The 112,161-nt window shown below is 71.8% G+C and carries 101 protein-coding genes, 6 tRNA genes and 3 pseudogenes; 53 read left to right on the top strand and 57 right to left on the bottom strand.

Translation table 11 applies throughout. The features are described from left to right. Window positions 1-14: 14 nt before the first annotated feature. The 3 genes from ACGGAQ_RS13695 to ACGGAQ_RS13685 all read right to left on the bottom strand — a co-directional run bounded on the left by ACGGAQ_RS13695 (window position 15) and on the right by ACGGAQ_RS13685 (window position 3,203). The gene (locus ACGGAQ_RS13695; RefSeq protein WP_393048309.1) at window positions 15-413 is read right to left on the bottom strand and encodes a VOC family protein; all 399 of its coding nucleotides are present in this window, start codon (window positions 411-413) and stop codon (window positions 15-17) included. A 66-nt stretch (window positions 414-479) separates the two neighbouring features. Continuing rightward, window positions 480-2,045, bottom strand: coding sequence for an aldehyde dehydrogenase family protein (locus ACGGAQ_RS13690; protein ID WP_393048307.1), 1,566 nt, complete (start codon window positions 2,043-2,045; stop codon window positions 480-482). A gap of 342 nt (window positions 2,046-2,387) precedes the next feature. Beyond that, a complete protein-coding gene (locus tag ACGGAQ_RS13685) occupies window positions 2,388-3,203 on the bottom strand; it encodes an LPXTG cell wall anchor domain-containing protein (RefSeq protein WP_393048304.1) in 816 nt (271 codons plus the stop codon). A gap of 356 nt (window positions 3,204-3,559) precedes the next feature. Here ACGGAQ_RS13685 and ACGGAQ_RS13680 point away from each other — a divergent pair, with 356 nt between their 5' ends. Both ACGGAQ_RS13680 and ACGGAQ_RS13675 read left to right on the top strand, forming a co-directional pair. Next, a complete protein-coding gene (locus ACGGAQ_RS13680; protein ID WP_393048302.1) occupies window positions 3,560-6,448 on the top strand; it encodes a glycoside hydrolase family 9 protein in 2,889 nt (962 codons plus the stop codon). A gap of 207 nt (window positions 6,449-6,655) precedes the next feature. Beyond that, window positions 6,656-9,136: a non-reducing end alpha-L-arabinofuranosidase family hydrolase gene (locus ACGGAQ_RS13675; protein WP_393048299.1), complete on the top strand. Its 2,481-nt coding sequence runs from the start codon at window positions 6,656-6,658 to the stop codon at window positions 9,134-9,136. A 67-nt stretch (window positions 9,137-9,203) separates the two neighbouring features. On the opposite strand, the gene ACGGAQ_RS13670 is transcribed toward ACGGAQ_RS13675, so the two are convergent. Genes ACGGAQ_RS13670 through ACGGAQ_RS13655 form a run of 4 tightly spaced genes read right to left on the bottom strand, consistent with a single transcriptional unit; the run spans window position 9,204 to window position 11,126 of the window. Continuing rightward, window positions 9,204-9,710, bottom strand: coding sequence for a GNAT family N-acetyltransferase (locus tag ACGGAQ_RS13670; RefSeq protein ID WP_393048296.1), 507 nt, complete (start codon window positions 9,708-9,710; stop codon window positions 9,204-9,206). A 4-nt stretch (window positions 9,711-9,714) separates the two neighbouring features. Next, entirely contained in the window at window positions 9,715-9,933 is a 219-nt protein-coding gene (locus ACGGAQ_RS13665; protein ID WP_393048875.1) for a hypothetical protein, read from the bottom strand. A gap of 1 nt (window position 9,934) precedes the next feature. Then, window positions 9,935-10,930: a biotin synthase BioB gene (gene bioB / locus ACGGAQ_RS13660; protein WP_354855452.1), complete on the bottom strand. Its 996-nt coding sequence runs from the start codon at window positions 10,928-10,930 to the stop codon at window positions 9,935-9,937. A gap of 10 nt (window positions 10,931-10,940) precedes the next feature. Beyond that, entirely contained in the window at window positions 10,941-11,126 is a 186-nt protein-coding gene (locus ACGGAQ_RS13655) for a hypothetical protein (protein WP_393048294.1), read from the bottom strand. A gap of 139 nt (window positions 11,127-11,265) precedes the next feature. On the opposite strand from ACGGAQ_RS13655, the gene ACGGAQ_RS13650 reads away from it, so the two are divergent. From ACGGAQ_RS13650 to ACGGAQ_RS13635, 4 genes are all read left to right on the top strand, one after another. Then, the gene (locus ACGGAQ_RS13650) at window positions 11,266-12,402 is read left to right on the top strand and encodes an 8-amino-7-oxononanoate synthase (protein ID WP_393048872.1); all 1,137 of its coding nucleotides are present in this window, start codon (window positions 11,266-11,268) and stop codon (window positions 12,400-12,402) included. Between the two features lie 136 nt (window positions 12,403-12,538). Further along, entirely contained in the window at window positions 12,539-13,243 is a 705-nt protein-coding gene (gene bioD / locus ACGGAQ_RS13645) for a dethiobiotin synthase (protein WP_354855460.1), read from the top strand. Between the two features lie 54 nt (window positions 13,244-13,297). After that, a complete protein-coding gene (locus ACGGAQ_RS13640; RefSeq protein WP_393048291.1) occupies window positions 13,298-14,890 on the top strand; it encodes a sensor histidine kinase in 1,593 nt (530 codons plus the stop codon). Between the two features lie 56 nt (window positions 14,891-14,946). Further along, complete coding sequence (locus ACGGAQ_RS13635) at window positions 14,947-15,564, top strand: response regulator (RefSeq protein WP_393048869.1); 618 nt, start codon at window positions 14,947-14,949, stop codon at window positions 15,562-15,564. 33 nt (window positions 15,565-15,597) lie between these two features. Here the strand turns inward: ACGGAQ_RS13635 and ACGGAQ_RS13630 are convergent, their stop codons facing one another. The 3 genes from ACGGAQ_RS13630 to ACGGAQ_RS13620 form a co-directional block, all read right to left on the bottom strand. After that, window positions 15,598-16,419 (bottom strand): ABC transporter permease, encoded by an 822-nt coding sequence (locus ACGGAQ_RS13630; protein ID WP_393048288.1) that lies wholly within the window; start codon window positions 16,417-16,419, stop codon window positions 15,598-15,600. Further along, window positions 16,416-17,348, bottom strand: a complete 933-nt coding sequence (locus ACGGAQ_RS13625) for an ATP-binding cassette domain-containing protein (protein ID WP_393048285.1) — start codon at window positions 17,346-17,348, stop codon at window positions 16,416-16,418. The genes ACGGAQ_RS13630 and ACGGAQ_RS13625 overlap by 4 nt, the downstream gene beginning before the upstream one ends. Window positions 17,349-17,431: 83 nt before the next feature. Further along, on the bottom strand, window positions 17,432-18,274 hold the full coding sequence (locus ACGGAQ_RS13620) for a polysaccharide deacetylase family protein (protein WP_393048282.1): 843 nt from the start codon (window positions 18,272-18,274) through the stop codon (window positions 17,432-17,434). Window positions 18,275-18,398: 124 nt separating this feature from the next. On the opposite strand from ACGGAQ_RS13620, the gene ACGGAQ_RS13615 reads away from it, so the two are divergent. After that, window positions 18,399-18,677, top strand: coding sequence for a hypothetical protein (locus tag ACGGAQ_RS13615; RefSeq protein ID WP_393048280.1), 279 nt, complete (start codon window positions 18,399-18,401; stop codon window positions 18,675-18,677). Here ACGGAQ_RS13615 and ACGGAQ_RS13610 read toward each other — a convergent pair. Both ACGGAQ_RS13610 and ACGGAQ_RS13605 read right to left on the bottom strand, forming a co-directional pair. Next, window positions 18,651-19,832: a cytochrome P450 gene (locus tag ACGGAQ_RS13610; protein ID WP_393048277.1), complete on the bottom strand. Its 1,182-nt coding sequence runs from the start codon at window positions 19,830-19,832 to the stop codon at window positions 18,651-18,653. The two genes, ACGGAQ_RS13615 and ACGGAQ_RS13610, sit on opposite strands and share 27 nt — an antisense overlap. A 9-nt stretch (window positions 19,833-19,841) precedes the next feature. Next, on the bottom strand, window positions 19,842-20,510 hold the full coding sequence (locus ACGGAQ_RS13605; RefSeq protein WP_354855445.1) for a 50S ribosomal protein L11 methyltransferase: 669 nt from the start codon (window positions 20,508-20,510) through the stop codon (window positions 19,842-19,844). 193 nt (window positions 20,511-20,703) lie between these two features. On the opposite strand from ACGGAQ_RS13605, the gene ACGGAQ_RS13600 reads away from it, so the two are divergent. Then, window positions 20,704-21,555, top strand: coding sequence for a hypothetical protein (locus ACGGAQ_RS13600; protein WP_393048275.1), 852 nt, complete (start codon window positions 20,704-20,706; stop codon window positions 21,553-21,555). Between the two features lie 45 nt (window positions 21,556-21,600). Here the strand turns inward: ACGGAQ_RS13600 and ACGGAQ_RS13595 are convergent, their stop codons facing one another. Continuing rightward, window positions 21,601-24,531: a M36 family metallopeptidase gene (locus ACGGAQ_RS13595; RefSeq protein WP_393048272.1), complete on the bottom strand. Its 2,931-nt coding sequence runs from the start codon at window positions 24,529-24,531 to the stop codon at window positions 21,601-21,603. A 221-nt stretch (window positions 24,532-24,752) separates the two neighbouring features. Between ACGGAQ_RS13595 and ACGGAQ_RS13590 the strand changes: the two genes are divergently transcribed. Beyond that, window positions 24,753-25,886: an alkane 1-monooxygenase gene (locus tag ACGGAQ_RS13590; RefSeq protein ID WP_354855442.1), complete on the top strand. Its 1,134-nt coding sequence runs from the start codon at window positions 24,753-24,755 to the stop codon at window positions 25,884-25,886. Between the two features lie 4 nt (window positions 25,887-25,890). Here the strand turns inward: ACGGAQ_RS13590 and ACGGAQ_RS13585 are convergent, their stop codons facing one another. After that, window positions 25,891-26,472: a TIGR03086 family metal-binding protein gene (locus tag ACGGAQ_RS13585; RefSeq protein WP_393048268.1), complete on the bottom strand. Its 582-nt coding sequence runs from the start codon at window positions 26,470-26,472 to the stop codon at window positions 25,891-25,893. An 80-nt stretch (window positions 26,473-26,552) separates the two neighbouring features. Further along, window positions 26,553-27,155 (bottom strand): TetR/AcrR family transcriptional regulator, encoded by a 603-nt coding sequence (locus ACGGAQ_RS13580; protein ID WP_355139244.1) that lies wholly within the window; start codon window positions 27,153-27,155, stop codon window positions 26,553-26,555. A 420-nt stretch (window positions 27,156-27,575) separates the two neighbouring features. Here ACGGAQ_RS13580 and ACGGAQ_RS13575 point away from each other — a divergent pair. The 3 genes from ACGGAQ_RS13575 (at window position 27,576) to ACGGAQ_RS13565 (ending at window position 27,841) form a co-directional block, all read left to right on the top strand. Further along, window positions 27,576-27,648, top strand: a tRNA-Gly gene (locus ACGGAQ_RS13575). 34 nt (window positions 27,649-27,682) lie between these two features. Then, window positions 27,683-27,753: transfer RNA gene (locus ACGGAQ_RS13570), tRNA-Cys, on the top strand. Between the two features lie 13 nt (window positions 27,754-27,766). Then, window positions 27,767-27,841: transfer RNA gene (locus ACGGAQ_RS13565), tRNA-Val, on the top strand. 76 nt (window positions 27,842-27,917) lie between these two features. On the opposite strand, the gene ACGGAQ_RS13560 is transcribed toward ACGGAQ_RS13565, so the two are convergent. The 6 genes from ACGGAQ_RS13560 to ACGGAQ_RS13535 all read right to left on the bottom strand — a co-directional run bounded on the left by ACGGAQ_RS13560 (window position 27,918) and on the right by ACGGAQ_RS13535 (window position 37,409). Then, window positions 27,918-30,677: an FtsX-like permease family protein gene (locus ACGGAQ_RS13560; RefSeq protein WP_393048265.1), complete on the bottom strand. Its 2,760-nt coding sequence runs from the start codon at window positions 30,675-30,677 to the stop codon at window positions 27,918-27,920. Then, window positions 30,674-33,859, bottom strand: coding sequence for an FtsX-like permease family protein (locus tag ACGGAQ_RS13555; RefSeq protein WP_393048263.1), 3,186 nt, complete (start codon window positions 33,857-33,859; stop codon window positions 30,674-30,676). The genes ACGGAQ_RS13560 and ACGGAQ_RS13555 overlap by 4 nt, the downstream gene beginning before the upstream one ends. 7 nt (window positions 33,860-33,866) lie before the next feature. Further along, window positions 33,867-34,589, bottom strand: coding sequence for an ABC transporter ATP-binding protein (locus ACGGAQ_RS13550; RefSeq protein WP_393048260.1), 723 nt, complete (start codon window positions 34,587-34,589; stop codon window positions 33,867-33,869). Further along, on the bottom strand, window positions 34,586-35,518 hold the full coding sequence (locus ACGGAQ_RS13545) for an ABC transporter ATP-binding protein (RefSeq protein WP_393048257.1): 933 nt from the start codon (window positions 35,516-35,518) through the stop codon (window positions 34,586-34,588). The genes ACGGAQ_RS13550 and ACGGAQ_RS13545 overlap by 4 nt, the downstream gene beginning before the upstream one ends. 103 nt (window positions 35,519-35,621) lie before the next feature. Further along, window positions 35,622-36,353: a GNAT family N-acetyltransferase gene (locus ACGGAQ_RS13540; protein ID WP_393048255.1), complete on the bottom strand. Its 732-nt coding sequence runs from the start codon at window positions 36,351-36,353 to the stop codon at window positions 35,622-35,624. A 75-nt stretch (window positions 36,354-36,428) separates the two neighbouring features. Further along, complete coding sequence (locus tag ACGGAQ_RS13535) at window positions 36,429-37,409, bottom strand: DUF5937 family protein (RefSeq protein WP_393048252.1); 981 nt, start codon at window positions 37,407-37,409, stop codon at window positions 36,429-36,431. A 70-nt stretch (window positions 37,410-37,479) separates the two neighbouring features. On the opposite strand from ACGGAQ_RS13535, the gene ACGGAQ_RS13530 reads away from it, so the two are divergent. Next, window positions 37,480-38,295: an isocitrate lyase/phosphoenolpyruvate mutase family protein gene (locus tag ACGGAQ_RS13530; RefSeq protein ID WP_393048250.1), complete on the top strand. Its 816-nt coding sequence runs from the start codon at window positions 37,480-37,482 to the stop codon at window positions 38,293-38,295. A gap of 141 nt (window positions 38,296-38,436) precedes the next feature. Here ACGGAQ_RS13530 and ACGGAQ_RS13525 read toward each other — a convergent pair whose 3' ends face one another. Then, the gene (locus ACGGAQ_RS13525; RefSeq protein WP_007457129.1) at window positions 38,437-38,709 is read right to left on the bottom strand and encodes a DUF6458 family protein; all 273 of its coding nucleotides are present in this window, start codon (window positions 38,707-38,709) and stop codon (window positions 38,437-38,439) included. A gap of 148 nt (window positions 38,710-38,857) precedes the next feature. Between ACGGAQ_RS13525 and ACGGAQ_RS13520 the strand changes: the two genes are divergently transcribed. From ACGGAQ_RS13520 to ACGGAQ_RS13505, 4 genes and pseudogenes are all read left to right on the top strand, one after another. Continuing rightward, a tRNA-Gly gene (locus ACGGAQ_RS13520) sits at window positions 38,858-38,930 on the top strand. 48 nt (window positions 38,931-38,978) lie between these two features. Next, window positions 38,979-39,053 (top strand) — tRNA-Val (locus ACGGAQ_RS13515). Window positions 39,054-39,182: 129 nt separating this feature from the next. Continuing rightward, on the top strand, window positions 39,183-39,833 hold the full coding sequence (locus ACGGAQ_RS13510; protein WP_393048247.1) for a TOPRIM nucleotidyl transferase/hydrolase domain-containing protein: 651 nt from the start codon (window positions 39,183-39,185) through the stop codon (window positions 39,831-39,833). A 133-nt stretch (window positions 39,834-39,966) separates the two neighbouring features. Beyond that, window positions 39,967-40,962, top strand: a pseudogene (locus tag ACGGAQ_RS13505) (NAD-dependent epimerase/dehydratase family protein); the annotation flags it as partial. A gap of 37 nt (window positions 40,963-40,999) precedes the next feature. Here the strand turns inward: ACGGAQ_RS13505 and ACGGAQ_RS13500 are convergent. After that, on the bottom strand, window positions 41,000-42,004 hold the full coding sequence (locus tag ACGGAQ_RS13500) for an Acg family FMN-binding oxidoreductase (protein ID WP_393048245.1): 1,005 nt from the start codon (window positions 42,002-42,004) through the stop codon (window positions 41,000-41,002). A 288-nt stretch (window positions 42,005-42,292) separates the two neighbouring features. Between ACGGAQ_RS13500 and ACGGAQ_RS13495 the strand changes: the two genes are divergently transcribed. After that, window positions 42,293-42,931: a response regulator transcription factor gene (locus ACGGAQ_RS13495; protein ID WP_234581614.1), complete on the top strand. Its 639-nt coding sequence runs from the start codon at window positions 42,293-42,295 to the stop codon at window positions 42,929-42,931. A 15-nt stretch (window positions 42,932-42,946) separates the two neighbouring features. On the opposite strand, the gene ACGGAQ_RS13490 is transcribed toward ACGGAQ_RS13495, so the two are convergent. The 5 genes from ACGGAQ_RS13490 to ACGGAQ_RS13470 all read right to left on the bottom strand — a co-directional run bounded on the left by ACGGAQ_RS13490 (window position 42,947) and on the right by ACGGAQ_RS13470 (window position 50,136). Continuing rightward, window positions 42,947-44,623, bottom strand: coding sequence for a GAF domain-containing protein (locus ACGGAQ_RS13490; protein WP_393048866.1), 1,677 nt, complete (start codon window positions 44,621-44,623; stop codon window positions 42,947-42,949). 96 nt (window positions 44,624-44,719) lie between these two features. Beyond that, window positions 44,720-45,715, bottom strand: a complete 996-nt coding sequence (locus ACGGAQ_RS13485) for an Acg family FMN-binding oxidoreductase (protein ID WP_393048241.1) — start codon at window positions 45,713-45,715, stop codon at window positions 44,720-44,722. A gap of 243 nt (window positions 45,716-45,958) precedes the next feature. After that, entirely contained in the window at window positions 45,959-46,804 is an 846-nt protein-coding gene (locus tag ACGGAQ_RS13480) for a universal stress protein (RefSeq protein WP_393048237.1), read from the bottom strand. Between the two features lie 10 nt (window positions 46,805-46,814). Continuing rightward, the gene (locus ACGGAQ_RS13475) at window positions 46,815-49,208 is read right to left on the bottom strand and encodes a phosphoketolase (RefSeq protein ID WP_393048234.1); all 2,394 of its coding nucleotides are present in this window, start codon (window positions 49,206-49,208) and stop codon (window positions 46,815-46,817) included. A 67-nt stretch (window positions 49,209-49,275) separates the two neighbouring features. Then, on the bottom strand, window positions 49,276-50,136 hold the full coding sequence (locus ACGGAQ_RS13470; protein ID WP_393048231.1) for a universal stress protein: 861 nt from the start codon (window positions 50,134-50,136) through the stop codon (window positions 49,276-49,278). A 191-nt stretch (window positions 50,137-50,327) separates the two neighbouring features. Here ACGGAQ_RS13470 and ACGGAQ_RS13465 point away from each other — a divergent pair, with 191 nt between their 5' ends. From ACGGAQ_RS13465 to ACGGAQ_RS13430, 8 genes and pseudogenes are all read left to right on the top strand, one after another. Next, complete coding sequence (locus tag ACGGAQ_RS13465; RefSeq protein WP_007457155.1) at window positions 50,328-50,564, top strand: HTH domain-containing protein; 237 nt, start codon at window positions 50,328-50,330, stop codon at window positions 50,562-50,564. Further along, a pseudogene (locus tag ACGGAQ_RS13460) lies at window positions 50,564-50,746 on the top strand (Clp protease N-terminal domain-containing protein); the annotation flags it as partial. The gene ACGGAQ_RS13465 and the pseudogene ACGGAQ_RS13460, both read left to right, overlap by 1 nt. Window positions 50,747-50,935: 189 nt before the next feature. Then, window positions 50,936-51,115: pseudogene (locus ACGGAQ_RS13455) on the top strand (Clp protease N-terminal domain-containing protein); the annotation flags it as partial. Between the two features lie 120 nt (window positions 51,116-51,235). After that, complete coding sequence (locus tag ACGGAQ_RS13450) at window positions 51,236-52,240, top strand: diacylglycerol/lipid kinase family protein (RefSeq protein WP_393048228.1); 1,005 nt, start codon at window positions 51,236-51,238, stop codon at window positions 52,238-52,240. Then, the gene (locus ACGGAQ_RS13445; protein WP_393048225.1) at window positions 52,233-53,234 is read left to right on the top strand and encodes a YihY/virulence factor BrkB family protein; all 1,002 of its coding nucleotides are present in this window, start codon (window positions 52,233-52,235) and stop codon (window positions 53,232-53,234) included. Before ACGGAQ_RS13450 ends, ACGGAQ_RS13445 begins: the two co-directional genes overlap by 8 nt. A gap of 71 nt (window positions 53,235-53,305) precedes the next feature. Next, window positions 53,306-54,796, top strand: coding sequence for a phosphatase PAP2 family protein (locus ACGGAQ_RS13440; protein ID WP_393048222.1), 1,491 nt, complete (start codon window positions 53,306-53,308; stop codon window positions 54,794-54,796). A 16-nt stretch (window positions 54,797-54,812) separates the two neighbouring features. After that, window positions 54,813-55,610: an endonuclease/exonuclease/phosphatase family protein gene (locus ACGGAQ_RS13435; RefSeq protein WP_393048219.1), complete on the top strand. Its 798-nt coding sequence runs from the start codon at window positions 54,813-54,815 to the stop codon at window positions 55,608-55,610. A 74-nt stretch (window positions 55,611-55,684) separates the two neighbouring features. Continuing rightward, the gene (locus tag ACGGAQ_RS13430) at window positions 55,685-56,824 is read left to right on the top strand and encodes a hypothetical protein (RefSeq protein ID WP_393048216.1); all 1,140 of its coding nucleotides are present in this window, start codon (window positions 55,685-55,687) and stop codon (window positions 56,822-56,824) included. A gap of 150 nt (window positions 56,825-56,974) precedes the next feature. Here the strand turns inward: ACGGAQ_RS13430 and ACGGAQ_RS13425 are convergent, their stop codons facing one another. Together ACGGAQ_RS13425 and ACGGAQ_RS13420 are read right to left on the bottom strand one after the other, a co-directional pair. Next, window positions 56,975-57,757 (bottom strand): alpha/beta fold hydrolase, encoded by a 783-nt coding sequence (locus ACGGAQ_RS13425; protein ID WP_393048213.1) that lies wholly within the window; start codon window positions 57,755-57,757, stop codon window positions 56,975-56,977. Between the two features lie 47 nt (window positions 57,758-57,804). After that, window positions 57,805-58,767 carry a TIGR03557 family F420-dependent LLM class oxidoreductase gene (locus tag ACGGAQ_RS13420; RefSeq protein WP_393048211.1) on the bottom strand — a complete coding sequence of 321 codons (963 nt, stop codon included), beginning with the start codon at window positions 58,765-58,767 and terminating at the stop codon, window positions 57,805-57,807. Window positions 58,768-59,144: 377 nt separating this feature from the next. Here ACGGAQ_RS13420 and ACGGAQ_RS13415 point away from each other — a divergent pair, with 377 nt between their 5' ends. Next, entirely contained in the window at window positions 59,145-60,551 is a 1,407-nt protein-coding gene (locus ACGGAQ_RS13415; RefSeq protein ID WP_393048208.1) for a cellulase family glycosylhydrolase, read from the top strand. 54 nt (window positions 60,552-60,605) lie between these two features. On the opposite strand, the gene ACGGAQ_RS13410 is transcribed toward ACGGAQ_RS13415, so the two are convergent. From ACGGAQ_RS13410 to ACGGAQ_RS13380, 7 genes are all read right to left on the bottom strand, one after another. Next, on the bottom strand, window positions 60,606-60,926 hold the full coding sequence (locus ACGGAQ_RS13410; RefSeq protein WP_234581628.1) for a multidrug efflux SMR transporter: 321 nt from the start codon (window positions 60,924-60,926) through the stop codon (window positions 60,606-60,608). A gap of 8 nt (window positions 60,927-60,934) precedes the next feature. Beyond that, window positions 60,935-62,200, bottom strand: coding sequence for an RNA polymerase sigma factor (locus tag ACGGAQ_RS13405; RefSeq protein ID WP_393048863.1), 1,266 nt, complete (start codon window positions 62,198-62,200; stop codon window positions 60,935-60,937). A gap of 3 nt (window positions 62,201-62,203) precedes the next feature. After that, complete coding sequence (locus ACGGAQ_RS13400; protein ID WP_355063832.1) at window positions 62,204-62,605, bottom strand: YciI family protein; 402 nt, start codon at window positions 62,603-62,605, stop codon at window positions 62,204-62,206. Between the two features lie 94 nt (window positions 62,606-62,699). Then, on the bottom strand, window positions 62,700-64,835 hold the full coding sequence (locus ACGGAQ_RS13395) for an alpha-galactosidase (RefSeq protein ID WP_393048204.1): 2,136 nt from the start codon (window positions 64,833-64,835) through the stop codon (window positions 62,700-62,702). Beyond that, complete coding sequence (locus tag ACGGAQ_RS13390; RefSeq protein ID WP_393048201.1) at window positions 64,832-65,746, bottom strand: carbohydrate ABC transporter permease; 915 nt, start codon at window positions 65,744-65,746, stop codon at window positions 64,832-64,834. Before ACGGAQ_RS13390 ends, ACGGAQ_RS13395 begins: the two co-directional genes overlap by 4 nt. Next, window positions 65,743-66,699 carry a carbohydrate ABC transporter permease gene (locus tag ACGGAQ_RS13385; protein ID WP_393048198.1) on the bottom strand — a complete coding sequence of 319 codons (957 nt, stop codon included), beginning with the start codon at window positions 66,697-66,699 and terminating at the stop codon, window positions 65,743-65,745. The genes ACGGAQ_RS13390 and ACGGAQ_RS13385 overlap by 4 nt, the downstream gene beginning before the upstream one ends. Before the next feature lie 21 nt (window positions 66,700-66,720). Then, window positions 66,721-68,049, bottom strand: coding sequence for an ABC transporter substrate-binding protein (locus ACGGAQ_RS13380; RefSeq protein WP_393048196.1), 1,329 nt, complete (start codon window positions 68,047-68,049; stop codon window positions 66,721-66,723). A gap of 286 nt (window positions 68,050-68,335) precedes the next feature. On the opposite strand from ACGGAQ_RS13380, the gene ACGGAQ_RS13375 reads away from it, so the two are divergent. Further along, window positions 68,336-70,327 (top strand): beta-galactosidase, encoded by a 1,992-nt coding sequence (locus ACGGAQ_RS13375; protein WP_393048193.1) that lies wholly within the window; start codon window positions 68,336-68,338, stop codon window positions 70,325-70,327. 37 nt (window positions 70,328-70,364) lie between these two features. Continuing rightward, window positions 70,365-71,138 (top strand): DeoR/GlpR family DNA-binding transcription regulator, encoded by a 774-nt coding sequence (locus tag ACGGAQ_RS13370; RefSeq protein ID WP_393048190.1) that lies wholly within the window; start codon window positions 70,365-70,367, stop codon window positions 71,136-71,138. A 16-nt stretch (window positions 71,139-71,154) separates the two neighbouring features. Here ACGGAQ_RS13370 and ACGGAQ_RS13365 read toward each other — a convergent pair whose 3' ends face one another. Together ACGGAQ_RS13365 and ACGGAQ_RS13360 are read right to left on the bottom strand one after the other, a co-directional pair. Beyond that, window positions 71,155-71,391, bottom strand: coding sequence for a hypothetical protein (locus ACGGAQ_RS13365; RefSeq protein ID WP_393048860.1), 237 nt, complete (start codon window positions 71,389-71,391; stop codon window positions 71,155-71,157). An 83-nt stretch (window positions 71,392-71,474) separates the two neighbouring features. Then, window positions 71,475-71,723 (bottom strand): DivIVA domain-containing protein, encoded by a 249-nt coding sequence (locus tag ACGGAQ_RS13360; protein WP_393048187.1) that lies wholly within the window; start codon window positions 71,721-71,723, stop codon window positions 71,475-71,477. Between the two features lie 333 nt (window positions 71,724-72,056). On the opposite strand from ACGGAQ_RS13360, the gene ACGGAQ_RS13355 reads away from it, so the two are divergent. The 4 genes from ACGGAQ_RS13355 to ACGGAQ_RS13340 all read left to right on the top strand — a co-directional run bounded on the left by ACGGAQ_RS13355 (window position 72,057) and on the right by ACGGAQ_RS13340 (window position 75,370). Further along, on the top strand, window positions 72,057-72,929 hold the full coding sequence (locus ACGGAQ_RS13355; RefSeq protein WP_393048184.1) for a helix-turn-helix domain-containing protein: 873 nt from the start codon (window positions 72,057-72,059) through the stop codon (window positions 72,927-72,929). Further along, entirely contained in the window at window positions 72,926-73,147 is a 222-nt protein-coding gene (locus ACGGAQ_RS13350; protein ID WP_393048181.1) for a DUF397 domain-containing protein, read from the top strand. The genes ACGGAQ_RS13355 and ACGGAQ_RS13350 overlap by 4 nt, the downstream gene beginning before the upstream one ends. Window positions 73,148-73,266: 119 nt before the next feature. Then, window positions 73,267-74,331, top strand: a complete 1,065-nt coding sequence (locus tag ACGGAQ_RS13345) for a HEAT repeat domain-containing protein (RefSeq protein WP_393048179.1) — start codon at window positions 73,267-73,269, stop codon at window positions 74,329-74,331. Window positions 74,332-74,395: 64 nt separating this feature from the next. Further along, window positions 74,396-75,370: a sporulation protein gene (locus tag ACGGAQ_RS13340; RefSeq protein WP_393048176.1), complete on the top strand. Its 975-nt coding sequence runs from the start codon at window positions 74,396-74,398 to the stop codon at window positions 75,368-75,370. A 70-nt stretch (window positions 75,371-75,440) separates the two neighbouring features. Here the strand turns inward: ACGGAQ_RS13340 and ACGGAQ_RS13335 are convergent, their stop codons facing one another. Then, entirely contained in the window at window positions 75,441-75,812 is a 372-nt protein-coding gene (locus ACGGAQ_RS13335) for a hypothetical protein (protein ID WP_354855401.1), read from the bottom strand. A gap of 319 nt (window positions 75,813-76,131) precedes the next feature. Here ACGGAQ_RS13335 and ACGGAQ_RS13330 point away from each other — a divergent pair, with 319 nt between their 5' ends. Continuing rightward, window positions 76,132-76,551: a hypothetical protein gene (locus ACGGAQ_RS13330; protein WP_393048173.1), complete on the top strand. Its 420-nt coding sequence runs from the start codon at window positions 76,132-76,134 to the stop codon at window positions 76,549-76,551. A gap of 55 nt (window positions 76,552-76,606) precedes the next feature. On the opposite strand, the gene ACGGAQ_RS13325 is transcribed toward ACGGAQ_RS13330, so the two are convergent. Further along, on the bottom strand, window positions 76,607-78,901 hold the full coding sequence (locus ACGGAQ_RS13325) for a HelD family protein (protein ID WP_393048170.1): 2,295 nt from the start codon (window positions 78,899-78,901) through the stop codon (window positions 76,607-76,609). A 186-nt stretch (window positions 78,902-79,087) separates the two neighbouring features. Beyond that, entirely contained in the window at window positions 79,088-80,203 is a 1,116-nt protein-coding gene (locus tag ACGGAQ_RS13320; RefSeq protein ID WP_393048167.1) for an outer membrane lipoprotein carrier protein LolA, read from the bottom strand. A gap of 95 nt (window positions 80,204-80,298) precedes the next feature. Here ACGGAQ_RS13320 and ACGGAQ_RS13315 point away from each other — a divergent pair, with 95 nt between their 5' ends. Together ACGGAQ_RS13315 and ACGGAQ_RS13310 are read left to right on the top strand one after the other, a co-directional pair. Beyond that, entirely contained in the window at window positions 80,299-80,955 is a 657-nt protein-coding gene (locus ACGGAQ_RS13315) for a response regulator transcription factor (protein ID WP_234581645.1), read from the top strand. A gap of 53 nt (window positions 80,956-81,008) precedes the next feature. Next, the gene (locus ACGGAQ_RS13310; RefSeq protein WP_393048857.1) at window positions 81,009-82,400 is read left to right on the top strand and encodes an ATP-binding protein; all 1,392 of its coding nucleotides are present in this window, start codon (window positions 81,009-81,011) and stop codon (window positions 82,398-82,400) included. Window positions 82,401-82,422: 22 nt separating this feature from the next. On the opposite strand, the gene ACGGAQ_RS13305 is transcribed toward ACGGAQ_RS13310, so the two are convergent. Continuing rightward, window positions 82,423-84,054 carry a tetratricopeptide repeat protein gene (locus ACGGAQ_RS13305; protein ID WP_393048164.1) on the bottom strand — a complete coding sequence of 544 codons (1,632 nt, stop codon included), beginning with the start codon at window positions 84,052-84,054 and terminating at the stop codon, window positions 82,423-82,425. Between the two features lie 57 nt (window positions 84,055-84,111). Next, a complete protein-coding gene (locus tag ACGGAQ_RS13300) occupies window positions 84,112-84,573 on the bottom strand; it encodes a MarR family winged helix-turn-helix transcriptional regulator (protein WP_393048854.1) in 462 nt (153 codons plus the stop codon). Window positions 84,574-84,622: 49 nt separating this feature from the next. Here ACGGAQ_RS13300 and ACGGAQ_RS13295 point away from each other — a divergent pair, with 49 nt between their 5' ends. Both ACGGAQ_RS13295 and ACGGAQ_RS13290 read left to right on the top strand, forming a co-directional pair. Continuing rightward, the gene (locus ACGGAQ_RS13295; protein WP_393048161.1) at window positions 84,623-85,144 is read left to right on the top strand and encodes a VOC family protein; all 522 of its coding nucleotides are present in this window, start codon (window positions 84,623-84,625) and stop codon (window positions 85,142-85,144) included. Window positions 85,145-85,169: 25 nt separating this feature from the next. Continuing rightward, entirely contained in the window at window positions 85,170-86,108 is a 939-nt protein-coding gene (locus ACGGAQ_RS13290) for a hypothetical protein (protein WP_393048158.1), read from the top strand. A 73-nt stretch (window positions 86,109-86,181) separates the two neighbouring features. On the opposite strand, the gene ACGGAQ_RS13285 is transcribed toward ACGGAQ_RS13290, so the two are convergent. Continuing rightward, window positions 86,182-86,361, bottom strand: a complete 180-nt coding sequence (locus ACGGAQ_RS13285) for a DUF4236 domain-containing protein (RefSeq protein ID WP_007457220.1) — start codon at window positions 86,359-86,361, stop codon at window positions 86,182-86,184. Window positions 86,362-86,822: 461 nt separating this feature from the next. Between ACGGAQ_RS13285 and ACGGAQ_RS13280 the strand changes: the two genes are divergently transcribed. The 6 genes from ACGGAQ_RS13280 to ACGGAQ_RS13255 are packed head-to-tail and all read left to right on the top strand — an operon-like array spanning window position 86,823 to window position 92,144. Further along, on the top strand, window positions 86,823-87,848 hold the full coding sequence (locus ACGGAQ_RS13280; RefSeq protein WP_393048154.1) for an ABC transporter substrate-binding protein: 1,026 nt from the start codon (window positions 86,823-86,825) through the stop codon (window positions 87,846-87,848). Continuing rightward, on the top strand, window positions 87,845-88,774 hold the full coding sequence (locus tag ACGGAQ_RS13275; protein WP_393048151.1) for an ABC transporter ATP-binding protein: 930 nt from the start codon (window positions 87,845-87,847) through the stop codon (window positions 88,772-88,774). The genes ACGGAQ_RS13280 and ACGGAQ_RS13275 overlap by 4 nt, the downstream gene beginning before the upstream one ends. Then, on the top strand, window positions 88,767-89,633 hold the full coding sequence (locus tag ACGGAQ_RS13270; RefSeq protein ID WP_393048148.1) for an ABC transporter permease: 867 nt from the start codon (window positions 88,767-88,769) through the stop codon (window positions 89,631-89,633). Before ACGGAQ_RS13275 ends, ACGGAQ_RS13270 begins: the two co-directional genes overlap by 8 nt. An 11-nt stretch (window positions 89,634-89,644) precedes the next feature. Next, window positions 89,645-90,979, top strand: coding sequence for an LLM class flavin-dependent oxidoreductase (locus ACGGAQ_RS13265; protein WP_393048144.1), 1,335 nt, complete (start codon window positions 89,645-89,647; stop codon window positions 90,977-90,979). After that, on the top strand, window positions 90,976-91,536 hold the full coding sequence (locus tag ACGGAQ_RS13260) for a flavin reductase family protein (RefSeq protein ID WP_393048141.1): 561 nt from the start codon (window positions 90,976-90,978) through the stop codon (window positions 91,534-91,536). The genes ACGGAQ_RS13265 and ACGGAQ_RS13260 overlap by 4 nt, the downstream gene beginning before the upstream one ends. Next, window positions 91,533-92,144, top strand: coding sequence for a malonic semialdehyde reductase (locus ACGGAQ_RS13255; protein WP_393048138.1), 612 nt, complete (start codon window positions 91,533-91,535; stop codon window positions 92,142-92,144). Before ACGGAQ_RS13260 ends, ACGGAQ_RS13255 begins: the two co-directional genes overlap by 4 nt. A gap of 6 nt (window positions 92,145-92,150) precedes the next feature. On the opposite strand, the gene ACGGAQ_RS13250 is transcribed toward ACGGAQ_RS13255, so the two are convergent. Together ACGGAQ_RS13250 and ACGGAQ_RS13245 are read right to left on the bottom strand one after the other, a co-directional pair. Continuing rightward, window positions 92,151-92,606: an Rrf2 family transcriptional regulator gene (locus tag ACGGAQ_RS13250; protein ID WP_007457237.1), complete on the bottom strand. Its 456-nt coding sequence runs from the start codon at window positions 92,604-92,606 to the stop codon at window positions 92,151-92,153. A gap of 7 nt (window positions 92,607-92,613) precedes the next feature. After that, window positions 92,614-93,606, bottom strand: coding sequence for a helix-turn-helix transcriptional regulator (locus ACGGAQ_RS13245; RefSeq protein ID WP_393048135.1), 993 nt, complete (start codon window positions 93,604-93,606; stop codon window positions 92,614-92,616). A gap of 189 nt (window positions 93,607-93,795) precedes the next feature. On the opposite strand from ACGGAQ_RS13245, the gene ACGGAQ_RS13240 reads away from it, so the two are divergent. Beyond that, window positions 93,796-94,572, top strand: a complete 777-nt coding sequence (locus ACGGAQ_RS13240) for an SDR family oxidoreductase (RefSeq protein WP_393048132.1) — start codon at window positions 93,796-93,798, stop codon at window positions 94,570-94,572. 97 nt (window positions 94,573-94,669) lie between these two features. Here ACGGAQ_RS13240 and ACGGAQ_RS13235 read toward each other — a convergent pair whose 3' ends face one another. After that, window positions 94,670-95,101, bottom strand: a complete 432-nt coding sequence (locus ACGGAQ_RS13235) for an SsgA family sporulation/cell division regulator (RefSeq protein WP_007457244.1) — start codon at window positions 95,099-95,101, stop codon at window positions 94,670-94,672. Between the two features lie 273 nt (window positions 95,102-95,374). On the opposite strand from ACGGAQ_RS13235, the gene ACGGAQ_RS13230 reads away from it, so the two are divergent. Together ACGGAQ_RS13230 and ACGGAQ_RS13225 are read left to right on the top strand one after the other, a co-directional pair. Next, the gene (locus ACGGAQ_RS13230; protein ID WP_393048128.1) at window positions 95,375-95,953 is read left to right on the top strand and encodes a PGPGW domain-containing protein; all 579 of its coding nucleotides are present in this window, start codon (window positions 95,375-95,377) and stop codon (window positions 95,951-95,953) included. A 50-nt stretch (window positions 95,954-96,003) separates the two neighbouring features. Then, window positions 96,004-96,075, top strand: a tRNA-Val gene (locus ACGGAQ_RS13225). 77 nt (window positions 96,076-96,152) lie between these two features. Here ACGGAQ_RS13225 and ACGGAQ_RS13220 read toward each other — a convergent pair. Genes ACGGAQ_RS13220 through ACGGAQ_RS13210 form a run of 3 tightly spaced genes read right to left on the bottom strand, consistent with a single transcriptional unit; the run spans window position 96,153 to window position 99,087 of the window. After that, on the bottom strand, window positions 96,153-97,373 hold the full coding sequence (locus ACGGAQ_RS13220) for a tyrosine-type recombinase/integrase (RefSeq protein WP_393048125.1): 1,221 nt from the start codon (window positions 97,371-97,373) through the stop codon (window positions 96,153-96,155). Beyond that, complete coding sequence (locus tag ACGGAQ_RS13215; RefSeq protein ID WP_393048122.1) at window positions 97,373-97,570, bottom strand: excisionase family DNA-binding protein; 198 nt, start codon at window positions 97,568-97,570, stop codon at window positions 97,373-97,375. The genes ACGGAQ_RS13220 and ACGGAQ_RS13215 overlap by 1 nt, the downstream gene beginning before the upstream one ends. After that, window positions 97,567-99,087, bottom strand: coding sequence for a replication initiator (locus tag ACGGAQ_RS13210; protein ID WP_393048851.1), 1,521 nt, complete (start codon window positions 99,085-99,087; stop codon window positions 97,567-97,569). The genes ACGGAQ_RS13215 and ACGGAQ_RS13210 overlap by 4 nt, the downstream gene beginning before the upstream one ends. Before the next feature lie 1,211 nt (window positions 99,088-100,298). Here ACGGAQ_RS13210 and ACGGAQ_RS13205 point away from each other — a divergent pair. Beyond that, complete coding sequence (locus tag ACGGAQ_RS13205) at window positions 100,299-102,065, top strand: hypothetical protein (protein ID WP_393048119.1); 1,767 nt, start codon at window positions 100,299-100,301, stop codon at window positions 102,063-102,065. A 289-nt stretch (window positions 102,066-102,354) separates the two neighbouring features. Here the strand turns inward: ACGGAQ_RS13205 and ACGGAQ_RS13200 are convergent, their stop codons facing one another. Continuing rightward, on the bottom strand, window positions 102,355-102,765 hold the full coding sequence (locus ACGGAQ_RS13200) for a DUF4145 domain-containing protein (protein WP_393048117.1): 411 nt from the start codon (window positions 102,763-102,765) through the stop codon (window positions 102,355-102,357). A 649-nt stretch (window positions 102,766-103,414) separates the two neighbouring features. Here ACGGAQ_RS13200 and ACGGAQ_RS13195 point away from each other — a divergent pair. Next, entirely contained in the window at window positions 103,415-104,116 is a 702-nt protein-coding gene (locus ACGGAQ_RS13195; RefSeq protein WP_393048115.1) for a hypothetical protein, read from the top strand. 376 nt (window positions 104,117-104,492) lie between these two features. Here ACGGAQ_RS13195 and ACGGAQ_RS13190 read toward each other — a convergent pair whose 3' ends face one another. Together ACGGAQ_RS13190 and ACGGAQ_RS13185 are read right to left on the bottom strand one after the other, a co-directional pair. Beyond that, the gene (locus tag ACGGAQ_RS13190; RefSeq protein WP_393048113.1) at window positions 104,493-105,248 is read right to left on the bottom strand and encodes a hypothetical protein; all 756 of its coding nucleotides are present in this window, start codon (window positions 105,246-105,248) and stop codon (window positions 104,493-104,495) included. Window positions 105,249-105,504: 256 nt separating this feature from the next. After that, window positions 105,505-105,729: a winged helix-turn-helix domain-containing protein gene (locus tag ACGGAQ_RS13185; RefSeq protein ID WP_393048110.1), complete on the bottom strand. Its 225-nt coding sequence runs from the start codon at window positions 105,727-105,729 to the stop codon at window positions 105,505-105,507. 698 nt (window positions 105,730-106,427) lie between these two features. Here ACGGAQ_RS13185 and ACGGAQ_RS13180 point away from each other — a divergent pair. Next, entirely contained in the window at window positions 106,428-106,601 is a 174-nt protein-coding gene (locus tag ACGGAQ_RS13180; protein WP_393048107.1) for a hypothetical protein, read from the top strand. A 160-nt stretch (window positions 106,602-106,761) separates the two neighbouring features. Here the strand turns inward: ACGGAQ_RS13180 and ACGGAQ_RS13175 are convergent, their stop codons facing one another. Then, window positions 106,762-107,235, bottom strand: a complete 474-nt coding sequence (locus ACGGAQ_RS13175; protein ID WP_393048104.1) for a DUF3618 domain-containing protein — start codon at window positions 107,233-107,235, stop codon at window positions 106,762-106,764. After that, complete coding sequence (locus tag ACGGAQ_RS13170; RefSeq protein WP_393048101.1) at window positions 107,232-107,663, bottom strand: phage holin family protein; 432 nt, start codon at window positions 107,661-107,663, stop codon at window positions 107,232-107,234. Before ACGGAQ_RS13170 ends, ACGGAQ_RS13175 begins: the two co-directional genes overlap by 4 nt. Before the next feature lie 573 nt (window positions 107,664-108,236). On the opposite strand from ACGGAQ_RS13170, the gene ACGGAQ_RS13165 reads away from it, so the two are divergent. After that, entirely contained in the window at window positions 108,237-109,274 is a 1,038-nt protein-coding gene (locus ACGGAQ_RS13165) for a fatty acid desaturase family protein (protein WP_393048099.1), read from the top strand. A gap of 667 nt (window positions 109,275-109,941) precedes the next feature. After that, on the top strand, window positions 109,942-110,238 hold the full coding sequence (locus ACGGAQ_RS13160) for a helix-turn-helix domain-containing protein (protein WP_393048096.1): 297 nt from the start codon (window positions 109,942-109,944) through the stop codon (window positions 110,236-110,238). A gap of 17 nt (window positions 110,239-110,255) precedes the next feature. Here ACGGAQ_RS13160 and ACGGAQ_RS13155 read toward each other — a convergent pair whose 3' ends face one another. Then, window positions 110,256-110,402: a hypothetical protein gene (locus ACGGAQ_RS13155; RefSeq protein WP_393048093.1), complete on the bottom strand. Its 147-nt coding sequence runs from the start codon at window positions 110,400-110,402 to the stop codon at window positions 110,256-110,258. 262 nt (window positions 110,403-110,664) lie between these two features. Here ACGGAQ_RS13155 and ACGGAQ_RS13150 point away from each other — a divergent pair, with 262 nt between their 5' ends. Further along, complete coding sequence (locus ACGGAQ_RS13150; RefSeq protein WP_393048090.1) at window positions 110,665-111,918, top strand: hypothetical protein; 1,254 nt, start codon at window positions 110,665-110,667, stop codon at window positions 111,916-111,918. Window positions 111,919-112,161 lie beyond the last annotated feature (243 nt).

Here is a 112,161-nt window from a genome sequence, read left to right as displayed (position 1 = left end):
GGCTCACTGCTGCGTCAACGCGTGGAGGGTTGGCGACGGCCGGACAGGCAGAACCGGTTGCCCTCCGGGTCGGCGAGGACCACGTACGGCGGTTCGGTGGGGTGGGGGTCGGTGGGGTAGTGCCGCCAGTTGACCGGTTGGGCGCCGAGCGCGAGCAACCGGTCGAGTTCCTCGTCGAGGCTGCGCTCGCCGGCGTCCAGGTCCAGGTGGAGGCGGGGAAACTCCTGCGCCGGGCTCTCGCTGAGGTCCATCGCGATGGCGACGCCCGGAGCCCCTGGCGGCGGCTCCAGCACGACCCACTCGTCGCCGTCGAATCGGGGCGCCCGGCGGCGGTAACGGAGCGCCGCGGCCCAGAACCTTGCCGCCCGTTCGGCGTCGGACACGCCCAAGGAGAGCTGTTCGATCATCGCCATCTCGCGACGGTACGCCGCCGGTCCCCTGTCGGACGCGCCGGGCTTCGCCAGGGGACCCGCACGGCCTCAGGTGGCGGGGTAGCTGTTGTAGTCGGGGAAGTTGCCGTAGAGGCGGCCCTCGCCGCCCACGGTGACCGCCTGCACCAGCAGGTCTCCGCCGACGAACGCGCCTTTCCAGGACGCGCCCCGGCCGCCGAACGGCTCGTCCCGGTCGCCGCGCGAGCGCGGCTTGTTGATGCCCACCTTGAACGCCTGGAGGTCCACCGCGAGCTTGCCGGCCTCGTCGGTGTCGTCGCAGGCCAGCGACGCGACGAGCGCGCCGTTGGAGGCGTTCATGGCGGCCAGCAGCTCGTCGGTGGTGTCCACCACGACGATCGTGTCGACCGGGCCGAACGGCTCCGCGTGCATCAGCCGGGACCGGCCGGGCGGGGCGAGCAGCACCGACGGCGCCACGTACGCCGAGGTGTCCTGCCCGGGGAGGAACGGTGCCCCGGTCAGCTTGCCCCGGTGCAGCGGCACCGCGCCGCCGCGAACCGCCTCGTCGACCTTGCGGCGCAGCTCGTCGGCCTTGGCGGCGCTGATCAGCGGCCCGAAGTCCAGCTCGGGCAGCGGGTCACCGGCCGTCCAGTCGTCCCCGACGGCCAGCGGGTGACCGAACCGGACCGAACGCACGACCGGCAGGTACATGTCGAGGAACTCGTCGACCAGGTCGCGCTGCACCACGAACCGGGGGTACGCGGTGCAGCGCTGCTTGCCGTACTCGAAGCCCTTCTTCAGGTGCGCGGCGAGCAGGTCCCACTGGGAGAAGTTCCAGATGCCCCAGGCGTTGAGGCCCTCCTGCTCGATGAAGTGCCGCTTGTTGCTGTCGAGCAGCGCGGCGGCCACCTTGCCGCCGTTGGAACGGCCACCGACGAACGCCACCGCGCCGATCTCGGGCGCCCGGACGAGCACCTCGGACAGTTCCTCGCCGCCGCCGGAGACGAGGGTGGCGGGCAGGCCGGCGCGACGCATCAGCGCGTGTGCGACGGTCAGGCAGACCGCGCCGCCCTGGGACGGGGTCTTGGCGATGACCGCGTTGCCGGCCAGCAGTTGGACCAGCTCGGCGTGCACGAGGACGCTCATCGGGTAGTTCCAGGAAGCGATGTTGCTGACGGGGCCGTCCAGTGGCTCGCGGCCGTCGGCGAGCATCCGGTCGATCTCGCTCACGTACCAGCGGACGCCGTCGAGCGCCCGGTCCACGTCGGCGCAGGCCAGCCGCCACGGCTTGCCGATCTCCCAGACGAGCAGGAGCGCGAGCAGGTCACGGTTGGCGGTGAGCGCGTCCAGGGCGTCGCAGACCCGGGCCTTGCGATCGCCCAGCGGGGTACGCGCCCAGGCCCGGTGCGCGGCGGCGGCGTGCGCGACCGCGGCGCGGGCGGTGTCGGCGTCGAGTCGGGACAGGTTGATGACGACGCTGTTGTCGACGGGAGTGCGGACCGGCGCCGGGTGGCCGACCGCCCGCCAGTCACCTTCGATGAGGTTGTGCAGCGTGGTGACGCCGTCCACCTCAGCGCCGAACGCCTCCGGCGTGGCGGTGACCGCCCGGGCGAGGGTGTCGGACCAGGCGGTGCCGTCGGCGAGTCGTAGTGCCATCGCGTTCTCCTCAGGGTTGACCGGGGAGCGGCGGCGTCGACGGCACCGCTGATGATCGGTACTGTCTCGCGCGCGGTAGTCGGTCAGCAACCGTACGCTCGTCTGGCTGGGCGTCGACCGGCCGAAGTCGCTCGGTGGCCGACTCCGAGAGAAGTGTCGTGACCAGCGAGCATGGCCATCAGTTCATCGACTTACATCGATGATGTGACGTTGTTGGCTAGGTTACCCGCGAGTACGGAAGGCGGGTCGGGGCGTCCGATGTGCAGGGGCGCGCAAGGCACGCGGAACGCCGACGACCGGCGCCCGGAGCGATGTCCGGGGCCGGTCGTGGGCGTACGTCGGTCAGCTGGTGAAGGTGATCCGGTCGCGTCGGCGACGCATCATCAGCAGGGCGCCGCCGCCGATCAGGGCGACACCGCCGAGCGCGAAGCTGGTGACGGCCACGCCGGTGAGCGGGAGGCTGCCGCCATTGTCGCCGCCGCCCGCGCCTCCCGGGGTCGAGGCGGATCCGCCGGGCGCCGTCGACTCCGACGGCGAGACCGAGCCCGTCGGCGTCGACGTGACCGGAGTGGTCGGCGTCGACGTTGCCCCAGTGGTCGGCGTCGACGTGGCGGGAACGGTCGGCGTCGGCGAGTCCGTGGTCGGCGTCGGGGACCCGGTGATCGGCGTGGTCGGGGTCGGCGACGCGGTGGCGCCGGTACCGGCGCACGTGTGGCTGAGGTTGAACTTGTCGCCCTCGCCGCTGACCTGGGCGCTGCCGCCGGTCAACGTCCATCCTGCGGGGGTGAAGAGGTAGGCGTGCTTCACCTGCTTGTCGCCGCCACCGTTGGCGGACAGGAAGTCGGTGTACGGATCCGCGGGGTTCGGCACGGTCACGGTCACCGAGACGCCCGCGGTGTCCTTGAAGGTCAAGGTCAGGCTCTGGAAGTCACCGGCGCGCTTGGTGGGCAGCACGAAGTGCCAGCCGTCCTGGTTGGTGGGTCGGGTGCCGAACCTGGGGTCCTGGCACTCCTGCTGGAACGTTCCCGCCGTCGCGCCCGCGTGGGCGGGGTTGAGGGGGACGATGCTCGATGCCCAGGCCGGGGAGGCGATGGCGAGAACGGCCGTGGCGGCGGCCGTGCGAACGGCCGCGCGCGTCAGGCTCCGACGCAGTGGCATGAGGAATCCTCCGGGATTGGTCGAGGGGGCCGCCCATGATCCCATGTGGGGGGCCTGCCGGCGGCATCGTCCAACCGGGCTGAGCTGGGACGACGTCTCGGACGGGAAGTGCCTGCCGGGTCGACCTTCTGCGCCGTCGAGCGCGTGTCGCCGTAACCCCGTGAGTGCCGCCGCGCTGGCGGCGCAACCCGGGCTTCCCAATCGACGACGTGCACATTACATTGTCGGTTATCCATGGGAGCGCTTCCACGGCTGCCCATGGTCACACCGCCACCCCGCTGTCGCCGGTGGCCGTGCCGCCCCCACGCCGTCCCGCGTCGGTGCGACCGCCGGCGGCGCCTCCGACAGGAGCCTTCATGCGCCACCTGACCCGGCCGTCCACCGGCCACCCCGGCCGGTCGCCGGTCGCCGACCAGCCCTGGCCCCGGCGGTTGCTGGCCGCCGGCGTCGCCCTGCTCACCGGGCTGTCCCTCGCGGTCACCGCGCCGCCGGCCGGGCCCGCGTCCGCCGCCCCGGCCTTCAACTACGCCGAGGCATTGCAGAAGTCGCTGTTCTTCTACGAGGCGCAGCAGTCGGGCAAGCTGCCGGACTGGAACCGGGTCTCCTGGCGCGGCGACTCCGCGCTCACCGACGGCGCCGCCGCCGGGCTGGACCTCACCGGCGGCTGGTACGACGCCGGCGACCATGTCAAGTTCGGCTTCCCGATGGCGTTCAGCGCCACCATGCTGGCGTGGGGCGCGGTGGAGTACCGCAGCGGCTACACGGCCTCCGGGCAACTGCCGCACCTGCTCAACAACCTGCGCTTCGTCAACGACTACTTCATCAAGGCGCACCCGTCGGCCAACGTCCTCTACGGACAGGTCGGCAAGGGCGACGACGACCACAAGTGGTGGGGCCCGGCCGAGGTGCTGCCGATGGCGCGGCCCGCGTACAAAATCGACGCGAGCTGTGGCGGCGCGGACCTCGCCGGCGAGACGGCGGCCGCGATGGCCGCCTCCTCGATGGTGTTCCGGCCCACCGACGCGACCTACGCCGACAAGCTGCTCACCCACGCCCGGCAGCTCTACACCTTCGCCGACACGGTGCGGAAGTCCTACAGCGAGTGCATCACCGACGCGGCCTCCTTCTACAAGTCGTGGAGCGGCTACCAGGACGAGCTGGTGTGGGCCGCCATCTGGCTCTACCGGGCCACCGGCGACGCCAGCTACCTGACCAAGGCCGAGAGTGAGTACGACAAGCTCGGCACCGAGCCGCAGTCCACCACCCGCTCCTACAAGTGGACCATCGCCTGGGACAACAAGCAGTTCGGCGCGTACGTGCTGCTGGCCAACCTGACCGGCAAGCAGAAGTACGTCGATGACGCCAACCGCTGGCTGGACTACTGGACCGTCGGGGTGAACGGGCAGCGGGTGCCGTACTCGCCCGGTGGGATGGCGGTGCTCGACTCCTGGGGCGCGCTGCGCTACGCGGCCAACACCTCCTTCGCCGCGCTGGTCTACAGCGACAAGACCACTGACACGACCCGCAAGGCGCGCTACCACGACTTCGCCGTCCGGCAGATCAACTACGCGCTCGGCGACAACCCGCGCAACTCCAGCTACGTCATCGGGTTCGGGGCCAACGCACCGAAGAACCCGCACCACCGCACCGCGCACGGGTCCTGGTGGGACAGCCAGACCGTGCCCGTCGAGACCCGGCACACCCTCTTCGGCGCGCTGGTCGGCGGCCCGTCCTCGGCCAACGACGCGTACACCGACAGCCGGTCCGACTACGTGATGAACGAGGTCGCCACCGACTACAACGCCGGCTTCACCTCCGCGCTGGTCCGGCTGACCTCCGAGTACGGCGGCACGGCGCTTGCCAACTTCCCGGTCGCCGAGACGCCCGACCTGGACGAGCTGACCGTGGAGACCACTGTGATGCAGGCCGAACCCCGGGCCACCGGGCTCAAGGCGATCATCTACAACAAGTCGGCGTTCCCGGCCCGGGCCCTGACCACCGGCAAGTTCCGGTACTACTTCCGGCCCGACGGCACCGGTCCGGTCCAGGTCACCTCCGGCTACACCCAGGGCTGCCCGTCGCCGACCACGGCGAAGCAGTTCAGCGGCGACATCTGGTACGTCGAGGTGGACTGCACCGGCTACACCATCGCCCCGGCCGGGCAGTCGCAGCACCGGATGGAGGTCCAGTTCAAGATCGGCGTGCCGGAGGGTGGCACCTGGGACCCGACCAACGATCCGTCGTACCAGGCGGCCGCCGGGCCCAACCGCAAGGTTCCGCTCTACTCCGGCGGCGTACGCGTCTGGGGCGAGGAGTCCGGACCGGCCACCCCGGACAGCACCGCGCCCACGGTGCCCGGCACGCCCGTCGCGTCCGCCGTCACGTCCAGCGGGCTCACGCTGACCTGGGCCGCGTCCACCGACACCGGCGGCAGCGGGTTGGCCGGCTACGAGGTGACCCGTACCTCGGCCGGCGCCGACCCGGTCGTCACCGCCTCGACGGGGGCCACCCTGGCCGTGACCGGGCTGGCGCCCGAGCGGACGTACCAGTTCACCGTGCGGGCGTTCGACGGCGCCGGCAACCGCTCGGCGGCATCGGCCGCGCTCAGCGTCACCACGCCGGCCGGCCCGGCGCCGGACACCACAGCGCCGACCGCACCCGGTACGCCCACCGCCTCCGCGATCGGCCCGACCGGCCTGACCCTGACCTGGGGCCCGTCCACCGACGCGGCGGGCGTCACCGCCTACCGCGTCTACCGGAGCGGGAACGTTCTGGTCGGCTCGGCCACCGGCACCACGCTGGCGGTGACCGGGCTGACCGCCTCCACCACGTACACGTTCACGGTGGTGGCGGTGGACGCGGCCGGAAACGTTTCGGCCGCGTCGCCCGGCGTCACGGTCACCACCACGGCCCCGCCTGCCGGCGGCGGCTGCGCGGTGACCTGGACGGCGAACACCTGGGACACCGGGTTCACCGCGAACATCACGATCGCCAACACCGGCACCACGGCGATCAACGGCTGGACGCTCGCGTTCACGTTCGGAAGCAGCGGGCAGAAGGTCGGGCAGGCCTGGTCGGCGACCGTGACCCAGACCGGCACCGCGGTGACCGCGTCGAACCTGTCCTACAACGGGACACTGGCGCCGGGTGCGTTGACGAGCTTCGGCTTCAACGGCACCCACACCGGCAGCACCACCAGGCCGACCGCCTTCACCCTGAACGGCGCCGCCTGCACCGTCTCCTGACTCATCGACGCGGCGTGGCGTGGCCGGTACCGCGCCCGGGCGACCGGCCACGCCGCGCACGCAAAGGCAAAACATTTCCGAAACATTTCCGAAAACTCGATTGTCCGGACCGACCCGTGGTTAGCATCGATCGAGTTTGATATCCCAATCGAAGACGTCCGGCCGTGCCCCTCGGCGGCCCGGGTGTTGGCCAGTAAGGAGGCCGAGATGGCAATGAGCCCATCCGTTCATCGCGGCGGGACTCGGCGACGGCGATCACCCGCCGTCCGAGCGCTGCTCGCCGGCGCGTTCAGCGTCGTGACTGTGGCCGCCGTCGCGGTGATGATGCCCTCGGCGAACGCCGCCGCGTCCACGCTCGGCGCGGCCGCCGCGCAGTCGGGCCGGTACTTCGGCACCGCCATCGCGGCGGGCCGGCTCGGCGACTCGACATACAGCACGATCGCGGCGCGTGAGTTCAACATGATCACGGCCGAGAACGAGATGAAGCCGGACGCGACGGAGCCCCAGCGGGGCCAGTTCAACTTCAACTCCGGTGACCAGATCTACAACTGGGCGACCCAGCGCGGCCTGAAGGTCCGTGGGCACACCCTGGCCTGGCACGCGCAGCAGCCGGGGTGGATGCAGAGCCTGAGCGGCAGCAGCCTGCGTCAGGCGATGATCGACCACATCAACGGCGTGATGGGCCACTACCGGGGCAAGCTCGCCGCCTGGGACGTGGTGAACGAGGCGTTCAACGAGGACGGCAGCCGCCGCTCGTCCAACCTCCAGGGCACCGGCAACGACTGGATCGAGGTGGCGTTCCGTACCGCGCGGGCGGCCGACCCGTCGGTCAAGCTCTGCTACAACGACTACAACATCGAGAACTGGTCGTACGGCAAGACGCAGGGCGTCTACCGCATGATCCAGGACTTCAAGTCCCGTGGCGTGCCGATCGACTGCGTCGGGTTGCAGACCCACTTCACCGGCGGCAGCTCGCTGCCGAGCAACTTCCAGACCACGCTGTCCAGCTTCGCCGCGCTCGGCGTGGACGTGGCGCTGACCGAGGTCGACGTCACCAACGCCTCCACCACCCAGTACGCCGGACTGACCCAGGCGTGCCTGAACGTGCCGCGCTGCATCGGCATCACCGTCTGGGGCGTACGCGACAGCGACTCGTGGCGCTCCAACGAGAGCCCGCTGCTCTTCGACGGCGGCGGCAACAAGAAGGCCGCCTACAACTCCGTCCTCAACGCGCTCAACGCGGCGCCCCCGACCTCGAGCCCGACCGCGAGCCCGACGGTGAGCCCGACCGTGAGCCCGACGGTGAGCCCGACCACGCCGCCGCCGAGCGGCGGCGCCGGCCGGATCGTCGGCGTGCAGTCGGGCCGGTGCATCGACGTGCCGAACTCCACGCAAACCAACGGCACTCGTGTCCAGCTCTACGACTGCAACGGTCAGTCGAACCAGCAGTGGACGTACACCTCCGGCAAGCAGTTGCGGGTCTACGGCAGCAAGTGCCTCGACGCGAACGGCGCCGCCACCGCCAACGGCACCGGAATCATCATCTGGGACTGCAACAGCGGCGCGAACCAGCAGTGGAACATCAACTCCAACGGCACCATCACCGGTGTGCAGTCCGGCCGGTGCCTGGACGTCTGGGGCACCGGCAACGGCCAGCAGATCCAGCTGTACGACTGCCACGGGCAGACCAACCAGCAGTGGCGGACCGACTTCGGCGGCACCACGCCGCCCACCACGGCACCGCCGACCACGACGCCGCCCACCACGGCGCCGCCGAGCGGCTGCGCGCTCCCGTCGACCTACCGGTGGTCGTCGACCGGCGCGCTGGCGAACCCGCAGAACGGCTGGGTCTCGCTCAAGGACTTCACCAACGTGGTCTACAACGGCAAGCACCTGGTCTACGGGTCGAACGTCAACAGCGGCGGCTCGTACGGCTCGATGAACTTCAGCACGTTCACCAACTGGTCCGACATGGCCTCGGCCAGCCAGACCGGAATGAGTCAGGGCACGGTGGCGCCCACGCTGCTGTACTTCGCCCCGAAGAACATCTGGGTGCTGGCGTACCAGTGGGGACCGACCTCGTTCAGCTACAAGACGTCGAGCGACCCGACGAACGCCAACGGCTGGTCCTCGGCGCAGACGCTCTCCACCGCCACCCTCTCGGACGCCCCGTACGGGGTGATCGACCAGACCCTCATCGGCGACGACCAGAACATGTACCTGTTCTTCGCCGGGGACAACGGCAAGATCTACCGGTCGAGCATGCCGCTGGGGAACTTCCCGGGCAGCTTCGGCTCGACCTACACCACGATCATGACCGACTCGACGAACAACCTGTTCGAGGGCGTCGAGGTCTACAAGGTGCAGGGCCAGAACCAGTACCTCATGATCGTCGAGGCGATCGGGAGCCAGGGACGCTACTTCCGGTCGTTCACGTCCACCAGCCTGAGCGGCTCGTGGACCCCGCAGGCCGCCAGCGAGAGCAACCCCTTCGCCGGCAAGGCCAACAGCGGCGCGACGTGGACCAACGACATCAGCCACGGTGACCTGGTCCGCAACAACCCCGACCAGACCAAGACGGTCGACGCCTGCAACCTGCAGTTCCTGTACCAGGGCAAGAACCCCAGTGCGGGAGGCGACTACAACCTGCTGCCGTGGCGGCCGGGTGTACTGACCCTCCAGCGCTAGGCGTCACTCCGTTCGCGCAGAACCGGGGCGTGTCCGGCACCGTGGGTGCCGGGCACGCCCGCCCGGTTCAGTCGGCCAGCTCCTCCGCGAGCAGGTCCATCAGCAGCGCATTGTGCCAGCGCCCGTCCTCGCCCCGCTCGTAGCGGCGCATGATGCCCACCGGCCGGAAGCCCACCTTGGCGTACGCCCGGATGGCCGCGCTGTTCGCCGCGGCCGGGTCGATGGTGAACCGGTGGTGGCCGTACTCGTCGATCAGGTGCCGGGCCAGGGTGCGGATGGCGTCCCCGCCCAGGCCCTCGCCGCGCACCGCCGGGTCGAGGAAGATGTCCAGGCTGGCGTGCCGGTAGTCCGGGTCCGGTTCGGCGTACCACTGGATCGCGCCGATCACCCGACCGTCGTGCTCGATGGCGTACAGGGCGAGGTCGTCGTCGTTCAGGTCGGCCTGGACGGACGCGGCCAGGTCGTCGTCGCCGCGCCACCACCGGCGTACCTCCGGGTCGGCCCGGATGGCCGCGAGGGCCGGCACGTCCGCGACAGTCGCCGGTCGGAGGGTCACCGCACGCCCACGCAGCATCGGCTCAGCCTCGGCTTTCGCCGTGCTCGACGCAGACCGCCGACCAGCCGACCGGCAGCACCTGCACCTTCATCCGGCGTCGGCACTGGGGGCAGTAGCGCGGCGGCTCCAGCGCGCGGGCCGCCGCGCACGACTCGTGCCCGGCGGCCGACGCGTCCTCGCCGCAGCGGTCACACCAGCGCTGCGCTGCCACAAGCTCGGTCACGTCGTCCTCACCGGTCAGCTCAGAGGGTCGCGGAGAGGGCCTTGACCGGCATCTTCAGCTCGTCGAGCAGGTCGAGGTCGGCGGTCGCCGGCCGGCCCAGGGTCGTCAGGTAGTTGCCGACGATCACGGCGTTGATGCCGCCGAGCAGACCGTCGCGGGTGCCCAGGTCACCGAGGGTGATCTCGCGGCCGCCCGCGTACCGCAGGATGGTGCGCGGCATGGCCAGCCGGAACGCGGCGATGGCCCGCAGCGCGTCCTTGCCCTCGACCACCGGGCGGTCACCGAGCGGGGTGCCGGGGCGCGGGTTGAGGAAGTTCAGCGGCACCTCGTGCGGTGCCAGTTCGGCGAGCTGCGCGGCGAACTCCGCCCGCTGCTCGACGGTCTCGCCGAGGCCGAGGATGCCGCCGCAGCACACCTCCATGCCGGAGTCGCGGACCATGCGCAGCGTCTCCCACCGCTCCTCCCACGAGTGGGTGGTGACCACGTTCGGGAAGTACGACCGGCAGGTCTCCAGGTTGTGGTTGTAGCGGTGCACACCCATGTCGACCAGGTCGTCGACCTGCTCCTGGGAGAGCATGCCCAGCGACGCGGCGACCTGGATGTCGACCTCGGCCTTGATGGCGGCGACGCCCTCGCGCATCTGCTTCATCAGCCGGTCGTCCGGGCCGCGCACGGCGGCCACGATGCAGAACTCGGTCGCCCCGGTCTGCGCCGTCTGCTTCGCGGCCTCGACCAGCGACGGGATGTCCAGCCAGACCGAGCGCACCGGGGACGTGAACAGGCCCGACTGCGAACAGAAGTGGCAGTCCTCCGGGCAGCCGCCGGTCTTCAGCGAGACGATGCCCTCGACCTCGACCTCCGGGCCGCACCACCGCATCCGCACCTCGTGGGCGAGCTGGAGGGCGGCGGGCAGGTGCTCGTCGGGCAGGTTCAGCACGGCGAGGACGCCGGCCTGGTCGAGGCCGACGCCGTCACCCAGGACCTGGGTGCGGGCCTGGTCGAGGATCTCTGGCATGGCTCGTACCCTACAAGGCCGCCCCGTCGCCCGGAACGCCCTGGCAGCCGCTCGACCCGCGTGCGAGCAGGGCGCGTTCGGCGGGCGACCGTCCCGCGTCGGCGGCGGCGAGCAGCAGGGCGACGTCGCGCCAGCCTCCCGCACTCGGACCGAGCAGGCGAAACCGATCGTTGACGGTACGTAGCAGTCGTCGCATCGGACCACCATCGGAGTTGACGTCCGCTTCAGGTCAACCCCGCGCGTCGGGTGGATTCGCCGCGTCGGTGGTCGAGGGTGGTAATTTCGCCCGGCGGGTGTCGGGCGTGACCGGCCCGAACGGCAGCGAAGGGGTGACGGTGGCGGACTGGCTGGCGGCGCTCGATCGTCGCGCGCAGTTGCGGGCGAAGGCTGGCCTGACCCGTCGGCTGCACCCGCGCCCCGCCGACGACCGGATGACCGACCTGGCCGGCAACGACTACCTCGGCCTGGCCACTCACCCGGAGGTCACCGCCGCGGCCACGGCGGCACTGTCGGCGTACGGGCTGGGGGCGACCGGCTCGCGGCTGGTGCGCGGCTCGACCGACGCGCACGAGGCCCTGGAGGTCGAGCTGGCGCAGTGGCTGGGCACCGACCGGGCTCTCGTCTTCTCCTCCGGATACCTGGCCAACCTCGGCGCGCTGCGGGCCCTCGTCCAACCCCGGACCCTGCTCGTCTCGGACGCGCACAACCACGCGTCGCTGATCGACGGCTGCCGGATCTCCGGCGCGGAGACGGTGGTCAGCGCGCACGCTGACGTGACGGCGGTGGCCGCCGCGCTGGCGGTGGCGCCGGGACGTCCGGCGGTGGTGGTCACCGAGTCGGTCTTCTCGGTCGACGGCGACCTCGCGCCGCTGGCCGACCTGCACGCGGTGGCCCGCCGCTACGGCGCGCTGCTGCTGGTCGACGACGCGCACGCGCTCGGCCTGACCGGTCCGTCCGGTGCCGGCGCGGTCGCGGCCGCCGGGCTGGCCGGCGAGCCGGACGTGGTAATCACCGCCACCCTCTCCAAGGCGCTCGGCGGGGCGGGTGGGGTCGTCGCCGGCCCGGCGGAGTTCGTCCGACACCTGGTCGAGACCGGCCGTACGTTCATCTTCGACACCGCGCTGCCGCCGGCCGTCGCGGCCGGTGTGCACGCCGCGCTGCGGCTGGCCCGGGCCGGCGACGACAGGCGCGCCGAGGTGGCCGACCGGGTGGCGCTGGCTGTCGGTCGACTGGGCGCGGCCGGGCTGGCCGTCTCCGCGCCGGACGCGGCGGTGATCTCGGTGGCGGCGCCCGGCCCGGAGGCGGCGACCGCCTGGGCCGCCGACTGCCGGGACCGGGGAGTCGCGGTGGGCTGCTTCCGGCCGCCCTCCACTCCGGACAGCCGCTCCCGGCTGCGCCTGACCGTCAGCGCGGGGGTGCCCCGGGCGGATTTCGAGCGGGCCCTGGACGTCATCGTGGAGTGTGCGCCGTGAGCGCGAGGAGTGAGCCGGGTTTGCGAGCCCCGCAGTCGCGAACCACGAGCGGTCCCGTGAGCGCGAGGAGTGAGCCGGGTTTGCGAGCCCCGCAGTCGCGAGCTGAGGGAGCGCCGTGAGCGCGTGGGAGGGGCCGGTGCTGGTCACCGGCACCGACACCGAGGTGGGCAAGACGGTGGTCACCGCGGCGATCGCGGCGGCCGCGCAGGCCGCCGGTCTGCGGGTGGCGGTTCTGAAGCCGGGTCAGACCGGCACGGCCGGCGGTGAGCCGGGCGACGTGGACGTGGTCAATCGCCTCGCGGCCCCGCTGACCGGTCGCACGCTGGCCAGCTTCCCGGACCCGCTCGCCCCGCTGGCCGCGGCCCGGGTCGCGGACCTGCCGCCGCTGGAGCTGTACGCGGCGGTGGACGCCGTCCGCGAGGAGGCGGACAAGCACGACCTGGTCCTGGTCGAGGGGGCCGGTGGCCTGCTGGTGCCGATGGGACTGCGTCCGTCCGGCGAGCCGTGGACGATGGCCGACCTGGCGGTGTCGCTCGGCGCGCCCGCGGTGGTGGTCGCCCGCGCCGGGCTGGGCACGCTCAACCACACCGCGCTGACCCTGGAGGCGCTGGACCGTCGTGCGGTGCCGGCCGGCGTGGTGATCGGCGCCTGGCCGGCGTCGCCGGAGCTGGTGCACTGGACGAACCTCACCGACCTGGTGCCGAACCTGCTGGGCGCGGTGCCGGCCGGCGCCGGTGCGATGGACCCGGGGGTGTTCCGGCGGTCGGCGCCGGGTTGGCTCACTCCGGCGCTGCACGGGGTGCTCGACGACTGGCGCGTCTGGGCCGAGGAGAGCAGCTGAACACCTGACTTTCGTTGGTGTCCGCGCAGGTCGGGCGTGGGTAGCCTGGCCGCCGTGAGGATCCTGGACCGGTCGGTGCCCGGACGGTGGCGGCGTCCGCTGCTGGACGTGCTGCTCTGGGCGGTGGTGGCCGCCCCGATCGCGGCCGCCCGGTTGAGCCCGCCGTACCCGCGGTTCGACGTGGCGCTGCTGCTCGGTTCGCTGGCGCTGCTTGCGGTCGCGGTGGCGTCGGCGCGGCGTTGGCCGCTGGTGGGGTTGCTGCTGGTGGTGCTCGGTTCCCTGGTGGACGGCAACTTCGTCTTCGCCATCCCGGTGTTCAGTTATCTGAGCGGGCGGCGCAGTGCGGGCGCGGCGCCGGCGGCCGTGCTGTTCGGCGTGATCGCCCTCGGCGGCACGGTGCTGAACCTGGGCTTGCTCGGCACCGGGGCGGCGACCTGGTTCCTGCTCGCTTCGGTGCTGCTGTTCGCCGGGGTGTTCCCGTGGCTGGTGGGCCGGTACCGGCGGCAGCAGCAGGCGCTGACCGACGCCGGCCGCCGGCACGTCGAGGCGCTGACGCGCGAGCGGCGGGGCGCCGCGGAGCGGATCCGGCTGCGGGAGCGGGCCCGCATCGCCGAGGAGATGCACGACTCGCTCGGTCACGACCTCAGCCTGATCGCGTTGCGGGCCGCCGCGTTGGAGTTGGCCGACGACCTCGCCCCGGAGCATCGGACGGCGGTGGGGGAGCTGCGGGCCAGTGTCGCGGCGGCGACCGAACGGCTGCACGGCATCATCGGGGTGCTGCGGGAGGAGGGCGGTCCGGCCGGCGTCCGCCCGGTGGGAGAGACCGTCGTCGACCTGGTGGTCGGGGCCCGCGAGGCCGGGATGGCGGTACGGCTGGACGGCCCGACCGACACCGTCGAGCTGCCCGGGTTGACCGGGTCGGCCGCGCACCAGGTGGTGCGGGAGGCGCTCACCAACGCGGCCCGGTACGCCCCGGGCGCACCGGTGACCGTCACCCTCGCGCGGGACCGGAACGGGGTCGAGGTGCGGGTGCGTAACGCGTCGGCGCCGGCTGGCCCGCTGCCCCGACCGGCCTCCTCGGGGAGCGGTCTGCTCGCCCTCGCCGAGCGGGTCCGGCTGGCCGGCGGCGTGCTGGATGCCGGGCCGCGCCCCGACGGTGGCTTCGCGGTGCGTGCCCGGCTTCCGCTGCCCGCCGAGTCGCACTCCGGCGGGGGATGGTCGGGAGTGCCCGTCGCGGTGGGCGCCGTGACCGATGGCACGTTCGACGGTGACGCCCCGGTCGGCGGTGGCCCGGAACGGCCGGCCGACGCCGAGCGCCGGCTGCGCGAGGCTCGCCGGCGGGCTCGGCGCAGCCTGCTGACGGCGCTCGCCGCCCCGGCCGGTCTCGCGCTCGTCCTGTCGTTGGTCTACTACCCGGTCGCCACGGCCGGAACGGTGCTGGACGAGTCGACGTACGACCGGATGCGGCCCGGTACCGCGCGCGCCGACCTGCCCGGGTTGCCCCGCCGGCAGCTCGCCCCGCCGGTCGGCGGGGCGGCGCCGGGGTGCGAGTTCTACACCGACGGCAACTTTCCCCTCGCCGAGCCGACGTGGCGGCTCTGCTTCACCGACGGTCGACTGACCAGCAAGGAGCGGATCGCGCAGTGAACACCGATACGGCCGTGCCGCTTCCGGTCCGGGTGGTCCTCGCCGACGACGAGGCGATGATCCGGGCCGGCGTCCGGGCCATCCTCGCCGCCGATCCGGGCATCGAGGTGGTCGCCGAGGCCGGCGACGGGCGGGCCGCGGTGGAGCTGGTTCGCGCGCACCGACCCCGGGTGGCGGTGCTGGACATCCGAATGCCCCGGTTGGACGGCCTGGCCGCGGCGGCCGAGATCCGCCGGGTCGCGCCGGACACCGCGACGCTCATGTTGACCACCTTCGGCGAGGACGACCACGTGGCCCGGGCGCTCGGGCACGGCGCGAGCGGGTTCCTGCTCAAGGCCGGCGACCCGCGCGAACTGATCGCCGGGGTGCACGCGGTCGCCGACGGCGGGGCGTACCTGTCGCCGCGGGTGGCCCGCCGGGTGATCGAGCTGGGGGCCGGACGGCTGGCCCGCCAGCCCGCCGCGCGGGACCGGACGGCCGGGCTGACCGAGCGGGAGCGCGAGGTGCTGGCCCTGGTCGGGGCGGGGCTGTCCAATGCGGAGATCGCCCGCCGGCTGCACCTGGTGGAGGGCACCGTGAAGAGCTATCTCACCAGCATCTTCACCCGGCTGGACGTGCGCAACCGGGTGCAGGCGGCGATCCTCGCGTACGAGGCGGGGCTGGTCGAGCAGTGAGCGGGGGCCGCGAGGGCCCCCGCTCGATGTGCCTCAGGCGTCGCGGCGGCGCATCGTGGCCCGACCGAGCAGCAGGGCGGCGCCCGCCCAACCGGCGAGCACCAGCAGCCCGACCGCGCCCGGGTACGGCTCGGTGTCGCCGGCCAGGAAGTGCCCACCGGCCACGCCGGGGAACGCGTCGGCGATCCGGTTCAGGACGGTGATGTCCGGCTCCTGCAGGGACAGCGGCACGATCATCAGGGTGGCGAAGAGCACGATGATCGTGAGCACCGCGCTGCGCAGTGCCGCGCCGAGGCCGAGCGCCAGGACGCTGACCAGGGCCAGATAGGTCGCCACCGCCACGATGTCGCCGATCGTGCCGCCGGTCGGCGCGCTGCCCCACTCGCCGAGCACCGGCCGGGCGACCAGGGCGCCGACCCCGCCGAGCAGCAGTCCGAGGACGAAGGTGACGGCGCCGGCCACCACGGCCTTGGCCAGGAGCACCCGGCCGCGTGCCGGGGTGCACTGCAGGGTGGTCCGGATGGTGCCGCTGGTGAACTCCGTCGTGATGGCGAGCAGTCCCAGCGCCAGCACGGCGTACTGGGTCAGCTCGACCGCGTCGATCAGCACGCTGCCGACGGTGACGATGCCCGGGTCGTCGGCCGGGTCGTCGTTGGTGTTGGCGTTGGCCGCGTAGATGGCGAGCTGGCCGGCGCTCGCGGCCATCAGGAACAGCCCGGCCAGCATCGTCCACCAGGTGCTGCGCACCGAGACCAGCTTGGTCCACTCGGCGGCCACGGCGGCCCGGAAGGCGGCCGGCGCGCTGACGGCCGGCGCGGCGGTGGGACGGCTGCCCACCACGGTCTGCGTGCTCATCGTGCGTCACCTCCGGTCGGGCCGCCGGCGTACTCGACGCTGTCGGCGGTCAGCTCCATGAACGCCTGCTCCAGCGACGCGCCGTGCGGGCTCAGCTCGTGCAACCGCACCCCCAGCTCGTACGCCAGGTCACCGATCCGGTCGACGGTGGTCCCGGTGACGGTCAGCTCGTCCGGGCCGGCCGGTTCGACTGTGGCGCCGTGCGCGGCGAGTCGGGCGGCGAGGGTGGCGAGCCCGTCGGGGTGCGGACTGCGTACCCGTACGGCGAGTCCACTGCCCGCGATGACGTCGCCGACCGGGGCGTCGGCGAGCAGTCGTCCCCGGCCGATCACCACGAGTTGGTCGGCGGTGAGCTGCATCTCGCTCATCAGGTGGCTGGAGACGAAGACCGTGCGGCCCTGCCCGGCCAGGGAGCGCAACAGCTGCCGGACCCAGCGCACCCCGTCCGGGTCGAGGCCGTTCACCGGCTCGTCGAACATCAGTACCGGCGGGTCGCCGAGCAGCGCGCCGGCGATGCCGAGCCGCTGGCCCATGCCCAGGGAGAGGGTCCGGCCCGGTTTCCCAGCGGCACGCCCGTCCAGCCCGACGGTGTCGAGCACCTCGTCGACCCGCCGCGCGGGGATGCCGTTGCTGCGGGCCATGGCCAGCAGGTGCGCGCGCCCGGACCGGGTGGGGTGGATGGCCCGGGCGTCGAGCAGGGCGCCCACCTCGTGCAGCGGTCGCCGCAGCTCCCGGTACGACCGGCCGTCGACGAGCGCCGTTCCGGCGGTGGGCCGGTCCAGGCCGAGGATCATCCGCATGGTGGTGGACTTGCCGGCGCCGTTGGGGCCGAGGAAACCGGTGACGCGGCCGGGTGCGATGTCGACGGTCAGCGCGTCGACCGCGAGGGTCGCTCCGAACCGTTTCGTCAACCCACGTAATGTGATCATGCGCTGACGCTAGGCGTCCGCCACGTCGGCCCGCCGCGCCCGAACGGCATCACCCGACAGTGACTTTCGTCAGGTCGCCCGGGTCAGCGGATGTAGTCCTCCAGCAGCGCCGGGGTGAGCCCCGCCCGGTGGATCGCCTGCAACGCCGCGAGAAGGTCGTCCATCAGCGCCGGCCGGAAGTGCATCAGCAGCACGTCGCCGGGTTGGACCACCTTCTCCGGGGTCTGGTAGCGCACCTTCCCCTCGTGGACGGTCTCGGACCAGTGCAGGACGGCCTTCGCGCCGCAGTCCCGAGCGGCGGTCAGCGTGGTGCTGTCGTACTCGCCGAACGGCGGGCGGAACAGGGTCGCCCGCTTGCCGAACAACGCCTCCAGCCGGTCCACGGCCCCGCAGATCTCCTGCTTCTGGTAGTCGTACGACCGGCCGGCCAGCGAGGTGTGCCGGATCGTGTGGCTCTCGACGACCCCGCCGGCGACCTGGATCTGCCGGAAGTAGACGTCGTGCTCCTCGGCCGCCGGTGAGTTCAGGAACATCGTGACCGGGATGTGCGCCCGCCAGATGAAGTCGGCCACCGCGGGCGGGCGAGCCAGCCCACCGTCGTCGATGGTGATGAAGGCGACCTTCTGGTCGGTCGGCAGGCGGTGCCAGAACGGGATCGGGCCGGTCGCGGCCAGCGGCACCGGCTGCGGCGGCGGCGCCTCGGCGAAGGTCGGCACCTGGGACACGTACCAGTCCAGGCTCCCGGGGGCGGGCGGGGCCGTCGTCGTCGGCGCGGCCGACGGCGTGGGCGCCGGGACCGACGGGCTCGGCGGGGCCGCGGTGATCTGCCGAGCGTGGAACACCGGTCCGGCTGCGCAGGCGCTCAGCGCGAGCAGGGCCAAAAGCGTTGCGGCCGCGAGGATCCGACGAGCAGGGGTGACGGACACGCCCGGAAACATACCGAGTCAAGGTCAGGTGCCGCGTGCCCGCTCCCGTGCTTCCTTGCCCAGGCTGTTTAGCCTCGGATCGAGTCGATTCGATCAGCGGGGGCAGCCGATGACACGGTGGATCTTGCAGGTGCTCGCCACCGTTGGTTTCGGCCTCATGCTGGGTTTCATCGGCCTGACGATGACCCTCGACCTGTTCGGGTTTGTCGACGCGGAGACCCGCCGGTTGTCGAGGAACCCGTGGAACCGCCTGTGGGGAATTCCGGCTCGGAGTCCGGCCGAGTTGCGCAGGGCCGTCGGCTTCCGCTTCGGGCGGTTCCTCGTCGGCGGCGTCACGCTCCTTTTCGGTGCCGTGGCCGTGATCGGGGGCATCGTGCTACTGGTCAGCGGGCCGCTCGACTGACCGCACCACGAAGGCGTCCGGCATCCGGAAGGTGAGGTTGTCCGGGCACCACGGCGGCCGGACCACGCTCACCCCGTCGAGCAGTGGCGTCGCCTCGGCCACCACCACGGCCGCCTCCATCCGGGCCAGTACGTCCCCGACGCAGCGGTGCGCGCCCGCACCGAACGCCAGGTGCCGGCGCGACCCGCGCTGCCCCGGGCGGAACTCGTCGGGGGACTCGACGATCGCCGGGTCCCGGCCGGCGCGGGCCAGCCACAGCACGATGCTGGTGCCCGCCGGCACGGCGGTCCCACCCAGCGTGCCGTCCACCGCCGCGACGCGCCGCCACGTGACGATGGGCGGTTCGAGGCGTAGGCCCTCCTCGACGACGTCGGCCACCGCGACGTCGCCGGTGCGCAGGCCGGCGCGTACCGCCGGTTCGACGGCCAATCGGTGCAGCAGCAGGGTGAGGAACTGTGACGTGGTCTCCTGGCCGGCGACCAGGAGGAAGAAGAGCGCGCCCACCACCACGTCCGGCGGGTGGCCGCCGGCGCGCAGCTCGGCGGCCAGGCCGCCGCCGGTGGCCGCGAACTCCCGCAGGACGCCGTGGAAACGGCCCACCTCGGTGGCGAGCGCCAGCTGCCGGTCGCCGTCCAGGGGCGCCCAGAACAGCTCCAGTGCCGCCCGGGCGAACTCCTTGACCGCGCCGACCGGCGCGTCCGGCAGCTCGACCAGCCGGGCCAGCACCAGCAGGGGCAGGTCGGCGGCGAGGTCCGCGTACAGGTCGACCGGCTCACCGGCGTCGAGCGCGGCGCGCAGCCGGGCCACCCGCTGCCGGACCAGAGCGGTGAGCCAGGGGCGTTGCGCCGCGACCCGGGCGGGGTGCAGCGCGTCCGCGACGATCGCCCGGATCGGGGGGTGGCTGGCGGCGGAGTTGTTCGCCAGCGTCGGCGGCAGCCGGAACCGGTGCCCGGCGAGCACCCGCAGCGCGGTCACCGGCATCGGGGTCACCGCGTCCAGGGCGTTGTCCGGCCGGTAGCGGACCGGGTCGGCGAGGACCTGCCGGACCAGCGCGTGCCGCGTGACGACGAGGTGACGTACGCCGACGTGGTCGGCCACCTCGGCGACGTCCGGCCAGGGTGCCTCGACCTCGGACGCCCAGCCGGAGAACAGCACGTCGACACGCTAGCCGGCAGCCCTCGGCAGGCCGGCGCGCAACTGCCAGACGGTGGTGCGCTTCACCCGGACGCTCTCCAGGGCCTCCGGCACCGGCACGTCGTAGGTCGCCAGCTCGTCGAAGCGGTCCCGGGGCAGGAACGCCCGGCCGGGGTCTCCGACCAGCGCCGGCGCCCCGGCCCGGGTGGCGCGTAGCAGGAACCGCAGCACCCGCCGGGCCATCGCCTCGCTGTAGAACACGTCCCCGGCAAGCACCACCTCGGCGTCGCCCGCGTCGCCGTCGAGGATGTCGCCGAACTCGGCGTCGACGCGTACCCCGTTGGCCTCGGCGTTGAGCGCGACCGCCGCGACCGCCAGCTCGTCCACCTCGACGGCCCGCACGGACGCCGCGCCGGCCCGGGCGGCGGCGATGGCCACCAGGCCGGAGCCGGAGGCGAGGTCGAGCACCCGGCGGCCGGCGACCAGCTCCGGGTGGTCGGTGACATAGCGGGCGAGCGCCTGCCCGCCGGCCCACGCGAAGGCCCAGAACGGCGGCGGCCGGTCGCTGGAGAACTCGCCCTCGGTCAGCTCCCAGAGCCCGATCGGTTCGTCCGCCTGGTGCAGGCGCACCTCGGGAACGAAGGGGACCGGGGCCAGCCGGGCGTGCAGCCGGACGAAGGTGCTGGAGAGCTCGGACACCCGGCGATTCTCGCGCACCGGTCAGCCCCGGCGACGCACGGAGGTGGTCGAGGGAGTGCGGGTACGCGTGAAGGGTTCACCACTCTCGGTGAAATCACCCCTTCTGCTTGGCGTCCGCTGCGAAGACACCCCTCTGTCCGGCCCGCCCGTTTCCTCCTAGCGTTTCCCTCCAGGGACGAGAAGGAGCGAGGTGGTGGTGATCGTGTGGCGGTACGCGCTGCGGCTCGGAGCGTTGGTTGTCGGCGTTGCCGGGGCGGTGCTGACCCTGGCCGCGCCGGCACAGGCGGCCTTCGCCACCGAGATGAGCGGCCTGCCGGCCCGGTTCAGCGCGGGGGACCAGGTGCGCACGATCTCGGCGGTGGTCTCGCAGACGGACCGGCGCGGCGGATGCGCGAAGGTGCGCTGGTCGATGGTGCTGCGCGTGCAGGGCATCCGGCTCGACCAGGTGAAGATGGACCGGGTGGAGGAGAACGGCGACTTCCCGCTGGAGGTCCAGACCGAGGGTGACGTGGCCCGGTTGACCGATCGGCAACTCGACCCGGGCACGCTCTGCCCCGGCCGCACGGTCACCGCCCGCTACCGGGTGGCCTTCGCCGAGGACGTCACCCAGGGGCGGGTCACCCTCGCCGCCGAGGCGTACGACGCCAACCTGCGCCTGTTGGCCCGCCAGACGGCCACCCGGTCGGTGGTGGGGGCGGGGGCCAGGCCGACCGGTACGCCGACGCCGAGCGCGACGCCGGCCGAGCCCAGCGATCCGCCGAGCGAACCGGCGCAGGAGAGCGCCCCGGCCGAGGAACCGGTCGCCGACCAGCCCATCGACGCCGCGCCGCCGGCCGCTGGCCGTCCGGTCTCACAGGCCGGTGGGTTCGGCATGGTGCAGGCCGCCTTCCTGCTCGGTGGGCTGCTGCTCTCGCTCGGGGTGGGGTTGCTGCTGCGGTTGCGTCACCTGACCCGGGCCGCCACCACCGAGGCCGAGGACCCGCCGGTGGACCGGCTCTGGGAGCGGCCGGCGCCGGCGGGTGGCTGGCGACCGGCCCGCCGCTGATCGGGGGTTGTCGGGGCCGGCGGAGAGCCGCCGGCCCCGACGGTGTCACTTCGTGAACGCCTGGAACTCGGCGATCCTGACCTGGGCCCGGGCCGGGCTGGCGGTCGCGCAGTCCGTCGTCGTGGCCGGGTCGTCGTCCTGCTCACCGGCGTACTGCGGGCCGCCGGTGCACTGGCTGGCCAGCACTTCCAGGCGCAGGTGGGTGGCGAGGGTGGTGGGCACCGCGAACGTCCGCAGGTTGATGTCGCGGCTGTACGCCCGGTACGCCCCGCCGGGGAACGCGTCGCCCGCGCTGGTGTAGATCCGCCGCCAGTGCGTCGGGTCCGCGCAGTCGGTCGTCGTCGCGTCGCAGGCGGACACCGCGAACGAGCGCAGCGCGCTGAGCGCGTTCTGACTGCCGGTGTCGGCGTCCCCGACGATCGCGGGTCGCAGCATCGCGCTGACGTTCACCCGCTTGACCGTCTGCGGGCCGTCGCCCGGCAGGTCGACGGTGAGCTGCCGGCCGGCCACCCCGTCCAGGGAGGCCCAGTTCGTCGCCTCGGTGTCGTCGGCGACCCGGTCCAGGTTGACCCCGTCGCCGCTGATCGTGGCACCGGAGGCCGTGGACGCGAGGTTGCGACTCAACCGCAGGTCCACGTAGCCGGTCCGGCCGGCGTCGGCGACCACGCTGAGCCGCTGGTGCCCGAAGCCGGGCGCGACGGCCAGCAGGTCGTACGTGCCGGCCACCATCTCCACCGTGTTCGGGATCGGCGTGGCCGGGTCGGTGTCCGCGATCGGCGTGGCCCGTGCCTCGTACGCCCCGACGTACACCCGGATCGGCGCGTCGGCGCTGTCCCCGCGGGGGCGCAGGGTGAGCGTCGCGTTGCCGCCGCGCGGCGAGGCGAAGCTCGGCGTCGGGTCGGTGTCCGCGGCGCCGTTTGTGGCGGCGTCCCGGCCCATCCCGGAGCGGGCGAACTCGGCCCAGATCAGGTCCTGGTTCGCGCCCCCGAACCGCAGCAGGTCGGCGGTGAGCATGTTGTCCCGCATGTCGAGCATGCTGACCTGGCTGGCGGCCTGGAGCAGGAACGAGTCGAAGACCAGTTGCGACCAGCGCCGGTTCCCCGGGCACTTGTCGGCGGTGACCTTGCCCTGTGCGCACTCCAACTGCCGCTGGGTCGTGCCGAGGCCGTACCGCTTCACCAGGGCCGAGCGGACCCGGTAGTTGGTGGCGCCCCAGATCTCCCCGTCGGCGTGCACGGCGGGGCCACCGGTGTTGTAGCCGATGTCGGAGTAGTTCAGCGGGCTGCGGCTCAGGTCGTAGTTGCGGATGCCGCTGACCAGGTTGCCGGTGACGTAGCCGCCGGTGACGAAGGGCGACTCGCCGGGCGCGCGCAGCCCGTTCTGGTACAGGTACTCGGCGGCGAGCAGGTCGCCCCACGACTCACCCATCGCCCCGCCCTGGTGGCCGCTGATCCCGCTGTCCGGGCCGGCGATCATCCGGTTCGTGATGGCGTGGGTGTACTCGTGGCCGATCACCGTCATGTCGTAGTCGCCGTCCACGCACGGCGGGTACGGGCCACCGGCCTGTGGCTGCCACAGGTACATGTTGGTGGTCGGCGGCAGGCCGTCGCGCCCGGTGCCCTGGTTGGCGTTGTTGCGGTTGCCGGTCAGCGCGCCCTGCTGGGCGCGGCCCTGCTCGGCGTCGCCGCCCAGGCCGGACGGGGTGAGGTTGACCGCCTGGAGGTTCCACGCCGACTCGGTGAAGCCCAACTGGTACGCCCAGTCGTGCATGCGGTTGTGCATGACGAAGAGGTTGGCGATCGCCGCGTCCGCGTCGTTGCGCTGCGCCGACGTGAACACCGCCGGGTTGCACTTCGCCTGGTGCCACTGGTCGGTGAACGGGTACTCGTAGCGGCGCTCCGGGCTGGGGGTGGCCGGGACGATCGGGGTGTTGTTGCCCCAGGAGAGCACGGTGTTGGCCGAGTTGCCGCGCGAGGTGAAGGTCGGAGTGCCGGTGGCCGCGTCGACGTCCCACGGCTGGCCGGTGGCCGGGTCCCGCTGGGCGACCTGGCAGCCGGGGGCCGGGTCACCGCACCAGCGCACCCGTGGGTCCTGCCCGGCGGCGAGGTCGCGGGGCGGGGTGGCCGGGAAGACCGCCCAGCTCGGGTTGTCCGAGTCGAAGTCGACGAGGTCCTCGCGGACCAGCACCTTCCCGGTGCTGCCGTCCACGTAGCTGGTGAACGCCGCCGGGTGGTCGGCGTCCGCGCCGATCATGGTCACCTCGTAGGCGGCCCGGGGCCCGTCCAGCGGGGTGGGTACGGCCACGGCGCGCACGGTGTGGCTGGCCACCGCCGTCGCGGTCAGCCCGGCGTCGGCGAGCGCGTCGGCGTACGCCTGCTCGGCGGTGCGGGTGGCCGGCGCGGGCGCGCTGGTGTCGCGGGCCAGCGAGGAGTTGACGGCGAGCACCGAGCCGCCCTGGACCGCGAGGGTGACCAGGCCGTCGGGCCCGGCCGGTAGGTCGCCGAAGCGCTGCCGCAGGGTCACCACGGCACCGCTGCCGATCGGTCGGACCAGCACCCGTTCCAGGTCGGCGACCGTCGCGGCGTCCATGCCGTACAGGTCACGGTTGGCCGTCAGGTAGGCGCGGGCGGCCGCCTCCGGGTCCGTGGGCAGCCCGGTGGCGAGCGGGGTACGACCGGGGCCGAGTGCCTGCGGGGTGCCGAACCGGTTCCACCGCGCGTCGGGATCGGCGGCGCGGGCCAGGCCGCGCTGGCGGGCGTTGGGTGCCGCCGTACCGGAGCGGTTGTCGAGGTCGGCGGGCTCGTGGTTGCCCTCGGCGAACGGCCCGGACGAGCGGTGCGTGGACGGCGCCCCGGCGGGGGCCGCGGTGCTCGCGCCGGTGGGTAGCAGCGCGGCGATGGTCGCGGTCGTCGCCAGGACGGCGATGAGCCGGCGTCGACGCCGGCTCATCGGGGGTGACCACTCCGGTTGTGGCACGGGACCTCCTCGTGGGAGCGGGATGGCCGGCGGCTGCCGACCGACGCAGCGCGGTGACGCATGCGCATCTGTGGATATCAGCCGACCGGGGGCGCGGCAAGGCCCCCGACCGCCGACGCGCCGACTGATCGAGATAAATCAACTTTACAAAACGTACGCTCTTGTAAAAGAGCGTGATGGCTGTCACTGTCGATGTCAGAACGCGAGACCGGAGGTTGGCCATGACCGTCGATGCCGATCCGACCGTCGAGCCCGCCGCCTGGCGGGACCGTCGCAAGCCGCTCTGGCCGCTGGCGCTCCTGGTGCCGGCGCTGCCCTTCGTCGGCTTCGCGCTGTGGCGGGCCGGCGGCGGCGCCTGGGCGTGGTGGCTCACCCCGGCCGTCGTCTTCGGCCTGATCCCGGTGGTCGACCTGCTGCTCGGCGACGACCGGCAGAACCCTCCCGAGGAGGCGGTGCCCCGGCTGGCGGCCGACGGCTACTACCGCTGGCTCACCTACCTCTACCTGCCGGCGCAGTACGCGGCACTGGTGCTGTGCTGCGCGGTGTGGGCCCGCGACAGCCTCTCCCTCGCCGGTGCCGCCGGCCTGGTGGCCACCGTCGGGGTGGTCAACGGCATCGCCATCAACACGGCCCACGAGCTGGGCCACAAGCGCGAGCGGGTGGAGCGGTGGCTGTCCAAGGTGGCCCTGGCGCCGGCCGCGTACGGGCACTTCTACGTCGAGCACAACCGCGGCCACCACGTCCGCGTCGCCACGCCGGAGGATCCGGCGAGCTCGCGACTGGGGGAGAGCTTCTGGGCGTTCTGGCCGCGTACCGTCCTCGGTAGCCTGCGCTCGGCCTGGCGGTTGGAGACCAGCCGGTTCCGCATCCGCGGCCGGTCCCCGTGGACCCACCGCAACGACGTGCTCAACGCGTGGGCCATGACCCTGGTGCTGTACGCGGCGCTGACCCTGGTCTTCGGCCCGGTGGTGCTGCCGTTCCTGGTCCTGCAGGCGGTGGTCGGCTTCTCCCTGCTGGAGGTGGTCAACTATCTGGAGCACTACGGGCTGGCCCGGCAGCGCACCGCCGCCGGACGCTACGAGAAGGTCGACGCCCGGCACAGCTGGAACAGCGACCGCACGGTCACCAACGTCTTCCTCTTCCAGCTCCAGCGGCACAGCGACCATCACGCGAACCCGCTGCGCCGCTACCAGACGCTGCGTAGCTTCGACACCTCACCGCAGCTGCCCGCCGGGTACGCGACGATGGTGGTCGTGGCGCTGGTCCCGCCGCTGTGGCGACGGGTGATGGACCACCGGGTGCTCGCGCACTACGGCGGCGACCGGGGACTGGCCAACACGCGGCCCCGACGCTGACCGCTCAGTGGCCCGGGGCCCAGTCGGGGTCGCGGCCGAAGGCGGCCAGCAGCTGGTCCTGCTCGTCGGCGTCGGCGGGCAGCCGCGCGTCGTCGCGTACCAGCTTGTCGCGTCGGTAGTCGTCGATCCGGCCGGCGAACCACTCGGCGCACACGCGCACCGCGTCCGGGTCGAGCCGCGGGTCGGCGCCGATCGCCACCGCCAGATCCCAGCCGTGCACCAGGTGTTCGGCGAGGAGCTGCTGGACGTACTCGGTGGCCGGGGTCGGGCCGGCCGACAGGTGCACGGTGCGGTCGATCGTGCCGGGATGGGTGACAGCGATCTCGGCCTGCGCGGCCGCCTCCCGCGCCGTCGCGGCCGGGTCCGCGCCGAGCTGGTCACCGTCGAAGCGGTCGCCGACCTCGTCGACGGTGCGGCCGGCGAGCAGCGGAACGCTCCACCGGTCCTCGCCGACCACGTGGTTGACCAGGGTGCGGACGTCCCAGTCCGGGCACGGTGTCTCCTCGGCCCACTGGCCGGGCCCGATCTGGTCCACCCGGTCGACGAACTCGGCCAGGCTCCGGCGGTACGCCTCCAGCAGATCCATGCCGTCGATTGTTCTCCTCGGCGCGGTGGCCCGAGCCGTTTTGCCCGGCCCGACCTGCGGTGCCGTCCCGCCGTCGCCGCTCAGTCCAGGTCGGCCGGGGCCAGGCCCAGCTCCCGGGAGGTGACCAGCCGCACCCACTCCCCGAACTGCCGGCGGGAGATCACCCGGTCGTGCACGGCGAGCTGCACGGCGAGGCCGTCCATCACGGCGCTGATCCGCCAGGCGGCCCCCTGCGGGTCGGCGCACTGGAAGGTGCCGTCGGCGACCCCGGCGGAGATGACGGCGGCCAGATCCTGCCGCCAGCGCAGGTCGAGTCGCCGGGACACCTTCTCCAACTCGGGGGTGCGCAGCGACTCGGACCAGCCGTCGATCCACATCGACCAGGAGGTCGCCCGACCGGCCGGGGTGTAGAGCTTGAGGATCCGGCGGAGCTTCGTCAACGGCGGAGCGGAGGAGCGGGTGACCGCGTCCAGGCGGGCCAGATCCTGCTCGACGGCGTACGCGAACGCCTGCGCGAGCAATCGCTCCTTGGTGGCGAAGTGGTAGAACACCAGGGCCTGACTCACACCGGCGGCCTGTGCCACGTCCGCCGTCCGGGTGTTGGCCAGACCGCGCTCCACGATCACGTCGCAGGCCGTGCGCAGCAGGGCATCCAGGCGGATCTCGGCCGCACGTCTCGTCACGACCGTTACCGTAGCCCATCCACCCGAACACGAACAGTTACCACCACCGTCCGTTTCGTGGGCTAAGAGTCGGAATCCGGACACTTCCCGGGGCTGCCGTGCTTCGGTCTCCCGGCGGTGTTCGTCGAGGTCCGCCGCTCGCCGCGAGGGTGCGTCGCCGCCGGTCGAGGGACTGCTGTCCCGGTGGCGGCACCGAGCGTCGCACGATGCCGGAGTGTGACGGTCGGGAGTCAGTTGAGGAACCAGGCCAGCTCCCTAGGAAGCTTGCGGTGAGTGGGTCAGGCCCTCCCCGGGATCTGGCATGCCGTCCCGCTCGGGCTCCCGGGCGGGAGGGGACGCGCCGACACAGACCCCCGAGTTGGCAGTCGTTCACCGGCTCGGCTAAAGTTCTCATCCGTCACCCGGGAACGCCGGGGGCGTGCGGACGTAGCGCAGCTGGTAGCGCATCACCTTGCCAAGGTGAGGGTCGCGGGTTCGAATCCCGTCGTCCGCTCGGAGCTGCCGCCACGCATGACGGGGGCAACCTCGGTGGGGTGGCCGAGAGGCGAGGCAACGGCCTGCAAAGCCGTGTACGCGGGTTCAAATCCCGTCCCCACCTCGGCATTATGCACGGGCGATTGGCGCAGTGGGAGCGCGCTTCCTTGACACGGAAGAGGTCACTGGTTCAAACCCAGTATCGCCCACCAGCTGTACAGCAGGTCAGAAGGCCCGTTACCGGATATTCGGTAACGGGCCTCGTTTTTGCGCCGGTAAGCCGGCCGGCTACTCGCCGGCGCGGAGCACCTCGCTCAGCCGGTCGCGTCGCCGCAGCGCCGACTCGACAGGTACGACCGTGGCGGACGCCACCAGCAGCGTCACGCTCACCAGGCCGAGCAGCCACCACGGCGGGCCCGCCCCCGGGTCGGCGGCCTGGCCGGTGAGCAGCCGCAGGTCGAGCGGGCCGAGCGTCAGGCGTGCGAGCAGGGCCCCGAGCAGCGGGCCGCACACCGCGGCGACCACGACCGGCGGCAGCACCTCTCCGGCGGCGACCCAGCGCGCGTCGCGTGGCCGCAGGCCGAGGGTCCGCAGCCGGGTCAGGGTCTGCCACCGCTCCGACGCGCCTGCGGCGGCGGCGAGCGTGAGACCGAGCAGCCCCAGCGCCAGCAGCATCGCGGCGGCCGTCCACGCCAGCCGTACCAGCCCTGCGGTCAGCGGAGCCGATCGCTGCGCCCGTAGGACGTCGGCGCGCAGCACGACGTCGGCGGCGATGCCGCTGTTCGACACGGCCCGCGCCGCGCCGGGGCCGGTCACCCAGACGGTGTTCGGAACGGCGGGCAGCCCGGCGCCCGCGAGAGCCGCGGCGTCCACGATGACGACGTCACCGGCGCCGCCGACGGAGGGCGCGGTGCCGACGGCGGTGAGGCTGATCGCCGGGGCGTCGTCCCTCGGTAGCTGCAACCGCGTGCCGGTCCGCAGCTCGCCGTCGCTCGATCGGACCAGCACTGGGACGTCCCCGGGGGCGGGAGCGGGTGTCGTGAGCCGGGCCAGCGCCGGCGCGTCGGGCAGCGGGGTGGTGGCCAGCAGGCGCTGGAACCCTTCGGCGTCCACGATGACCAGGCGTGGGGTGAACAGTGTCGAATCGCTGAAGACGCGCGCCGAGTCGGTCACCTGCGCGAGGACGACCTGCCCGACCCCGGGTGCGGCGGCGATCCGCTCGGCGACCGCGGGCGTGGCAGCCCCAGCCTCGGCGCCGACGTCGAGGCGGGCGTCGGCGCCGACGCTGCTCCACGCGCCGTCGGCCAGGCCCCGGGTGACGGTGGTGCCGAGGATGAGCGCGAACGACGCCAGCGCCGTGGTGCTCACCAGAACCAGCATCGGCAGTGCACGCCCGGCCGTTGCGGCCGCCCGGGCGGCACCGAACACGGCCAGCGGGCGGCGCGAACGCAGAGCCTGTCGAAGCGCGAACCGCGCCCCGAGGGGCAGCAGCCGGAGCAGGACGAGCGCACCGACGAGCACGCCCAGAACGGGGGCGCTGATCGGCAGGATCGTGTCGCCGGTCAGCTCGCCGGTGTCGCCGTCGGCGGCGACGGGCAGGAGCCCGCGCTGGTGCAGCGTGACGAAGGCGGCGACCGCGGCGATCAGGACTGCGGCCTCCACGGCGGCGCGGCGTAGCTGGCCGGTGGCCCGGATCCAGCGCCGAGCGGCCGGGTTGGCGGGTTGACGCCGGTCGCGGCTGGCCCGGGCGGCGGCGAGGATGCCGAACGCCGGCCCGGCGACGGCGCCGGCCAGGACGGCGGGAACGGCCCAGGCCCAGGAGACGCCGGGAGCCGCCGCGCGGGCGAGCGCGAGCCCGACGGCGGCGGCCGACAGGGACACCATGGAGGACTCGATGGCCAGTTCCGCACCGAGGTCGGGTAGCGCCGCCCCACGCTGCCGGGCGGCGCTCAGCGCCGGGGTACGGCGGCGGACCAGCAGGTCGGCGGCGAGCAGCAGGACCAGCACCGTGGCGGTGAGCACCCCGATGAGCAGGACGGCGGCCTGCCCGGCAACGGCGCCGATCTGCGTACGGGCGGCGCGCAGGGTGGTGTCGAGTTGCGACTCCCACTTCAGGGACTCGTCGCGGCTGCCGGACGAGCCGGAGGCTGCCTTGAGCTTGACCACCTGGCTGGCGAGTGCCGCGGTGGTGTCCCAGGTGAGCGCGTCTGGAACGGGTGCGAAGTGGACGGTGCGCCGCAGTTGGTCCTCGTCGACGGCGAGCCGGGCGTCCGGCAACGACTCGCGGGACAGCAGGCCGGCGAACCGGGTGGTCCCCACGCCGTCGGCGCCGGGCACGGCGCGCAGGAGCGCCGGGGCGAGTCGCCAGGCGGGGTCGGCGCTGTCTGCGGGTCGGTAGATCCCGCTGATCCGCACGTCCCTGTCGCGACCCTGGCCGTCCTTGACCGGGATTCGATCGCCGGGGCCGAGGTGGAGTGCGGCGGCCTCCGCCTCGGAGATGCCGACCTGCACCGGCCAGGGCGGTCCGTTGTAGGGGGTCTCGACGAACTCGTCGGGGACTGCGGGGCCGGGCGCGTGGCCGGCGATCCAGGTCACGTCCGGGCCGCCGAGATCGCCGGCCAGGTAGGTGAACTGGAAGGTACGCGGCGCGCTGCCGTCGGTGATGCGCAGGATCGGTCCGTTGACGACGGCGATGGGCGGGAGCAGCGCGGCGTCCAGGTCGGGCCCGAGCGCGTAGGCCGCCCGGGCGCGGAAATCGTCGACGTCATCGGCGAGGCGGGCTGTCCGGACCCGCCCGCCGGTCGGGCCGTCGTCGCGTTCCCAGTCGGCGCGTACGAGGACGTTCGAGTCCTGGCCGGCGCGGCGGACCGTGTCCTGGACGGCGTCGTCGGCGGCGGCGCGCAGCAGCGCCGGCACGGCCCCGGCGAGCAGCGCGACGGCCGCGATGACGGCGGCGGTGAGCAGCAGCGGTCCAAGATCGGTCCGGCCACGACCGCGGACGCTGGGCCAGTGCGGCGTCGGCCACCGGCGGGTCAGCCATCGGTTCACGGCGCCACCCGCAGGTGCGCGGCGTCGGCCCGGCGGACCTGGACGGTGACCACAACGGAGACCGCCAGCAGGCATCCGGCCAGCAGTACGGCGAGCAGTGCGGCCTCGGCTGGCCACGGCCACTGTGGCCGGGCGGCCGGGACGGGCGCGGCGCCGGTGTCGGAGCGCACGAGCAGGGGAGCGACGATGCGGGTGGCGAGCGCGCCGACGGCCGCGCCCGCCGCGAGCAGGGGCAGCAGAACGCCGACGTGCTGGCCGAGCAGCACGGCCCGGATGCCGCGCCGGGACATCCCCAGGCCGCGCAGCCGCGCCACCTCGACGGCGCGGGCCTGCAGATCGCAGGTGACGTGCAGGACGACGCCGGCGAGCAGCAACAGGGCCGCGGCCGGGACGATGAGCCGGAGCGCGGCCGGCAGCCCGGCGCGCAGCGGGCCGCCGGTGAGGCGGGCGGTCTCCGCCTCGCGGTTCGTGACGGTGCCCAGGTGCAGGGCGGTGGCCCGCTCGGCGGCGCCGGGACCGGCGGGGTGGCCGACCCACCAGGCGTCGACCGGGAACGTCAGGTCGCCGGTGACGGCGCGTGCGCGGGACAGCGTGTCCAGGTCGGCCAGGACGGCGACGGCACCGGGGGCGGACGGTACGGTCGGCACGACCTCGGTGACGACGATCGGGACGGGCGTGGTGCCGACCGTGACGCTGAGCTGGCTGCCACTGTCGACACCGACCTCGTTGGCAAAGCGGGCGGAGACGGCGACGGGTACCGGCCCGGGGTCCGGAAAGGCGGTGGCGACGAGGGTTCGGGCGGCGTCGTCGGCGCCGCCGAGGTCGACGGTCGCGTTCATCCGCAGCGCGGTTCCGGTCCCTGCCGGCGACAGCGTGACGCTCAGGTCGCGCACCTTGCTCGGGACCGGCGGCGCGGAGGTGGCGGTCCAGTCCGACCCGTCGGTGGACCCCTGCGCCGACCCGGCGGGCGGCACGGTGAGCGTGACGGCTACGGCGACGGGTCCAGCGGTGGCCACGGGTTCGTCGCCCGCGTCGGCGGTGACCGGCAGAGCGACCGCGACGAGGCGCAGCCCGTCAGCCGTCGCGCAGGCGGGCAGCCGGAATTCCCGGCCGTCGAGCGGCACGGCGGGCCCGGTGCAGGACGTGCGCAGGCCGGTGGCGTCCTGCAGCAGCAGCCGGGGCGTCACGACGAGGGAGGCGCCGCCGGCCGTGGTTCCGCTCAGGACGAGCGGGGCGCCGGCCGCAACGGCGAGGCCGGTGACCCGGGTGCGCGGTGCCAGGGTTGCGCCCACGTCCGCCCATCCGCGGTCGCTGTCCACCGGCCCGCGCAGCAGCGCGTCGGCGCGGGTGGTGTCGACGGCGACCAGGCGCGGCGCATCGCCGGCGGTGCCGAGCCACTGACCGACGGCGGTGCCACGGTTGAGGACCGGACTCACCGCCCCGGCGGTGGCCGTGCTGACGACCGCGCCGTCTCCGGGCACCGGCGCCGTGCTGAGGGTGAGTGCCAGGTCGGTGCCGACGGAGAGCGCGGCCTGGTCGCGCTGCGACTGGTGCCACGTGGCGTCGAAGGCGAGGCCGAAGGTTCCGGCCGCGCAGGCCAGCCCGACGAGCAGCCCGGCGGCGACGGCCTGGGGCCGGCGGGCGCTCTCGGAGACCGCCAGCGGGAGCGCCAACCCGCGGGCGCGGTACGCCAGTCGGTCGGCGCCGCGCAGCGCGGGCAGTACCACCCGGAGCGCGAGGGCGGCGCCTGCGGTGAGCAGCAGCGCCGGCGCGAGCACCCGGACCGCGTCGGCGCGTGGGCTGGCGGCGGTGGGCTGCGCGTGCAGCTGCCACCATCCGGCGGCGGCGAACACGGCGAGCATCAGGTCGGCGCCGGATCGGGCCAGCAGTTCGCGGCGGGTGCGCCGGTCGCCGGGTGCCCCGACGGGTCGGATCGCCAGCACGGTGAGCACAGCGGTGAGCACCAGCGCACCGCCGGCGACCGCGAGAACCTGGGCACTCGTGATGGCCGGCCGGACGGTCAGGCCGGCGTCGTCCAGCGGCGGCAGGTGGGTCAGGCCGGCGTGCAGGGCGGACGAGGCCGGTATCGCGAGCGCCGCGGCGACGGCGGCGACGAGTCCGGCTTCGAGTGTCGCGGTGGCGGCGAGTTGGCGGCGGCTGGTGCCCAGGGCGGATAGCAGGGCGGTCTCGTCCGCGCGGATGCCCGCGGTCAGCCGGCCGGCGAGGACGAGTGCCGTCGCGGCCAGGACACCGCCGAGGACGGCGATGGCGAGTACGACGGCGGCGGTGACGTGCCGTTGGTCGTCGGCGGCCCGCAGGGTCAGTGCCAGGTCGGAGGAGACACGTGCGAGCGTGACGCGGTCGCCGAGGGTGCCGGCCAGCCGGCGGTCGGCACTGCGGACGGCCCCGGCCATGGTCTCCAGGTCGCGGCGGTTGGGATGGGACAGGTCCGGATGGGCGGTGACCTCCATCCGGTCGACGGTGGCGCCGGTGGTGACCAGGTCGGCGAGGTCGACGAGGAACGGGCCGTACGCGTTGACCGGCTGCAGGAAGCGGCCGTCCCGGTAGCCGGTGGCGGAGCCGGCCGCGGCGAGCGGGTCGCGGTCCCAGCCGCTCCCGGGCAGCGGGCGTACCACACCGACGACTGTCACGTCGATGGCCGGGACGGGCGGGTGGGCCAGCTCGGCGCCGAGGCGTACCCGGCTACCGGGGGTGAGGCCGAGGAGTTGAGAGGTGGACTCCAGCAGCACCGCGTCGCCAGGGTGCTGTGGCCAGCGCCCGGTGATCAGCTCGGCTCGGGCCGGCAGGTCGTCCAGCCCCGACAGGTACGCCTGGGCCGGGACGGTGGTGCCCGGGGCGAGCGCGGGCGGCAGCGCCCGCAGCACCGTCGACGCCCGCGCGGTCGTCGTCACGGGGAAAGGTGCGAGCGCGGAGGCCACCACGGTGCGGGTGTCGGCGGCGACCGACGGCGTGTCCCGGCCCTCGACGGCGCCGGTGTAGACGGTCACGTCGACGGCGGCGGGGGAGGCGCGGGCCATGGCGACCTCGAGCGCCCGCTCGGCGGTGCGGGTGACCAGCAGGGTGCAGGCGCCCAGCAGGGTCGCGCCGATCGTGACGACCCCGAGGAGGGCGGCCAGCAACGGCCACTGCGCGCGGGCGCGCCGGCTGACCAGCCTCAGCATCGTCGCGTCACCTGGCGTCCGACACGGGCCCGTACGGCTGCCCGCCCGCCTGTTCGTCGAGGTGCCCGTCGTGGATGCGGATCACCCGGTCGGCCAGGGCCATCATCACCGCGTCGTGCGTCGACACCAGCACGGTGACGCCTTCGGATTCCGCTATCCCGCGCAGCAGGGCCATCACTGACAGACCTGTCTCGGCGTCCAGTTGCCCGGTGGGCTCGTCGGCGAGCAGCAGCCGGGGCGAGGCGGCCACCGCGCGGGCGATCGCCACCCGCTGCTGCTGGCCGCCGGACAGCTCGGCCGGCCGCTGGCGGGCGTGGTCGGCCAGGCCGACCAGATCCAGCAGCAACTCGACCCGCCGCTCGCGCTCGGCCGGGGCGACGCGGGCCAGCCGCAGCGGGGCGGCGACGTTTTCCGCGGCCGACAGCACCGGGATCAGTCCGAAGCTCTGGAAGACGTACGACACCTTCTCGCGCCGCAGCCGGGACAGGCCGTCCTCGTCGAGCGCGCCGACGTCGGCGCCGTCGACGTGCACGGTGCCGGCGTCCGGGCGGTCCAGTCCGCCGATGACGTTGAGCAGCGTGGTCTTGCCCGAGCCGGACCGGCCGATGAGCGCCACCATGGAACCGGCGGCCACGTCGAACGACACGCCGCGCAGGGCGTGTACGACGGTCGGCCCGGTGCGGTAGCGCCGGTGGACGCCGCGCACGCGCAGCAGCGGCTCGCTGCTCATTCGCCGCTTCCCGAGTCGGGGCGGATCGTGATGTGGTCGGGTTCCAGGGCCAGCCGGACCCGTCGGGTCAGCGCCAGCGCCTGGCGGAACTCGCGCGGCACCTGGACCCGGCCGGCCCGGTCCATCACGGCGTACTCCTCGGCGATGACGTGCGTGTCGCCCTCCGCGTCCGTGGTGGTGCGGCGCAGCACCTCGCTGCTGGTGCGCCCGTCCCGGATCGCGATGGTCCGTTCGACCTGGCCGCTGACCTCCGGGTCGTGGGTCACCACGACAACCGTGACGCCGTACCGCCGGTTGACGTCCCGCAGTACGCCGAAGACCTCCGCGGACGTGGCGGCGTCCAACTCGCCGGTCGGCTCGTCGGCGAGCAGGACCAGCGGCTGGTTGGCCAGCGCCACCGCGATCGCGACCCGCATCTGCTGCCCTCCGGAGAGTTGCCCGGGGCGCCGGTCGGCGCAGTCGGCGACACCGAGGCTGTCCAGCAGTTCGGCCGCGCGCTCCCGGCGCTCCTTCTTCGCGGTACGAGCCGCCGTCATCGGCAGGTCCACCATCTCCCGTGCGGTCAGATAGGGGATCAGGTTGCTCGCCGTCTGCTGCCGTACGAACCCGACGGTGTGCCGCCGGTAGTCCACCCGGTCCGCGCGGGACATCGCCAGCAGATTCCACTGGCCGACCCGGACCCGCCCGGCGGTGGGGGCGTCGATGCCGGCCAGGATGGACAGCAGCGTCGACTTGCCCGACCCGGAGGCGCCGACGACGGCGACCAGCTCACCGCTCCGCACGGCCAGGTCCAGCCCCTGCAGCGCCTGCACCTCGATCGAACCGGTCTGGTAGATCCGCACCAGGTTCTCGCAGACGATGAGCGCGTCCCGGCCGAACTCGGGTGCCCGCGCGGATGGCTGCGGCAGGGACAGCGGTGTGCTGGACATTGCCAGCAGTTTCGCAATCCGCGGCTTCGTTGACCATGCCCCCGGACGGCCTTTCTGCGTTCCGCCGAGGATCTGCCGCTGAACGTGTCGGCGGGTGTTCCGGTCAGAAGGTCAGCAGCCGGAACTCGCCCACCGGCCGGAAACCGAGCCGGCGGTAGATCCCCTCGCCGCTGGGTGACGAGGTGAGAGCGGCCGTGTGGGCACCCCGTTCGCGGGCCAGGTCGAGCGCGGCCCGGGTCATGGCCGCGCCGACGCCCTGGCGGCGCTGCTCCGGCTGGGTGCCCACGAAGTAGAGCGTGACCAGACCGTGGCTGAGCCAGGCCACGGCCGTGCCGACGATCCGGCCGTCGGAGAGGCGACCGGCCAGCCGGATCACCGTGCCGTCGCCGCTGAACGCCTTCTCCCGTTCGACCGTCGCCGCGATGCCCTCCGCGGGGATGCCGGACACTCGCGCGTAGGCCGCGACGAAGGCGTCCAGGTCGTCCGTCTCGGAGATGTGCAGGCCGGCGGGCGTCGGGGCTTCGGCGTCGTCGAGCGCCACCGTCATGATCGGCATGCGGGCGACCTCCGTCGCGCCGAGGGAGACCAGACCGTCGGCGGTGCCGCCGTCGCTGTCCGGGCCAACCCACCAGATGCGGGGTACGCCGTGCAGGCGCCGCCGGGCCTCGGCGAGCGCCTCGGACGGGGCGGGTCCGGCCACGCGCAGAACGCCGTTGAGGGTCGCGTGCGGCACGTCGCTGCGGTAGGTCGGCAGGTCCGGGTGAGCGGCCGCGCCGATGTTCCAACCGAGCAGGTACGCCCGGTGGGCGGCCAGCACCGTGTCGAGGGACGCCATGATCTGGATCCTAACGCGCGCGGTCAGTGCCCCTCACCAGCGGAAACGGCGTAGGCCCACCCGCCCGGACGTCGGCTACGCGGTCGCGGAGAGCAGCGCCTCGGCGAGGTCGGTGCGGGCGCTGAGCAGGGCCCGACCCCGGCGGTGGGTCACCACCAGACCGGCCGCGCGCAACGCGGTGAGGTGCTGGGAGACGCCGCCGGGTGACATCCCACTGCGACGGGCCAGTTCGGTGGTGCTCGCCGGCCCGATCAGTTCGGTGAGCAGCCGGGCCCGCCCGCGGCCGAGCACGGCGGCCAGCGCGTCCGGGACGCCGTTCGGCCGCTCCCAGAGGGTGCCCAGCCCACTGGCGGGATAGGCGAGCTGCGGCGCGTCCCCGGCGGAGACGCTCAGCACCGACGGCCAGACGAAGACCGACGGGACCAGCACCAGGCCCGGACCGTCCGCGACGTCCGGGGCCAGGCAGTGCCGCTGCGCGACGACCAGCGTGTCGCCCTCCCACCGGACCTGCCGGTGCAGATCGTTGAGGAGCACCGCCGCGCCGTCCTCGGCGAGCAGGCGGGCGCGTGCGGTGACATCGGCGTCGAGCAGCAGCCGCAGCCGCGGCCAGTGCGGGGCCAGGGCGATCCGCCAGTACGCCTCGATCTCCTCGCTGAGGCGGCGCAGCCCGGCCGGCGGGTCGGCGTACAGGGCGGCCAATGCCGGCGTGCGATCGCCCGGGTACAGGTCCAGGTGCGCGCGGACGGTGTCGGCCCCGGTGGCGCGCAGGGCGGTCAGTTCGGCGGCCAGATCGGGGTTGAGGTTGGCCGGCGGTGGGGTGAGGAAGTCGGCCAGGTAGCCGGGCGGGGCCGGCACGAGGTGCCAGAGCAGCCCGCCGTCCGCCTCGATCACACCCGCCTCGACCAGCGGCTGACGCACCCGGCGCACCCAGGGCAGGTGGACCGCGTGGTCTCCGGGGTCGCGCAGCACCCGGACGCTCGCGACGACCTCCCACAGGCACGAGACGGCGAACCGGATGCGGGCGACGGCGCCCGCGGACATGCTGATGGCGACCACGGCACCCCCGATGGTTTCAGCTGGCGCTAAAACATTACCGGCGGCTGCGGGGCCGGCCGAGACTTGCCGCGTGAGCGAACACCACACCCGAGCCGAACTGTTCCGATCCCTGCACACCCCCGGGTCGCCGCTGGTCCTGGTCAACGCCTGGGACGCCGCGAGCGCCCGCGTCGTGGCTGCCGCCGGCGCCCCCGCGGTGGCCACCACCAGCGCCGGCGTCGCCTGGAGTCTCGGGGCGCCCGACGGTGACATCCTCGGCCGCGACGCGGCCGTCGACCTGGTCCGCCGGATCACCGCCTCGGTGCCGCTGCCGGTCACCGCCGACATCGAGTCCGGGTACGGCGCGACACCGGCGGAGGTCGGCGTGACCGTACGCGCGGTGCTCGACGCCGGTGCCGTCGGCGTGAACATCGAGGACGCCCGACGCGAGGGCGGCCCATCGCTGCGCGACGTGCCCGACCAGTGCGCCCGGATCGGCGCGGTGCGAGGCGCGGCCGACGACGCGGGTCTGCCGCTGTTCGTCAACGCCCGGATCGACACGTTCCTCGCTGGCGCTGGGGACGTCGCCGAGACCCTGGCCCGGGCCACCGCCTACCTCGCCGCCGGCGCGGACGGCATCTTCGTGCCCGGGGTGGTCGACCCCGTGACCATCCGCGCGCTGGTCCAGGCGGTGCCGGCGCCGCTGAACGTGCTCGCCGGGCCGGGCGCCCCGTCGGTGGGGGACCTGGCCCGGCTGGGGGTGGCCCGGGTGAGCCTCGGCTCGTCGATCGCGCAGGCCGCGTACGCGGTCGCCCGCCGGGCGGCGGACGAGGCCCTCGGCGCGGGCACGTACGGCGCGCTGGCGGACGCCCTCGACTACGGAACGCTCAACGCCCTCATGCGGTGAGCGGGGCGGGCTGCGTCACGCTCGCAGCCGGTGCCTCCCCTGGCGCGCGGGGGCGACGAAAAACGCCGGGCCGGCCGCCTCTGCCGAGGTGGCCGGGCCCGGTTGCTGTGCCAGTTCCGTCAGTGGTGGCCGATGGTCGTGTCACAGCGGCGGGGCGATGTCCCGCCGCTCCTCCACCCGGCGGTACTCGACCGGCTCCTCGACCCGGCGGTACTCCACCGGCTGCTCGGTGGCGACGGGGACCGCCTGGCGGCGGCGACCCCAGATCAGCGTCGTCATGATCAGGCCGAGCACGCCGGCGCCCATCAGGATCCAGCCGACCACGTCGAGGTTGATGCCGCCGACGCTCGCGTCGAGCGCGAAGGTGAGGATCGCGCCGAGCGCGATCAGGAAGATGCTGGTGCCGATACCCACGACAGCCTCCTTAGGGGGTGTGGTGCGCTGTCGAGGTCACTCAGTACCCCGGTGGCGACCAGCGCAATCGCCGCCGCCCAGGGTCGCGCGCCCGCCGATCTTGGCATCGGGTAGAGTTTGCCGCGTCGCCGGCGTTCGTCGGGGACGTGCGGACGTAGCGCAGCTGGTAGCGCATCACCTTGCCAAGGTGAGGGTCGCGGGTTCGAATCCCGTCGTCCGCTCGCGATTCGCCTCGACGGGCCTGAGCGCCCGGGTCGGGCGGAAACCACGGGCGATTGGCGCAGTGGGAGCGCGCTTCCTTGACACGGAAGAGGTCACTGGTTCAAACCCAGTATCGCCCACCAGTTCGCAACGGCTCGTCACCGCAATCTCGGTGACGAGCCGTTTGCCGTGGTGACACCACCCATCCCGACCCCGGCAGACCGCGGACAATCCGGTTGTGACACGGGTTGGTCGTTGCGAGACTCGGTCCCGTGCCTGAGCCGGACCGCTTCCGCGCCGCCGTACGCGTCTGGGCTGCCGGCGGTCCGGACGCCGCGACCGCCGCCGACGCGGCCCGGGAGTTGGCGGCCGGCCTGCGTACCGTCGTGCTCGTCGAGGGGGTCAGCGACCAGCGCGCGGTGGAGGCGCTGGCGGAGCGACGGCGCCGCGATCTGACCGCCGAGGGTGTGTGCGTGGTGCCGCTCGGAGGCGCGATGAGCGTCGGTCGGTACCTGCGGCTCTTCGGCGCGCAGGGCCTCGCCGTGACCGTGCGGGGGCTGTGTGACGAGGCCGAGGAGGGCTTCTTCCGGCGTGGCCTGGAGCAGGCGGGTCTCGGCGCCGGCCTGACCCGGTCGGCGATGGAGGTGCTCGGCTTCGGTGTGTGCGTGGCCGACCTGGAGGACGAGCTGATCCGCGCGCTCGGCAGCGACGGCGTCGAGCGGGTCATCGCCGAGCAGGGGGACCTGGCCCGGTTGCGGGTCTTCCAGAACCAGCCCGCCCAGCGTGGGCGCCCGGTCGAGCGGCAACTACGCCGCTTCCTGGGGACGATGAGTGGCCGCAAGGCCCGCTACGCGGGGGCGCTCGTGCGCGCTCTCGAGCCGGGTGCCGTGCCGCGTCCGCTGGACCGGCTGCTCGCCGGTTGACCGGCCCGATCCCGGTCGATAAGGCCCGATCCGGCTGCGCGCGGGGCGTCGGTGTGGGGGTTCTGCCGAGGGCAGATCCGCTCGCCGTGAACACGAGCGCGATCCGCCACACCCATCCGCCAGGGTGGAGCACATGAGATTGCTGGTGTTGGGCGGTACGGGTTTCGTGGGCGGTGCGACGGTCGCCGAGGGGGTTCGCCGGGGCTGGTCGGTGACGGTGTTCAACCGAGGGCTGCACGGGTCGGTTCCGCCCGGCGTACACCGGTTGCGGGGTGACCGGAGCGCGCCGGACGGCCTGGCGGCGCTCGCGGACGGCGAGTGGGATCTGGTGGTCGACACCTGGGACGGCGCGCCGCGCGCCGCGCGCGCCGCTGCCCGTGCGCTGGTCGACACCGTGGGGCACTACACCTACGTGTCCAGCGGGTCGGTCTACGCCGACCCGGTGGTGCCTGGCTCGGACGAGACCGCGCCGGTGGCCGACGCCGACCCGGACGCCGCCGACGGCGACTACCAGCAGCTCAAGGCGGGGGCGGAGCGGGCGGTGCGGGAGGTCTTCGGTGACCGCGCGCTGATCGCCCGGGCCGGGCTGATCCTCGGCCCGGGGGAGGACATCGGCCGGCTGCCCTGGTGGCTGAGCCGCATCGCGCGGGGCGGCGACGTGCTCGCCCCCGGCCCGGCCGAGCTGCCGATCCAGTGCATCGACGTGCGCGATCTGGCCAGCTGGATGCTGGAGCAGGGTGCCCGACGGCAGGGCGGGACGTTCAACGCGGTCAGCCGCCCCGGGCACAGCACCATGGGTGAGCTGCTCGACGAGTGCGTGGCGGTCACCGGCTCCGACGCCCGGCTGCGCTGGACCGACCCCGAGTCGATCCTCGCCGCCGGGGTGGAGCCGTGGAACGACCTGCCGATCTGGCTGCCGCTCAGGCATCCGTACCGCTGGCTGCTGGAGCGGGACACCAGCCGGGCCCACGCGGCGGGGCTGACCTGCCGGCCGGTGGCCGAGACCGTGGCGGACACGTGGCGGTGGCTGCGGGAGGTGGGCACCGTTCCGCCGCGCGCCGGCAGGCCCCGCCGCGCTGCGGTCGGCCTGGACCCGGCCCGGGAGGCCGCACTGCTCACCGCGAGCAAGCTGGACGAGCTCGTTGAGGATGAGCGTGATCAGCGTGTCATTCGCCCACTCGTGGCAGGTACGCCGCGACGGAACCGGCGGTCGGTGACGTGAGCACCTCGTCGACGTCGCGGCGCGGGGTGGGGCGGCCCGGCTGGCCGTACCCGATGCGCAGCACCATCTGCGGCGCGCCGAACCGCCCCAGCGACACCCGCAGCTGCTCCCGGGCCGTGGGCACCTCGATCGGCTGGGACAGCATCGACACGCTCAATCCCGAGTCGGTGGCGGTGAGCAGCACCCGTTGCAGGGCCTGCCCGGCGACCACCTGGTCGACGGCGGTGTTGCCGACCGAGCCGAGCACCCCCACCAGGGGCTCCGGTTCGAAGTCCCGTCCCGGCGCCCGGTCGCGCCCACCGAAGCCGCGCGTCGGCAGCACGTCCTGCGGCTCGTGCTGCGGGCCGCCGGCTGCGGCCGGTACGCCGTCCGGCGCGCGCTCGTGACGCAGCCACCGTTCCCGCTCGGCGCGGTAGGCGGGGTCGCGCTCCAGCACCCGGTGCGCGCTGCGGGCGATCTCCCCGAACGCCGTCACCGCGCTCACCCCGATCAGAAATTCCAGCCAGCACCCCTCGGCGCGGGCCGCCTCACCGATGCGCCACCGCGCGTCGGACGGCACCGGGTCCGGCCAGAACGGCAGCCGGTTGCTGAACCGGCGGGGGATGGCCGCGTGCAGGCTCTGCTCGGCGGGTGTGGGACGGCGCGGGATGTCCGGCACCAGCCGGGCCAGCAGATCCGGCTCGGCCGGGTCGGGGCGCAGCCGTACCCGGGCCGGGACGCCGGCCACGGCCAGCGCGACCCGCAGGTTGAACAGGGCTGCACCGCAGGCGATCCGTACGCCCCAACCGCTCGGATCGGTCGCCGGCAGCCGCCGGGCCGGGTCGGCCAGCACCTCGATCCCACCGTCGCGCAGCCGTAACCGCCACGGCTGGGTGTTGTGCAGCGACGGCGCGCGGACCGCGTCCGCGGCGGCGGCCCGCAGTTGGGCTGTGGTGTAGCCGAGGTCCATGACGGTGCTCCCTTCCGGTGGGCCGGTCGTCGAGTCGCGGCGGCCGGCACACCCCCACGGTCCGCCCGCCGGGTGGGCGCCGAGCAGGGCCGGACGTCCCGACCGCTCGGGCCCGACCGCCCCAGCCGAGACCACCCGGAGGCCGCCGGCGCCGAGGCCGTCGAGGTCCACCCGCCCCCGCGGACGCCGGCCGGGATGGTTCAGGAACCGGAGCGCAGGTCCCGGAGCCCGGGCGGGTCGGGACCTTCGGCCCGTGCCCCCGTCGCTCGGTGCGGGTAGAAACGAGTAATGATCCGCGTCTTCCTCCTCGACGACCACGAGGTCGTCCGCCGTGGCCTGGCCGACCTGCTGCAGAGCAGCGGTGACATCGAGGTGGTCGGCGAGTCCGGCTCCGCGCAGGAGGCGTCCCGCCGCATCCCGGCGCTGCGGCCCGACGTCGCGATCCTCGACGCCCGGCTGCCTGACGGCAACGGCATCGACGTGTGCCGTGACATCCGTGCCGTCGACTCGTCCATCAAGGGCCTGATCCTCACCTCGTACGAGGACGACGAGGCGCTGTTCGCCGCGATCATGGCGGGGGCCGCCGGGTACGTGCTCAAGCAGATCCGCGGCACCGACCTGGTCGACGCGGTGCGTCGGGTGGCAGCCGGGCAGTCCCTGCTCGACCCGGCGATCACCACCCGGGTGCTGGAACGCATTCGCAACGGCGTCGAGCAGCCGCGCGAGTTGAAGTCGCTCACCGAGCAGGAGCGGCGGATCCTGGAGTACGTGGCCGAGGGGCTGACCAACCGGGAGATCGCGGGAAAGATGTTCCTCGCCGAGAAGACGGTGAAGAACTACGTCTCCAGCGTGCTGGCCAAGCTGGGCCTGGAGCGCCGCACCCAGGCCGCCGTCCTGGCCACCCGTCTGCTGGGCAAGACGCCCTGAGCCGACCCGCGCCGGTCAGTCACGCAGGGGTACCGACCAGCACAGCTCGGTGCCGTGCGCCTCGACCGGGCGGATCGTGAAGGTGCCGCCGAGGCGGTCGGCACGTTCCCGCAGGTTGATGAGGCCACCTCGGGCGGCGGCCGGGTCGCAGCCCACCCCGTCGTCGGTGACCGTCACGCTGACCTGCCCGCCGTCGACGCGTACGGCCACGTCGACGCGGGTGGCCTGCGCGTGGCGGACCGTGTTGGACAGCGCCTCGCGCAGCACGGCGGTGAGATCCGGGCGGAGGGCGTCCGGCACGGCGCTGTCCACCGGGCCGGTCACCTCCAGGTGCGGCTTGAAGCCCAGCGACTCGGCGGCCACCTCGATGGCCTCGCGGATCTCGGTGCGCAGCGCGGCGGTCATCGGCGTCCGCAGCTCGAAGATGGTGCGTCGGATGTCGCGGATGGTGGCGTCGAGGTCGTCGACGGCCGCGTTGATCCGCTTGGCCACCTCGGGGCGGGCCATCATCGGCGCGGCGCTCTGCAACTGCAGGCCGGTGGCGAAGAGCCGTTGGATCACCACGTCGTGCAGGTCGCGGGCGATCCGTTCGCGGTCCTCCAGGACCACCAGCAGCTCCCGTTCCTCCTGGCCGCGGGCCCGTTCCATGGCCAGCGCCGCCTGACCGGCGAAGCTGCCCAGCAGCGCCACGTCCTCGGCGCTGGTACCGCCGCCGCGCTCCGGCCGGTGCGCCACGATCAGCACGCCGTGCAGAGTGTCGGCGGTGGCCAGCGGTGAGACGATCGCGGGCCCGGTGTGCAGCAGCGCCGGCCACGGCGCGGCGTGGGCCAGGTCGTCCACCTGGTCGTGCCGGCCCTCGGCCACGGCCGCCCCGAAGCTGGTGTCGGCGGCCGGCAGGACCGCGCCGACCAGCGCCCGGGCCCGCTCGTCGACGCCGTCGACGACCTCCACGGTGAACTGCGCGGTCTCGCTGTCGTGCAGCAGCACCAGCGCCAACTCCGCCTCAGCGACCTCCCGGGCCCGGCGAGCGACCAGCGCCAACGCGTCGGTGCGGCGCACCTCACCGAGCAGCACCGTGGTGATCTCGGCGGTCGCGGCGAGCCAGCGTTCCCGCCGGTGGGCCAGGGCGTACAGGCGGGCGTTTTCGATGGCCACGCCGGCGGCGGCCGCGAGCGCGACGACGATCTCCTCGTCGTCCTCGGTGAACTGCGCGCCGCCCTGCTTCTCGGCCAGGTAGAGGTTGCCGAACACCTGCTCCCGGATGAGCACCGGCACGCCCAGGAAGCTGTGCATGGGCGGGTGGTTGGCGGGGAAGCCGTAGGAGCGCGGGTGCTGGGTGATGTCCGGCATGCGCAGCGGGCGGGGATCGTCGATGAGCAGGCCGAGCACACCCCGCCCATGCGGCAGGTCGCCGATCTGCGCGTGCTGCTCGGGCGTGATGCCGTGCACGATGAAGTCGTGCAGCAGCCGGTCCGGGCCGACGACGCCCAGCGCGCCGTACCGGGCGCCGACCAGCTCGCAGGCCGCCTGCACGATGCGTCGCAGGGTGGTGCGCAGATCCAGGTTGGTGCCGATGCCGACGACCGCGTCGAGCAGCGCTCGTAGCCGCTCCCGGCTGGTCATCACCTCGCCGACGCGGTCCAGCATCTCCTGCAGCAGCTCGTCGAGGCGGACCCGGGACAGCGGGCTCAGCCCGAGCGACGGCGTCACCGGGGATTCCGGGCGGGGCTGCGGAACGCTGCTGGTCACCGCTCGATCGTAGCGTCGGCGTACACCGTCGATCGCCCGTCAGGCCCGCTCGCTGCGCACCGCGGAGGTGTCCACCACCTGCTCGCTGGCCAGCCGCGGGGTGTGCGGCGGGCCCGCGTGTGCCGGGTCCGCGATCCCCAGACGCAGCACGAGGTACGGGAAGCCGATGCCGGCGAGCATCTGACGCAGGGTCTGCCGGGTGCCCGGGACCTCCACCACCGCGCTGAGCGGCACCACCGACACGCCGAGTCGGGTGGCGGTCAGCCAGGCGGCGGAGAGCGCTTCGCCGGCGCGCAGCCAGCTGTCCCGCTCGTCCTCGTCGCCGTGCAGCAGCGCGTACACCGCCGCGCGGTCGTGGCCGGGGCCGACCGGCAGGCTGCCGGCGCGGCCGAAGTCGCGGGCCGGCACGGTGGTCTGCGGCGGCTGCTCGGGCAGCACCTCGGCCGGCAGCCCGGTGCCGGCGCGGGCGCGGCTCGTCCAGTACGCCAGCTCGGCGCGCAGCTCCGGGTCCTCGGCCTCGACCGTGTCGGCGTGCCCGGCGGTGGCGGCCAGTTCCAGCACCTGGTCGCGGTCGAGGACCTGGAGCCGGCCGCCCTCGGCGGTGACCGCCTGGGCGATCTCCCCGATCGCGTCGGTCGGCACCGGCTCGTCGCTGACCGGTCGCCGGTCGGTGTGCCGCACCGACATGCACTGCACCATCCGCATGGCCTCCGGGTCGGCCGCGGTCCGGCTCAGGTCGGTCAGCCGGGCCAGCAGGTCGGGATCGCCCGGGTCGGGCAGGCGCTGCACGACCGCGCGCCAGCCTTCGGCGGCGAGCGCCAGCCGGGCGTGGTGCAGGGCCGCGCCGCAGCTGATCGCCAGCAGCCGCCCCTGGGGGTCGCTGGCCGCGAGCTGCCGGTCGGTGACCGTGCGCAGCTCCAGCGCGTCGGGGAGCACCCGCCATCGCCACGGCTGCGTGTTGTGCACCGAGGGGGCGTGGCCGGCGGTGGCGGCGGCCTCCGCCAGCGCGGTGGTCAGCTGACTGTCCTGACTCATCGTCACGACCTTTCCGTCTCTGCCATCGCGCTCCACCTTGGCGGTGACGCGCGGTGTGTCGCCGCTCCATCGTGGGGCAATCCCGGACGCCGGGCAGGGGCCGCAGGTCCCGAATCGGCGGGTCGTTGCGCCCACCTGGTGCCTCGACCGGCGGCCGGCTTGGATTCCGGCTGATGCGCCGAGCCGCCGGGACGCGCCGCTGTCGCGGCACCCGCCGACGCGGGCAGTCGAGCGGGCGTGGCCTCAGCGTTCCCGGACGACCGCGACCGGGCAGGCGGCGTGCTGGATCAGCTGCTGGCTGACCGAGCCGAGCAGCATCCCGGCCAGCCCACCCCGGCCTCGACTGCCGACCACCACCAACTGCGCGGACCGGCTCGACTCGATGAGCGTCCCCGCCGGGCTGCCCGCGACGAGGTCGAGCGTGATGTCCAGCTCGGGGAACGTCCGCCGCCACGGCTCCAGCGCCTCCTCGACGGCGGCCTGCTCGTCGGGCTTCCCGGCCGCCGCCTCGGGGCCGGGGGTCCAGGCGTGCAGCACGCGCAGCGGCACCCGGCGTTGGGCGGCCCGCTCGGCCGCGAACCCGAGCGCCACCAGCGACGGCTCCGAACCGTCCACACCGACCGCCACCGGGGCTTGGGGCCCGCTGGCGGTCCCGTCGCGGACCACCACGACCGGGCAGTGCGCGTGCGCGGCGACCGCCACCGCCGTCGACCCGGCCAGCAGTCCGCCGAAGCCGCCGTGGCCGCGGCTGCCGAGCACCAGCAGCCCCGCGTCGGCGGAGCGCTCCTGCAACACCAGGGCCGGTGGCCCGTCGTACACCTCGCCGGTGACCGTCAGGCCGGGGTGCGCGGCGGCGGCGTCCGCCGCGGCCTTGCGAACCAGGTCGTCCGCCTGTCTCCGGGCGGTGTCGTCCGGCCAGACGCCGGGCGCCACGCCCGGACCTACCCAACTGGCCACGGTCAGCCACTCGAAGACGTACGCCAGCCGCACCGGCTCGCCGCTGCGTTCGGCCTCGGCCAGCGCCCAGTTCAGGGCCACCGACGCGTCGGTGGAGCCGTCGTAGCCGACCAGGATCTCCGCGTCCCGCACGTCGTCCTCCTCAGGGGTTGGTCGGGTCGGTCTCGCGGACCCAGCGCCACTCGGCGACCCGGGGGTCGTCCTCGCCGTGTTCGCGGGTGTAGTCGCGGGCGGCCTGCCGGGCGTCGACCATGTCCTGGCGCAGGTGCGCGGCGCGGGCGCCGAGGCCGGGCACCCGGTCGATGACGTCGATGACCAGGTGGAAGCGGTCCAGGTCGTTGAGCATCACCATGTCGAACGGGGTGGTGGTGGTGCCCTCCTCCTTGAAGCCGCGCACGTGCAGGTTGTCGTGGTTGGAGCGGCGGTAGGTCAGGCGGTGGATCAGCCATGGGTAGCCGTGGTAGGCGAAGATGACCGGCCGGTCCGCGGTGAAGATGGTGTCGAACTCCTTGTCGGGCAGGCCGTGCGGGTGTTCGGTGTCCGGCTGCAGGCGCATCAGGTCGACCACGTTGACCAGCCGCACCTTCAGCTCCGGCAGGTGTTCGCGCAGCAGCTCGGTGGCGGCCAGCGTCTCCAGGGTGGGCACGTCACCGCAGCAGGCCAGGACGACGTCCGGCTCGCTGCCGCCGTCGTTGCTGGCCCACTCCCAGATGCCCAGGCCACGCCGGGTGTGCTGGATCGCCTCCGTCATCGTCAACCAGTTCGGCGCGGCCTGCTTGCCGGCCACCACCACGTTGATGTAGTGCCGGCTGCGCAGGCAGTGGTCCATCGTGGCGAGCAGCGTGTTGGCGTCCGCCGGCAGGTAGACCCGCACCACCTCGGCCTTCTTGTTGACCACGTGGTCGATGAAGCCGGGGTCCTGGTGCGAGAACCCGTTGTGGTCCTGCCGCCACACGTGGCTGGACAGCAGGTAGTTCAGCGAGGCGAGGGGCTGCCGCCAGGGGATCGCCCGGGTCACCTTCAGCCACTTGGCGTGCTGGTTGACCATCGAGTCGACGATGTGGATGAACGCCTCGTAGCTGGTGAACACGCCGTGCCGGCCGGTCAGCAGGTAACCCTCCAGCCAGCCCTGGCACAGGTGCTCGGAGAGCACCTCCATGACCCGGCCGTCGGGGGAGAGGTGGTCGTCGCCGGGGACCGTGCCGGCGATCCAGGCCCGGTCGGTCACCTCGAAGGCGGCGCCCAACCGGTTGGACGCGACCTCGTCCGGGCCGAACAGCCGGAACGTCTGCGGGTTGGCGGCGATCACGTCGCGGATCCACGGGCCGAGCACCCCGGTCGCGCCGGCCATCGGCTGGCCGGGCTCCCGGACGTCCAGGCCGTAGTCGCGGAAGTCGGGCAGGGTCAGGTCGCGCAGGACCACTCCGCCGTTGGTGACCGGGTTGGCGCTCATCCGTCGGTCACCGCGCGGCGGCAGCGTGCGCAGCTCGTCGACCGGAGCGCCGGTGGCGTCGAACAGCTCCTCCGGCCGGTAGCTGCGCAGCCAGTGCTCCAGTTCGGCCAGGTGGGCGGGGTTGTCGCGGACGCCCGACAGCGGCACCTGGTGGGCGCGGTACGTGCCCTCCACCTGGGTGCCGTCGACCTCGCGCGGGCCTGTCCAGCCCTTCGGCGTCCGCAGCACGATCATCGGCCAGCGGGGGCGTTCGACGACACCGCCGGAACGGGCCCGCCGCTGGATCTCGGCGATCTCGTCCAGCGCCCGGTCCATCGTCGCGGCGAGCGTGCGGTGCACCACGGCCGGGTCGTCGCCGGACACCACGTACGGCTGGTAGCCCGAACCCCGCATGATGTCGAGCAGATCGGACTCGGGGATCCGGGACAGCACGGCCGGGTTGGCGATCTTGTAGCCGTTGAGGTGCAGGATGGGCAGCACCGCGCCGTCGCGGGCCGGATTCAGAAAGACGGTGGAGAGCCAGCTGCCGGCCAGCGGCCCGGTCTCTGCCTCACCGTCGCCGACCACGCAGGCCACTACGAGGTCCGGGTGGTCGAACGCGGCGCCGTAGGCGTGGCTCAGGGCGTACCCGAGCTCGCCGCCCTCGTGGATCGAGCCCGGCACGTCCGCCGCGACGTGGCTGGGAATGCCGCCGGGGAAGGAGAACTGCCGGAACAGCCGGGCCATCCCGGCCTCGTCGCGCGCCACGTCGTGGTAGCGCTCTGACCAGGTGCCCTCCAGCCAGGTGTTGGCCACGATGGCGGGGCCGCCGTGCCCGGGGCCGGTGACCAGCATGGCGTTCAGGTCGCGGGCGACGATCACCCGGTTGAGGTGCGCGTAGATCAGGTTGAGTCCGGGGCTGGTGCCCCAGTGTCCGAGCAGCCGTGGCTTGATGTCGTCGGGGGTCAGCGGCTCGCGCAGCAGTGGGTTGCCCAGCAGGTAGATCTGCCCGACGGTGAGGTAGTTCGCGGCACGCCAGTAGGCGTCCAGCCGGCGCAGCTCGTCGTCGGTGAGTGCGCGCTGCACGTCGAGAGCGATGTCCATGATGCTGCCTCTCGCGGGTAGGGGGCGGGTGTCCGGCGTCCAGCCTCGCCGCCGCCGACGCGGCCGGTCAGGGCCGTTGGTCCCGGGCCGGGCGGGCGTCGGGCCCGGCGAGCGGCACCTCGGCCAGGCCGCGTACGACAACCACCGGGGCGGGGGAGTGGTAGAGCAGGGACTGGGCGACCGCGCCGAGCATGGCTCGTCCCGGTTCGTCGCCCCGGGCGGCGACCACCGCCAGCTGGGCCGACCGGGACGTGTCGACGAGCACCTGCCCGGGGTCGCCACGGGCGACCCGGCACTCGGTGGGCACCCCGCTGTGGCGGTCGGTGTGGCGGGCCAGGGCCTCGCTGAGCTGCTCGGCGACCGCGTTGGTGTCCTCGTCGCTCTCCACCACCCGCAGCGCCACGAGGCGGGCGTCGCGCCTGCGTGCGCAGTCCACGGCCCACCGCAGGGCGAGGTGTGAGCTGGGCGAGCCGTCCACCCCGACCAGGACCGGGCCCTGCGGCGGCGGTTCGCGGCGGACCACCAGCAGCGGGCAGTTGGCTCGCGCGGCCAACTGCACGGCGGACGTCTCGGCCGGGACGCACTGGCCGCTGCCGGCCATTCCGCTGTCGCCGACCGCCAGCAGGAAGGCCGTCTCGGATCGGCGGATGAGGGTGGGCAGCAGGCCGCTCTCGACGATCTCGGCGCGTACGGTCAGACCGGGTTCGACCTGGTGGGCGAGCTGGGCGGCCCGGGTGATCAGGTTCTCGGCCTCGTCCCGCGGCGCGGCGACGGTCTCCGCCTCGAAGGCCGCGTGCCAGTCGAAGGTGTGCACGACGTGCAGCGGTCGGCCGTGCCCGGCGGCCTCCTGCGCGGCCTGCTCAACGACCGGAAGGTCACCGTCCGAGCCGAGGCCGACCAGCACCTCCGCGTCGGCGGATACCGCCATCCGATATCACCTCCCGGGCGTCGCGCCCGGCACGACCGCGCTCTCTCCTGACCGAGGGTAGTCGGGTGGTCGCGGCAGCGGGCCGGTTCGGGCCGTGCCGACGGGCCTGCGGTGGTCCGAGCATCGGGGGTCGACGCGACCGACGTCAACAAAGGTTGACAGCGGTGGTGCTGTCAACGTATGTTGACGACATGAGTCAGGCGACGGAACTCGCGGCGGCAGCCGGCAGCACCGACCCCCGGGTCGGGCTGCGTGCCGTCCGCGCGCTGCGCCGGCTGCTGGAGCGACTCGAGGTGGTCCAGGTGGACAACGCCCGTCGACAGGGCTGGTCCTGGCAGGAGATCGCCGACGCGCTCGAGGTCAGCCGGCAGGCGGTGCACAAGAAACACGCTGGGCGACCGGCGGTCAACTCATCCTGGGAGGCGTGATGTTCGAACGGTTCACCGAGCGGGCGCGCGGCGTGGTGCGGCGGGCGGTGGAGGAGGCACGGGCCGAGGGTCAGCGGCCGGTCGGCACCGAGCACCTGCTGCTCGCCCTGCTCGCCGACGAGGCCGGCCTGGCCAGCCGGGTGCTCACCGACGCCGGGGTGCGCGCCGACGACCTGCGCGAGCGGGTCCGGCGGCACACCAGCGGCGGAGGCGCTGGCCTCGGCGACGCGGACGCGGCGGCGCTGCGCGAGATCGGCATCGACCTGGCCGCCATCGTGGCCCGCATCGAGCAGTCCTTCGGCCCCGACGCGCTGCGCGAGGCCATCCCGGCGCCGCGCCGTCGTTGGAGGCGTCGACGCTACCTCGGCGGGCCGTTCTCGCCCCGGTCGAAGAAGGTGCTGGAGCTGTCGCTGCGCGAGGCGCTGCGGCTGCGTCACAAGCACATCGGCACCGAGCACATCCTGCTCGGGGTGCTGCGTGAGGGCCACGGGCTGGGCGCGCTGGTGCTCACCGAAGCGGGCGTCGACCTCGACGATCTGCGCCGACGGGTGGAGACCGCGCTGCGGACGGCGGCGTGACGCAGACGTACGCGTTGAAACCTGTCTGTGGCACTTCCGACGCCGGCGGGTCATCGGGTCGCTGAAGGCGGCCCGGTGCTGCACACTTGCGCCGTGGATGCTGGACAGGACAGGCGCCCCTCGGGCGGCGACGGCGGGCTGCGCTCCGCCGTGGTGGTGAACCCGGCCAAGGTCGCCGATCTCGACGAGCTGCGCCGCACCGTGAACGACGCCCTGAGCGCCGCCGGCTGGCCCGAGCCGCAGTGGTTCGAGACCACCGTCGACGATCCCGGCCGGGGGCAGACCGAGCAGGCCGTCAAGGCCGGCGTCGACCTGGTCTTCGCCTGCGGCGGCGACGGCACCGTGATGTCCTGCGTCAGCGGGCTCGTCGGCACCGACGTGGCCCTCGCCGTGCTGCCGCAGGGCACCGGCAACCTGCTCGCCGCCAACCTCGGCCTCTCCACCGACCTCGCGGCAGGGCTCCAGGTCGCGGTCGAACGCGGTCGGCGGCTGCTCGACGTCGGCGCGGTGGAGGACCAGTACTTCACTGTCATGGCCGGCATGGGCTTCGACGCCCAGATGCTCGCCGCCACCAACGAGACCACCAAGGCCCGCATCGGCTGGCCGGCGTACGTCATGGGGGCCATGCGGCACCTGCGGGACCGGCCGATGCGGGTGCAGATCCGCATCGACGACCGCCCGCCGGTGCGTCGGCGGGTCCGCTCGGTGCTGATCGCCAACGTCGGCCGGCTCCAGGGCGGGGTCCGCCTGCTCACCGAGGCCGAGCCGGACGACGGCTGGCTCGACGTCGCCGTGCTCACCCCGCGTAACCTGCGGCACTGGCTGGCGCTCGGCTGGGCGGTGATCCGTCGCAGCGGCCAGGTGCCGCAGATGGAGGTCTTCCGCGGCCGCCGTGTGGTGGTCACCAGCAACCGGGCCCAGCCGCGGGAACTGGACGGCGACCTCATCGCCCCCGGTCGGCGGCTGCACGCCGAGATCCGACCGCAGGCGCTCTGGCTCTGCGTCCCGCAACCCGAGGACGCCCCCGACCTGGCCGTCGACGCGCAGGGTGCCGGGGAGCGGGGCGAGCAGCTGATCGAGGAAGCGGGCCGTGAGTAGCACCCGGATCGTGCCGGAGACCCGGCTGATGGCCAACGAGGAGCTGTCGGCCGACGACGCCTGGCACACACTGCGCCGCAAGGGCGGCTGGCACCTGCTGCGCGATGCGTTCATCCGGTTCCGCTACGGCGACGGGTTCAGCCACTCCCGCGCGTTCGCGTTGCAGCTCTGCCTTGCCGTGGTGCCGTTCCTGATCGCTCTCACCGGCCTGATCAGCAAGCTGGGCGTCGAGGAGGGCGGCCAGGTGGTCGCCGACACCATGCTGGCGCTCACCCCGGGCCAGAGCGCGCAGGTGGTCGGCGAGCTGCTCGGTGATGGCGAACGCGTCGAGGACGCCGGTGAGCTGGCGCTCACCCTCGGTCTGCTCACCGGGCTGGTCGCGCTGACCACCACGATGGCCCAGATCGAGCGGGGCGCCAACCGCATCTACGGGGTCGAGCGGGACCGCCCGGCCCTGCGGAAATACCTGCGGGCGGCCATCCTGGCCGTCACCGCCGGCCTGCCCGCGCTGGCCGGCTTCCTGATCCTCGTCGGCGGCGGGGCGATGGGCGACTCGGTCCGCAAGCACTACGAGTGGGGCGAGGTCGCCAACGGCATCTGGGACGTGGTCCGCTTCCCGCTGAGCCTCGGGCTGACCGTGCTCGCCGTGGCCGTGCTGTTCCGGCACGCGCCACGCCGCAACCAACCCGGCCTGTCCTGGCTCTTCTTCGGCGCGGGCATCGCCACGGCCCTGTGGTGGCTGGCCAGCCTGCTGCTCGCCGCGTACGTGCGGTTCAGCGACGGCTTCGGCCAGACCTACGGCGCGCTGACCGGCATGATGGCGCTGCTGCTCTGGGCCAACCTGACCGGCATGGCGCTCTTCGGCGGGTTGGCCTTCGCAGCCCAGCTGGAGGCGCTGCGCATCGGTGTGGAGGAGCCGGCGCAGCCCGACCTGTGGGAGCCCGAGGCCGACCGCGCCGAGCTGTTCGACACCGGGGACATGTCGGCGCTCTGAGCGGCGCCCGGGTGTACGCCTGACCCGGATCGGGTACAGCGCCTCGCCAGGTACAACAAGGGAGGTGCGGGGTGACCGCGGTCAAAGAGGTGGCTCGGCGTCCGATCGGGCACTTCGCCGAACGGAGCATCGCCGGCCTGGTGGCCGTCACCGGCGCCGGCGTGGCCTTCGGGCTGTTGTTGTTGCTCGTGCGGGTGCGGTGGAGCCCGTTGCAGGACGCCGACCACGCGGTTGCCGAGTGGTTCAACTCGCTCGTCGCCCCGCACCACCCGCTGGTCACCGTGCTCCAGGCGGTGACCGACCTGGGCGGCCGGCCGATCCTCATCTGGCTGGTCACCATCGCGGTGGTCGGGCTGCTGATCCGACGGCAGCCCCGGCTGGCCGTCTACCTGATCATCACCGGGGTCGGTGGGCTGATCCTCGACCCGTCGCTCAAGACCCTCGTCGGCCGGCTCCGCCCGGTGGTGGACATTCCGGTCGCCAGCGCACCCGGCAACAGCTTCCCGAGCGGGCACGCGCTGGGCTCGTTCGTCGCGTACGGGGCGCTGCTGCTGGTGTTCCTGCCGGCGATGGCACCGCGCTGGCGCAAGCCCGCGATCGTCGGCGTCGGTGTGCTGGTGGCGCTGATCGGGCTGACCCGGATCGCGCTGGGCGTGCACTTCGTCTCCGACGTGCTGGCCGGCTGGTTGCTCGGCGCCACGTGGCTGGGCGTGACCGCGTACGCCTTCCGGCTGTGGCGGCGCGAGCGCGGCCGGCCGGTGCCGCCGCTGAGCGAGGGGCTGGAGCCGGAGGCCGGGCACGACATCGCCCCCGCCCCGGCCGAGGAGCACGTGCTGGCGCACCCCCGCTCGGCGGTGGCCGAGCTGCTGGTCGGCTGGGTGCTGGTGTTCGGCGCGCTGTACGGCTTCGGCACGTACGTCAGCTATTACGCCAAGGGCACCTTCTTCGACACCCTCGACACCGAGGTTCCCCGCTGGTTCGCCGCCCGGCACACCGACACGCTGACCGAGGTGAGCTGGTGGTGGAGCAAGTTCGGTGACACCCACGCGATCCTGCTCATCTCGCTGGTGTTCTGCCCGCTGGTGCTCGCGGTGTGGCGGCGGTGGCGGCCCGTGCTGTTCGTGGCGCTGGCGATGGTCGGTGAGCTGACCCTCTTCCTCGCCTCGGCGCGTGCGGTGGACCGGCCTCGCCCCCCGGTGGAGAACCTGGACGGGCAGATGCCCACCTCCTCCTTCCCGTCCGGGCACATCGCGGCGACGATCTGCGTCTGGCTGGCGATCACCCTCATCGTGTTCCCGCGTACCGACCGCTGGTGGCGGTGGGTCTTCGTGGCGATGGCCGTGATCATGCCGGCCGGGGTGGCGACCTCGCGGATGTACCGGGGGATGCACCACCCGACCGACTTCATGGGCGCGATCCTGCTCTCCGCGCTCTGGATCGGGCTGCTCTACCTCGTGATCCGGCCGAACGCCGACCTGACGGAGGGCAACCAGCCGGCCATCGAGTCCGACGACGTGGACACCCTCGACGACGAGCTGGCGCGCGCCGGCCGAGCCGACTGAGCCTGCCGTGCGGGTGATGACCTGGAACATCCGCACCGGCGGCCGGGACCGCGGTGGCTCCGACCGGCTGGATCAGGTGGTCCAGGTCATCGACCAGCATCGGCCGGACGTGTTGGCCCTGCAGGAGCTGCGCGGCTTCGACTCAGACGGGTTGCTGGCCACGGTGGCGGGTCGGGTGGGGATGACGCCCCACCTGGCCCGGTCCTGCTTCGGGCAGCCGGTGGCGGTGCTGGTCCGGCCGCCGTACCGGGTTCTCGCCGCGGGGGCGCTGCGCCGGCCGTTCCACCACGCCGCCGCCCGCGTCGTGGTGTCCACCTCGGCCGGCCCGCTCACCGTGCTCGGCACCCACCTTTACCCGTACTCCGGGGGACGCCGGCGGATGGAGGTCGACTGGCTGGTGGCGGCGTTGCGCCGCGCCCCGGGGCCGCTGACGCTGCTCGCCGGCGACCTCAACTCGCTCGACCCGACGGTCGACCACACCGCTCGCCTGGCGGGCCTGAGCGCCATCTACCGGCGACGGCATGTGCGTCGGGGCGGTGGCGCCGTGGACACCCGCGCGATCGCCCGCCTGCTCGCCGCCGACCTCGTCGACCTGTGGCCGTCGTCCAACGTCGCAGCGCCGGAGGCCGACGGTCGCACCGTGCCCACCCGCTTCGGCGGGGCCGAATTCGCCGGCATGCGGCTGGACTACCTCTTCGGCAGCCGCGCGGTGGCCGAGCGGGTGCGTGGCTGCCAGGTGATCCGTGGTGGCGCCGCGGACACGGCCTCGGATCACTATCCGCTGCTGACCACGCTGGACCTGGGCGTCGGCTGACGCTGCCCGTACCGCCGACGCGGTGCGACGTACGCCGATCCCCACCGCTGGCGCGGCCCGGTTACCGTGCCACCGTGACCGACGGCCCCACCGTTCCCGCACCACCGCCCGCGTCGCGAACCGCGCACCCGATCGCGCCGACCGTGACGCGTCCGGTCCGCGATCGGCCGGCACCGCACACGCCGGAGCCGGCCGCCGTCGCGCTCCCGCTGGTCGCGGCCGTCGCGCGCGCCGTGGCGCTGGCCGTGGTGCTGCCGGTACGCCTGCTCTGGGAGCTGTTCGCGGCTGCCGGCCGGCTGCTGCGCCGGCACCTGATCAGCCCGGCCGGCCGGTTCCTGCGGCAGTGGGTGCTCGCCCCCCTGGCCTGGGCGCTGCACCGGCTGCTCTGGCTGCCCCTGCTCTGGTGCGCCCGCACGCTCGTCTGGCTGCCGCTGGTGTGGCTCGGGCGGGGGATCGCGTGGGTGGCGCGCACGCTCGTCTGGCTTCCGCTGGTCTGGTTGGGCCGGGGGATCGCGTGGGTGGCGCGCACGCTCGTCTGGCTTCCGCTGGTGTGGTTGGGCCGGGGGATCGCGTGGGTGGTCCGCACGCTCGTCTGGCTGCCGCTGGTCTGGTTGGGCGGCGCGCTGGCCGCTCTGGGCTCGGCGGCGGGGCGGGCGGTTCGGCGTCTGCTGTGGGATCCCCTGCTCTGGGTGGTCCGCAACGTGCTGCGTCCGCCCGTCGTCGGTCTGGGTCGCGTGCTGGTCTGGCTCGCCGATCACCTGATCCGGCGGCCGCTGCGCTGGCTGGGCGCGGCGCTCAGGCCCGTCGGGCGGTTGCTCGTACGCGGCCTCGTCCTGCTCGTCGGTGGGCTGGGCGTGGCGCTCGTCGGGCTGGCCCGGGGGATCTGGTGGGCGGTTCGCGGCCTGGGTCGGCTGATCGTCATCGCCGTGGTCGGCGCCTGGCGCACGGCCGGCTGGCTGCTGCGGCTGGTCTACCGAGGGCTCCTGCGCCCGCTCGGGCGTGGACTGCGCTGGCTGTGGCGGCACACCGTGCGCCCCCTGCTGCGGGGTGTGCGCTGGGTCTGGTCGGTGACGGTCGTACCGGTGGCACACGGCGTACGGGCAGCCTGGCGGGCCACCGTCACCCCTGCCGCGCGCTGGATGCGCCGCTCGGTGCTCGACCCTGCCCGCCTGGCCTCCCGGGAGGTGCTCACCGCCCTGGGTCTGCGGCGCTGACGGCGCCCGACCCGGCAGGGTGCTCTCAGATCAGCACGTTGAGCAGCACGGTGAGCAACACCGAGGCGAGGATCGAGAAGAGGATCATCAGGAGGCAGCCGAGGCCGCCGCCGAGGGGACGGATCTCCGTGTTGCCGAAGCGCATGGGTTTCACCTGTTCGCGAGTGTCGGGGCAAGAAGCTGGCGGATCGCGTCGGCGACCGCCGTCGGAGCTGTGGTGGCCACGTTGTGTGCGGCCCGGGGGACGACCACCAGGTCGGCGTCCGGCGCCAGCCGGGCCACCTGGGCTCGCCAGTCGGCCGGCGCGACGGGATCCCGCGCGCCGCTGACGACCAGGGTCGGCGCCGTGATCCGGACCAGGTCCGCCTCGATCGTGTTGTGGACCGAGTGCGACAACGTCGCCAGGACCCGCCAGGGTCGCGCGTTCCAGACATCCCGGAGCAGGATCGGCGTCTGCAACGGCGACTCGCGCAGGGTGTCCACCAGCCACCGGCCGAACTGGGCCCGGCGCGACCGGCCGGCCGGGTCGGCGGTCGGCCCGGCCAGCACCAGCGCGCGTACCGCCTCCGGGTGGGTCGCCGCGAGCGCGGCGGCCACCTCGGCGCCGAACGAGTGCCCGAGCAGGCAGACCGGCGGCAACCGGTACGCGGCCAGCCAGGCGGCCAGGTGCGCGGCGTGCTGGCGCACGTCGTACGCGCCGTCGGGGTGCGCGGTCAGGCCGAAGCCGGGCAGGTCCGGCACGTACACCGGATGGGTTTCGGCGAGCGCGACGGCCAGCGGGGTGAGGTAGCGGTGCGAGACCGCCAGGCCGTGCACCAGGACCACGGGTGGGTTGCCGGTGCCGGGGTCCGGGCCACGCCGGGTGTGGGTACGCAGCCCGTCGACCAGCCGCCACTCGCTGGTCAAGCCGGCGGCCGGCCGAGGCGCGGCCATGGCGAGCCGCAGCTGGGCCGGCCCGAATCGACCGGAAGGCGTCCGCCTCACAGTTGGCGCAGCCGGGGCAGTAGCTGCTCCTGTGCCCAGTCCAGGAACATCGGCTGGCTCTCGCCGCCGACCTGAATGATCGCCACGTGCGTGAAGCCGGCGTCGACGAACTTGCGGAACGCCTCGACGTGCGCGTCCACGTCCGGGCCGCAGGAGATGCCCTCGGCGACGTCCTCCTCCCTGACGAACTGGGTGGCGGCGGCGAAGGCGTCCGGGTCGGGCAGGTCGGCGTTGACCTTCCAACCCATTCCGAACCAGCGGAACTGGTCGTGCACGATCTTGCGGCACTCGGCCTCGTCCGGGCCGTAGCAGATGGCGACCTGCCCGTAGCGGGGCTGGCCGACGCCACCAGCGTCGTCGTACATCTCGATGATGTGCCGGTCGGGCTCGGTGGAGACGAGGCCGTTGCCGTACTCGGCCGCCAGGGTGGCGGACTGCCGGCCGGAGGCGGCGATGGCCATCGGCACCGGCCGCTCGGGGCGGTCCCAGACGTAGGCGTCGGGCACGTCGAAGTGGTTTCCGGAGAAGGTCAACGTCTCACCGTTGAGCAGCGGCCGGATGATCTGCAGCGCCTCCTCGAACATCTCGTGGCGCTGCTGTACGTGCGGCCAGCCGCCGACGACATGCTCGTTGAGGTTCTCCCCGGCGCCGAGGCCGAGGGTGAACCGCCCGTCCGAGAGCGCCCCGATGGTGCTGGCCTTCTGCGCGACCACGGCCGGGTGGTAGCGGCGGATCGGGCAGGTCACGAAGGACATCAGCTCCGCGCGGGAGGTGGCGTGCGCGACCGCGCCGAGCACCGACCAGGCGTACGGGGAGTGGCCCTGGGCGTCGAGCCAGGGATAGTAGTGATCAGACATCACCAGTTGGTCGAAGCCGGCCGCCTCGGCCCGCACCGCGTGGTCCACCAGCTGCTTCGGACCGGCCTGCTCGCACATCAGGGTGTAGCCGACGCTCACCATCCGGGTATCTCCTTCTCGCCGACGGTTCGTCCCGAGATACCCAGGTCAGCAGCCGTCAACCCTCTCGTCCGGTTCGGACGGCTGATGCTTGACGGATGCCAGCGACCGGCCTACGGTCGTCTTAACCGGTTAAGACCTACGGTCCGGCGCACATCCTGTGGTGGGGATGACCGCCCCGTGACGGCCCGCTTCCACGCGGGCCGTTACGGCTGTCCGCGTCCCTGACCAGGCTACTGAACCGGTTGCTAGGGCTGATCCATCGCCCTAGGCTGATGCGAGCGCCGCCGGGAGCCGGGCGGCGGCTGTCGGGCTGCAGCCGCCTTCCCCTGTCACGTCCCACCCCTGTCGGGCACCGGGGGTCCTCCCTGAGGAAGGCCATGAAGACTCGACTCTCCGCCGCCGGCTCGGCCCTGCTCGCGTTGCTCCTCGCCGTGCTGGCGTTCAGCCAGCCGGCGCACGCCGCGGCCGGCTTCTCCGTCGCGGGCGGCAAGCTGTACGACGCCAACGGCGCCCAATTCATCATGCGTGGGGTGAACCACGCCCACACCTGGTATCCGCAGCAGACCAGCACGTTCGCGAACGTCAAGGCACTCGGCGCGAACACCGTGCGGGTGGTGCTCGCCAGCGGCGACCGGTGGACCCGCAACACCAACGCCGACGTCGCCAACGTCATCTCGCTGTGCAAGGCCAACCGGCTGATCTGCGTGCTGGAGGTGCACGACACCACCGGCTACGGCGAGCAGAGCGGCGCGATCACGCTGGACCGCGCCGTCGACTACTGGCTCAGCCTGAAGGATGTGCTGGTCGGCCAGGAGCGGTACGTCCTCGTCAACATCGGCAACGAGCCGTACGGCAACCAGAACTACGCCTCGTGGGCCACCGACAACGCCAACGCGATCAAGCGACTGCGGGCCGGTGGGCTGACCCACACCATCATGGTGGACGCCCCGAACTGGGGGCAGGACTGGTCGTTCACCATGCGCGACAACGCCGCCGCGGTCTTCGCCGCGGACCCGGCCCGCAACACGGTCTTTTCCATCCACATGTACGGCGTCTTCGACACCGCCGCCGAGATCACCGACTACCTGGGCCGTTTCCGGGCGGCCGGGCTGCCCATCGTGGTCGGTGAGTTCGGCTTCAACCACTCCGACGGTGACCCGGACGAGGACACCATCCTCGCGTACAGCCAGGCCAACGGGATCGGCTGGCTGGGCTGGTCGTGGAGCGGCAACGGGGGTGGCGTGGAGTACCTCGACATGGCGACCGCGTTCAACCCGGCCAGCCTGACCACCTGGGGGCAACGGATCTTCAACGGCGTCAACGGCATCCGGCAGACCGCCCGCGAGGCCAGCGTCTTCGGCGGCACCCCGCCGCCGACGACGCCCCCGCCGACCACCCCGCCGCCGACGACGCCTCCGCCCACCACGCCCCCGCCGACCACCCCGCCGCCGACCACGCCTCCGCCGACCACGCCGCCGCCCGCCGGTGGCTGCTCGGCCAGCTACACCATCACCAACCAGTGGCAGGGTGGCTTCCAGGGCGAGGTGCGGGTGACCGCCGGCACGAGCGCGATCACCGGTTGGACCGCCCGGTGGACCTTCGCCAGCGGTCAGAGCGTCACCCAGGCCTGGAACGCGACCGTGACCAGCAGCGGATCCACGGTGACCGCGCGCAACGTGGACTACAACGGCCGGCTGGCCGCCGGCGCCAGCGCCAGCTTCGGCTTCATCGGCAGCTGGACCGGCACCAACCCCAAGCCGGAGGTGAGCTGCACGGCAAGCTGACCGACGTCCAGGTGGCCGGGCCCGCATCGGGCCCGGCCACCGCGCCGGCCGCGGTCAGTGCTCCCCGGTCAGGTTCACGATGACCACCCCCGCGATGATCAGAGCGATGCCGGCGAGCTTGACCAGCCCGACCGACTCGCCCAGGAACACCGCGCCGATCGCCACGATGGCCGCGGTGCCGAGGCCCGACCAGAGGGCGTACGCGACACCGACCGGTATCTCCTTCACGGCCTGGGCCAGCAGGAGGAACGCCAGCGCGTACCCGGTCAGGCATCCCAGCGTCGGCCAGAGGCGGCTGAATCCGGCGGTGCTCTTGATCAGGCTGGTCGCCAGAACCTCCGCGAGGATGGCGATCCCCAGCAGCACGTACGCCATCCGGCTCCTCAGTCCTCGGTGGTCAGTGGACCGGCGGCGAGCCGGGCGGCCCGCATGGTGAGGTAGCGCTGTTCGGGAAGGCTGCTGGTACGCGCGGCGGCGGCGCGGTAGTCCGCGATCGCCCGCTCCCGGTCGCCGGCCATCTCGTGCAGGTGCGCGCGGGCGGCGGCCAGCCGGTGGTGCCCCGCCAGCCGGGGATCGTCGCCCAGGGCGTCGAGAGCGGTGAGGCCGGCTGTCGGCCCGTGCACCATGGCGGTCGCCACGGCCCGGTTGAGCGCCACCACCGGGGTGCCGGCGAGCAGTTCCAACACCTCGTACAGCGCCAGGATCTGCGGCCAGTCGGTCGCGTCGGTGCTCGGCGCCTCGTCGTGCAGGGCGGCGATGGCGGCCTGCACCTGGTACGGGCCGACCGGGCCGCGCGGCAGCGCCCGGGTGACCAGGGCGACGCCCTCGGCGATCGCCGCGGCATCCCAGCGGCTGCGGTCCTGGTCGGCCAGGGAGATCAACTCTCCGGAGGGGCCGGTGCGCGCCGGGCTGCGCGCCTCGGTGAGCAGCAGCAACGCCAGCAGCCCGGCCGTCTCGCTGTCGTCGGGCAGCCGGATGTGCAGCGCGCGGGTCAGCCGGATCGCCTCGGCCGCGAGGTCGACGCGGCGCAGGGCCGGGCCGGCGGTGCTGGTGTGCCCCTCGGTGAAGATCAGGTAGAGCACCTGCCGGACGGCGGACAGCCGCTCGGCCCGCTCCGCCTCCTCCGGCATCCGAAACGGCAGCCCGGACGCGCGGATCCGCTGCTTGGCCCGGCTGATCCGCTGGGCCATTGTCGCCTCGGGCACCAGGAACGCGCGCGCTATCTCGGCGGTGGTGAGCCCGCCGACCGCGCGCAGGGTCAGCGCGACAGCAGATGCGGGGGCGAGCGCCGGGTGGCAGCACAGAAAGAGCAGCACCAGGGTGTCGTCCCGCTCGGCGGTCAACTCCTCGTCCGCTGCCGGCGCGTACTGCCGGTCGTCCGGATCGCGGCGGGCGACCAGGTCCTCCCGGCGGCGCCGGGCCTGCTCGCCGCGGATCAGCTCGATCATCCGGCGGTAGCCGACCTGGATCAGCCAACCGCGCGGGTTGGCGGGCAGCCCGTCGGCCGGCCACTGGGTCGCGGCGGCGAGCAGCGCCTCCTGTACGGCGTCCTCGGCGGTGGCGAAGTCACCGAACCGGCGGGCGAGCACGCCGAGGACCTGCGGCGCCAACTCGCGCAGCAGGTCCTCGATGTGGGGATCGGTGGTCAGCCCTCACAACTCCTCAGTGGGTGCGGACATCACCGGGTGCACCTCGATCGGCATGTTCAGCGGCCGGCCACCGGGGCCGGGCGCGGTGGAGATGTACGCGGCCACCTCCACCGCCCGCTGCGGGCTGTCGCAGTCGACGATCCAGAAGCCGGCGAGGAACTCCTTCGTCTCGGCGAACGGCCCCTCCGTGACCACCGGCGTCCCGCCCTCGCCGGCACGCACGATCCGCGCCTGCTGCGGGCCACCGAGGCCCTGCGCGTCGACCCACTCCCCGGCGGCGGTGAGCTTCTCGTTGACCTCGCCCATGAACGCGATGTGGGCCCGGACCTCGTCCGGGGTCCAGGTGTCGATGCTCGGAAAGTCGGTCCCGGTGGCGCTGAACTGCATCAGCAGCATGTACTTCATGGTTCGCCCCTCACGTCCGCGCACCGTCGTCGGTGCTCTCACCCTGAGGTAGAAGCACGCGTCACCGTTCTCGACACTCCGGCGGGGAAATTTTCTAGCTGGCCTCGTCGACCTCCAGCACCAGGCTCTGCTCCGGGTGCAACGCGGGCAACTGCACACCCACCCGGGCCAGCGCCGCTCCGCTGAGCGTGACACCGGAGGCCAGCCACGGTGGCGCGGCCCGCTCGATGGTCGCCGGGGGCGGTACGTCCGCCACCGCTCGTACCCGGTAACGCCGGGCCGGGTCGAGGCCCGGCAGACGTACCGCGCCCGGGGTCTGCGCCGCCGAGGTGGCCAGCCGGGCCACCGCGTACACCGCTCGGGTCCTGTCCGTGGCGACCACGCCGTGCGCCCAGACGGCCGGGTCCGGGTGGTCGATCCGGACCACCCGGCCGGCGTGCAGCAGCGGGCGCAGCCGCTTGTGCAGTGCCACCCACGCGGCCAACTCGGCCTGTTCGGCAGCGCTGATCGAAGCGATGTCCCACTCGATGCCGTGGTGGCCGAACAGCGCCGCGGCCGCCCGGAAACCCAGGTCGTGTACGCGGTTGGTGGTGTGCGAGCGTTCCGGGCCGATGTGCGTGCCGATCAGCTCCGGTGGCAGCAGCAGACCGGTCCAGCGTTGGATGCTGAGCCGTTCCAGGGCGTCGTTGCAGTCGCTGGCCCAGACCCGGTCGGTGCGGGCCAGAATGGCCAGGTCCACCCGGGCGCCGCCGGACGAGCAGCTCTCGATCTCGACGCCGGGATGTCGGCGGCGCAGCTCGTCGAGCAGGCGGTAGACCGCGAGGGTCTGCCCGTGCACCCCGGGCCGGCCGTGGTGCCCGGCCTCGGTGAGGTCCCGGTTGTGATCCCACTTGAGGTAGCTGATGCCCGGATGGTCGCGCAGCAGCGCGTCGAGGCGTTCCAGCACATAGTCGTACGCCTGAAGGCGGCCCAGGTCGAGCACCTGCTGGTTGCGCCAGGCCGGCGGTAGCCGCCCCGGCACGGCCAGCAGCCAGTCCGGGTGCGCGCGGAACAGGTCGGAGTCGGGATTGACCATCTCCGGCTCCACCCACAGGCCGAACTGAAGGCCCTGGCCGGTCACGTGGTCGATGAGCGGTTGCAGGCCGTCGGGCCAGACGCCCTCGTCGACGTACCAGTCGCCGAGCCCGGCGGTGTCGTCGCGCCGGCCGCGGAACCAGCCGTCGTCGAGCACGAACCGTTCCACGCCGAGGTGCGCGGCCCGGTCGGCGAGGGCCCGCAGCCGGTCCAGGTCGTGGTCGAAGTAGACCGCCTCCCAGACGTTGAGGGTCACCGGGCGGGGGGAGCGCGGGTGTCCGGGCCGGGCCCGCAGATGCGAATGAAGTACGTCGCTGAGCCCGTCCAGCCCGACGTCGGACCAGACGGCGTAGAGCAGGGGAGTGTCGTACTGCTCGCCGGGGGCGAGCCGGATCTCGCCGGGCGCCAGCAGTTCGCCGCCGCCGAGGGTGGACTCGCCGGTGGGATGCCGCTCGGCGACGGTGACATGGTCGCCGCTCCACGCGGTGTGCACCGCCCAGACCTCGCCGTGGCCGAAGCCGAACCCGGCGGTGCCGGCGACCAGCAACAGCGTGGCATCGTGCCCGGTGCGCCCGTGCCGGCCCTCGCGGACCCAGGCGCCGTGCTGCCAGGGGTGCCGCTGTGGCGAGCGTTCCCGACACCAGCGGCCGGTCAGGTCGAGCAGTTCGGTGGCGACCGCCGGCACCGGCAGCACCGGCGTCAGCCCGTGCACCTCGTACGCGCCGTCGCCGTCGTTGCGCAGGCGATGGCGAATGGTCAGCAGGCCGTACCGGTCCAGCGTGATCTCGATGGTCAGGCCCAGCCCGGCGACCCGGTCCGACGCCCGCACGGTGACCTGCGCCGGAGCGTCGGAGGGCTGGTCGACGTCGAGACCGTCGAGCCGGAACGCGCTGGACCAGTCCCGCCCGTCACGATGCCCGACCAGTCCCGGCCGACCGCTCCAGCCGGCGCTCGCCTCGGGCAGCAGGGACAGCGCGGGCGGCTCGTCGAAGCTGCTCGGCACCACGGGTGGCACTGTCGCGTCGGTGAGCTGGCGCAGGGCGTCGTCGTCGAGGTCGCCGACGTCGCCGCCCCAGTGCACGACGCGGGGCAGCCCCGGGCCGCGCGCGTCGAGCACCAGGCTGGTCCGCGCACGGCGCAGGTGCAGGATCGTCATCCTTTGGAGGCTCCCAAGGTCAGGCCCCGGACGAAGTGCCGCTGGAGCATAAAGAAGATCACCAGGGTGGGGATCGCGACGAGCACGCTGCCCGCCGAGACCAGGTTGTTGTCGGTGAAGAACTCACCGCGCAGGTTGTTGAGCGAGCTGGTCACCGGGAACTTGTCGCCGGTGCGCATGAGGACGGTGGCCCAGAAGAACTCGTTGTAGATCCAGGTCACCTCCAGGGTGGCGAGCGCTGCCAGGGCCGGCCGGCACAGCGGCATGGTGACCTGCCAGTACTGCCGCCAGACGCTGGCCCCGTCGACCATCGCCGCCTCGTACAGGTCGCGGGGCAGCGCCTTCATGTAGTTGCTGAGCACGAAGACGCAGAACCCGCACTGGAAGGCCACGTTGATCAGGATCAGGCCCCAGTAGCTGTCGTAGAGCAGCTCGGAGTCGCTCATGAACTCCGGCAGCGGCACCTCGGTGAACAGCCGGAACAGCGGGATGAGCAACGCCTGCTGGGGCAGCAGGTTGGCGGCGGTGAACACCCCGAGCAGGACGAGGTTGATCTTCCAGTTGAACCGGGCGATGACGAACGCCACGCAGGAGGCGAGGAAGAGCGTCAGCAGCACCGCCGGCACGGTGATGTAGACCGAGTTGAGGAAGTGTTTGCCGAACTCCGCCGTCCGCCAGGCGGTGACGTAGTTGTCGAAGGTCCAGCCGCCGAATGAGACGTAGCCGTTGGCGGCCGTGTACTCGTAGGAGCGCAGCGAGGTCAGCACCGCCCAGGCGATCGGGAAGAGCCAGGCCAGCGAGACGGCGATGAGGAAGCCGTGCAGCAGCAGCCGCGCCGGGGTTAGCTTGCGGCGGCGGACCGGGGTGTCGGTGCCACCCGCGGTACGCCGGGTCACGGTTGCGGTGCTCATTCCCGGTCCTCCCTCATCACGGTCGCCAGGTAGATGGTGATGAAGACCAGCGAGACGACCAGCATGATCGTCGCCAGCGCGGAGCCGAAGCCGATCCGGCTCGCCTCACCCACCACGTTCTGGGTGACCAGCGCCGAGATCAGCTCCAGACCGTTGCGTCCCTTGTTGACGACCCAGACCAGGTCGAACGCGCGCAGCGACTCGATCACCGTCACCACCAGCACGATGATGTTGATCGGCCGCAGCACCGGGAACACCACCCGGAAGAACGTCCGGCGCTCCGACGCGCCGTCGACGGCGGCGGCCTCCCGCAGCGACGGGTCGACGCCCTTCAGGCCGGCGAGGTAGAGCAGCATGATGTAGCCGACGTGCCGCCAGCCGCTGGCGATCATGACCGCCCAGATGTTGACGTTCGAGTCGCCGTACCAGTCGACGTTGCTGTTGAAGACGGCGTTGATGAGACCCTGGTCGCGGGAGTACAGCAGCTGCCAGACGAAGCCGATCAGCGCCAGCGAGAGCACCACCGGCAGGTACAACGCCGTCTGGTAGAAGCGGCTGCCGCGCAGCTCCTTGTCGAGCAGCACGGCCAGGAACATGCCGAACGGGGTGGCGACCACGAACAGCACGGCCAGCCAGAGCAGGTTGTGCTGGATCGCCGGCACGAACGGCGGGTAGATGTTCACGACGTCGCTGTAGTTGCGAGCGCCGACGAAGTCGATCTCGTTCAGTGGGCCGATGCCGTCCCAGTCGGTGCCGGAGAGCACCACGGTCGCCAGCGCCGGCAACCAGACGAAGGCGGTGACGAGCAGCAGCGGGACGAGCACCATCAGCGTGATGACCACGCGGTCGGTGCGGGACAGGAGCCGTAGCCGCCGGCGACGACCACCCGTTGAGGTGGTCGCTGCCGGCGGCGGCACGGCGCGATCCGCTTGGATCAGGGGCAGGTCGGACACGATGTCCTCCCCCTTCCGCCGTCAGTCAGTGAAGATCGACTTCTTCTGGTTCTCGATGGACGACGTGAGACCGTCGATGTCCTTGGGGTTCTTGATGAACTGCTGGATCGCCGGGATCATCACCGTGGAGGCGAAGTCCGGCCGGGTGTCCCGGTCGAGGAACTGCGCGATCTCGGTGGCCGACCCGACCAGCTCGGCGGCCTTCTTCTGCAGCGCGGTGTAGCCGCTGACGTCGGCGCCGGTGTTGGCGACCAGGGTGGTCGGGTCGCTCTTGACCGTGATGTCCGCGGCGGTCTTGCCGCCGAAGTACTCCATCAGCTTGCGGGCGTTGTCCTCGTTCTTGGGCTTGCGGGCCATCATGTAGCCGTCGATCGGGGCGTCCAGGGCCTTCGCGCCGATGGACGGGTCGATCTCGGGGAACGTGAAGAAGTCCAGGTCGCTCTGTTCGTCGTTGCTGAACTGCTGCCCGACGAAGAGACCGAGCAGGTACATCCCGCTCTTCTTCTGCTGCAGCGACTGCGCCGCCTCCTGCCAGGTGCGGCCGAGGCTGTCCGGCTGGTGCAGGGGGAGCAGGCCGGCCCAGGTGTCGAAGACCTTCTTGACCTTGTCGGAGGTCCAGGCCTCCTTGCCGGCCATCAGGTCGACGTGGAACTGGTAGCCGTTGATCCGCAGGTTGAGGATGTCGAAGGTGCCCATCGCCGGCCAGCCGTCCTTGTCGGCGAAGGCGATGGGGATGAGGCCGTCCTTCTTCATCTGCGCCCCGAGCGCGGTGAACTGGTCCAGCGTGGTGGGCACCTGGTAGCCGTGCTGCTGCCAGACCGACTTGCGGTAGAAGACGGCCCACGGGTAGTACGACGCCGGGACGAAGTACTGCTTGCCGTCGTCGCCGGTGGAGGCCTTCTTGAAGGCGTCCGAGTAGCCGGAGAGCTTGCCCCACACGTCGCTGATGTCGCTGGCCAGGCCCTTTTGGGCGAAGAAGCGCATCCGGTAGCCGGCGAACCAGGTGAAGACGTCGTCCGGCTTGCCCTGGAGGTAGTTGTTGATGTTTTCCTGGAACGTGTTGTGGTCGACCGTGTTGATCGCGACCTGCACGCCGGAGGCGGTCTTGAACCCGTCGGCGACCTTCGCGAGGACGTCCTTGGGCTTCGGGTCGGACTGGTTGGATCCGAGCGACACGTCCTTGCTGGACCCGCCGGAGCCGGAGTCGTCGCCGCAGCCGGCGAGCAGACCGGTGCCGAGCAGCGCGCCCGTGCCGGCCGCGCCGGCCAGCAGCGACCGTCGGTTGATGCCGGCGACGGAGGGCGGTACGAGCCGAGCCAGGTACTCGGCTTGGGATCGGGGACGGGACATCTGTGCCTCCTGCGGATGAAGAGGTGCTACGCCCAAGGGCCGTCAGGGGTGGTGAAGAGAGCGTCCGGCCTTGTGGATACGCATCGTGATCCACCGAGAATCCACATTGGCGAACACGATCGGCCAGTTGGGGCCTCAAGCTACCCCTCCATAGGCCGCTGTCAAGAGGGCTGTTCGCCTCTGATAACCCAGTCGTGATACGGCTGTTACGTGGTAAACGTTGGAAACAAAGTCGATGTTGGAACCTGTTGACTTCCGTACGGCGGCGGGTGCACCCTCAGCTGTCATGCGGCGATGGCAGGGGAACGGCATCTATTTCGGCGGCGACTACAACCCCGAGCAGTGGCCCGAGCAGACCTGGTCGGAGGACGTCGAGCTGATGCGCCGGGCCGGGGTCAACCTGGTCTCCGTCGGCATCTTCTCCTGGGCTCTGCTGGAGCCCGCCCCGGGCCGGTTCGAGTTCGGCTGGCTGGACCGGGTCCTGGATCTGCTGCACGACGGCGGCATCCAGGTCGACCTGGCCACCGCCACCGCCAGCCCGCCACCCTGGCTGGCCCGCGCGCACCCGGAGACGCTGCCCCGCCGGGCCGACGGCGCGATCCTCTGGCCGGGCGGCCGGCAGGCGTACTGCCCCAGCTCCCCGGTGTTCCGCGAGCGCTCCCTGGAGCTGGTGCGAGCGGTCGCCGGCCGGTACGCCGAGCATCCCGCAGTGGTCATGTGGCACGTCTCGAACGAGCTGGGCTGCCACAACGTGCACTGCTACTGCGACGTGAGCGCCGAGGCGTTCCGGGGGTGGCTGCGGGAACGCTACGGCGACCTGGACCGGCTCAACGACGCCTGGGGCACGGCCTTCTGGAGCCAGCGCTACGGCGACTGGGCCGAGATCAACCCGCCGCGCACCGCGCCGACCTTCGCCAACCCCACCCAGCAACTCGACTTCCTGCGCTTCTCCTCCGACGAGCAGCGCGCCCAACTGCGCGCGGAACGCGAGGTGCTGGCGACGCTGGTCCGCCAACCGGTCACCACCAACTTCATGATCGGCATGGGCGTCAAGCACATGGACTACCACTCCTGGGCCCCCGATGTGGACCTGGTGTCCAACGACCACTACCTGACCGCCGCCAACCCGCAGGCGCACCTCGGGCTGGCGTTCGCCGCCGACCACACCCGGGGCGTCGCCGGCGGTGACCCGTGGCTGCTCATGGAGCACTCCACAAGCGCTGTCAACTGGCAGCCGCGCAACGTGGCCAAGCTGCCCGGGCAGCTGCGCCGCAACAGCCTGGCGCACGTCGCCCGCGGCGCCGACGGGGTGCTGTTCTTCCAGTGGCGGGCCTCCCGGGCCGGCGCGGAGAAGTTCCACTCCGCGCTGGTGCCACACGCCGGCCCCGACACCAAGGTGTTCCGCGAGGTCTGCCAGCTCGGCGCGGACCTCAAGGCGCTGGCCGAGATCCGCGGCAGCCGGGTGGACGCCGACGTGGCGATCCTGTTCGACTGGGAGGCCTGGTGGGCGGTCGAGCTGGATTCGCACCCCAGCGCCGACGTCACCTACGCCGACCGGATCAACGCCCTCTACGGCGCGTTGTGGCGTGCCGGCGTGACCGCCGACATCGTCCACCCGTCGGCCGACCTCAGCGACTACCGCCTGGTCCTGGTGCCCACCCTCTACCTGGTCCGCGACGCCGACGCCGACGCGCTGCGCCGGTTCGTCGAGGCCGGTGGCACGGCAGCCGTCACCTACTTCAGCGGCATCGTGGACCCCAACGACCACATCCGGCTGGGCGGCTACCCCGGCGCGTTCCGGGACCTGCTCGGCGTACGGACCGAGGAGTTCTTCCCGCTGCGCGAGGGCGAGCGGGTCCGGCTCGACGACGGCAGCACCGCCGACGTGTGGACCGAATGGCTGCACGCCGACGACGCCGAGGTGCTGGCGTCGTACACCGATGGGCCCTTGCCGGGCGTGCCCGCGCTGACCCGGCGGCCGGTCGGCGCGGGCGCCGCCTGGTACGTCGGCACCCGGCTGGACGAGCCGGCCACCGACCGGCTCGTCGCCCGGCTGCTCGACGAGGCCGGGGTCCGTCCGGTGGCGCAGGCGCCGACCGGGGTGGAGGTGGTACGACGGCGCGACGGCGAGCGGACCTGGCTGTTCGCGATCAACCACACCGAGACCGAGGTACGCGTCGCAGCAAGCGGCACCGAGCTGTTGACCGGGACGCGGTGTACGGGTGAGCTGACAGTGCCGGCCGGCGAGGTGGCCGTGGTCCGCGAGGACCGGGCCTGATTTGGGCGACAGCCACGATGCGAAGGAGGTTCCCCAGATGCTGGCCCAGCAGCGGCAGACCGCCATCCTTGATCTGATCCGCCAGCGTGGCGGCGTGCGGGTGAGCCACCTGGTCAGCCGGTTCGGCGTGTCCGACATGACGATCCGGCGCGACCTGGAGGTGCTGGCCGAGCGCGGCCTGGTGGACAAGGTCCACGGCGGAGCGACCCTGGCCGGGCCGGGCTCGGCCGAGGAGCCCGGGTTCGCCGCGAAGTCGATCCGCCAGCAGACGGAGAAGCGGGCGATCGCCGAGCGGGCAGCCATGATGGTGGAGCCGGGGATGGCCATCGCGCTGTCCGCCGGGACGACCACCGCCGCGCTGGCCACCCTGCTCTCCGATGTGCACGGGCTGACCGTGGTGACCAACTCGATCCCGGTGGCCGACGCGCTCTACCAGAACCCGCGCGCCGACCAGACTGTCGTGTTGACCGGCGGCATCCGTACCCCGTCCGACGCGCTGACCGGCCCGGTGGCCGAGGCCGCGATCAGCGCGCTCAACGTCGATCTGCTGTTCCTGGGTGTGCACGGGCTCAGCCCGCGTACCGGCTTCACCACGCCGAACCTGCTGGAGGCCGGCGTCAACCGGTGTCTGATCGGCGCGGCCCGCCGGCTCGTGGTGCTCGCCGACCACACCAAGTGGGAGACGATCGGCATCGCCACCATCGCCCCACTGGAGGCGGCCGACGTACTGATCACCGACCGTGGGCTGCCGGCGGACGCCCGCACCACGATCGGCGAACAGGTCGGCGAGTTGGTCGTCGTCGACACGTGACCGGCTGGCAGGGCGTCTAGGGCCCGTCGACGGGCAGGCAGGCGCCGCCGTGGTCCGCCTGCCGCACACACCGGCGGCGATCAGGCATGATCCGGTCGCAGAAAACCCAATGTCGTACGTGCTGCGCGTCCTCGGCCGAGACGGTGGTCCCGGCGACGTCGACCTGCGTGGTCGAGGTCAGCGAACGGGCGAGCCTACGGGCCAGGTTCAGCGCCTCGGCCAGGTCGGCGACCGCCACCGGCAGGTGAATCACGTGTCGGGGCGGCGGTTCGGCCGGCTCGGTGAATGCCAGCACGGCGGCCCGAGGCAGCGGTACGAAGATCCGGTCCGGCGGAATCACCGCTGACGCCTCTCCGGCCCGGTGCTCTGCCGGGCACGCAGCGCCCGCTTCACCCGCGCGTTCTCCTCGCTGAGCAACGCCAGGTCACGGTGCAGCGCGGTCAGATCGAGCGCGACGCGGTGCAGGAACCGCCGCACCTCGCTGGGGTTGAGGCCCCGCCGGCCGAAGCCGACGGTGGCGAACTGGCGGTCGCGGACGTGCCGCGGATGCAGCCGGCTGCCGTCGTAGAACGTGCCTCTGGCCATCGGTCACCTCTGTCGTCGTCGGTCGATGGGCGGGTCGAGGTCGCGAGAGCGCCCCTTTTCGTGGTAGGTATTCGGTCAAGTCGGTTCGGAGCCCGGATTCGCACATCCCGACGCTCTAGTTGAGACCCGACGAGAACCGGTATGCGACTGCCACTCGCGAGGCCGCCTCTCGTCACCTTTTCGGCTGTTGGCACAGCCGCGGTTGCCGCGTTTGCACCGGGCGTCCCCGGGGGCCGGCGATCACCCTCACCCGCAGGCCACGTTTCCAGTGGCCTCGGTATTGGTGCAACGACACCAACGGAATCCTTTTTTGGGTGCCCCGGAGAGGTGAGCATGGCCGCGAACAGAGAGCCGTTCGTTCGAACCCTGCGTGCCCAATGGCTGGGCCAGCAGATGCGTGAGCTGCGCGAGAAGCGTGGGCTCACCCTCAAGTACGTCGCGCAGTACCTTGAGCGTGACTTCTCGTCGCTGGCTCGCTACGAGAGGGCGGAATGGCCCTTCCGGAGAGATCTCGTCGTGGCGTTGCTGGACCTTTACGGCGTCTACGAGGAGCGAGAACGGGAGCGGCTCATCCAGCTCGCGCAGGACGCCTGGCGCGTCGACCGCTGGGACAACGGCTTCGACAAGACGATCTACGACAACTCGTTCATTGACTTCCCGTGGTTGGAATCGAGAGCCGATGAGGTCTGTACCTACGCGGCGCATCTGATACCCGGTCTGCTTCAGACGCTCGACTACGCCGAGGCGGTCATCAGGAATGCCGAGCCCAGCTCCGCGAGCGAGGTCGAGATCCGGAGGTGGGTCCAACTGCGCATGGATCGGCAGCGGTTGCTGGATGGTCCTTCGCCGATGAGACTCGCCGTGATCATCGAGGAGACGGCCCTGCGGCGGCCTGTCATGAGTAGAAGCGTCATGGCTGCTCAACTGGCCCACCTGGCGCGCGCCACCGCGAAGCCGACCGTCGAGATCCGTGTCCTCCCGCTGACCCTCGGGCTGCACGCGGGCCTGGACGGCACCTTCTGGCTCTTCCGGATGCCTTCCCCCTACTCGGACGTCGCCCATGCTGAAACCCTCGGTGGGCGGCTCTTCCTGGAATCGGACAATGCCTCGCGGTACGTCCGCGCGTACGATCGCCTCCGGGAGGCCGCACTCAGTGCGACTGAGTCGGCGAAGCTGATCACAGCACTCGCAGAGGAGCTGTCATGAGCGAGTCCACGCCTCATGTCGCCTGGCACATCAGCACGAGGAGCCCGGACAACGGCGGCAACTGCGTCGAGGCGGGGCCTGTTCTCGACGGCTCTGGTCGGGTGGCGGTGCGCGACAGCAAGGACCGCGCGGCGGCGACCCTCCTCTACGGCGTCAGCGGCTGGGCGGCGTTCGTCAACGGGGTCAAGGACGGCAGGTTCGCCCGCACCGAGCCGTGATCGACTCGACATCGCCGACGTTGGGGTGTCCCGGCGAGTTGATACCCCCACATCGGCGATGTCGAGTTGATCAGCAATTGGGTGGCGGCACCCACCGATCCGCGGGCACCATCCCGGTCGTGGAGACGTACGAGGTGGCGGACCTTTTCGACCAGGCGGTGCAGCGGCTGCGTCGCGTCGTCGACTCGGGCGACTCCGACGACGGATCGGAGCTGCTCCGGCAGGCGGCCGACTCGGGTTCGGTGGCCGTCGGTCTGGCGGTCGGGCACCTTGCCGACGCGGACCGCGTGGTGCGCGCGGCGGCGTGCGACCTGCTCGGCTTCGCGAGTGACGTGCACGGGGACGACCTGCGTGCCGCCGCCGCGACGGCCCTGATCTCGCTCGCCGGCACCGAAGTCGATCCCGAGGTGCACTGGTCGATCGCGCGCGCCCTGGGCGCCACCTGCGATCCCCGCGCGCTGCCCACCCTGGTCACCCTCGCGAGCAGCCCCGACAGCGACGTACGGTTCCAGGTCGCGGTCGCGGTGCCGGCGGTCCTCGACGATCCTCCGGCCGAGGCGGGTGAGGCGGTATTGCTCGACCTGTGCACGGACGCCGACCCGACGGTGCGGGAATGGGCCACCTTTGGGCTCGGCTGGGTGAGCACCGCGGACGGGAACGCCGTCCGGCAGGCGCTGTGGGACCGCACCCGCGATGTCGACCCGGAGGTACGCGCGGAGGGCGCCCGAGGGTTGGCCCGGCGGCGGGACGCACGTGCGCTTCCACTGGTACGTGAGCTGCTCGCCCGGGACGAGGTCCACTCGTTCACCTTCCAGGCCGCCGCGTACCTGGCGGACCCGTCGTTGCTGCCGCTGCTGGACGGATTCGATCCCAGCGCGGATCGTGTCGCCCAGGCCCTGCTCGAATGTGACCCGGTGCGCCGCGTCCAGCGCGACGACGCGGTGTGGCGGATTCTCGACGTCATTCACCGCCGCCGTCCCGATCTGCGGGTCGCCATCTTCGGCGAACGGTGTGACCTCGGCCTGTATCTCGAGGTCACCGACGGGCCGGGCGTCACCGACCACTGGTTCGCGGATGCGCTGCTGAGGCGGGCCGGAGACGACCCGGATCGGGCCGCCGACCTGGCGATCGCGGACGTGGAGACGCGTCTCGCTTCACAGCCACCTCACAGGGGTGCTGGATAGGGTGCCCGTCGAGTCAACGTCCGACTCCAACACAGGAGCGGTCGGCTGTCGCACAGGAGTTTCGATGGTCTTCAAGAAGATGTTGAGCGCGTTCGGTGTGGGCGGTCCCAGTGTGGACACCGTGCTGACCAACCCCAACACCCGGCCCGGCCTGACCCTCGACGGGCAGGTCAACCTCGTCGGCGGTGACAGCCCGGCGGCCATCGAGCAGGTGGTGATCGGTCTGGTCACCCGGGTCGAGGTCGAGGGCCACGACACGGAGTACGCGGGCACCATGGAGTTTCATCGGATGGCCGTCAGTGGCGCGTTCCAGCTCGCGCCCAAGCAGGAGCTGTCGATCCCGTTCCAGCTCCCGGTGCCGTGGGAGACCCCGATCACCGACGTGTACGGCCAGCGCCTGCACGGCATGACGATGGGCCTGCGGACGGAGCTGTCGGTGGCCCGCGCGGTCGACAAGACCGACCTGGACCACGTGGCGGTGCACCCGCTGCCGGTGCACGAGCGGATCCTGGAGGCGTTCCAGCGGCTCGGTTTCCGGTTCAAGCACGCCGACCTGGAGCGCGGCCACATCCGGGGCGTGCAGCAGACGCTGCCGTTCTACCAGGAGATCGAGTTCTTCGCCTCCCCGCAGTACGCGAGCACCATCAACGAGGTCGAGCTGACCTTCGTGACGAGCCAGCGCGGCGTCGAGGTGATCCTGGAGTGTGACAAGCGCGGCGGCTTCCTGAGCGCCGGGCACGACGCGTTCGGCCGCTACCAGGTGTCCCACGCCGACGTCGACCGCGTGGACTGGGCGCAGGTCGTCGACGGGTGGCTGCGCGAGACGACGTCCCGCTACGGCAGCCTGCGCTCCCAGTACGGCCGCGGTCACGGCTACGGTCCGGGTCACGGTCACGGGCGTGGCGGCATGGGCGTGGGCGGCGTGGTCGCCGGCGCGGCGCTCGGCGTCGCCGGCGGCATGATCGCCGGCGAGATGATCGAGGACGCGTTCGAGGGCGACTTCGGCGGAGACTTCGGGGATTTCGGCGGCGACGAGTAGCGATTCCACACACGACGGTGGCCTCCGGGAGATCCTCCCGGAGGCCACCGTGCGCTGTGCTGTCACCCGGTCAGTGCCGGGCCTTGCGCTCCTCGCTGCTGCGCCAGTTGCTGCCGGCCTTGGCCAGACCGCGGCTACCGAGGTAGCCCAGCGTCAGCAGGGTGATCAGGAACCAGGCGTTGTCGGCCCGGAAGATGTCCACTCCGGCCGAGTTCCGCCCAACGACCTGCGACGCGCCCAGTACGGCGGCCACCGCGATCAGGTAGATCCAGAACTCGGTGGTCTTGAAGGCCTGCTTGGTCTCCGTACCAGGTGCCTGCATGTCGTTGCGACGCCCGTCGTGCATGACCGGCATCTGCTGCGTCTCCCGCATCGCGGCGGGATTCTGCGGGTCGTTCATCGGCCGGTTCATCGGCCGGGTGGAAGCAGCCTGCGTGCTCATCTGGTCCTCCTCAGGATGCGATGAGTCGTACCTGCATTCCCTCGCCCCGCTACCGCGTTTCGGCCACGGCACGGTTCGCTTTCACGGCGGGGACACCCCCCGACTACCCGAGGCCCGGGACCAGGTAACACTCCCTCAGCCGAAAAAGAATCGACGGCGGCCGGGGCCGTGCCACTGCCGGCGCGACCCGCGCCGCGCGGGCACTTTCCGACCCATCGGGGCGGATGTCCGTTTCCCGCTCGGCACGCGGGTGCCGCGGGTTTGGCCGACCGGTGGCCGGGCACGCAGTCGGTTCCACAGCTTCTGCGAGGTGATGACCGTGCGTGAGGACGACATGCGGCAGGAGGCCGCCCGGCAGGCCGAGAACCGGATCGCCGGCAGTGTGTACGGCGAGGGCGCCCTCGACGAGGTGACAGTGCCCCCCACCGACGTGGAGAGCCAGATCCAGCGAGACGACCCACTCGACCCCGCGCACGAACGGGTCGATCCGCGGGTGCTGCACGATGGCGGCCCGGTCGGTGGGCAGGGTGCGGTGACCACCACCGGTGGCACGGCCGGCCCGGCGAGTGTGCGTCGGGTGGCCCGCCAGCCGGAGCGGCACCCGGGCAAGGTGGCTCCGACGACGACCGGGGATGCCACCACCGGCGGTCTGAGCACCCCGATGGGCGGCAGCACCAGCGACCAGTCCACGTCCGCCACCGGGCCGGCGAAGTCCATCCGGGACCGCTCGACCGACTGACCGACGGTGAGCCCGCCCCCGCCGACCGGCCGGTCAGCGGGGGCGCGGCGGTCGGTCAGCGGCAGGGGCGCAGGACGCCCAGGCGTTGGGTGGCCCGGGTGAGCGCGACGTACAGGTCGCTGCGCCCGCGCGGCGACTCCGCCACCATCCGGTCCGGGTCGACCACCAGCACCGAGTCGAACTCCAGCCCCTTGGCCTGCGCGACCGTCAGCACGACCACCCGGCTCTCCAGCTCCGGTTGCTCGCCCACCGTGGCCTCGGGCAGCGCGGCGGTCAACGCCGCGCCGAGCGCGTCCACCCGGCTGGCCGGCACGATGACGCCGAGCCGGCCCTCGGTCAGCCCGGCGGCCTCGCGCGTCGCCGCCGACACCAGCTCCGCGGGCAACTGCTCGTCGGGCACCGCCCGGTCCCACGGTGGTACGCCGCTCTCGCGCACCGAGCGCGGCGGTCGCAGCGCCGGGTCGATCTCGGCCAGTACGTCGGCGGCGACCGCCATGATCTCGGCCGGCGTGCGGTAGCTGACCGTCAGCTCGGTCAGCCGCCAGCGCTGCGCCACGTAGGGGGCGAGGGCATCGGCCCAGGACGGCGTCCCGGCGAGCGCGCCGGTCTGTGCCACGTCCCCGACGATCGTCATCGACCGGCTCGGGCAGCGGCGCATCAGCAGCCGCCACGCCATTGGCGACAACTCCTGCGCCTCGTCCACGATCACGTGCCCGAACGCCCAGGTCCGGTCGGCGGCGGCGCGCTGCGCGGTGGTCAGCCGGTCGGCCTCCTCCTGCCGCTCGAGCAGCCGGTCGGCGTCGATGAGGTCGGTCACGCCGAGGATCTCACCGCCCTCGGCCTCGTCCTCGACGTCGATCGAGCGGGAACCCCGGGCGATCTCCAGGACGCCCTCGGCGTACTCCCGTTCCATCATCCGGATGCGGTCCCGGCGGGCGGCGGCGGCCCGCTCGTCCTCACCGAGCAGCTCGGCGGCCTCGTCCAGCAGCGGCACGTCGGCGGGCGTCCAACCACCCGGCTCGCGATGCAGCCGGGCGCGCTCGTCGTCGGTGAGCATCGGCGCGGCGGCGGCGATCCGGTCCGGGTCCGCGTACAGGTCGGCGAGCAGGCGCTGCGGGGTGAGCACCGGCCACAGCCGGTCGAGGGCGGCCTGAATCTCCGTCTCCTCGCGCAGCTCGCGGCGGATCTCGGCGCGGTCGGCCTCGTCGAGCAGATTGTCCCCGCCCAGCGGGTCGGCGCCGATCCGCTCCGCCACCTGGTCGGCGAGCGCGTGCACGATCTCCACGTCGAACAGCGCCCGTGCCAGGTTGTGCGGCCGGTCAGTGCGGCGCACCCGGTCGCGGGCGGCGCGCACCGTCTCCGGGTCGAGGGTCAGCACCTCGCGCTCGACCTCGATCTCCAGCGGCTCGTCGGGCACCCACTGCCGGTCCCGGACGGCCAGCGCCAGCACCTCGGCGAGCACCGCCCGTCCCTTGAGCGCCGCGGTCTCGGCCGGCTCGACGCGCTGGGCGCTCACCCCGGGAAACAGATCACCCTGGGTACGCAGCAGCACGCCCGTCTCGGCCAGTGTGGGCAGCACCTGGGAGATGTAGCGCAGGAACGTCGCGTTCGGGCCGACCAGCAGCACACCGCGGCTGGACAGCTCCCGCCGGTGTGTGTAGAGCAGGTACGCCGCCCGGTGCAGGGCGACCGCCGTCTTGCCGGTGCCGGGGCCGCCCTGGACGACCATGACGCCGGGCAGATCGGCGCGGATGATCGCGTCCTGCTCGGCCTGGATGGTCTCCACGATGTCGCGCATCCGGCCGGTCCGGCCGGCGTTGAGGGCGGCGAGCAGCGACGCCTCACCGGTCAGCTCCTCGTGCCCGCCCGGCGAGGCGCTGTCGATGTCGAGCACCTCGTCGTTGAGCCCGGTCACCTTGCGCTGGCGGGTGCGCAGGTGCCGCCGTCGGCGTACGCCCTGCGGGTTGGCGGCGGTGGCGAGGTAGAACGGACGCGCGGCGGGGGCCCGCCAGTCCATCAGCAGCGGGTCGTAGTCACCGCTGGTGTCGAAGATCCCGATTCGGCCGATGTAGCGGCGGGAGTCGTCGTCGCCGTCGAGCCGCCCGAAGCAGAGACCATTCTCCACGGCGGAGAACTGCTCGACCTGGTCGGCGTACATCGCCACGGAGCTGTCGCGCTGGGAGCGGTCCTGGAGGGTGCCGCCGGTGTTGCGCAGCTCGGCGGTGAGCCGGTGGGTGGCCTGCTCACGCAGCCCGTCCAGCCGGTCGTAGAGCATCGAGACGTACTCCTGCTCGCGGCCGATCTCGTCGTCGACCGGCAATTCACCGGTACCGCCGGAGTGCCTTGACAAGCCGTCTCCCTTAAGATTAGAATGCTTTGCAGGAACGGCTTTTATGCCGTTCTTTTTTGTGCCCTCGAATTGTTGAAGATAGCGCGGCCCGCCCGCTGTCACCAAGCCGACCGGGCCGATTCGAGTCACACCAGCACGGACGCCGGGCCGACCATCTGGTCGACCCGGCGTGAGCGCTTCGGGAAATCAGCCGCGGGCCACCTGGTAGAGCCGCTCGGGGGTGACCGCTCCGGCGAGCACCCGACCGTCGTCGGTGAGCAGCACGCTGAACAGCTTCCCGGTGAGCAGTCGGCCGCTGCCCCAGTCCCCACTGACCGCAGGCAGCCCGCCGAGCAGCTTCGACACGTCCGCGTCCGGCGCCGCGCCGGCCGGCTTGCCGGCGGCCGTCTTGCCCGGGGTCCCGTCCAGTCGCGCGACCAGGACGGTGGCCCAGCCGTCGCCCACGGTACGCAGCTGCGGGTCTCCGCCCGGTGCGGCCGGCGCGGGCCGGCCCGCGGATGGCCGCTCGGCGGTCTCCTCGGTGACGGCCACCCCGGGTGGCGGGTTGAAGGCGAACTGGTCGGCGTCGGGACGCCGGTAGTCGACCTGGGTGAAGGCCATCTCGAACGCCGGCTGGTCGCTGCCCTTGGCGAGCACCTCGAAGCGCAGCGGCACGTGCTGCGCGGCGTCGATGGCGATCCGCAGCTGGTGCACCAGCGAGTCGCGGTCGCGCGGTTGGAGCACCAACTCGTAGGCGTCCCGGCCGGCGACGGTGGCCGAGCGGCCGACGCTTACCTCGGTGCTCGGATCGATCGCGCCCAACGCCAGGTCGGCGGCCTCCTGCGGGGTGGCGGGGAGGCTCGGCGTCGCCGCGGGACCCGGCTTTCCGGTGGTGCCCGGGTCACCCAGCGTGCGATGGCGCGCGGTGTTGCCCCGGCTCTCCCAGGTCCACACGTCCCGGCCGTTGCGGATCACGTCCTGCTCGCCGAGGGTGTCCATCAGCGCGACGCGCTGCCGCTCCGGCCCGGAATACCAGACCCGCAGGGTGTGCGTGCCGGTCAGCAGGGCGGTCAGGTCGTTGCCGGGAATCAGCCCGACCAGCGGCGGCAGACCGAGGTCGGCACGCTGCACGACCGTCCCGGACAACCCCTCCAGCCGGGAGGTCTGAAGATCCACCAGGAGCTGGGCGGCGGTACGCGGCGGCAGGCTCGGCTCCGCCTCGGCGGCGAACGTGCCGATCGCGGCGCCTCCGCCGATGACGGCGACGCCGGCGGCCGCCGGGACCAGCCAGCGCAGGACGGGACGGCTTCTCAGGATCGACATGGTGCACCTCCTGCCAGACATCCTGCCCGGTCGGCGCTGTGAAGGCGCTGAGGACGCCGAACCTTCGGCTTTGACCCGGGTGGCACCCTTGGACCGTGCGGTTGTTGGTGGTGGAGGACGAGGCCCGGCTGGCGGCTGCTCTGCAACGCGGCCTGCAGGCGGAGGGGTTCGCAGTCGACGTGGCGGCGACCGGCCCCGCCGGACTGGACGCGGCCCGGCACGGCGGGTACGACGCGATGATCCTCGACGTGATGCTGCCCGGGCTGTCCGGCTATGAGCTCGTCCGCCGGCTGCGCGCCGAGCAGCATTGGCTGCCGGTCCTGATGCTCTCGGCCAAGGACGGCGAGTACGACCAGGCCGACGGCCTGGACTGCGGCGCCGACGACTACCTGACCAAGCCCTTCTCGTACGTGGTGCTGCTGGCCCGTCTGCGGGCCCTGCTGCGTCGGGGAGCGCCGGAACGCCCCACCGTGCTGACGGTTGGTGACCTGCGGCTGGATCCGGCCCGCCGACGGGTGACCCGTGCCGACGCCGAGGTGACGTTGACCGCGCGGGAGTTCGCGTTGCTGGACTATCTGATGCGTCGTCCCGGCCAGGTGATTTCCAAGATCGAACTGCTGGACCACGTGTGGGACGCCAGCCTGGAGACGGCGCCCAACGCGGTCGAGGTGTACGTCGGCTATCTGCGTCGCAAGCTCGGCCGGGACCGGCTGGAAACCGTCCGGGGCGCTGGCTACCGGCTGGCGACGTGACACCGGCCGACCCGGTGGGTGGTCGTCGGGTCCGCCGGTTGCCCGGGTGGGGTCTGCGCGGGTTGGGCCTGCGCGGGCGGCTCACGGCGCTCGGCGTGGTCGGTCTCACCCTCGGGCTGGCCCTCGGCGGGGCGGTGCTGCTGGGCGCGCTCGGCTTCGTGCTCCAGCGCACCGTGGACACCGAGGCGTTCCGGACCGCCGACGCGGTGGTTCTGCTCGCCGCCGAGGACGCCCTGCCCGACCCGCTGCCGGTGGCCGGCGGGCAGGTCCGGGTCCAGGTGATCGACGCGCAGGGTCGGATCCGGGCCGCCTCGATCGACGCGGACCGGCTGGTCCCGATGGTCCGCCCCGAGCGGTTGGACACCGGTCGCCGTCAGCGTCTGGTGGTGCCGGCGGAGCGAGCCGGGCTCACCGGCCCGGTTCGGGTGGTCGCCGTACCCGCCGGCACGGCAGCGGATCCGCTCACCGTCCTGGTCGCCCGGTCGATGGCCGACGTCCGGCACAGCACGCACGTGGTACGCGCCATCCTGCTGGTGGCGTTCCCGCTGTTGGTGGCGACCCTGGCCGGGGTGGCGTGGCGGGTGATCGGTGCGACGTTGCGTCCGGTGGAAGCGCTGCGCCGGGGCGCCGAGGAGATCACCGGCCGCGCGGGCGGCGGCCGCCTGCCGGTGCCCGCCTCCGCCGACGAGATCCACCGGCTGGCGGTCACCCTCAACGGGATGCTGGACCGGTTGGAGTCGGCCCGGACCCGGCAGCGCGCCTTCGTCTCCGACGCGGCCCACGAGCTGCGCAGCCCGCTCACCAACATCCGCACCGAGCTGGAGGTGGCCCAGCGGCTCGCCGACCGTACGGACTGGACGGCGGTGACCGTCAACCTGCTCGCCGACACGGAGCGGCTGAGTCGGCTGGTCGACGACCTGCTGCTGCTGGCCCGCCTGGACGAGATGCCGCCGGCCCGGGGGACCGGCCCGGTCGACCTGGGCGCGCTGATGACCGAGGTCGCCGCCCGGTACCCGTCCCCGCCGGTGCTCCTCGTGCCGCCGCCGGGCCCGCTGTGGACGGCCGGAAACGCGGCCGAGCTGCGGCGGGTGCTGTCGAACCTCGTCGACAACGCCGTCCGGCACGCGCGGGGCAGCGTCGTCCTCACCGCCGAGCCGCACGACGATGCCGCGTACCACCTGGTGACGGTGACCGACGACGGCCCGGGGATTCCGGCAGCCGACCGGCGACGGGTCTTCGACCGTTTCACCAGGTTGGACGACGGCCGGGGCCGTGACGACGGCGGCGCCGGCCTGGGCCTCGCCATCGTGTGGGAGCTGGTCCGCCGCGCGGGCGGCACCATCACCCTGACCGACGCCGACGGCCCGCGAGGGCTGCGGGTGCGGCTGCTGCTCCCGAGGACGCCGACCGGGGACGGGCCGCAAGCGGCGGTCGACACACCATGACGACGCTCAGCCGGTCGGGACGTCAGCGGCGGCGGGTGCAGACCTGGTTGGCGCTCGCGACGGTGTCGGTGGACCAGACGACGGCCACGGTGAAGCAGTAGTCGTTGGCGCGGTTCAGCGCGTAGACGATGTAACTGTCGGTGCCGGCGGGCAGCGTGGCGATCGCCGTCTTCTCCTGCCCGGCCCGGCCGGCCGACACGACCACCGGCCCCTCGCCGCCGGCCGGGTACGTCCAGCGCAGAGCGATGTTGTCCCGGTTGTCGCGCAGGCTCACCGCGCCGGGCGGGGTGCCGGGTGCGGCGGCTGGCGCTGCCGTGCCGGTGGCGGCCGGCGCACCCGTGCCGGTCGGGCCGGCGCTGGGGGAGCCGTTGTCCGGCCCGGCTTTCGGGTCGTCCCCGTCGCCGACGCGCGCCACCCCGGCGATCACCGCCGCCGTGCCCAGCAGCACCACGACGACGCCGGCCACCAGCACCGGCACCAGCCGGTTGCGCGGCGACGCCTTCGCCCGGTGCACGGGCACCGGCAGCAGCCGGGACGGCGTGTACGGCTCCAGCGGCGCGTACGGCTCCGCCGGTTGGTCCGGCTGGGTCGACGCGCCGGGGCGGTGCAGCCGGTAGACGCCGGACGTCTCCTCGGTGCCGGCGGTGAACCCGGCCACCGATGGGGGCACCGGCGGGACGATGGAGTGCGGAGCGGGCTCGTCCGTCGGGTCCGGCGGCCAGCGGAAGCCCGGCGACCCGTCCGGCTCGTCGGCCGGCACCCGAGGGTTCGGCACCGAGCCGACACCGTGCCCGGCCCGGCCCTCGTCGTCGCGGTCGGCCGGACCGGTCACCCCCGGGTCCACCTGGCGCGGCGGGGGCGCGGGTGGGTGGTAGGCGGACTCGACCGGCCGGTCGTTGTGCGGCGCGGTACGCGCGGCCGGCACCACCGGGGCGTCCCGGTCGGCGGGCGCGTCGTCGGCGCAGACATGGTCGGGGTTGGCCGCTGCCCGGGCGAGAGCCGCCACCTGCAGCGCCAGCGGGTCGTCGGCGGCCAGGTGCTGCCGGCACAGCTCGCGGGCCAGCGCCAGGTTGTCGTGCGCCTCGGCGAACTGCCCACAGTCGCGCTGCATGGCGCCGAGCCGGGCCAGCATCTTGATCCCGCTGGGGTGACCGTCGCCGTACACCTCGCGGTGCAGCTCCCAGGCGTCCTGGAGGCGGTCGCGGGCCACCGTGCACTGGCCCCGGGCGTACTCGACGGTGGCCAGGTCGGCGTGCGCGGCCAGCACCCGCAGCGACTCCGGCCCGTCCTGCGCGGTCAGCTCGATGATGACTTCCTGGTACAGCCGGGCGGCCCGGGAGTGGCTGCCCACCCGGTGCAGCACGGCGGCCAGGGTGGCCGCGGCGGCCACGGTGCGGGGGTCGGAGCGGCCGTGCAACCGGGTGGTGGCCGCGTACGCGAAGGCGGCCCAGCCTCGCGCGGAGTGCGGCTCGCCGAGGGCGACGAGCACCCGCGCCTGGAGGCTGGCCGCCTCGGCCAGCTCGGGCGTGGCGTTGGCCGGGCGGGGGTCGGCGTCGGTGAGCGCGTCGGAGAGCAGCCGTTGCGCACCGACCACGTCGCCAGTGGACACGAGGTGGTGCGCCTGGTCAGTCAACTCGTCGAAGCCGGAGGACACGCCCCATCGTGCTCATCCGACGACGGTAAGTACAAGACCCGCGCCGGTGCCGATCGGTCAGGATCTGGTCAGGTGCTCGGCCAACGTCTCGCTGATCCGGCGCAACTGGTCGACCTGGGCCGGGCTCAACGCGTCGAACAGGTGTCGGCGTACCCCCTCGACGTGGCCCGGGGCGGCGGCGGCGAGGGTGGCGAAACCGTCGTCGGTGAGCACCGCGATCTGCCCGCGCCGGTCGGTGGGGCAGTCCTCGCGGCGTACCCAGCCGGCCGCCTCGAGGCGGGCCACCGCGTGCGAGAGCCGGCTGCGCGACGACCCCGCCGCATCGGCCAGGTCGCTCATCCGAAGTTGGCGGCCCGGGGCCTCGGAGAGCCGGACCAGGATCTCGTAGTAGGCGTGCGGCATGCCGGCATCGCGTTGCAGCTCGCGGTCGAGCGTGTCCATCAGGGCCCGGGAGGCGGCGAGGAACGCTCGCCAGGTGCGCTGCTCATCGGGGTCCAACCAGCGGGTCATGACGCCCATCATACCCCCGATGGTTGAACGTTCAACCAAATGGCGCTAGCCTGGGGTCATGGGTATCCACCGGCTCAACCACGCGGTCCTCTACGTCAGTGACCTCGCCCGCAGCGTCGCCTTCTACCGCGACGTGCTGGGCTTCCGCCCGGTGGCGATGACCCCGGACGGCTTCCGGGGCGCCACCTTCCTCCAGGCCCCCGACTCCACCAACGACCACGACCTCGGCCTGTTCGAGATCGGCGCGGCCGCCGGCCGGTCCACCGCCGGCCGGTCCACCGTCGGGCTCTACCACCTGGCGTGGGAGGTCGACACCCTCGACGAGCTGGCCGCCACCGCCGAGCGGCTCTCCGCCGCCGGGGCGCTGGTCGGCGCGTCCGACCACGGCACCACCAAGAGCCTCTACGGCCAGGACCCGGACGGCCTGGAGTTCGAGGTGGTCTGGCTGATCCCGGCCGACCTGCTCGACGACACCGCCCTGGCCGCCCGCAAGCGCATCGGTCGGCTCGACCTGGACGCCGAGCGGCAGCGCTACGGCGGGCAGACCCGCGGTGGCGTGGGGATCTCCGTGCCGGCCTGAGCCGGCCATAGGGTAGAACGGACCGATGCCAACCAACCGGACCACCGACTTCCTCCGTGAGCTGCTGGTCCGCCAGGTGACAACCTGGCTGCCCGCCGCCCTGCACCGCTCCCGGCGGGCAACCATCGCGCTGGCCTGGGCCGGCGCCGACGGCGGCGCAGCGGAGGCGGTGCTGCGGGTGGTCGCCGGCCACGCCGCCCAGGTGCGCGGTCGACAGGTGACGGTGCTGGTGCTGGCCGACGGCGCCGCCGACCTGCCGGCCCGGCTCGGGCCGATCGAGGCGGAGTTGCCTGCCGAGGTGACCGTGCACCTGCTGCCCGGCGGTCCGGACCGGCTGCCGGTGGCGGTGAAGGCGGCCGGCGCGGCCGGATCGCCGCTGTTCTGCTTCCTGGACCTGCCCGGCGAGGTGCCCCCGCACCTGCTCGGCGCCGCCGCCAACGGCCGCACCGGCGAGGTGCTGCTGCACGCCGGGGGCGTCACCCGTGCGGCCCTCGTCGCCGCCGGGTTCCCGCTGGTCGCCGAGGTGGCGCCGGTGCTGCCAACCGACGCGACGGGTCCGGCTGACACGACAGCTCCGGCCGGCGCGAGGGGTGACGCGGCGGCTGGCGTGGTCGCGTTCGGCAGTCGTTCGGACCGGAGTCTGGAGGCGCTCCGTGACGCGCTCTGGACGGTCGGCGCGGAACTCGGTGTGCGCTACCGCGACCCCGCCGACCCGACGGCCCCGCCGGTGGACGTGGCCGGGGACCCGGCCCTGGAACCGCTGGCCGGGGAGCTGCTGGCCGAGCTGCGCCGGGGCGGGCCGCGGCCGGTCACCGAGCTGCGCCGGCACACCCTCACCGCGACCGTCTACCGTGCCGCGGACGCCAACCGCGCGCTCACCAACCTGGTCGAGACTGGCGACGTACGCCGCGAGCGCGACAGCGGCCGCCTCGCCGGCGACGAGATCATCACGCCCACGCGCTGAGGTGAGGGTGGGGCGGGTGGACGCCGAGCGGGGTGCCGGTGAATCACCGGCACCCCGCTCGACTCCCGGGACGCTACGACCGGGACTTGTCCTGCTTCCAGGACAGCGGACCCGGCAGGTCGACGCGGTGTGCCCGGGCCTTCGAGTTCCAGGACCAGCGGCCGATCTTGATGCTCCACGAGGAGAAGCCGTTCTCGGTGAAGTTCAGGATCAGCGGACCGATCTTCTTGCGCTTGCGAAACATGAGGCCCATCGGAGGTCTCCCCTCGTCACCGTTCCCTGCCGTGTCGAGATCGAACATTCCCGGACGGGCGAATTCCGAAACCCCCTCGTCGTCCCGGGTGGACGGTGGCGCGGCGCGACCCGACAATCCCTATCCAACAGATAGGTGTTGCGCGGCGGTAAACGCAGCTAGGGGCGCTTCGTAACATCGCCAGCGATGAAAGTCTCACCTTCTGGAAGACCGTTGACCGGTCGCTCCCACCGGCGGCAGCATGAGGTCATGTCGCAGCGGGATGAGCTCCTCCTCATCGCTTGCGTGCACGTCGACCTGGTCCGGCACGCGAGCGCGCTCTGTTGAGCTGACCGGTTCTCCCCGGCTCGGCTCCGTCGCCGCACTCTCACCGCTCGCCCGCTCACCGCGGAGCGGCGTGGCTCCACGCCTCGCATCCGGGCGTACCCCGCTCCCATCGTGGACAGATCAGGAGACCTCCCATGTCCCCACCCCGTCGTGCCCTTCTGCGGAGCCTCGCGGCCGCCGCCGCGTTGACCCTGCTCACCGGCGTGGCCGGCTGCGGCGGTGACGCCGAGGCCGGGCAGGCCACCGAGCTGCGCTACCAGGGCTCGGTCGGCCAGGTCACCCTCCCCGAACTCGCCGCCGACCTCGGCTACCTCGGCGACGTGAAGCTCACCTGGATCGGCAACGTCACCGGCGGTCCGCAGGACATCCAGGCCACCGCCACCGGGCAGAGCGACTTCGGCGGCGCGTTCAACGGCGCGATCGTCAAACTCGCCGCCGCCAACGCGCCGATCACCGCAGTCGTCAGCTACTACGGCTCGGACGCGCAGACCTTCCAGGGCTACTACGTTCTCGACAACAGCCCGATCCGCAACCCTCGTGACCTGATCGGCAAGAAGGTCGGCATGAACACTCTCGGCGCCCACGCCGAGGCGGTGCTCAAGACCTGGCTGTCTCGCGGCGGGCTCACCCCCGCCGAGGTCAAGCAGGTCGAGCTGGTCGCCCTGCCGCCGGTCAACACCGAGCAGTCGCTGCGGAAGAAGCAGATCGACGTCGCGGTGCTCGGCGGGGTCATCCGGGACAAGGCGATCGCGGGCGGTGGCCTCCGCACCATCGTCACCGACTACGAACTGCTCGGCGCGTTCAGCGCCGGCACGTACGTCTTCCGCGACGACTTCATCAAGCGCAACCCGGAGACCGTCAAGGCGTTCGTGACCGGAGTCGGCAAGGCCATCGAGTGGGCCCGCACGCAGCCCCGGGAGACAGTGGTCGCCCGGATGCGCGACATCATCGCCAAGCGTGGCCGCAACGAGGATCCGTCGCTCGTCGCGTACTGGAAGAGCAGCGGCGTCGCCGGGCGCGGCGGGGTGATCAGCGAGCAGGAGTTCGGCACCTGGATCGACTGGCTCGCCGCCGAGGGCGAGCTGAAGGGCGAGAGGCCCAAGCCGTCCGACATCTTCACCAACCGCTTCAACCCCTTCGTGGACGGAGGGAACGCGTGAGCACCGACAAGATCCTCTTCGACCGGGTGAGCAAATCCTTCCCGGTCCGCGCCACCCGGCGTGGGACCGCCGGCGCGGTGACCGCGCTGGACCAGGTGACCCTCGGGGTACGCCCCGGCGAGTTCCTCGTCGTCGTCGGCCCCAGCGGTTGCGGCAAGTCCACCCTGCTCGACCTGCTCGGCGGGCTCATCGCACCGACCGGCGGTCAGGTGCTCGTCGACGGCCGGCCCGTCACCGGCCCCGGCCTGGACCGGGGGATCGTCTTCCAGCAGTACGCGCTGCTGCCCTGGCGCACCGCCGCCGGCAACGTGGCGTTCGGGCTGGAGGCCAAGGGCGTGCCGCGCGCCGAACGTGCCGAGAAGATCGCGTACCACCTGGACCTGGTGGGCCTGAGCGGCTTCGCCGACCGCTATCCGCACGAGCTGTCCGGTGGCATGAAACAGCGGGTCGCCATCGCCCGCAGCCTCGCGTACGACCCGGACGTGCTGCTCATGGACGAGCCGTTCGCCGCGCTGGACGCACAGACCCGCGACTCGTTGCAGGACGAGCTGGTGCGCATCTGGGCGCGCACCGGCAAGACCATCGTGTTCATCACCCATGGCATCGACGAGGCCGTACACCTCGGTCAGCGGGTCGCGGTGCTGACCTCCCGACCCGGGCGGGTCAAGCAGGTCATCGACATCGACCTCGGCGACCGGGACGCCGTCGAGGACGTGCGCTCCACCGACGCGTTCCGCCACCACCGGCACCAGATCTGGACGCTGCTGCGCGACGAGGTACGCGCCGCACAGGCCGCCGAAGGCGCCGCGGGCAGCCGCACCGCCCACACCAGGGCGGTCGGTGGTCGTACCCCCGTCGTCGCCGGAGCCGACGCGCGGCGCGGGGCGCCGGCGGCGGCCGACCCCGAGGAGGCCCGCGTTGGTTGACATCGTCGAACGTCCCACCCGGCTGGCGGCCCCGCCGGCCGTGCCCGACGCGGTGGCCGCGCCCGCCGCCCCCGGCTGGACCGGTCGGTTGCTCGGCCTCGGCGCAAGGGTGCTGCACCGCAGCGTCGCGATCGTCGCGCTGGCCGCCGTCTGGGAGGGCGCACCCCGGCTCGGTCTGGTCGACCGGGTTTTCCTGCCGCCGCTGTCGGAGGTGCTGGTGGCCTGGTGGGAGCTGCTGCGCAGCGGGCAGCTCGCCGAGCACGTCGGCGCGAGCATGACCCGGTCGCTGGCCGGGCTGGGTCTGGCCGTGCTCACCGCGATCCCGCTCGGGCTGCTGATCGGCTGGTACCGGCCCCTCGCGGAGCTGCTCAGCCCGCTGCTGGAGGTGTTCCGCAACACCGCCGCGCTGGCCCTGCTGCCGGTGTTCGTGCTCATCCTCGGCCTGGGCGAGACCTCGAAGATCGCCCTGGTGCTGTACGCGTGCTCCTGGCCGATCCTGCTCAACACCATCGCCGGTGTGAAGGGCGTCGACCCGCTGCTGATCCGCTCGGCCCGCTCGATGGGGCTCAACCACCTGCGGCTGTTCCAGAAGGTGATCCTGCCGGCGGCGGTGCCGACCATCTTCACCGGCGTCCGGCTGGCCGGGGCGTACTCGATCCTGGTGCTCGTCGCGGCCGAGATGGTGGGCGCGAAGGCCGGCCTCGGCTACCTCATCAACTACGCGCAGTACAACTTCGCGATCCCCGACATGTACTCCGGGATCATCACGATCTCCGCCATCGGTCTGGTCGTCAACCAGCTCCTCGTCGCCCTCGAACGCCGCTTCTCCACGTGGCGCGTCGACGTCTCCGCCGGATAGGACAGAAACCCATGCCTCGAACCCTGCACCTCAACGCGTTCCTGATGGGCGTCGGCCACCACGAGGCCGCCTGGCGGCACCCCCGCACCGACCCCCGCCGGGTCGCCGACGTGCGGCACTTCCAGGAGCTGGCCCGCATCGCCGAACGCGGCACTCTCGACTCGCTGTTCCTCGCCGACGGGCTCTCGGTCGGGCCGAACCCCCGGCACAACATCCAGGCCGTCTTCGAGCCGCTGACCCTGCTCGCGTCGCTGGCCGCGGTGACCGAGCACATCGGTCTCATCGCGACTGTCTCCACCACCTACAACGAGCCGTTCCACGTCGCCCGCAAGTTCGCCTCGCTGGATCATCTCAGCGGTGGCCGGGCCGGCTGGAACATCGTCACCTCCGCCCAGGAGCGGGAGGCGGTCAACTTCAACCGGGACAGCCACCCCGCGCACGCCGACCGCTACCGGCGGGCCGCCGAGTTCGTCGACGTGGCGATCAAGCTCTGGGACAGCTGGGAGGACGACGCGCTGGTCTTCGACACCTCCGGCGGGATCTTCGCCGACACCGACCGGGTGCACGAGGTGGCCCACCGCGGGCCGGAGTTCCAGGTCCGCGGGCCGCTCAACATCCCCCGCGGGCCGCAGGGCCGGCCGCTGCTCGTGCAGGCCGGCTCGTCGCCGGACGGGATCGCCTTCGCCGCCCGGTACGCCGAGGCCGTCTTCACCGCCCAGCAGACCCTCGCCGACGGGCAGGGCTTCTACGCCGAACTGCGTCGGCAGGTCACCGCCGCCGGCCGGGACCCGGACCTGGTGAAGGTGCTGCCCGGCATCGCGCCCGTGATCGGTGGCACCGAGGCCGAGGCGCGGGCACTCGCCGCCGAACTGGAGGAGCTGATCGTCCCCGACTACGCCCTCGCCCAGCTCTCCGGGATGCTCGGCATCGACCTCACCGGCCTGCCGCTGGACTCCCCGCTGCCCGACCTGCCGGACGCCGACACCGTGCAGGCGCACCAGAGCCGCTACCGGCTCGTCACCGACCTGGCCCGCCGGGAGAAGCTCACCGTCCGGCAGCTCATCGGTCGGCTCGGCGGCGGTCGGGGTCACCGCGTGGTCGCCGGCACCCCGGAGCAGATCGCCGACCAGATCGAGCTGTGGTTCACCCAGGGCGCCGCCGACGGGTTCAACATCATGCCGCCGCACCTGCCCGGAGGGCTGGCCGACTTCGTCGACCACGTGGTGCCGGTGCTGCGCGCGCGAGGGCTGTTCCGCACCGAGTACACCGGCGCGACCCTGCGCGAGCACTACGGCCTGCCCCGACCGGCCAGCTCGTACGCCGCGCCGGCCCTGGTGACGGCGTGACCACCGTGGAGCGTCCGACGACGGACGCGGCAGAGCTGCGACCGGTGGACCGGAACCTGTTCCGCACGTTGCTGCGGCGGCAGGCGACAAGCGTCACCGTGGTCACCGCGGTGGCCCGCTCCACCGACCCCGCCTGCCTGGGCGGCATCGGCGCACCGATCCGGGCCGGGTTCACCGCCACCTCGTTCACCTCGGTCTCGTTGGATCCGCCGCTCGTCTCGTTCTGCCTCGGTGTGGCGTCGTCGAGCTGGCCGGTGCTGGCCCGCGCCGAGCACGTCGCGGTCCACCTGCTGGCCGCGGGGCAGCAGGAAGCCGCGACGGTCTTCGCCACCAGCGGCATCGACCGGTTCGCCGCGTACCCGGACTGGACACGCGGCCCGTTCGGGGTGCCGCTGCTGAGCGGGGTGCTGGCCCGGCTGTTTTGCCGGGTGGTGCACCGCATCCCGGCCGGCGACCACACTCTGGTGATCGCCGAACCGCTCGCCCTGGGCGACGGCGGCGACGGCATGCCGCTGGTGCATCACCGTGGTAGCTACACCACAGCGGTCCCGGCGTGAGCGCGCCCGTCGCGGCGGACCTGCTCGTGCTGGACCGGGCCGCCCAGGACATGCTGTTCCGGGCGGCCCGTACGGCCAACACGTTCACCGACGAGCCGGTCACCGACGCCCAGGTCGCGGCGATCCACGACCTCATCCGGTACGGGCCGACGGCCTACAACGGTCAGCCGCTGCGGGTGCTGCTGCTGCGCTCGCCGCAGGCGCGGGCCCGGCTGCTGCCATACGTGTCGTCGAGCAACCGGGCAAAGACGGCCAGCGCGCCGTTGGCGGCGGTGCTCGCCGCCGACGTGGACTTCCACGAGCGGCTGCCCGAGCTGTACCCGCACCGCCCGCAGGCCCGCGACTGGCTCGCCGACCGGGCCGCGCGCGCCGAGCAGGCCCGCTTCAACGCCACCCTGCAGATCGGCTATCTGCTGGTGGGCGTACGCGCCGCGGGGCTGGCCGCCGGACCGATGGCCGGGTTCGACGCCGCCGGGGTGACCCGGGAGTTCTTCCCCGACGGGCGGCACGAGGCGCTGCTGCTGCTGAACGTCGGCCACCCCGGCCCGGACGCCTGGCGCGAGCGGCTGCCCCGGCTGCCCACGGCCGACGTCATCCACACCCTGTGACCAGGGTCAGCGCGGCTCCCACGCGTCGGGCAGGGCGGTGAGCTTGCGGACGTGCGCGGGCAGCCGACCGCTGACGATCTCGGCGAGACTCACCTCGTCGACGACCCGCCGCACGGCGGCGCGGACCGCCACCCACAGGCCGGGCAGGTTCTCCGCCGCGCCCTCGTAGCGGGTCTCCTCCGGCCGCAGGCCGCGGACGCCCGCGAGGGGGCCCTCCACCGCGCGCAGCACCGCGCCGACGGTCACCTCGCGGGGCGGACGGGCGAGGGTGTAGCCACCCTCGGCGCCGCGCTGGGCGCGCACGATGCCGGCCCGGCGCAGATCGGCCAGGACCGCCTCCAGGAACTTGCGGGGCATGTCCTGCTCGGCGGCGATGGCCTGGGTGGACAACAGCGAGGGGTACGCGGTCGCGAGGCTCAGCGCCGCCCGTACCGCGTAGTCGCCGCGCGCGGAGATCTGCACCCCGCCATCATGCCCGCCCGATCCCACCGCCCGGCCCGGTGGGCTTCCCGGACCGCGTGGCGTGACCGCCGTTGGCCGGTTCGACAGCGGTGCCGGAGCGGAACCGCCCGCCGTTGGCGCCCGTCGGCTCGACCGACGGTCGGGGTCGGACCACCCGCCCGGTGGCCGGCTGATCGCGGGCGCCGCGGAACGCGCCCGGGCTGACCCCGATCTCACGGGTGAAGAACCGGCCGAAGTTGGTGGGCTCGGTGAAACCGAGTTGACGGCCGATCTGGGCGATCGGTTCGTCGCTCGCGGCGAGCAGCCGGGCGGCCTGCAACGCGACCCGCTCGTCGATGACCTGTTTGGCGCTGCGACCGGTCACGGCCAGGCAGGCGCGGGTCAGGGTCCGCACCGAGCAGCCGAGCGCGGCGGCATAGTCCTCGACCCGCCGGGTCACCTGGTAGCCGTGCTCGACCTCCCGGCAGAACCGCTGGAACGTCTCGACCTCCGGCCGGTGCCCGGACCGGGCCACACCGGGCAGTGTCAGCCGCAGCAGCAGCACGGCGAGCTGGTGGCGCAGCAGCGCACGACCGGCGGGGGCGCCGCCGTGCCGCTGGCAGTCCACCGCCAACTGGCTCACCTCGTTGATCACCGCGTCCTCGTCCTCGCCGGCCAACTGCCGCCAGGTCTGCGGGGCGTCCGGGTCGACGGCCAGGCCGTACAGCGCGTCGGCGGTCCAGCCGACCACCGTCGCGTCGAACTGTGGGCCGGCGCAGCGCAGCACCTGACCGGCGCGGACCCGCAGCAGCGTGCCGGGTCGGCACGGCAACAGGTGAAAGTCCAGCTCGGCGTCGCCGTGACCCCGGGTGGTGAGGATCAACAGCTCCCGCTCGACGAACACCGGCCGCCGCCAGCCGGGGTCACCGGCCAGGTCGGCCAGCGCGAACGTGGAAATCTCGTCGGGTACGGGTGACGCCGTTCCGATCGATGGCGCGGGGGAGGGATCGGTGGAGACCATCGTCTGCGACGGTAGCCCGAACCGCAGGTCACCGCATCCCGACCACTGTGCGCGGCGGCGCCGAGGCTTGTGACGATCCCCGCGGCCGGGCTACGTTACCCGGCGGTAGCGCTGTGCGGTCCGTGGCCGCCTGGCGCCCGCCGTCCGCCCGGCCGCCCGGCGGACCCGCCGACACGCGATGGGATGGGCATGACGCAGCTGTTCTCGGTCGAAGGCAAGACGGTCCTGGTCACCGGCGGGTCGCGGGGGATCGGGCTGATGATCGCCCAGGGCTTCGTCCGCGCCGGCGCCCGCGTGATCATCTCGTCCCGCAAGGCGGACGTCTGCGAGACGGTCGCCAAGGAACTCTCCGCCGAGGGCCACTGCGAGGCGATCCCCGCCGACCTGGGCACCGATGCGGGCGCCGAGGCCCTCGCCGCCGCCGTCCGCGAGCGCGTCGACCGTCTCGACGTGCTGGTCAACAACGCCGGCGCCACCTGGGGCGCTCCGCTGGAGAGCTACCCGGAGGCCGCGTTCGACAAGCTCTGGGCGGTCAACGTCAAGGCCGTCTTCCGGCTCACCACCGCCCTGCTGCCGGCGCTGCGCGCCGCAGCCAGCGCCGACGACCCCGCCCGCGTGATCAACATCGGGTCCATCGACGGCATCCGGGTGCCGTTCATGGAGGTGTACGCGTACTCGGCCACCAAGGCGGCCGTGCACATGCTCACCCGCAGCCTCGCCCACCAACTGGCCGGCGAGCAGATCACCGTCAACGCGATCGCGCCCGGCCCCTTCGAGAGCAAGATGATGGCGTTCGCCCTCAACGACCCGGCGAGCCGGACCGCCATCGAGCAGCAGGTGCCGCTGGGCCGCATCGGGCGCCCCGAGGACATGGCCGGCACCGCCATCTACCTCTCCTCGCGGGCTGGCGCGTACCTCACCGGCGCGGTCATCCCTGTCGACGGCGGCATCACCACCCACGGCTGAGCACCGGCGACCCCCGCTCGGGCTGCCCGCGTACCCCCGGGTGTGCCAGGGCCGCGCGGACTCGGCAGATCCGCGCGGCCCTGGCGTTGCGCTTTTCTCAGCGACCGGCGAGCAGCCGGTTCACCGCCGTGTCGACGTCCAGGTGCTCGGCCTCGCGGCCGCGCGGGACGACGACGTACGTCCGTCGAAGGAAACGCACCAGGACGCTGCGCGGCACCTCGAAGAGGGCGTTGCCGTCCGGTGACGAGAGGGCCAGCGCGACGAAGTCGCCCCGCGGTGTGGCCCAGGGCCAGACCCGCACATCGCCGATGCCCGCCGGCTCGTCCAAGCCGGTGACCAGAAGTTCGCGCGCGAACGACCAGCTCACCGCCTCACCCCCGGCCGATTCGGCATGGAACAGGACATGGACCGCATACGGGTCAGCAGGGTCGTAACGCAGACTGGCACGCACCGGCAAGGCGGTGGCGTCAGGTGCGACGAGCCTTAGCGACGTCTCGACCTCTACGGTCGTCGGTCGGATGACACTCATGGACGTTCTCCCCCCGGCACCGCTGCGGAACGCGCGTGTCCCGCTTTTCCCATACTCAGGTGCTACTCCTGGCTACGCTCCGCCATACGCTGACTTCACCCAGTGGTGGGAAGGGGGACGGAAAGGCCGCGTGAATGTGAGCATTCATGTAGGATTTCCGGTTCTGCCCAGTGCGTGATTCCGCCCGGCGTCGGGTGGCTCAGTCGTCGACTTACTCCGGTAACGTCCAGTCGGCCGTTGCAGTGACGGGCCCGAGCGACACTGGGGGGTGAAATGGTCACGAACCGATCCTCAGTGGATCCGGTGGCCGCGTCCGGTCCGCCGAAAGTCGCGGTCCGAGCAGCCGAAAAGCGGGGGTACGACGTGCCGATGGAGCAGCCCGAGCGACCCGGACGGTCGACGCCCGACACGGGCCGTACCGGCGGCGTCCTCGTCGTCGGCGAGCCGTCGCGACGCCCACGCTGGCGGGACCGCATCTCGACCACCCTCGACCTGATCCGCGCCAACCCCACCGGCCGGATCGCCCTCAAGATCTTCATCTCGATCGCCGGCGCGCTGGTGGTCACCATCGGCATCGCTCTCATCCCGCTACCCGGGCCGGGCTGGCTGCTGGTCATCGCCGGCCTCGGCATCTGGGCCGTCGAATACCACTGGGCCCGCCGACTGCTCGGCTTCACCCGCCGACACGTGCACGGCTGGACACAGTGGGTGACGCGACAGTCGCTGCCGCTACGCTTCGTGCTCGGCGTCGTCGGCCTGGTCTTCGTGGGCGTTGTGGTCTGGCTCTCACTCAAGCTCAGCTTCGGCATCGACGTGGTGGCCGAGGCGATGCAGTACCTCGCGACGCACTGACCCCGGATTTCCGGTCTGGTTCCACGATCGGGTAGAGTCAGTGGCGCTGAGGGCGATTAGCTCAGTGGGAGAGCGCTTCGTTCACACCGAAGAGGTCGCTGGTTCGATACCAGCATCGCCCACGCAGGTCAAAGGCCACTTCCCGGCTTCGGGAGGTGGCCTTTCTGCTGTCATACAGCAGCTAAGTACAGCAACGGCGTCAGTGGTCGAGTGAATCGCCAAGGCGCTTGAGGGCGTCTCTCGTCGCCTTGTTGGATACCTGCGTGTAGATCTCCATCGTCACGGAGAAACGGGCGTGCCTCAGCACCTGCATGGCGACTCTGGGGTGGACGTCGAGGTCGGCCAGCAGCGTGGCGCAGGTGCGGCGGGCGTCGTGGACGGTAATCGGCGTGACGTTGGTCTTCTCGCACCTTGCCTGCCACGACCGTTGGAAGTTGCGCGGCTCGATGGGTGTGCCGTAGCGGGTGGTGAATACGAGTCCGGTCTCGTGCCACGCCTTTCCGGCGGCCGCCTCAGCCTCATCGCGTTGTTGTTGCCTGATCTTGAGGGCGGTCAGGCAGATGTCGGGCAGGGGCAGCATGGCGTCGGATGCCTGAGTCTTGGCGTCGCGGTGCAGGAGCTGCCCGCGTACGCGTTGCAGTTGGCGGCCGATGGACAGCTCTCCGGCGTCGAGGTCGACGTCTGCCCAGGTGAGGCCGAGGGCTTCGCCTTTGCGTAGGCCGGTGACGAGGACCAGGGCGTAGGCGGCGTAGAGCGGGTCCTCGTCCGCACGGGCTGATTCGAGGAACTTGCGCGCCTCGTCGCTCGACCACGACTTGCCTCGTCGACGGCGGACGGTGGCCAGGGTGACCGCCACGGCCGGGTTCTTGGTGATGAGGTCTTCGGCCTGGGCGTGAGTGAGGGCGGCCCGCAGCGCGGCCCGAATATCGCTGACCGTCCGCGCCGATGGGACGGCCTGACAGCAGCGGCCGAGGGCGCAGCAGCGGCGTTTCTCCTTGGGCCGTGCGGCGTCCTTGCCCTGGGCGCAGCACTGGCAGGTACGGGCCACCTGGTTGATCCAGGTCTGCACGTCCCGCGACTGGAGCCGGTTCAGTCGCTTGCCGCCGAGGCCGGGGGAGATGTAGCGGCGGACGAACGTCTCGTAGGTGGCGTAGGTCAGGGGTGCCCGGTTCGGTTGGACGATCTCGTTGAGCCAGTAGGTGAGGAAGCTGTCGACCGTCGGAACGCTCGTCGCCACCGGTCCGGCCTTGGCCTGCTGGTGCAACTTGATCCACTTGTCGTGCACCGCTTCGCGGGTCTTGCCGTAGACGTACTTCCGGGTGCGCCTGCCGTCCGGCTTGGTGACCCAGACGTAGGCGGCGAAGCCGTTGCGGTAGGGGAAGATGGAGCCTTCGCCGTTGGCTCGGGTGCGTCCGGGCATTAGGCGGCCTCCTGGCGTTCGACCTGTTCGCGGATGTTGCCGTTGACCCACTCCGGGAGGATTCGGCGGTACTTGCCGTCCTTGATAGAGCGCAGCTCGCCGGTAGCGATCTTCATCTTGACCTTGGAGATGCCGAAGCCGAGAAGGACGGCGACCTCGGCGGGCGAGTACCAGCGAGGGCGGAGGTCATGGGTCATGCGGCGGCCCCGGTAAGCCAAGCCTCGTGAGCGAGTTCTTCCCGGCCGATGCGTCTGGCCTGCCGGCGTTGGGCGGCGGCGGTGTTGGCCAGGAGTGCGTCGCCTTCGGTGAGCCATCCGGAGCCGGCGTAGGTGAGGGTGCCGAGGGTGATGGTGCCGGGGGTGTCGTCGTCTTGGTCGCGGCGGTAGGTGGCGCGGGAGTCGCGGAGCAGGCCGAAGGTGACGGAGTAGCGGCGTGCCTTGGTGAGGAAGTGGCCGCCGAAGCCGAGCATGTGTGCCCAGCGGCGCAGTCCGGCGTAGGTGCTCGGTTGGGCGTCAAGGCTGCCTTGACGGTGCTCGGCCGTTGTGGCGCCGCTGGCGGTGTCGGTGCCAATGGGTCGTCCAAGGTGCCAGCAGGCGTCGATGAGGCGGGCGAGGTGGTCGCCTTCCGGATCGGCGTAGTCGTCAACGGTGGCCGGGGTGAGTCGGGTGAAGGAGCGCCCGGTTGATTCGGTGGCCTTGGTGGCGTACTTGGCCAGGTAGGCGGCCACCTTGCCGTCGGTCAACTCACCGTCGGTGGCGTTGATCCGTCGCACGTCGACCTGCTCGCCCCAGGCCACCACCCAGCCACGCGGCAGGTCGGGATGCGGAGGTGTGGTGACGACGATCTGCCGCGCGGCGGCATGGACTGCGGCGTCCAGGTCGTCAACGGTGATGCCGGCCGGCGGTGGAACGAGAGCATTCGTGTCAGGGTCGACACCGTCGAGGCGCAGCAGGGCGTGGAAGTGCACGGCTGCCCTTCTCTGCATCTCGGCGACCTTGCCGTGCGACACCCGCACGGGCGGCACCCTGCACGCATTGCCGGAGCCGGTGACGACCTGGACGAAGGGGATGCCGCGTCGGCCGCAGAGGGCGGCGAGGTGACGTTCGATGGCCTGTTTGGTGCGCCGCCACAGCTCGCCGGAGAAGTGGTTCCAGACCACCTGGTGCTCGTGGTCGTAGCAGTCCAGGCACAACGGCTGCCCGAGCCGCAGATCGTCGGCGTCGTGGCGAGCGAAGCAGGCCGCAGGCTGCCCGTGCTGGCAGGTGCCGGCGGCACTTCTGGCGCGGCAGGGAGCGGGCCGGCAGTCGCAGCGCTGCCGGGCGGCGCAGGTGTGGCGAGCGACGTGCCGGTGATGAACCGTGCCAAAGGACGGGGCGGTGAAGGTGGCGAAGACAATCGGGTGTCGACCGACCGAGTCGGGTACACCCTTGCCGCCGGTCAGGCCGCAGCGGACGACCTGGTAGGCGTCACCGGCGTAGACCCAGGAGCAGTCCGGGCACTGTGATTCGCGGCGGTTGCCGCACGCCTTGTAGATCGCTTGGTCGGGCAGCTCGTCGGTCCGGAGCTGGCCGGTGATGCGGCCCGTGGTCGTCTCGACGGCCGCAATGGTGCCAGTGAGTCGGACTGGCCGGGCACAGCCGCCGGCAGCGGCGGTGTGCTCAAGCCAGCCGGAGAACTCCGGGGTGGCGGCGCGGTGCAGGGCTTGGGCGTTCAGGCGCTGGCGACGCCGGGCCGGTGCAGGGTGAGCGGGGTGGACACGGTCTTCTCCTCTGGGGGTGGCAGGGACGGGAGACGAAGCACCACCAGCCGTGGAGTTGGTCCGCTGGTGGTGTTCGTCGTGTCTCCTGGCACCGCCGGGAGGGCGGCTGACGCCGGAGGGCGGGCTCGTGGTGGTGCCACGTCCCGCCGATGGTCGTGTCCTCTAGCGCTTGAGCTGGTGACGAAGGTCGGCACGGGTGGGGATCCTGGGGTGTCGGTACCCGAGCGGTCGCCGCAGGCTGTCCCCCACCCGTGCAGGCGTGCGAATCTGGGCCATCGTGGACGGCGATGAGGCCGTGCTGGGCCGCTCAGTGGATTCGGAGAACCGGACGGTGCTGTAGGGAGCCGACGGGACGTGACCCGCATCAGCGGAGGAAGGCCGCTCGGCATCTCTGAGGTCGAGTCCAGCGATCCGGCAGGAGGGCCGCGCTGGCGTGCTCGACGAGCGCCAGACTAGCACCGGGTACCGACACGTCAACCCGCCGTGATGTCGCCGGATGGAGGTGGGCGTCCGGCTGCCGCCGGTGTGGGAGGACTTTCTGTACGTCTATCAAGGCGGCCCGAAACGGGCCGCACGCGCCGCCGCCTGGGCGCGCGTCCGTTGCTCCGCTGGCGCTCCGACTCCGGCCACGCAGAACGCCCGTCGGCTGGCGCGGAGAGCGGGAAGCCCGGGGGCCGCCGCTGACGGTGGCACCGAGGGTGGTTGAGGTTTGTGGGCCGGCAGCCGGCCGGGCCGCGCCCGATCGGCGCGGCGCAGCGAAGGGCACGCCGGGTCCGCGCGGCGGGACGCGGCGGCGGGTTGGTCGCGGTTACCGCGCCTCCGGCGGGGGCGCAACGACTCCGAGATGGTCGGGGGTCCGTCGGCGGGTCGCGATCCGTGGGTGGTTGCGCTGGGCCATCCCGCCAGCCGTCGACCCGGGCGAGCCGAGCAGACCACCACCCGGCCCGCCAGCGTCCGTACGTGCGTCAAGTTCGTCTTGACGTGGCGGGCCGGGTGGCGGCCCGCTCCCCAGCAGGGCGGGTCGGCGGCAGACGGGATGGAATGTCACCCGGGCCTGCTATAAAGCTCGTAATTCCTGGTTGGACCTGCCGCCAGCGATCGGAGACGTTGTTGTGAAGTTCTGGTCAGGGAACACCTCGCACGACGCCAGATACGGCGGTGCCGGTGTGACGTACACCTATGCATTCTCGCTTCCGGCCAATACAGACATTTACGAACTGGCAGACCAGTTGCTAAGTTCGGGCGTTGCGCGAGCTGCGTCGATTCCTCCATCAAAGCGGGTACGCATTAGTCGCGAGTGGCGGAGTGTGCTCAAAGCGCGACAGTTGACGGAAGCGATTTCAAATTTCTCAGACGTCATCAAGGGAGAAACGACGTGGGGCGCATGGGTGGCAAAAAATCCGCGCGCGGCTCTGTATGCGTTCAGACGGCGGATTCTTAGAGTCAACTCCTTGCGTCGGATTCGGACTGTGGAATCTTCGGAGAAGTCGCAGCGGGCACTAGAGCAATTGCGGGACTTGATATCCGAGATGGATGATAAGGTCGTAGACCACACCAAGGTCGTGGGCGCACTATCGGCAGTGGACGACGGGCTGCTAAGCCAGACATACCTGGCGCGGTCGCCGTTTGTCCGACTAGAGTTGCAAAGTCTCATCGCCGAATCTCGCCTGCTGGCAGATAGCGAGATCCTGCCCACGCTCCTTTTGCACCGGTCCGGCGTTGCGCTACTCACCTTCCATGCCGTTCTGGGGCGGGGCAGAACTACAGACGAGTTGATCGAGGCTTCGATTGGGCGGCATGCCCACTTCGACTCGTGCACCTTTAACGGAGCTGTGGTCGGGGCAGCACCTCTGACTGGGTACGCCCCAAAGAGCGACGAATGGCAGAGGAGTGAGGCTGGCCGTTGGCTTGGTCGAAAGTTTGAGTGGCAGGACGATGAGTTTAGTATCGAAGATGCATTTTTTGTTTACCAGGATCGAATACGCGGTCTTGTGTCATTGAAGCGTGAGCAGGTCCAAGACTTCTTCTGCTACACGTCGCTGTTCATTGGCGATGTGGCTTGCTGTGGTTCAAAGAAACGTTGGCTGCGGCGGCACTCGCGAGAGCTTACAGGGTTGATGATGAGACATCCGCCCTACGGGGGGCTCCGTGACGAGGTAGTGGCGGAATCCGTTAAGGGCGACATGGGCCTACACGTCGACGAGTCGCGCTATTACAACGGAGGCAACTCCCTTCTGGTGACCTGGGACTTCGGTGGCGGTGAACTTTCGCCATCGTTTGTAGAGATTGCCAATACGGTCGCGATTATTGAGAATGCCATGCTGCAATATTGGCAGATGTACGTACTCGATTATGAACTTCAATTAGACGGGCGATCCCGTCGCCGTCTTACTTCCACCCAACGGATGCTCGCGCAAGGAATTGAGGAATTTAGAAGCAATTCGGTAGTTTATGGGACTGCGAACGACATCATCGCGTCCGTGCTCACTCAGTTGCGCGTACCGGAGTTGTATCAACGCTTGCTCGACAGGCTTAGCGCGACGCAGCAGTTGCTCGATTCTCGCCAGGTTCAGGAGAGTGTGCGGCGCAACTACCTCATTGCCGGCGTTGGATCATTGGCGACGGTCTTCTTGGGGATTCCCGCGATAAGGGATTCCCTCGGTGTGATTGCCCAATGGAATCCACCCCCGCGCCTTATGCCTATCTTTGGCCCATTGGCTAGTTGGGCGAAGGGCGGGGAAACTGCAATCCTGACGGTCTACTCAGCCGTGCTCATATTGGTTCTAGCCGTTCTCGTTGTGGCTTTCCTTCTCAAAAGTCCGAGAATTGGGCGGAGAAAAAACCGCGAGGTAGGTATCGAGTGGACTCCGATGTCACCAGAATGGAGCCTGTCCCGGGCGCGTCACATAGGGGGGCATCCGGCGGAGGAATGATCAAGGATCGGTACAACGACGATACTGGCCGGAGTCGCTGCCAAGGACTGGTGAAGGCTCGGATGGTGCTCTCTGGAGCGAATTTCGGTTACGACGATGTGAACAATCGGGCTCGTCTCGCTGGGTGACTAACTGAGTGACGATCAGGGTGCCCGTGGCCGGACGTTGGTGGACTACCACGGACGGTTGCGCCGGGATATAGCAGGCATGTGCGCAGGTGGCAAGAGCTTGATAGTTGCCTGGGGGTCAAGGCGTCGTCGGATTGAGGGGCTGCTTACGTCTGTCGCTTCTACGTTCTGACTGTCGGTCCCGCGCTTCTGGCAGCTGCTATTCGAGCCGCCCGGCTAGCCCTCACGCGCGCGACCCTGGCAGGAGACTGGAAGACCTCGGCAAGGATGTCATCCATGAGGTCCAAGACCTCTCGCGCGTCTGCCTCTTCCACAACCATCGAAGCGAGATCGCCGTGAGCCGCATCGTTACCGACCAAGCGAATGGCATGGGCTGCATCCTTGGCGTCCTCTCTGATCAGCCCTTGGCCCGCCATCTCGTCGATCTTCTTTTCTAGACTCCCACTTGTTATGCCCTTCTCCTTGGCTGTCGCTTCGACGACTGCACGAGCTAGCGCCATCGCTGCACGGTAGGCCTTGATGGCGAAGCACCGATGAGCCTCGTCGGCGGCCGAGGCGATGTCCTCCGGCACGTCGGGGAACTCCTTCCCGCCAACATGCTGGGGCCAAAAGGCTCTGACCCTTCCACCGCTCCCGCCCTCTCGCACGGCACCGATGACGTGTCCGCACTCCTCGTTAGGGCAACGGAGGGCACTGTCGATATACCCCCGGCTGTACAAAGGGCTCCCTGGCAGGACATCTCCCTGCCAAACCTGCTTAAAGCTCGCGAGAGAGCGGCAGTGAGGACAGACAAGCGACGGCATGGTCCAGAGCTTATCGAGGTCGCCAACGACCGTCATGCCCGTCAACTGCCCGCATGGTGGGTAAGCAGAGGCCACCACGGGTGTGCTTCCTGGCGTCCTTGTGTGTCCGCAGTCGCGACTGCGCCTGGCCAGATTGGTCGTTGAGTGGGCCATCCGGCAGATGGCTGCTCTTGGGCCGTCCCTGGGCCGTCTGGGCCGTCACCGGGCCGTCAAACGCTGACCAAAGACAACCACCTACGACCACCAGCGCCCGAAGAAACAGCAGGTCAGCCACCGTTTCGGGGCGGCTGGCCTGGTGGGCGACGGACGAGTCGACCTGTACGCCGGAATCTGTCATCGCCAGGATCAGTGGCGCCCGTGTGGGCGCCGCTGGTCGGCGGGGCAGTGGCGCTGGCAGCGCCCGTCTACGGTGCACCTCGTGGACGGTTTGAGTACGGCTGACGTGATTGGGGCAGTGGGCGGCCTCGTTGGTCTGATGGGTGTCACCGTGACGTGGGCGCTAGGGGTCAGGTCCCTACGGGTGAGCCGGGTGTCGGTCCAGGTTTCTGAGGAGGCTAAGGACGAAGCGCGACGGGCCGCCGACGCAGGTGAGCGCTCCGCTGTGGCAGCAGAGAACGCGAACCAGGCCGGCGAGCGCTCCGCCGATGCCGCGCAGGAGTCCGCTAGGCAGGCCGCCGAGGTTGCTCGGATGGAGCGAGAGCGTGAGCATGATCGGCTGAGCCCTGGGACTGTGCCGCACATGGACGTGGAGTTGGAGTCGAACCCGCGAGGTGCAAGCCTTCCCCGAACGCTATTCGGCGTGGTGTCAGTACCACGTGACTACCGAGTGCGGGCAGAGGCAGTCATCGAGCGGGGAGGCCATACCGGCCTGGGCTTGCCGTTGCTCCTACACGCAGGTCGGAGCTATCGGTTCGCCATCGAGCAGTGGCCGCCCGGCCGTACTACGCCCCAAGTCGAGTTCGTGTTGTTCCGGTTCTGGGTTCCGGTCGAGGAGATAGACAAAGTTGCGGGTTGGGAATGCCCCTGCGACCGGCCGATGGTCGATGGAAGCGACCGCGGCCACTGGGAGTGGCGGGCACCCATCCGGTACGAGCCAGAAGCAGCACCTCAGATCCATTGATGTGAGCCCAGGCGGACGGGTGAGTGAGGCAGTCGGGAGGCAGCGAACGCAGCAGGAACGGCCAGCGGCGGACGACACGGGATGGCAAAACAGCCATGGTTGGCACCACAGGACGGTGCGCGGCAGCATCAACGGTGGGCTCCCCTCGCGCTCACACCGAAGAGGTCGGCTGCCAAATGGCCAGACTCAGCACCAAGATCATGCCGTCCGTAGGCCGTCAAACGTAGGCCGGCGGTGGCAACCGATGACCAACCATGACTAGTCCCGGTCCAGGTCAAGGCGTGTCTCGTCCAGTTCGGATGCCTATGCCTGGCAGGGGCATCAATACAACGCCAAGTGACGCCGTCGACTGTGCTGAGTTCGCAAGCTCAACTAGCTAGACGGCCGATGGAGGGCTACCAGTCTCAACCCGGCGGCCGACCTTGCGCACCTGATCGATAGTCCTAATGTAGTCGTCCACGCGCTCCTTGAACTTCGGGTCATTGGGGTCGGCAAAGTCCAGTAGCCGTCGGCCCTCGTCGTAGAAATCTGATTCCTGTTGCCGGAACCCCTGGTACTTCTCCTCCGACTTCAAGGTGTAGGCGAGGATGGATATCAGCCCTGTCCATGCTGTGAGAGCCGTCATGAACAGAACCGCTCCTGGCTCATTTTTCTCAAACCGTTGAACGAGTACGGGCAAGCTGACGCTTGATATCAGGCTCCACATCACGCGCGCTAGATGTAACCGATAGTGCGCGGTCGCCTTGTTCTTCCAGAATCGTAGCGTTCCCTCGATGCGCTCGTAGTGAGCTTGGAGCCTGGGCGCTTGCGTGCCTAGGTTGGCCGCATTAGTGAACCAGGGGCCCGGATCGTTCAGCTCCAGAAATCCGAGGAATGACCAGATGATTGGGAGCGCGGTAGTTACGATACCGACCGCTAAGGCTGCCAATCCTCCGTACCACCACCCGACGTGGACGCCCACGATGATAAGCCCCGCCAACGCCAGCGCTGTCATCGCCAGGAAGCCGAGTTGCTTGCGGTGCTTGCTCCACTGCACCGACAACCAAGAAGGTTTCACCGCTATGTCGCCAGAACCGCGGACGGTGTGGGGCCGTTCGCCGTCATCGGTCTTGCCGCCGCTAGAGGCGTCCATATGGTGGATCCGTCCTGTAAACCAGGGCCGACCATGGGTCGATTGCCCCTAATGTCATCCACTGGGACGCGAGTGTCAACCAGGGGGTTCGGCGACGAGCTTCTGTCACGGGCTGTGCTGCAGGAGTCAGCAGGCGCACGTAGACGAGGGCTGACACGGGACGCGCGACTCCGAGGGTGCAACCATTCCCGGACGTATGCGGAGGTTGTGCACACGAGATTGCAAGCGAGGGGTCGAGACTCGGAGAGTCCCCGGCCTACCGGGGAAGCGGATTGGCTACGTAGACGCCCTTGCCTTGCCGGCCGTCGATCAGCCCTTCGGCCTTGAGGAGCAGCATGGCGGCGCGGATGACAGTGTTGCTGACCTTGTAATGCTCGCAGAGGGCGGCGAACGAGGGCAGTTTGTCGCCCGGCTTCAGCTGGCCGGAGTTGACCTGCTCTCGGACATCCCGGGCGACCTGTAGGTATGCAGCTTCAGACATCGGTGGTGCTCCCAGCTTGGCGGCTGGTGCAAGCAGACCACACCTCCGGCTCGACTTACAACGCTATGTGTCGTAGCTGTTGACCCTGCGCACATTGCGTCCTAAGTTGCTCCTGGGGCTACCCAGCTTGGCGGCGGGTCGTCCTGCCGTGGGTGCCCTGTCTCCGGACATGGCTGACCGGGTGCCCACGGGACCGCAAGCGTCGGCGGGAGGCATGGTGACCAGATCGAACGATGCAACTGGTTCGACCGCAGGTGCCGTGCCGGCTATCGGGTACCACCAGAGGCAGGACCACAGCCGGCGGCGCGTCTCCTACGACGAGTATCTCCTAGCGGCAGCGCTCACCCTCGCCCGCCGTCATCGGCCCGTCTGGTCATGGCGGCACTGGCGATACATCTGCCGCTGCGGAGGCGATCTTCCTTGCCGAAGCCGCCACCGCATTCCGATCAATCGGGGCCACTGGCCCAACCAGGATGGCCCGCTATGACCACCCACCATCCGGTCAGGCCGGCCTGGACGTGCGGCGGCTGTGCGGGGGAGTGGCCATGCCAGAGCGGGCGCCGAGAGCTGCGGGCCGAGTACGACCGTGCCGGGGTGTCACTGTCTCTCTACCTGGCCGCCCAACTCGTCGACGCTGCCCAGGACCTGGCCCACGTTCCCGCCGATCACCTGCATTACCGCTTCCTTAGCTGGACCCGATGAGCATCCTGCGGGCGGGTGACGAGAAGTTCCACTACAGCGACGGCTCGCACAAGTGGATCCCACCGGACCCGGACTACGACCAGGAGGTCTGGGACGAGCAGGTCCGCCAGCACAAGCAAGGCCACCTGAGAAACGTGCGCCCGAAGGTGCGGATCCAGCGCCTCGTCTGATGCCAGCAGTACAGCAGCGAAGTACAGCAACCGTGCCAGCCGAACCGAGACACGAGGCGCGTCAGCAGGCCTTCTGACGCTTCGAGCCCGACCAGACCGGCCTGCCGAGAGTTCACACCGAAGAGGTCGCTGGGAGGGTTGCGGCAATCGGCTGGGTTGTCTACCGGAACCGGCGGCGCCGGTAGGCAACGACCGCGAGGGCTGCCGCAGTGGTGGTGGCGGCGAGGATTGACACGGATTTCGCGCGTACCAAATTGCCGATCTTGGTGGTGGCGGCGCGAGCGGAGGTGGTCAGGGTGGATTCGGCCTTGCCGGTGGTCTGCTCGCTGGCTGTCAGCGAGCCTCGTATCGTGCCGATGGTGTGCTGTGAATCCTGCTTCACTGAGGTGGCGCGCTGGGATGCCTTCTGGCTCAGTGTGTGGGCTAGCTGCGTCGCTCTGGTCTTCACCGACTGACCGGCCTGGGTGACCCGCTGTCGGAGACCGCCGACGGCGGAGGTCGTCTTGGTACGCGCGCGGGTCTTGACGTCGGTCTTGGCGGTTAGTGCGGCTATGGTCTCGCCGAGTTCGGTGCGTGTCTGCTGGATATCGTGTCGGGTCTGGTCCAAGTTGCTGCCTTCGGGTGGCGTGCTCATGGCTGTCTCCGATTCGCTGCATCACGTATCGTCTCGGCGTCGGCTCGCACGCTGTCTCTGGTTGCTGTGGGTGTGATGGGCATTGCCGTGCTGACCTGTTTCTTGCCGCGTTGGGCCGCGATTGCGGCGGCGAGGGCGAGGACCACCGTGACGATCAGGGCGGCCACGGCGTCGGGCATGATCGCGGCCAGGGTCAGCACGAGCGTGGTGACGGCGGTCGCGCCGGCGAAGATTCCGAGCATCGCGCCGCCGCCGAGCAGCCCGGCGCCGACGCCCGCGCGTTTACCCTTGGCAGTCATTTCCGCGCGGGCCATCGTCAGCTCGTCGCGCACCAGCCGGGTGATCTGATCGGTGGCACGCTGCACCAGCTCGGCGACCGGCGCGTCTGCAGACGCGGTGCCGGGGTTGGCGCTGGATCGTTCTGGCATCAGTGTTCTCATCTCTGTCCAACGGGGAGTGGTCCGAGGCGCTGCCCGGGGGTCAGTGGTGCTGTGCGGCGGGCATGCTTTCGGGCCTGTGCGGCGGGGCGTCGATACGCCCGCCCGTCATCGGTGCGAGGCTGTTGTCGAGCTGGCCCGCGACGTCAGCTGCCGGGAAGCCACCATCCTGGCGGCGAATTCGGAGCGTGAGCATGCTCGCCGCTCCGGTCACCGCTCCAGCCGCGAAGGCAAGGATGAGCGTTTGCCGTGCGATGGACTTCCTCTTTCGCCTCATGACAACCCCTTGAATCCGACGTGACCTCATAGTCCTGATTGTCGGACTCGGTGGCGGAGATCAGGCATCTAATCGGCGGACTTGCATGAAGGTGAACGGTGCTTGCGCCCGGGTTGCCCGTGAGCTGCCGTTTCCTTCTGCGACAGGCGGCAGTGAGGAAGACTGGGAGCAACAAGCGGAAGTTCGCTTGCTCGATGTCTGTCGCAGCGCGAAGGGGTCGCGCGCCTGCCCCCTCGCGGCTGTTGGCAGACCCCTGACCTGAACTGGCCGTCCTACAGGGGGCGAGAGTGAGTAACGCGGATCTTGGCGCCCGCAGTGACCGTGGCAGTGCGTACGCCGAGCTGTCCCGCCTGGTCCGGGGCGCGGGTCTCCTCGACCGCCAGCCCTGGCGCTACGCGACGCGGATCGCGCTTGTGCTGGGTTGTCTCGGGGTCCTGGGTGTGGTGTTCGTTCGGCTCGGACCGTCGTGGTGGCAGACGGCTGTCGCAGCCGCCGTGGCGATGCTCCTCGGGCAGCTTGCCTTCGTCGGTCACGACGCCGGGCACCGGCAGATCTTCCGATCCCGTCGGGCGAACGAGGTGCTCGGCCTGGTCTGTGCGAACCTGCTGACCGGAATCAGTTACGGATGGTGGGTCGACAAGCACAACCGCCACCACGCCCATCCGAACACCGAGGGCCGCGACCCCGATCTCATGGTGGCTCCGCTGTCGTTCACCCCGGGCCAGGCCGCGACGCAGCGTGGCCTGCGGGCGCTCTTCGTCCGGCACCAGGCGGCGCTGTTCTTCCCCCTGCTGATGGCGGAGGGTGTGCACCTGCACGGCGCCAGCGTCCGGGCGATCATCAGCCGTCCTGGGCTCCGGCACCGACCGGTGGAGGCCGGCCTGCTCGTCCTGCACTTCGCCGGGTACCTCGGGGCCGTCTTCCTGGTCCTGAGCGTTCCGCAGGCGATCGTGTTCATCCTGGTCAACCAGGCCCTGTTCGGTCTCTACCTGGGCAGTTCCTTCGCCCCGAACCACAAGGGGATGCCCATCCTGACCGAGGCCGACGACCTCGACTACCTACGCCGACAGGTCCTCACCTCCCGCAACGTGCGCGGCGGTCGACTCCTCGACGCGCTCCTCGGCGGGCTCAACTACCAGATCGAACATCACCTGTTCCCCAGCATGCCCCGACCGAACCTGCGCCACGCCCAGCCACTGATCCGCCAGTTCTGCGCAGAACATGGCATCGCCTACCACGAAACCACTCTGATCCAGTCCTGGGCGCAAGGGCTGGCCCACCTACGGGCGATCGGGACCGGAGCGACCCGCCAGGGCAACGACTGAGTCCGGTCCGCGCACGCCCTGGTCACCGACCAAGGCCCCCGCCCAGAGACGGCTGCTCGGGTACTGCTGTCAGAGTCGGCGTGGATGACCGGCGGTCAGGAAATCTAGGTTGAAACGACTAGACATCTTCTGTGGTGTGGCATACTCTTCTTCGAGTCGAGAGGAAAGATCCGTCAAGACGTAGACGGAGCCGTCCGGCCGTGGGGTCACGACGGGCGGCGAGGAGAGGAACATGCTTCACCGTTCCTCCCGAGATGCAGTAGGAGCACGTCAGTTCCGGCGTGACACACGCCGGGTTGCAGGTGGGGCCAAGGCTCTTTTTGGGGCTCCAGCTGATGTTCGCCGCACGTGTCGGGGCCATGAAGTCGCGTGGGCTCCGGTGCCGGCGGACCGTACGACAGCAAGGGAAAGAAGTAGCAGAGGAAAGGGAGGGCCGTACACCGTTGGATCGCCCGCCGTCGGCCTTCATGTCAGGCCGGGCGGACACCGCAGTTTCCATCGAACGAGAGGTGGTCTCCGGTCACGCATATGCGATCCTCGCGCCCGAAGCCGTCAGTGGCAGCTGGTGCGGATACGACAAGCCGACGTTTCTGTCGGAAGATGGTGTTCTGACCCGTAACCCTGGGCCCCGGCGCGTAAGCGCCGGGGCCCTCGACGTGGAGGTGACATGGGGCAAAACCCCGAGGACATGTTCGGCGATGAGAACTACCCGGCCTACACCATCGGCCAGGCCGCGGAAATGCTCGGCACCACGCAGGACTTCCTGCGTCGCCTGGACGAGGAGAAACTGATCAACCCGCACCGCTCCAGCGGCGGGCACCGCCGCTACTCCCGCTACCAGCTGCGCCTGGCCGCCCGGGCGCGGGAGATGGTCGATCAGGGCACCGCCCTGGAGGCCGCCTGCCGGATCATCATTCTCGAGGACCAACTCGAGGAAGCCCTCCGGCAGAACGAGAAGCAGTAGCGAGTCAGCTGATGGACCTACCCGAGCAGCGTCGCCGCTGCGGCCAGGGTGGCCAGTGACAGCGTCGTGGTCACCACGACTGCCTGGTTGGCCACTGCTTCGCCGACGCTGTACTCCTGGCCGAAGATGAACGTGTTCTGTGCTGTGGGCAGGCCCGCGCACACCAGCGTGCGCTGATCGTCGTCGTCCCAGTTCTAGAGGTGGCTGCGGTTGTCCAGCCCTGGCGACGGTCAACTCGCCCGGCGACGGTAAATGCCTGCCGATGCTCAGCCACAGCTCTAGAAGCCCCGTCCTGGGTTCTCACCTTCGCTGGCTCTGTCGGCTTCCTCGGGCCCGACATCTTGTGGTCGGACCCTGCCTGGAACCATTGCCGAGGGTCGATAGTGTTCTGAACGACACTGTCCGCGCGCCCTGAAGGGTTTTGCCATGAGCTTTGGTCGTCGGCTGTCACGAACCTTCGCCGTTGCGCTGTTCCTTTTATCCGTTGTGGCTGTACCCGCGATCCCCGCCCAGGCGGCGGCGAAGAGGGGCCCGGACCTCGCGGTCGACGCGTCCGGGACACGGATCTCTCTGGGGGTCGATAAGAAGGTCGTCTATCTGAAGATCAGCAATCTGGGGGACGAGACTCCAAGGGACGTCGTCGTCAATGTCCGCCAGCCGCCGGAGGGCTCCGACCCCAAGCCGGTTGCCCTGCTGTGGCATTCAGGGGGTGGTGTGGGGGAGTGCGACGGCGATGTAGGCGGGTTCTACTGCCGACTGTCGCCGGAGCTGATTCCGGGGCCGGGCGAAACGGTCGACGTTCCCATCGACGCGCTTGTCTACGGGAGGGCCCCCTACGAGAGCAGCTTCGAAGTTTCGGTCACCATCAGGCCGGACACGGACGCGAATCCGGCCGACAACACCAAATCGTTCCCGCTGATGCTTGTCGACGAGCCCAATGCGGATCTCACGGTGGTCGCCCCAGACGTGAAGCAATCGGTGCGGATCGGCGCCGACGGCAGGCCCACTCCCACCGGCACGCTGAACCCGGGTGAAACGGGTGCCGTGCGGCACACCGTCGCCAACCAGGGCCGCAAGACGGTCAACGGAGTCCGGGTCACGCTGCGTCTGCCCAAGGGCGCGACCTTCACCAGGCCGCCGACCCAGTGTGTGCTCGCCGACCGAGGTCGTTCTGCGGTCTGCACCTACCGGAGCCTCACCCTCGTTCCGGCCGTCGAAGACACCGACCCGAACGACACGATCTACTCGGCAATCGAGCTGTATAACCTGGTGACGACTGCGCCCTCCGCCACCGCGCCTGCGACATTGCGGGGCGGAACCGTGCGGGTGGAGGGCCTCGCCGAGCAGTCGACGAACAACCGCTCCAAGCCTGCCCCGACCGAGCTGCCCGCGAATGCCGCCGCCGTAAGCGTGGCCGATGCGGACCCTAGCGACAATCAGGACGGGTTCGCCGTGGTGCTGGCCGCGAAGAGCGCCGGTGGCGATGGCGGTGGCACCGGTGGCGGTGGCGGCGGTGGCAGTGGCGGCGGTGGCGGTGGGTTGCCGGTCACGGGGCCGCAGGCCGGGCTGGTCGGCGGAATCGGGATCGCGGCGCTGACGGCCGGAGGTGTGTTGTTCCTGGCTGGCCGGCGTCGCCGGACGATCCTGGTGACCCCCGAGGACGAGAGGCCAGCAGCCTGATCTGCTGTGTCTGCGTGGGGCGGTCAGGCGGATTGCCGGCGGCGGCCGAGTGACAGAAGCAGGCCGGCGGCGGCCAGGGCAGCAGCCGTGGCCGCGCCGAGCACCAACAGGGACCGCCGCGGCAACGAGCAGCGAGGGGTGGGGGGGGGGGGGGGGGGGGGGGGGGGGGCGGCGGGCCGCGGGGGGGGGGGGGGGGGGGGGCCCGCCCACCACCACCAAGCAAAAAAAGACCAACCACAGGGA

Origin of the sequence: Micromonospora sp. NPDC047557 (assembly GCF_043205095.1) — a bacterium.
Lineage (GTDB): Bacteria > Actinomycetota > Actinomycetes > Mycobacteriales > Micromonosporaceae > Micromonospora.
This window is presented reverse-complemented; position numbering and strand designations above follow the sequence as displayed.

Excerpts from the sequence above, each read along its gene's own strand:
- ACGGAQ_RS13695 (WP_393048309.1), bottom strand. The coding sequence starts at position 413 with ATGGCGATGATCGAACAGCTCTCCTTGGGCGTGTCCGACGCCGAACGG.
- ACGGAQ_RS13690 (WP_393048307.1), bottom strand. The coding sequence starts at position 2,045 with ATGGCACTACGACTCGCCGACGGCACCGCCTGGTCCGACACCCTCGCC.
- ACGGAQ_RS13685 (WP_393048304.1), bottom strand. The coding sequence starts at position 3,203 with ATGCCACTGCGTCGGAGCCTGACGCGCGCGGCCGTTCGCACGGCCGCC.
- ACGGAQ_RS13680 (WP_393048302.1), top strand. The coding sequence starts at position 3,560 with ATGCGCCACCTGACCCGGCCGTCCACCGGCCACCCCGGCCGGTCGCCG.
- ACGGAQ_RS13675 (WP_393048299.1), top strand. The coding sequence starts at position 6,656 with ATGGCAATGAGCCCATCCGTTCATCGCGGCGGGACTCGGCGACGGCGA.
- ACGGAQ_RS13670 (WP_393048296.1), bottom strand. The coding sequence starts at position 9,710 with ATGCTGCGTGGGCGTGCGGTGACCCTCCGACCGGCGACTGTCGCGGAC.
- bioB (WP_354855452.1), bottom strand. The coding sequence starts at position 10,930 with ATGCCAGAGATCCTCGACCAGGCCCGCACCCAGGTCCTGGGTGACGGC.
- ACGGAQ_RS13655 (WP_393048294.1), bottom strand. The coding sequence starts at position 11,126 with ATGCGACGACTGCTACGTACCGTCAACGATCGGTTTCGCCTGCTCGGT.
- ACGGAQ_RS13635 (WP_393048869.1), top strand. The coding sequence starts at position 14,947 with ATGATCCGGGCCGGCGTCCGGGCCATCCTCGCCGCCGATCCGGGCATC.
- ACGGAQ_RS13630 (WP_393048288.1), bottom strand. The coding sequence starts at position 16,419 with ATGAGCACGCAGACCGTGGTGGGCAGCCGTCCCACCGCCGCGCCGGCC.
- ACGGAQ_RS13625 (WP_393048285.1), bottom strand. The coding sequence starts at position 17,348 with ATGATCACATTACGTGGGTTGACGAAACGGTTCGGAGCGACCCTCGCG.
- ACGGAQ_RS13590 (WP_354855442.1), top strand. The coding sequence starts at position 24,753 with ATGACCGTCGATGCCGATCCGACCGTCGAGCCCGCCGCCTGGCGGGAC.
- ACGGAQ_RS13585 (WP_393048268.1), bottom strand. The coding sequence starts at position 26,472 with ATGGATCTGCTGGAGGCGTACCGCCGGAGCCTGGCCGAGTTCGTCGAC.
- ACGGAQ_RS13555 (WP_393048263.1), bottom strand. The coding sequence starts at position 33,859 with ATGCTGAGGCTGGTCAGCCGGCGCGCCCGCGCGCAGTGGCCGTTGCTG.
- ACGGAQ_RS13550 (WP_393048260.1), bottom strand. The coding sequence starts at position 34,589 with ATGAGCAGCGAGCCGCTGCTGCGCGTGCGCGGCGTCCACCGGCGCTAC.
- ACGGAQ_RS13545 (WP_393048257.1), bottom strand. The coding sequence starts at position 35,518 with ATGTCCAGCACACCGCTGTCCCTGCCGCAGCCATCCGCGCGGGCACCC.
- ACGGAQ_RS13540 (WP_393048255.1), bottom strand. The coding sequence starts at position 36,353 with ATGGCGTCCCTCGACACGGTGCTGGCCGCCCACCGGGCGTACCTGCTC.
- ACGGAQ_RS13500 (WP_393048245.1), bottom strand. The coding sequence starts at position 42,004 with ATGGACCTCGGCTACACCACAGCCCAACTGCGGGCCGCCGCCGCGGAC.
- ACGGAQ_RS13495 (WP_234581614.1), top strand. The coding sequence starts at position 42,293 with ATGATCCGCGTCTTCCTCCTCGACGACCACGAGGTCGTCCGCCGTGGC.
- ACGGAQ_RS13485 (WP_393048241.1), bottom strand. The coding sequence starts at position 45,715 with ATGAGTCAGGACAGTCAGCTGACCACCGCGCTGGCGGAGGCCGCCGCC.
- ACGGAQ_RS13475 (WP_393048234.1), bottom strand. The coding sequence starts at position 49,208 with ATGGACATCGCTCTCGACGTGCAGCGCGCACTCACCGACGACGAGCTG.
- ACGGAQ_RS13470 (WP_393048231.1), bottom strand. The coding sequence starts at position 50,136 with ATGGCGGTATCCGCCGACGCGGAGGTGCTGGTCGGCCTCGGCTCGGAC.
- ACGGAQ_RS13465 (WP_007457155.1), top strand. The coding sequence starts at position 50,328 with ATGAGTCAGGCGACGGAACTCGCGGCGGCAGCCGGCAGCACCGACCCC.
- ACGGAQ_RS13435 (WP_393048219.1), top strand. The coding sequence starts at position 54,813 with ATGACCTGGAACATCCGCACCGGCGGCCGGGACCGCGGTGGCTCCGAC.
- ACGGAQ_RS13425 (WP_393048213.1), bottom strand. The coding sequence starts at position 57,757 with ATGGCCGCGCCTCGGCCGGCCGCCGGCTTGACCAGCGAGTGGCGGCTG.
- ACGGAQ_RS13420 (WP_393048211.1), bottom strand. The coding sequence starts at position 58,767 with ATGGTGAGCGTCGGCTACACCCTGATGTGCGAGCAGGCCGGTCCGAAG.
- ACGGAQ_RS13415 (WP_393048208.1), top strand. The coding sequence starts at position 59,145 with ATGAAGACTCGACTCTCCGCCGCCGGCTCGGCCCTGCTCGCGTTGCTC.
- ACGGAQ_RS13410 (WP_234581628.1), bottom strand. The coding sequence starts at position 60,926 with ATGGCGTACGTGCTGCTGGGGATCGCCATCCTCGCGGAGGTTCTGGCG.
- ACGGAQ_RS13400 (WP_355063832.1), bottom strand. The coding sequence starts at position 62,605 with ATGAAGTACATGCTGCTGATGCAGTTCAGCGCCACCGGGACCGACTTT.
- ACGGAQ_RS13395 (WP_393048204.1), bottom strand. The coding sequence starts at position 64,835 with ATGACGATCCTGCACCTGCGCCGTGCGCGGACCAGCCTGGTGCTCGAC.
- ACGGAQ_RS13390 (WP_393048201.1), bottom strand. The coding sequence starts at position 65,746 with ATGAGCACCGCAACCGTGACCCGGCGTACCGCGGGTGGCACCGACACC.
- ACGGAQ_RS13380 (WP_393048196.1), bottom strand. The coding sequence starts at position 68,049 with ATGTCCCGTCCCCGATCCCAAGCCGAGTACCTGGCTCGGCTCGTACCG.
- ACGGAQ_RS13375 (WP_393048193.1), top strand. The coding sequence starts at position 68,336 with ATGCGGCGATGGCAGGGGAACGGCATCTATTTCGGCGGCGACTACAAC.
- ACGGAQ_RS13370 (WP_393048190.1), top strand. The coding sequence starts at position 70,365 with ATGCTGGCCCAGCAGCGGCAGACCGCCATCCTTGATCTGATCCGCCAG.
- ACGGAQ_RS13360 (WP_393048187.1), bottom strand. The coding sequence starts at position 71,723 with ATGGCCAGAGGCACGTTCTACGACGGCAGCCGGCTGCATCCGCGGCAC.
- ACGGAQ_RS13355 (WP_393048184.1), top strand. The coding sequence starts at position 72,057 with ATGGCCGCGAACAGAGAGCCGTTCGTTCGAACCCTGCGTGCCCAATGG.
- ACGGAQ_RS13350 (WP_393048181.1), top strand. The coding sequence starts at position 72,926 with ATGAGCGAGTCCACGCCTCATGTCGCCTGGCACATCAGCACGAGGAGC.
- ACGGAQ_RS13340 (WP_393048176.1), top strand. The coding sequence starts at position 74,396 with ATGGTCTTCAAGAAGATGTTGAGCGCGTTCGGTGTGGGCGGTCCCAGT.
- ACGGAQ_RS13335 (WP_354855401.1), bottom strand. The coding sequence starts at position 75,812 with ATGAGCACGCAGGCTGCTTCCACCCGGCCGATGAACCGGCCGATGAAC.
- ACGGAQ_RS13320 (WP_393048167.1), bottom strand. The coding sequence starts at position 80,203 with ATGTCGATCCTGAGAAGCCGTCCCGTCCTGCGCTGGCTGGTCCCGGCG.
- ACGGAQ_RS13300 (WP_393048854.1), bottom strand. The coding sequence starts at position 84,573 with ATGGGCGTCATGACCCGCTGGTTGGACCCCGATGAGCAGCGCACCTGG.
- ACGGAQ_RS13295 (WP_393048161.1), top strand. The coding sequence starts at position 84,623 with ATGGGTATCCACCGGCTCAACCACGCGGTCCTCTACGTCAGTGACCTC.
- ACGGAQ_RS13290 (WP_393048158.1), top strand. The coding sequence starts at position 85,170 with ATGCCAACCAACCGGACCACCGACTTCCTCCGTGAGCTGCTGGTCCGC.
- ACGGAQ_RS13285 (WP_007457220.1), bottom strand. The coding sequence starts at position 86,361 with ATGGGCCTCATGTTTCGCAAGCGCAAGAAGATCGGTCCGCTGATCCTG.
- ACGGAQ_RS13280 (WP_393048154.1), top strand. The coding sequence starts at position 86,823 with ATGTCCCCACCCCGTCGTGCCCTTCTGCGGAGCCTCGCGGCCGCCGCC.
- ACGGAQ_RS13265 (WP_393048144.1), top strand. The coding sequence starts at position 89,645 with ATGCCTCGAACCCTGCACCTCAACGCGTTCCTGATGGGCGTCGGCCAC.
- ACGGAQ_RS13245 (WP_393048135.1), bottom strand. The coding sequence starts at position 93,606 with ATGGTCTCCACCGATCCCTCCCCCGCGCCATCGATCGGAACGGCGTCA.
- ACGGAQ_RS13240 (WP_393048132.1), top strand. The coding sequence starts at position 93,796 with ATGACGCAGCTGTTCTCGGTCGAAGGCAAGACGGTCCTGGTCACCGGC.
- ACGGAQ_RS13235 (WP_007457244.1), bottom strand. The coding sequence starts at position 95,101 with ATGAGTGTCATCCGACCGACGACCGTAGAGGTCGAGACGTCGCTAAGG.
- ACGGAQ_RS13230 (WP_393048128.1), top strand. The coding sequence starts at position 95,375 with ATGGTCACGAACCGATCCTCAGTGGATCCGGTGGCCGCGTCCGGTCCG.
- ACGGAQ_RS13220 (WP_393048125.1), bottom strand. The coding sequence starts at position 97,373 with ATGCCCGGACGCACCCGAGCCAACGGCGAAGGCTCCATCTTCCCCTAC.
- ACGGAQ_RS13215 (WP_393048122.1), bottom strand. The coding sequence starts at position 97,570 with ATGACCCATGACCTCCGCCCTCGCTGGTACTCGCCCGCCGAGGTCGCC.
- ACGGAQ_RS13190 (WP_393048113.1), bottom strand. The coding sequence starts at position 105,248 with ATGGACGCCTCTAGCGGCGGCAAGACCGATGACGGCGAACGGCCCCAC.
- ACGGAQ_RS13185 (WP_393048110.1), bottom strand. The coding sequence starts at position 105,729 with ATGTCTGAAGCTGCATACCTACAGGTCGCCCGGGATGTCCGAGAGCAG.
- ACGGAQ_RS13180 (WP_393048107.1), top strand. The coding sequence starts at position 106,428 with ATGAGCATCCTGCGGGCGGGTGACGAGAAGTTCCACTACAGCGACGGC.
- ACGGAQ_RS13175 (WP_393048104.1), bottom strand. The coding sequence starts at position 107,235 with ATGAGCACGCCACCCGAAGGCAGCAACTTGGACCAGACCCGACACGAT.
- ACGGAQ_RS13170 (WP_393048101.1), bottom strand. The coding sequence starts at position 107,663 with ATGCCAGAACGATCCAGCGCCAACCCCGGCACCGCGTCTGCAGACGCG.
- ACGGAQ_RS13160 (WP_393048096.1), top strand. The coding sequence starts at position 109,942 with ATGGGGCAAAACCCCGAGGACATGTTCGGCGATGAGAACTACCCGGCC.
- ACGGAQ_RS13150 (WP_393048090.1), top strand. The coding sequence starts at position 110,665 with ATGAGCTTTGGTCGTCGGCTGTCACGAACCTTCGCCGTTGCGCTGTTC.